The organism is Paraburkholderia sp. GAS348 (assembly GCF_050434205.1).
Lineage (GTDB): Bacteria > Pseudomonadota > Gammaproteobacteria > Burkholderiales > Burkholderiaceae > Paraburkholderia.
Genome location: NZ_JBNPVT010000018.1, coordinates 1 through 115,343, shown reverse-complemented (window position 1 = coordinate 115,343; position 115,343 = coordinate 1). Strand labels below are relative to the sequence as shown.

Sequence of the window (115,343 nt, the reverse complement as noted above, 5' to 3'; positions counted from 1 at the left end):
GGAGGTGGAAACACATGCCAGGACCCGTCATCGTGCCGAAAAAAATATAGCGTTCGCACGCCGTCCGGCTGGGGGGGCGCGAGGCGTACGCGGACATAACGTCTGCGGCCCAAACGAGTGCGACTGAATTCGATTACGCGGACCGGAACCGTTGGACCTGGGGCGAACCATTTCTCGACCTGGAAACGTAGGGACTGCGCATTCACGCCTTTCATACCCGTCTCCGTCACCACAGTCATTGTTCGGCGAAGCCGGCTAAGGGACCGACAATTATCCTGACAGCCGATGCGATAGCGGCGCGTGTTACCGGGCTCCAGTGCGCGTCGCCACGAACTTCGCTCCTGGCTGAATGCGTCGAGAGTCCCCCGCGCGGCGTGCGATTCAAACCTGGATGGCGGCGATGCGGTCAAGCAATCGCTGCAGTCGTTCCTGTTGGGCTTGCGTAAGCCCGGGCGTCGCATATACCTGAAGAGATCGACCGTACCAGTAGGCTTTAGGGAATAACGTATCTGCCCATTCCGAGCTTAGGGCTCGCTCGAGATGGACAATTGCGCCGTCGATGGTTTTTGCGTGTACGGATTCATACTCTCTACATTTCCATTAAACTGCTTCATTGCGTACCCTCCCGGTCGAGTCCGCTTGGTCGGGGCGGCGGACGTCGCGTTGATATTGCTCCTGGCAATCTCCGCCACTTGTTTCGTAGCTTTCTTTTACAGAGTTATTAGTCATACTGATCGCCTTGGTGAACGCCTTCCATGTTGCCACGGCGGTTTCGCTTCCAGCCGGTGCGTTCCTCTCAAACTTGTCGGCGAACTCTTGCGGCTCACGATAGTAGTGCTGGAGCTGTGCTTTACCCGCCGCCGCGAATTAACCTCGTGTTCTGGAAACGATTGAGTAAACGTGGCGCCAGTACGATTGCAATATTAGACGACGGGTGGCTATGTCTTTCGGAAAAGTGTCATAAGAATCAGACAATCGTGGGTAGCTGGGGTAACCCGACCGTGCGCGTCCTGCACCCCGCAGGCCAGCGCGATCAGTTGCAGCCGCACTTCCTGCGTGATGCGAGCCGCCCGACCGCTACGCTCGCCCTCCCGGATACCTCGTGCACCTTACCGCGCAACACGCTGGCGCCACAAGCCGACCGTTTGCACGGACACGCCCAGTTCCTGCGCGATCGCTGCGCCTGAGTAGCCCTCATGGGCCATTAACGCGATGCGCGCCCGCGTCACATCACGCTGTGCCGCCGTCGTGCGCCTGATCAGTGCCTGCAGCTCCTCTCTGTCCTCCCTGGCCAGCTTCACTAACGTGGCCTACGACCTCGCAATATAAGCAGTACTTTGCATATCGATCTCGCTCGCACTTCGATCCTTACCGCGACAAAGCCTCCACGCTTCCTCCCCACGCCCGTTCACCCTCACGCAGTTGCGCTGCGCTCGCCGTGATCAATTTACGGTGGGACTTGCACCCACAAGAGTGCGCACATGCTGGGCGCACAAAAAAAGAGCCTGCTCGCGCTGGGCGGCAGGCTCAAAACTCCGAGAGGATCCGAGGGCTTATCTGACCTCCCCTCGGAGGGCCAAGTGGGATCATAGATCGACAGCCACGTATCGCGGACGAGATTGGCCGACTGAGCCACCGTGTTGACCGAATGCGACAACAGAATGCGGTTCTCCAATCTGCTCGGCGACCTGTGAGCTTGGCATCGGCAACGGCATCCCTGCGATCCCCGATCAGCGCAAGCAAGTCATTTCGTACGTTTCGTGAACGCAAGCGGAAGTCCGACGGTCTACAGGTTGGATAACGGGAGCTGTGTAAATCGAGAGGTTTACGCACGGTTCGGCGAGAGACTCCGGGTGAAATTCCTTGGGTCTACTCATCCGTACATCCGCGTCAAGGGCGAATGGCGGTATCTTTATCGGGCCGTCGACAAGGACGGCAACACCATTGACTTTCTGCTACGCGCCCATCGGGACAAGACTGCCGCCCGACGTCCATCCGCCGCCGGCACACCCACCAGCCCGGCCCCGTTCCCGCGCATCGCCGCGCCGGCTGAACTAACTATGCCGGTCGCGGCTTAGTCGCTGAACAGTCACCATGACTTGTGTGGCGGGGGTAGCTTGGGATCGCATGGGCATTGGGGTAGAGAGCCCCACGGCTTAGCCTTGTCGTTGGGGGGAGCCATATACCAGCCCAGCGATTTGTCCGGGTTCTGGCAGCTCACTGCCTCGCAGCTTGTTTCGGCGACGCCAGCAGTGTCGCGGCATCGGCGACCCACCAATTCACATTGCACGCAGCCCCACTGTTGGTCAGGACCACGAAAAGTTTGTACCATTAAGGGCGCCGCTGCCACCGGTGCCGACTTTGAAAATCCAGACCGCGTTGGGTTGCCCTGTCCGTCGAGCGTCAACGTGGCGCTGCTGAGCGTCACCGCCCCCGTACCACCAGGCGCCGCACTCAGGACTGCGAAGCTTGATGCCGTACCCAGTACTGGTACGGTTTGAGCCCGTGCCCACGGAGCTGTGGAAAGTGACGCGCCCAGCGCAATCAGGCACGCGAAGAGATGTTTTTGACAGTAATTTCTAGCAGGTCTCTCAAAAAAATTCATAAATAAACAGGAAAATCACATACGGATATGCGCTGAGTAGCCACAGTCAATAACACATGCACAACTCGGCATCGCAGGCTAACGATGCATGAAACATTGTTTACTTTCAACGACTTGATAATGGTTCGAGCCCTCAGTGACGCACAGCTATCCCATGCACTGCTATGGCGCCTCTCCTGCCGTTCAATGTCCCAGCCAGTTGAAGGCTGGGGACATTGCCGAGGAGGTCATGCGATGTAAGGGCGCCTGGGTGATAAATCCAAAAAAACAATCGGACCTGTCTGGAAGGTTTATTGCGTTTAAAACGCGCTAGCTGCGATTCGCAAAAAAGCGTTGCGTCTTTGCGTGATTGCCAGCTTTACCTGCAATCTGTCAATCAATCGCGAAATAACTATAGAATCTTTAAGTCAAATATTTCGGACATTTTTTTGGCGATTTTTGAATATGCATGAAAATTCATGATCTGGGCGTTGGGTATTCGCCAACAGCATTGTCAAAATCCGCCAATGCAAAACCGGATACTGATCCTGGCCGGGACCGTCAATCCAGATATGGTCCGAAAACGACAGAAACAAAAAACCCGCGTACGCTGGTGATATCTTTCCCATTTAGTCGTGCAATCTTCCGGGGAACGCGACATGACATCTCAACGTCTGCCTGAGTACCGGGCTGCGCGTCGCGCCGGCGATATCAATGCGACCATTGCCACCGGCACAGCTACGTCAGTTTTTGAGGAAGTCGCCCGCGTTGCCGCGGCGATTTGCGAGGTGCCGATCGCGGCGGTGGCCTTGCCGGGCGTAGACTTGAACTGGCTCCATTCAGATGTCGGACTATCCGCAGAAGCGTGGATGGCCGCTGAAGCAGCATTCTGCCGGCTCGTTCCGGGCAACGATCAAGGAATCGAGGTGGTCGATACGGCTGACGATCCACGCGTTGCCCAGAATCTGCTCGTCTTCGATCGACTTGAGATCCGGTTCTATGCGAACGCGCCGATCATTCTCCCGATGGGGCACTGTATCGGTGTGGTGTCAGTAGCAGCATGCGCGCCCAGACACCTGACTCATATACAACGAGCCGCACTGGACGGCCTGGCTCACATTGTCAGCTCCTGTCTCCTCAATCTGTCTACGGGCGCCCTCGCCGGCAACTTGTCCGGAAATGACTCCGATGTGAACACGCTCCCTGAACAGGAAGCAGACCTTATCGTGCTCGCCAGTTCCGGTGGAGAGATTGGTTACATGGGCGACGCCTCCGCCCGCTACGGAGACGGCTCCTCGTTGAGGCTTGTAGGCACCAACCTGCTTGACACCGTTGCCGATGAAGACCGCGCATCGGCGGCTGTGGCTCTGCGCGACGCGATGACGCGTCGATCAGGCGCGACGCTTGTCGCCCGTATGGCCTCAATGGATAACGCCGAGCGATGGGTGCACTGGAACTACCGGCCGATGTCAGACATGGCTGGACGGACCGTCGCGATCTATGCCGTGGGACGCGATGTTAGTGAACGCAGGCGCGCCGAACAGGCGTTGACCGAGAGCGAGCGGAGATATCGCGAACTCTACGAACGCACGCCGGCAATGCTTCACTCGATCGATATGCAGGGGAAGCTCATGAGTGTGAGCGACCTGTGGCTTCACACGCTTGGGTATAGCCGGGCTGAGGTACTGGGGCGCTCCTCATCCGAGTTCCTGACACCGGCATCGCGCGAGTATGCACGTCAGGTGGTGCTTCCCGAGTTCTTCCGTGTTGGCCATTGCCGCGACGTCGAATACCAGATGGAGCGGAAGGACGGGGAAGTGATCGACGTATTGTTGTCCGCCGTTCTCGAGAGGCAGAGCGATGGCACGCCATGGGGATCCATGGCCGTTATCGAGGATATCACTGACCGCAAGAAGATCGAGGCGACCCTGCTCGAGAGCGAGGGCCGATATCGCGCGCTGTTTGAGCACATGCAGGTGGGATTCGTATTGCTGGATATTGTCAGCGACGCAAACGCGAAAGTCGTCGACTTACGGTTCATCGCGGCAAATCCGGCAATTGCGAGGACGAGCCGTATTCCGTCCGAACTCATGATCGGCAAGAACGTCTCGGAGGTGTTTGCAGGTCCGGCTGATCAGGGATGGGACTGGCTCGGCACGCTGACTTCGGTTGTACTAACCGGCGAGCCAGTTGCGCGACAGGATCTACCTGCAGCGGGCGGCGGCTGGTTTGACATGGTTGCATATCGTCCCGGACCCAATCAGTGTGCTGTTCTGGTCCTCGAGACGACTGAACGCAAACAGATGCAGGCGACCCTGGCTGAACAGCATGAATTCCTCCGGATCACGCTGCATTCAATCGGCGACGGCGTCGTCACGACCGATCCGGACGGTCGCGTCACCTACCTGAATCCGGTCGCGGAGCGGCTAACTGGCTGGCTCGTTGCCGAGGCGCGCGGCCTGGACCTTGAGGACGTATTTGATGCCCGCAACGAATCGACTCGCGTACGCGCTCCAAGTCCCGCTATGCAGTGTCTGAGCGAGAACCGCGTCGTGAGCAGCACCGACAATTCGGTCCTCATATCACGGGGGGGTACAGAACATGCGATCATGGATTCCGCTGCCCCGATCGTCAGTACGATTGGAGAAGTCCTGGGTGCCGTACTGGTGTTTCACGACGTGACGGAAGAACGTCGGCTCGCCAAAGAAATGAGCTACCGTGCCACGCATGACGCCCTGACCGGGTTGCTCAATCGCGCAGAATTCGAAACGCAACTTAACCGCGTGCTATCCCACGCACGCGAGGCCGGCAGTAGACATGCCATGCTGTACGTCGACCTGGATCAATTCAAGGTCGTGAACGATACCTTCGGTCATATCGCCGGCGACCAGTTGCTGCAGCAGGTGACGAACCAACTGGGACAGTGTATCCGGAATACCGACACCCTGGCCCGGCTGGGAGGCGACGAGTTTGGCGTCATACTGGAGCAGTGCGATACGGAGCGGGCCCATTGGGTCGCTTCCCGGATCTGCGAGCACCTCGACGAATTCCGGTTTGCCTATAACGAACGGCGCTTCCATATTGGCGCAAGCATTGGTCTGGTGCCCATTGACGATCGCTGGCCGACGACTGCGGCTGTGCTCCAGGCTGCCGATAATGCATGCTACGCCGCCAAGGACGCCGGACGTAACCGGGTGCACGCGTGGTTCGACGCAGATAAGGCCGTACTTGCACGGCACGGCGAGATGCAGTGGGTCACGCGTCTGGAGCAAGTCCTCGATGAAGACCGTTTCGAGCTTTATGCCCAGCGCATACAGGCGCTTGGTCGCGAGGAGAGCCACGTTCGGTGCGAACTCCTGTTGCGTCTGCGCGAGCCGGATGGGAGTCTGGTCCTGCCCGATGCTTTTCTATCAGCGGCTGAGCGCTTCCACATGGCCTCACGCATTGATCGCTGGGTGGTCAAATACGTATTCACATGGATGACCCGCAATCGCGACCAACTGAACCACGTTGACAGTATCGCGGTAAACCTCTCCGGCCAGTCCATTGGCGACCACACCTTCCATCGGTACGTGTGGGATCTGGCTGACGCATTGCAATTCGATGCGCATAAGCTTTGCTTTGAAGTAACAGAGACAGCGGCGATCACGAACCTGTCGGTGGCAACGGAGTTCATCCAGTCGCTGCGATTGCGAGGCATGCACTTCGCCCTTGATGATTTCGGAAGTGGCGCTTCATCGTTCGGTTACCTTAAAGCGTTGCCCGTGGATTACCTGAAGATCGACGGACAGTTCATTACCAATCTGGCACATAACCTCATTGATCAGGCAATGGTACGGTGTATCTGCGATGTGGCAAAGGCAGTCGGCAAGCGAACCATTGCGGAATTCGTCGAAACATCAGCCGTCGCGGCATTGCTGAGAAACATGGGCGTCGACTATATTCAGGGATACTTCGTCCACGCACCTGCTCCCATGGAAGAAGTTCTTGTTCATGGATTTGATGCACGTAGTTGACAGGCGACAAGGTCCCCCCGGGAGCCGCTATGCAGGTAGTTTCTTGTGCAAGAGGCACGTAAAAAAAATGCCTGCCGGAGGGTAAGCGGCAGGCTAACCTTCGAGGGAGTTGCACATCTGAGAGACCCTCGAATGGACCGAGGAACAGTGTAGGGTGAACAATCGCACGACGATCACCCGTGGCGGATTGGGCCAAGCTGTTGACTGAACAGGACAAAGGCGCATTCGCTTAAATCGGTTCGATGAGCCGTGGGACGTCGAATTTCCAACGACCCGATGCTGACTCCCCGCGGCTCCCGCCCCTGCATCGCATTCGCGAATGGCGGATTACACCAATCGCTTGACGGAATCGACGTTACCTCCCCTCTTAAGATGATACGACCAGACCCGTCTCGGCCAGACGCCGTGTCTCTCGAGGCGCGCAGCCTTACGCAATGCAATTCGATGTTCAACCGACTACCTGAGCAGGTGAAGGTGGCGGCGTATTGCTGAAATGCATTGGCGGGATGTGCGGGACCGCCACGAAATGCGCAGGACTCCCGCAGATATCACAACCAGGAAAAAATACGATGGTGAAGCGAATCGCGGTAGTGACGGGTGGCATGGGTGGACTTGGGGAGTCGATCAGTACAAAGCTGCATGACGCGGGTTATTCGGTGGTGGTCACACACTCGCTGAACAACCTCGGCGTCGCTGACTGGCTGGCCGACATGGAGGCTAGTGGACGAAGCTTCCGCGCTTACCCGGTAGACGTCACCGACTACGACTCATGTCAGCACTGTGCAAGCAAAATCCGGTCTGAGATTGGCCCCGTCGATATTCTGGTGAACAACGCCGGCGTCACACGGGACATGACGCTCCGGAAACTCGACAAGATCAACTGGGATGCAGTCATTCGGGCCAATCTGGATTCGGTCTTCAACATGACCAAGCCGTTGTGCGAGGAGATGGTCGAACGCGGTTGGGGGCGCGTCATCAACATTTCCTCGGTCAACGGTTCGAAAGGATCTATCGGCCAGACCAACTATGCGGCGGCCAAAGCTGGCATGCACGGTTTCACCAAATCGCTGGCGCAGGAAGTGGCGCGCAAGGGGGTAACCGTCAACACCATTTCACCTGGCTATCTCGCCACCAAGATGGTCACCGCTATTCCCCAGGAGATTCTGGATACGAAGATCCTGCCGCAGATCCCCGTCGGCCGGCTCGGCAAGCCCGAAGAAGTGGCAGCGCTTGTGCTCTATCTATGCTCGGACGATGCCGGTTTTGTAACGGGGTCCAATCTCGCCATCAACGGCGGCCAGCATATGCATTGAGTCCACGGCAGATCGACTGATCGCACGCACCGCAACCTTTCACCTGGGCGTCGCGGTGCGCTCAATCAGGCTCGGGCCATCCCGCCTGTCCGCCCAATTTCATGCCCACCTGCCTGAGCACGGGTCTTGCGCAGATCCTCCGTTGCAGCAGGCACCATGCGCGATACGAAACGGCCTCTCGAGGTCAACAGTACCTCCTCCCCGCTCTCCTGTGACAACAGCTCGCGAACGAGCAACGCTTCTGGTGCGTCGCAGCCCATAAACGAGCAACGCGAGAAGGTGTCGGGCCGCATTCGCCAACATCAGGTCGCATTCGGACACTCGATGGCGGAAGTTTTAGTCGTTCTATAGGATCGACCCCAACGACTAGAACTCCTCAGTAAAGACCCGGACATTGCAGCGATGAAAGATGTGATGTGGGACAACAGGATAGTGAAGCAGTGACGAGTGGTGGGCGACCCTTGAGCCTTTGCCATAGAAAGTGCCGCGTTCTCTGCACGGCAGCAAGCCTCGGTTGAACCGCCCCAATGATGTCAAACAGCACGGTCCTTTTGCTGCGTACAGGTATCGCCAGGGAGATTGGCCTTGTCGCAACCGGAGGTTTGCCAGGGCGGCCGCGGCGGCGTCCACTACGGCTTTATGCCGAAGAGCTACAAGCACGCGCAACGCAGGCGGATTGAATATCTGCAAGGCTCGACGTTTCGATATCCGGACTGCGCTGCCCCGGTCTGCCGTCGCCAGATGCGCCAGGACCCTTGTGGCCGCTCCCTCTCCTATTCCGTCAGCCGGGTCAACCCAACACCGCCCAGGCGGATCGCGTTAGTGCGTAAAGCGGGCACCGGATCTGCCACGCCCATACAGCGTTTGGCCTTGCCACGTGGCGGTCAGGCGTGGCCGTGTTGTGTACGTTCGTGCGTGCCGACGACACCTTCTTGTTCGTCGAAAGAAGCTGATGGTATGGAGCACATCCACGGAATCGGTCTGCTCTATCGCGCGATCCCTGCTTTGCAACCTCGCCCGTCAACCGGTTTATCGCTAAAAAGGACTCAGCAGATTGCGCGCAAATCGACCTCAATTCGCCCCGCAAGCCTTGGCACTCGGCGCTGCACTGGCATTTTCCGGGTCGGCGCATGCTGTCGATCCGGCGCTGAACTCGCTTGGCCAGGCAGGCGGGCTGGTGATCCCCTATGCGTTCGCATTGCCGGAAGGTGTTGGCGAAGCACAGTACAACGATTACATTGACCCCCGCTACGGCAAACAGGCGACGGGTTCTCAGATCTACTGGGGTGCGTTCGGACTCCTGCCGTATGTTGAGCTGGCTGGCGGGTTGGTGAACTATCCGGGGGATGTGCCGGCGCCGTATGCCGGCGCGGACCACTTCATTTTTCGTCATTTGATAGCCGACGTTAAACTGGAAGTACCGCAGTTCTTCAAATATCAGCCGGCCATTGCGTTCGGCATGACCGACATCGGCGGTCAAACCCATTTCTTTCGCTCCAAGTACGGCGAGGTGTCACAGCCCTTCGGGCCGCTCAACCTGACAATCGGCTACGGGCAAGGCGATCGGCTTGACGGTCTGTTTGGAGGTGTCCAGCTGTCGCTCTGGCAGACGGGACTGTCGCTGCTGGCAGAAGATGACTCGAAGACACCCTACGTAGGCGTGCGTTATCAGTCGCCCCGCATTAGCTGGCTAGCCGACGCCAACATCATCGGTACGGTGACGCGCGCGCTCAGATCGACAGACGGTGTATCGCCGCGCACGTCGATCTCGGTGGGAATTCAGATACCGCTCGGCAAGCGGTTCAGTCCACAGCGCTGCGCAGGCGGTCTGTGCGACGATACCAACGCTCAGGTGCAGCAGGGACCGATCGACCCAGGCGCAGGTGCAGGTGCAGGTGCAGGTGCAGGTGCAGCTATCGTGCCGCGTAGCTTGCCGCCGCCTCACGAACTGGCCGTGGCAGAACACCCGAATGACGTTGCCCAAGAAGCGATTTCATTTGTGCCGCCGCTGCAGTCCTACGCGTCCGTCGTCGTGGCCGATGCATCCCCTGCGGTGCCCGCTGAGCGCACGCCGGTCATTCCCGAGCCGGTGGACACCTCAGCGCTCGATTCGATCGCCGTGCAACTGTTTGCCGCGGGCCTCGAACGCGTGCGAGTGGGGATCAGCGGCCAGGATCTCATCGTCGAATACGAGAACCACCGATACAACCAGAACGAAGCTGACGCGCTCGGCATCGTGCTGGGTGTGGCGAGCATCAATGCACCGCGTGGCATCGAGCGAGTGCATGCGGTAGTCAAGAAGGCCAATGAACCGCTCGCCGACGTTGCCGTCGATCGCGAAGCCTACGCACAATTCCTCGCCGGGGGGGCACCCGCAGCGGCAAGCGCATCGATGACGATGCGAGCGCAACTGAACTATGACGCAGACTCGATTGTGTGGTACGGCAATGACCGGTACCACGGGCTCACGCGCATTCAGATCTCACCCGTTACGAGCTATCTATACGGCACCGAATATGGAAACTTCGACATTTCGGTTGGGGCGAATATTGAAGGATTCGTTCCGCTTTGGCGGGGTGCTGAGCTGTATGCAAGCTATATTGCGCCGCTGTACAACACGAAGAATATGGACGACGGTCGCGTGTTCAGCCAGTACCGTCTGCGCGGCGGGCTGTCCAGTGCGGCGTTGGCACAGAGTTTCTGGATCATGCCGCAAGTCCTGAACGTGGCCGCCGTGGGCAAGTTCGACTACCAGTACGTTGGCATCGAGAACGAAACCACGGCATTTGTCCCAGGCCGTCCAGACATCGTCCGACTGCGTCTCGCGTATCTGCACCAGGAGCCCGGCCGGGATACGCTGCCGCACGAAACGAACGCGATGCTCACCTACAGATGGGTACAACCTTCGTGGAAGCTATGGATCGAGGCTGGCGTGGCCCGCTATGTTGGGGGCGACAAGGGCCCGCTCATCACGCTAACGCGCTGGTTCGACGATGTATCGGTCAGCGTATATGGCGAACATAGCGGCCGAGGCAGCTTTGCAGGCGCAGCCATCAGCTTCCCGCTCACGCCGCGCCAAGGTATGAAGCCGGGCATTACCCAGGTCTCTGGCTCCGGAGCGTTTGCACTGGACTTCCGCACGCGCGTGGGCTCGACCAACTACCTGACGCCTGATGCAGCGCAGAACCTGAGCTTCCCGTATAGCACCGACCAGGTTCTTCTGAACCAGGGGCGCTTTAGCGCGGCGTATTTCGCGACGCAACTCTATCGAATGCGCGACGCGTACGACCGTTATGCAAGACCTCACGACGATCCGTCGAAATTGGATCGTCATGGCGAGCCAGCCGGTCCTTCTGCTGCGATAACAGTGGCGCCGGCCGGTGCCTGTGAAGCCAGTTTGCAGGATGTGACGAAAGTGCAGGCTCAGTTGCCTGCCAATTGCGAGTGACTTTCTTTTGGAGAAAATCGATGAAGCTATTTGACGCCCGCGCGTGGCGCACGCTGCAGTTTGGATCAATTGCGCTGGCAAGCAGCGCGCTCGTTGCGTGTGGCGGAGGCGGTAGTTCGCCCACTGCGACCATCCATGGAACGGCGGCAGTCGGCGCTGCACTGGCTAATGCGACCATCCAGTTGAGCTGCAAGAACGGCTCAGGTAGCACGACTTCGAATTCAAGCGGATCTTATTCGGATACGTTCAGCTTCGACGGCCCGTGTCTGATTACAGCGACAAGTGGTTCGACCGTCCTCAATTCGTTTGCTTCCGGTGCTGGGACATACAACGTTACGCCGCTCACGCAGTTGCTTCTGAGTTACCTGGCCGGACAGCTCGGCACGACGCTCAATGGTTTGCTTGCCGGCATCACGACCAATGCGACCTTCCAGAGTGCGCTGACGAATAGCACGGTGATAGCAAACGCAGAAACCGCGGTGACGCAACTGATAAAAAGCACGTATGGCGTGACGCTGTCCACGAACTCGTTCTTGACCGTATCGTTCACGCCAGGTCAACCTGGAGCCGACGCGGATCTCGACACCCTGCAGACTGATGGGGCGATTACGAGTGAAGGCCAACCCGCCGCATCTCTTGCGACCGCGGCAGTTGCCGCGGGCGCTGCCGCGCCCATTTCAGGTGGCACCGCGCCAGGCAAGACAACCGGCGGTACGGGTGGCACTGGCGGAGCGGGGACGTAGACGAGGTGTCTGCCTGCCGCCCCCCCAAGACGAGCAGGCTTTTTTTTCCTCGGGTCGAGCCTGTATAGAGGCGATCACTGACGTCTCCAGTTCGCAGCCTCAAGGCGAGACAGTGAGCCTATCCATCAACCAACCTGCGGCACGGCCAGATGCTCTTCCAGGTATGCCCGGAAGTCTTCGCTAACTTCCGGGTGCCGCAGTGCGAACTCGACGGTGGCCTTCAGATAGCCGAGCTTGCTGCCACAGTCGAAGCGCCTGCCGTGATATTTGTATGCCAGCACCTGCTCGTCGGCGAGCAGCGACTGGATCGCGTCCGTCAACTGCAGTTCGCCGCCGGCGCCCGGCTTTAGCGCGCGCAGGTGTTCGAAGATCCGCGGCATGGGCACGTAACGTGCCCACCACGCCGAGGTTCGACGGCGCAACTTCCGGCGCCCGTTTCTCGACGATGCCCGACATCTTGATGATCGACTGCTCCCACTGCTTGCCGTCGACGATACCGTACGACTTCGTCTCCGACGACGGAATCTCTTCGACGCCGATCACCGAGCTGTGATAGTGGTCGAACACCTCGATCATCTGCGTCATCACGGGTGGTGTGCCGTACAGCAAGTCGTCCGCGAGGATCACGGCGAACGGGTTGTCGCCGACCAGCTTCTCGGCGCACAGCACCGCGTGGCCGAGGCCGAGCGCCTCACGCTGGCGCACGTAGAAGCAGTCGACATGGCTCGGCTTGATGCTGCGCACTGGCACAGAAGAATTAAAAAAGCCTACCCTCCTGAAGGAGAGCAGGCTCAAGTTCCGAGGCACATCTGCTCGTCCTTCAGACGTCGTTAGGGACCCATGCTGGAGCAGTCAAACCAGGCAACTTCTGAAATCGCAATCGTTTGTGCAACCTGAATCAGGCTCACTCAATATGTTTTGTCCACCTGAAAATTGATCTTATGATGAAAAATGCCCTTTTTCAGGCACTATTCGGCAAATCTCAACTATCGAATTCCATCCAGCGAATATAAGCTTGTCATTCGATGCGATGCAGTGTTTTTTAACACCGCACCGCACCGCACCGCACCGTATCGAATTGTATGGCGTTATATGGCATTGCACACAAATCGTAATCTGCGGTCTTTATGGCGGCTAAACCGCCATTACCGCAGACAGATCGGTTATCACGACGTGCTCATGAGACGCTTGCTGGCGCGGTACTCGGTTGGCGTTGTCGCAAGATGTTTGCGGAAGAGTTTCGCGAGCCAGCCACCACCCCCAAGTCCGCAACGGCGCGCGATCTTGTCGACCGGCAGATCGGTTTCGACAAGAAGGCGGCAGCACATGTCGAGCCGCACATACGACAGATACTCGGACGGCGTGACGCCCATTTCGATCTTGAAGCGACGCAGGAAGTTTCGCTCACTCATTGCGGCAACCTGCGCCGCCTCATCGATGGAGATCGGTCGGTCGCCGTTCGCCTCCAGCCACTTGGCCGATGCCTGAATCTTTTCGCTCGCGTAAGCGGGTGCATTCTCGCGGATAGTCGCCGTAAAGCGCGTCTGATGGGGCCGAGGCAGGACGTGATCTTCGATCAGGCGCGCGATTTCAGTACCAAAATCTTCCTGAACGACCGCCAGCGCACTGTGCAACGGACTAGCGAAAGCCGTCGAGACGCCAAGGGTGGGAGCACCGTGTTGGAAGGTTTCCGAAGTGCGTCCGCCCCAGCGCTGGCTGCTGCCAGCGCGTCCGAATCCGGCGGCTTCGAGCAGCAACCGCCCTTCGCCGATTGGGACTACCAGTCCGCTGCGCGGGCACTCGCGACGCAGCCAGGTAGTCAGGCGTTCATCACGTGTTGCATTGCGCACCCCGCCTCCACCGCCAACAAATAACGCGTGGAAACCGTCTGAATAGCGACGCGCCTCGACACCTTCGGTCCAGACGAACACGGAAGACGAGCTGTCAACCCGGCCACCGGCCGCCGATATAAGGCAAACCTTGTACCGTATCTGGCCGCCCTGTGTGGTCTCTGTCTCGGTGAGCGCATTCGCCGACTGGAATATTTCCAGGACTGTGGCTGCCTCCGGCAACGCAAACCCGCTGAACAAGACTATGCCGATATTTCTCACCGTGCGCACGTCTTGCAGAACGTGTGGCCGCGCTACGCTGTCACTGTGAACCGTCTCCATCATCATATTTCCCCGGAATTTAGTGAACGTTCCAGCTTGCTTTGAGCTGGATTTATTTACGGATTTTATCCTACAAAAAAAACTGCCCTATCATTATGTACCGGCCGAATCTACCCACATGTTGGCGGTTTTAGGCAATGTGAAAGATGGATGTAATTTGAATGCACCAGTAATGGGGATTCCCCAAAGTTGTGCGCGATCGAAATGAATTGAAAGGAATCGAAAGATAAACAAATGAATTTCGGCTCGAATCGGTGGCCATTGCAACAAATAGCATCGAGATTCGAAAAGAGTGCGGCAAGAGATTACTTTAAAAATGCAAAAAATGCTGTCCGGCCGGCGAGTGCCATCCAGGAACTGCAGAACCTTATGCGTATCGGCGAACAACGGAGCCGCTGGCTCTCCCCGCATAGTCTTCCGTATTCAGAAGGTGCTCGAAGACGCCAACCTCAAGACTGGAGGCAACGCCCTCTCCGATGTGCTCGGCCGGCACCCGATGCCAGCGGAAGAGTTACGGCAGCATCACCAAAGTGAGCGATTGCATCCCACATGGGTTCATAGATCCGGGTAAGTACTCTAGGGGAAACGCTGACCAATGAGCCTGTCGTCAGAACGGTATCGGTTAATACACACGATGCAGTGTTGCTTCCGCTGTGATGACCGCGAGTTCCCTTGCGAGAAACCCACGATTGCGATCTCTGAAGCGAATGTCGTCCGGCATCTAGCCAAGCGGGATCGGTGTCACAGTCCTGCAACCATCGCAGGACTGCCCCTCTACGCTGCGGAAGATGTCCGTCCGGCTCGTACAGTCGCGGGGGGGGCACACTGCCACGACGTGCTCGCGGTTCACCTTGGGGTGGCCGCCCGGTACGGTCGTTTCTGTCCTGATTTGCGACATGAATGCGCCGTTGGTCAGAGATACGGTTAGGATTGTCAGCGGGGCCGGCTCTTCGGCCGCGATCGTCGTCGCATACTCGCGCGCCGCCTCAACATTCCCGGCTTCCACCGCGGCCCGGAATGCCTCGAGTTGGGCATTGAGTCGAATATCCGCGTCAATGTCCGGAAGGTTCGCCTCGATGAGGTCCATCGCTTCCTGAAATTTACCTTGGCCGCGCAGCGCGGCCGACTCCTGGATTATTTCATTCCCCTTCATCGATCATTCTCCTACTTAACAGCCCCGTTTTCGATTGTCCCGCGCCTGCTGACCCCGCGCACTACCGGTACGCTTCAGCCCTTTACCGTGTTCGCGTCATTCCAAAAATCGATCTTTTTGTTCGTAGACGCTAACGCGTGAGTGCTCGCGACTGTTCAGCCGTTTCACGGGGGGCGTTGTCCATCCCAGTCCGACATTTCGGCGAAGAATCAAAAAGGGGCTCACCCATTGGACCGGTGGAAAACACGAGATTTTCAAGGTATTGAAGCGCTCACCGAGGTCGATTAGCAATGGAGTATGGGCCAGCGCTGGCATGCCTAGGGACGGGACGGCAGATATCGACCAGCCTTTGACGTTAAAGGACACGATAAAGTCTGGATGTTCCACAGCGCGCATGCGCGGGCTAGCCCTTCTGCCAACGTATTCGCGCACTTGGCGAAGTAGTGGGGCCTGCGCTCGACACGCGTGTCCATGTCATATTGAAAAGCGACCTCCGCGCGGTGACGCGGGAACGTGTCAGAACCTCTGCGCTACAAGCCGCTTGTCGCCTTCAAACGCTGTCCACCTCGAAATACCTAGCGTGGCACAGGTTCAACGAAATAAAGTTGCGTGTTCAGATGACCCGTCGCATCGGTCGTGATCTCTTTTACCGTGGCCCAACGGTACGCCGTGTGCTGCAGGTCGGGCAGGCTCGCAAGTTCAATAGTGCCGCGCAGCTTGTACCTAAGTACAACGTAATGAGTAGAGATGCCGGGCTGACCACCGAAATTGTCGTCGTACAGGTGTTCGTACACGCCAAGAAGGTCGGCGTCGGCACGTCTGAGGTCGGCGCGGCCGAGTTCCTCGTTTGCGATCCGGCGGAAAGCGTCGTCAATGCGTTAGTTCTTGCGAATACGATCGCCCGGCACAAACCGGAAACCTTGAGCGGGTTTGTTGACGAGGCGCCGGAGAAGATACCCCCGTCTCGTTCTCAATGATAAGGTCGATGGCTATAGGCTCTCCCGCTTTGGACAACCTGGTCAATCGAAACCAAAGGGATCGAGGAAAGTTTGGATGGTGAGCATGATCGTCCTGAAGCGCTGGCAACAAGAGGGAACCGGAATTATCCGAAAGTCTCCACTCGCTGCGGGATGTGCGTTAATGCATTGCACTCAACGCCACCAGTCAATTTGTCGAATTCCGCCATAACATGGTTGCTTTTCGCAATATCGTCTGGATCAACGCGAAATGTATGCCGGCACGAGTAAATGACCGGCTTTATATATTAAATTCGCTGTAGAATTCACTGCGATACCGCAAGTGACTAAAACACACTGGACCACAGCCTATGGAATACACGCGGGCGCTGACGTCGCTTTCGTCGTCGAATACCAAGAGCATCGCAGCATTGCTGGCGATGTACGCTGGAATCTGGTTATTGGACATCTCCACAGGCTATAACGTGAGTGTCTTCGGGATATACGCCGTACCGGTCGCATGCACCGTCTGGTTGTTCAATGCAAGGGCCGGCCTGTTCGGTGTAGCAATCGCCTCATTGCTATGGTTGCTCGCCTATTTAATGGACGGCGGACCCGGAGGGCCTCTGATTCTGTTCCTGCACGTCATCAACCGAGCCGCCCTGCTCTCTTTCGTTGTCTTAACCATCGTGCAAACGCGGCGTAGCACCGAGGCAAAGCACCGCGCGGTGTTTGATTTCGTCAACAAGCTTCAAACTTGCCGGTCCTGCAACCACGTATCGGCCGGCGATCATACCTGGGTTGGTTTGGATGCGCTCATCGAGGAGTACGCGGAGACTGGCAGGAACCTGAAACTCTGCCCTGAGTGCGCAAGACGAGCGTATTCCCTTGGATCGACAATGCAACCCGCTACATGCGGGCAAAAGGAAGAGTGCTAATCATGGGATTCCGTATTCTTCATGCAATCCCGACGGTCAACCCGGTGGGCGGTGGCCCCATAGAGGGCCTTCGCCAACTGTCCCGTGAAAACAAGCGACTGGGACATTCTGTTGAGGTCGTGTCGCTCGACAACCCGGACGATCAATGGGTGTTGAACTGCGAATTGCCTTGCTACGCAGTCGGACCGTCGCTCGGAACGTATCGGTACTCACCGCGGTTGATACCGTGGCTGCGGGAGAATGCGCACCGATTTGACGCTGTGATAGTCAATGGAATTTGGACTTACATGTCATTTGGTGTTTGGCGAGCATTGAGAAACACCAAGACCCCCTATTTTGTATTTACGCACGGAATGCTCGATCCGCACTTCAAGCGCCAGTACCCATTAAAGCATTTAAAAAAATGGCTGTATTGGCCTTGGGCTGAGTATCGGGTTCTTCGTGATGCGACAGCCACGTTTTTCACATGTGAAGAAGAGAGGAGATTGGCTCGCCAGTCCTTTTGGCTGTACCACTGCGACGAGTACGTGGTGAACTACGGCACCGCGGGCGCCACGGGTGACGCTGAGGCGCAACGCGATCTCTTCCTCGAGAAACACCCGCACTTGCGGGGAAAGCGTTGTCTTCTTTTTCTGGGTCGCGTGCATGAAAAAAAGGGCAGCGACCTCACACTCAAAGCCTTGGCGCAATGTCTATCGGCGCTCCCTCTCCAACAGACGGCGAACGTGCACCTGATTATGGCTGGCCCGGATGACGGTGAGTACGCGCAAACGCTCAAGACTCTCTCCGCAAAATTGGGAATTGAGAACAGGATTACGTGGACCGGCATGCTGACGGGCGATTTGAAGTGGGGAGCCTTCCACGCATCTGACGCGTTTGTACTCAACTCTCATCAAGAGAATTTCGGAATTGCGGTAGTTGAGGCGCTATCCGCAGGACTTCCGACGCTAATTACCAATAAGGTAAATATCTGGCGAGAAATTCAGCAAGCGGGAGCAGGATTTGTCGACAGTGATGACGCCGCAGGCTCTATACGCTTGTTGCGTCGCTGGCTAGACGTGTTACCGGACGATTGGGCGGCGATGCGGAATCGCGCGCGCGAGTGCTTTCTTTCCCGCTTTCACATTTCGAAATCAGCGCAATCTTTTATGTGCGCAATGGAGATCTACGGCATGCGGCCCGAGCAAGATGCCGGCATAGGGGTTTAATCGCTAACGCAATGTGGGGTGAGCCAAAACTCTACGAATTAGCTGGTTTGGGGGGAACTCGGGGAAGCGGCGGTTTCAAAATACAAGTGCAACAGCCTCAGTTAGGATGCGTTGCATGGGAAAAATATACGAACATCTGAGCGCCGAAGATGGAGAACCGCAAATCAAACGAGATTGCGCTCGCTTTGCAGCGCTCACGCAGCACGATCAGTCGGGAGTTGAGGCACAATAACTGGAAGCCGAAGCACGAACGCAGCGCACTGGGCAGGCCCCCGGTTGCGGGTGGATACAATGCGACATCCGCTGGGCGCAGGGCTGCGCAGCTTCGCCATAAGCCGCGTCGCGAACGCAAGCTACAGCCTGAAGGAGCCCTGTGGGCTGAAGTGCGTCAGCATCTGGACGAGTGTCACTCTCCCGAACAGATTTCTGCTGAACTCAAACGTACCCATCCAGACGAACCCGACTTTAACGCCTCACATGAAACCATCTACAACGCCATCTACGCCATGCCGCGCGGAGAGTTCAGGCGCGAGCTGGTAGGCCTGTTAAGACAGGGGCGTAGCACGCGCAAGCCGCGTACGCGAGGCGAGGACCGAGGGGCAAGCTGGTCGATATGGCTAGCATCCATGTGCGACCTCCCGAGGCCAATGAGCGGCTGATTGCCGGGCATTGGGAAGGTGATCTGATCAAGGGTGCGGGCAACCGTTCGGCAGTGGGCACACTGATCGATCGCAGCACGCTGTTCGTGATGCTGGTGAAGATGGAAGATAGCACCGCTGAAGCCGCGCTGAAGGCGTACAGCGCGGCGTTTTCGCCGCTGGATCCGGAACTGCTGACGACGCTGACTTACGATCAGGGCAAGGAAATGGCGCTACACAAGAAGCTGGCCGAGACAACCGGCATCAAGGTGTATTTCTGTGACCCGCATAGCCCCTGGCAACGCGGTATCTGCGAGAACACCAATGGGTTGCTGCGCCAGTTCCTGCCTAAAGGCGCGGACCTGTCAAAGTTCACGCAGCGCGAGCTCGATGCCATCGCGCTGAACCTGAATCGGCGACCTCGCAAAACATTCGGCTGGCGCCGGCCCGGCGAGGTCTTCATTGATAACTGCGCCAGGCAGGGAATTGTTATCGACCCGGCTGTTGCACTTGGTATTTAAATCCGCCCTTGAAACTGTCTGGACAGGTGCGAAAGAATCCGCCACGATGCCCCTGTCACAACCGCTCGCAGGCCGAGGCTCACTCCATTGACATCCCATGAAAACGTCCACAACACACTTCACGCTCCTGATCGCCGTTGTCATGCTTGCCGCCGGCGCTGCTTCTGCTCAGACGACGCAAACACCTAGAAGCAGCGCCCGTCGACACATATCGAGGAATGCTGCATTACAGGCCAGCCGGCCGTCAATATCCAAAGCACCGCATAGCAACTACATGACTGCCTCCGAAGACCGGCTGTTGGGCGGGCCGCCGCTGTACGATGACGTTTACCTATCCCGACTCGGCGCACCAAACGATGACAAACCCTCCTTGACGGACAAGATGAGCGGCTACGCGCTAACACCGATGGAAAGCATGACGTCTCCGCGGCCGTTGTCAAAGTAGTTGTCGCCTCGACTCGACGGTTGAATTTCAGGCTGCTCTTCGTTCCTGGTGACGGGGTTGCGCAGCGATATCGTGATCGTCGACCCGATCGGGATTCAGATGCACGAGTGGCATCTGCTATGTGGACGACATCTGAACCCTTCGGGGGTGCGGTTCCGGTCTCCTTATAGGCGCACCAGGCCGCGGTTTTTGACAGAATCTCGCGCTCAAGCCTGAGCTGCCGGTTCTCGTGACGCAACCGTCTCAGTTCTTCACGCTCGGCCGTCGCCAGCCCGTCGAGACGCGTGCCCACGTCACGGCCGGTCTGCGCGGTCGGCTCGAACTCCTTCTCGAGTTCCTCGGGCGTTCTCCCGGCCTCGACCAGTTCCACCATCTGGGCCCGCAATTCCGCCGGGTATGGGGTGCGATGTTTCGCCATGGTGGCACCTTCTGTTCAAACGGATAGGTGTCCGCGAAACCGGGTCAAGTCCACTCTAGTGGTCACTTCGGCTGTACGGAAGACGCACACGGGCTTACAGCATCCACCGGCGCTCGAGACGGCCAAGGCCGTTGCCCTTGGGTCTGGCACTGCCGCGCTCCGGCTCACCGCAGCTCGCCCTCCCCCACCTTGTTTACCCTTGATCACCGAGCGCTAAAGATCGAAAGCTACACCGCTGCGCGGTTGCGTCGGTGACTGCGCAACAAGCCCAAACAGGCGTGGCATGGGTGGGAGCTATCCACTCTCGCACCTCTACGGCCACTTTGAACTCGTGCGACTGTCTGGAGAGCTTGGGCTTGTCGTGTGCGAAGCCGTGATGCCTAGCCCGGGAGCCGGACGCGGAAGATCTGCATGTTCGCGCCTCTCTAACCCCAACGTCGGCGACGAGGAATCGACATCGCGTTGGCGCTCGGAGGGCGAGGATGTCTGAGCTTCCATCGCTCGATTTTGCCGGCGTGCGCGTAAGCTCCTCAGTTTCGCTTCGAAGTGGCTGATCACGGCGTCACGGGACAACTGCGCCTCCGCAAATTCTCTGGCCGCCGCGCCGAGCCGTGCTCGCTCGCCCCCATCGGCCGCCAAAGCCACGATCGCTGTTGCAAGCGGTTGTACCTGCTCTGGCGGCACCACGACGCCGCGCGGCGAAACCACTTTGAAGAGCTCGGTACCGGCGTGCGCCATGGCCACGATCGCCCGTCCGCTTGCCAGCATACCCGTCAACTTCGACGGCATAACGAGATCGGCGACGCCCGAGCGTTGTGGCAAAACGTGAATATCTGCAAGATTCAGCAACTCGTTGAGTCGCTCGACTGGCTGCAACGGAATAAAGCGGCAATTTTCGAGGCCGGAACAACGTCGCACAAGATCCGCCTTCGACGGACCGTCACCGCAGAAAACGAAGACAATGTGCTTACGATCCGCAAGCTCAGCTGCAGCCAACGCTAATATTTCCAGGCCCTGCTTGGCGCCCATATTTCCTGAGTAGAGTACAACGGTCGCGCAGCGCGAGATATTTAGCTTATCCCGGTATTCGCTAAGACGGCTAAGCGGAAAGATCGCAGTCGTATCGACCCAGTTCGGGAAGTGGACGACTTTTGTCTCGTCAACGCCCTTGCGCACCGCGTGCTCACACATCTTCCCGGATATAGTTGATACAACATCAAAGCGCCGCATCAATAGGCGCTCAATCGCGAGCGCAGCGCGCTTCACACGACCACCCTTAAGCATGCCTAGATCAAAGGCAGCATCGACTTCGTAGTCTTGGATATGAAGCCACGCGCTTGCACCCGTGAGGCGCGCCATCAGCCAGCCCGTCGGTGCGTTGAGCAGACTGGGAGCGACACATATTATCGAGTCTGGTCGCCACAATAGGTGTCGCGCCAGTGCGGGCAAACTCGATACCGCGAAGCTGCCGAGGTGGAGAAGTCGCTTGAGTCCCTTCGGAGTTACCGGAACCCATACCGGCGCGCGCCAAATCCGAACGTCGTCTTTGACCTCGGTGCAGTAGCGCCTGCCTGAGAAATCAGCTGCGATCCGCCATTCCGGATAATAAGGTGGCGCGCACACGACGCGGACAGCATGGCCGGCGGTTGCCAGCGACTCGGCCATCTCGGCCGTGTACTTGCCGATACCTGTAAGCTCGGGTGCGTAGTTGATGCCGTAAATTAAAACTTTCATTCGTTCTCCATGCGCGTCAACAGTGGGTGAGGACGGATGCCGCGCACAATGCGGGCGGCATGTCTCCGAATACCGGGCTCGCGCGGCTATCACTCCATTTGATGCCGCTTCGCGCAGGACGCGGGGGGCATTCAGCTCCGCAATACAGCTTCATCATTACGACACCGTTCAGGATCTTGGTGAAAACGCGACCTACGTCATGTCCTTCTGCAACAAGGCAGCACAGGCGCAGCCGTGCGCCGGCCTTGTGCGCGGTGTGGATATCATAAGCCAGCGACTGGCGATCTTCGAGGCCGATCATTAATCCTCGCCCGTGCTGAAGCCGCGACTTTTTTTGATAGTGCCAGCAGCGCGGCCGTCTCAGCCAACGAACGGTCCTTACGCCGCAGCTCGCGCTCGAGTTCCTTGATGCGACGCCGGTCCTGCTGGGTCTGCTGCGGGCTGGCACGCGCCTCCTCGGGCTCGGCCAGCACCTGCGTGGCGCTTTGCCGCCAGGAAGCCGCTCGTGCGGGTACGCACCGTTGGCGCGGCACCGTGCGCTCCTGGCAGCCTCATCCATCGCAGCGGTCGTCAGCAGGGCGTCGAATCGGGCCGCCGCTGTCCAGGCCCGCTCGCGAGCGGGCCTGGACAGCGCTTCACTGCGCCAGCCCTCCAGCGTCCCCACTCCCACGCCAACCTCACGTGCAACCTCTTCCAAAGCCGCGCTCTCCGGCGGCAGCAAGCGCGCTGTCCTTGAATGCTTGTCCGTATTTTGCCAATTCGTTTTCCCATCACCGCCCCCGGTTCATCGATTGTATTGGAGCGACAAGTATTCTGACGCGGGGGGCCCGTCGAAGGGCAACCGACAGGCTTTCCAGTGCGCACAGCATTGGCTTGCCATGCGCGGCTTCAATGCGCTTCGCGATTTGTCCAAGCGTCATGGACTCCGTGCGCGCAACCTCCATCGCCGTGGCGAGCATTGCTTCGGACAACGCACGAGGACGCCGGTCGCCATGGCCGGACAGCAGACCACACAAGCATTGCTGCTCCCACAGGGGGGCCAGTTGTAGATCGACTGCGCGCTGACATCCAGCCCGGCGGCGGCCTCGGGAGCATTCAATTCATTGCCCAAGTAGCAGGAGTCCTGCGGTACGTGTGTGGATGTCTCGATGTCCATGATTCACGGATATTTGCTGCAAGGTATGCTTTTCTGCTTCGCTCAGCCTGAAGATGCATTTCATCGGACGGCGGTCGAGTTGGAATCGTGATTCAAACGCACCAACTTCCAAATCGTTTACCCGCAACACTTAAACGCTGCGGTTCTTTATCTGTGCTTCAGTCACCGAATCGAAACGGTTCCGGATAAAACGACATGGATTGCCGCCGTACACACCCTCTGGATCGAGTGAACGATGCACTACGGATAAAGGTGTCACCACGGTCGACCGGCCGATCGTCACACCCATCTGCACAACACATTTCGACGTGATCCAGACACCATCCTCGATGACGATCGGCGCCACGCGCAGATCCATCGTGGTGCTCATGTCGTGAGAGCCGGCGCTCAGGAACGTACCTTGGGAAATGCAGACGTGCGATCCGATGCGGATCAGCGCCTGGTTGTAGATCCAGACGTCGAAGCCGAACCAGCAGTTATCGCCCACTTCTAGGTTCCACGGCGACTTCACACGCAATGGATGCACGAAGCGGCAGCCCGTGCCGATCTTCGCGCCAAACAGGCGTAACAGCGCAACCCGGACCGACGAGAGCGGCAGCAGCTTGTTGTTGATCACGCAGGCTTCAACGACAAACCAGATGAACCCGATAAGGGCGCCGCGCTTCGCACGATAGTTTCCCTTTCCCGCCAGGCTCAGATCGATGACGCGGCCATCCTCGCGGGCGCCTTCGACGTCCGGCATACGCCCGATCTGCGGATCGTCGGCAACGTTACCCATCAGCCTTCTCCAGACCACAAACGGGATTCAACATACCGATGCATCATTTTTACATTAAGTTTGGAATACTTACTTATCGGGTGTGAAATTCCCTTGCTGAAGGGATAATGATTCAGAAAACCGGCAAGACGACCCACCTGGCCGTCGACGATTGCCACTGGGTTCACAACTCGATCGTAACGAATGTGCGCTGGCTTGAATAGCCTAACGTAGAACGGCGACACTTTGACATGTCTTAGCCACCGGCCACCAACGAAGTCTCGCCGCCTGATTTTAAAAGCAACCTCATTCGGCGCTCGCGCCGTTACGTTACGCACCGCCCGCGCCAGTTCGGGCGTAACCCGCTCATCGGCGTCGATATACAGCACCCATTCATTCTTGAACGGTATATTGGCTGGGCCCCAGTTTTGATCGCTCGCCCAGTTATCGAACTTGCGAGCAGTAACAGTCCCGCCAAAGTTTTCCGCTATTTGCACCGTGCGATCTCCGCTCAGCGAATCAACCAGGTGAACGTCATCGCACCATGCCACACTGCTAAGGCATCCTGGAAGATCTTTCTCTTCATCTTTCGTAAGAATAAGAACAGAAACGCCGCTCATCGTGTTACTCCAGGTTTTGTCAGTCGATGCCTTCCGCGCCGAACTTCCCCCACAGACCGCCCACGAATCAAATAGCCTATATACAATGACAACCCGTTTTGGGCGTTGTGAACCTTATTCCAAATTTTATCAATCAACAAAACCAACGCCCCTCTGAAAATATGCCAAATCCTCAGGTAACTCCTTTACCGGTCGCGCGGGAGCACCGGCGTAAAGCATATAGTCCTGATAAAAATCCTTGTTCAACACGGCGCCAGCACCCAGCACTGAGTAATCTGGGAGCTTGCCGCCACCTAAAATGATACAACCCGTGCCCAAAAAGCAATATGAACCGATCTCAATTGGATGCGACTGCTGTCGACTCAAAGCTAGTTCAATGCTATGCGTTAAAATTTGCGAACGAAACCCAGCAAATGTGGTAAATTGGCCGATTTCCACCAGCGCAGTGCAATCAATTATATGTCGATTTGTGATCGCCGAATGATCGCCAAGCACGAGACTTGGATCCCTATTGCCTTCTTTGGAAAAGTGCCGATAGTTTGTGCGCGGAAACGCCGATATCCAGTTACCTCGCCCAATACTCGCATAACGTCCTAGAACGAGACGAGACAACCCCTTGACGACAGTGAAATGCCCGATCCGCGCGCCAACCGCCAAGTCGACACGCTCGGCACAAATTAACGAGAACCCAATACGAGCATTTTGTGCAATACCGAATCGCAAGCACTTTCTAAGAATAAAGCTCCTCACGCGCCACGGTAACAAAACGCATAAAATCTGAATGCTTAAAGATAAAAACAGTTTAAATTTCATAGCACCAAACCGAAAGGAGTTTTCTTATCATGGTGTCGACTGTGAATCGGCTCGAATTCTGATAGCCCCCGCTCCTAAGTTGCACCAAGTCTGAGTGCTCAACAAGTGCCGCGGCTTTCACTGCGTCGGCGGGATCAAAATAGCAAGCAGCGTCTCCGCCTACCTCGGGCATTGGCGCGACATTGGAGGCAAAAACGGGGCAGCCACAAGCCTGGGCTTCGATCACCGGCCACCCAAACCCCTCATTGAGTGATGGAAAAATTAACGCCGTTGCACCGGAATATAAAGCTTGTAGATGTTCGTGGTCCACATTGGGAAGAACGTGGATATGCCCCTCCATCCCGTCGTACGAGATGATCTCACGCATCGCTTCGTTTGGTGGGGGGCCGACAAATACTAGATGCGAATGAGTAAATCGCCCACGCCGCCGCAACTCCGCAAAGATGCGAACCACAGCGATCCGGTTCTTTCTTGGAAGATCAGAGCCAACGTGAAGAAAATATCCATCCCTTACGAGAGTCATCAGACCAGCCTTTGCAAGAATACGCTGCCAACTCCCATTGCGGGCGAAGGAACTGTGTAGCCCATTATGAACGACAACTGAGCGGCCTGCGGTTTCGGGACACAACCGCTGCAAATCACGGCGCGTCAGATCAGACGCACAAATGATGCGGTCCACCTTCTTGATACCACGCAAAATTAAGGTCTGGAAAATTCTTCCTGTCAACCCGACTCGCCAACCGGGAATTAGACCACGTGCGGCTTGAATGGCGATCACGTCATGGCAGGTGACACTGTGACGGGCACCCCGAATCCATGGAATATACATTCCATTGGAATGATCGCAAATATGCACCCAGTCAAAACGCTTGGCCATGTGGCGAAGTCGTATGGGAAATATAACGAACTTATCTACATAAGCAATCCATTTTCTCACTCCAACAGGTTTCGCGCCAACGGATAATAATATTGATTTTGGCGCAGTAAATTCGACTTCAACCCCAAGCTCACGAAGACCGCGGAGAAGCATCTGCGCATAGGCTTGCATACTCTTTTGCTGATCCAAAGCATAATTTCCGACCAGCAGCACCCTTTTAGTAGTACTCATTTAGTGCGCTCCTAGTTGCCTCTTCGGTGCGGTTCGGAATAGGGTATCACTACCCCGCGAACAAGCAAGTGCAAATGCCAATAAGATGTACGCAAACGCGTGCGCGCTAATTTGTCCGCTAATGGGCATCGCAGTCATCGCGTAGCCTGTTGAGATCCACAATAGAACTGGAAGTGGGTCGCCAGTGGCCCTTGTCTGCTTCCAGCATCTTCGTAAGCCAATGACGACGATCATAACCTTCAGAACCAGCCAAATCAGCCCGACGATGCCCATTTCCAATAACACACGTGCAGGCTCAGATTCAGCGAGCGCAAATGTTGTCCGGTCTCCTGTCCGAACAACTGCACCTGCATTGGTCCCAGCCCCAAGTCCGTGGCCAAGCAGCGTGATTTGATCACGGACTTCGGGCTCCCCAGCAAAGATGGTGAACACTCTAGCACCGACATCTTCCGAATCAGACGCCAAAGCAAATCGCTCTTGTGTCGCAACAACAGCATCGTTAAAGATTAGGCCAATTACAGCAATGGCAATCAAAGCCATGCCAGCCTGAAGCAGAGCGCCACCTAACCGACGCCCTGACTTCGCAATCGTCAAGGACGTCAAAATCTTTATAGATAAGAGTATGGGGAAAAATATGATTGCAGCTCTTGACCCGCAGACAGCTGTCGACGCGATAAGGCCAAGCATGCAGATTGTTTCAATGCGTCCCTTCCTCCACAATGACCGCCCTGCCCACGTTTGAGACAGCACAAACGGATTCACCAGCGCCAAAAAACATGTGAAACCGAGAGTGAAGGAAAATGTCCCGGTTGTACGCACAATGTCGCCCGCCACCCGAAAAATCCGATCCTCCTCCGTGTCAGGTTGCACGTTCAGGATGCTTGACGGCGGCAGGAAGTGCTGCGCTATCACCAACGGCGCCAGGCATATGCTGGTAACGAGGAGAAGCCGAATAGCAACCACGATCTCTCTGCTTGAGAGCGAACATGCCGCTGCCAGCGCAAACCAAAGATAGAGCAACCAGAAACGAAGCCCAAGCACAAAAAGTAATAAGGGGCCTTCCAATACAATAAGCTGCAACATCCCCCAGATCACTACGCAGCATGACCAAGCGAGAAGCGCCTGAGTAACTGCTTTCATACAGCGAAAGCGACCGGAAAGCCAAGTACGCAACACAAGTATGAGGGCAGCGACATCCCGCAGCAGCAGGAGCGGATTGGTAAATGCAGGCGATCCCCATTTACGAAACGCTCCTTCAAAAATCGCTACAAGCATCACCAAGATAAACAGTTTGGCGTTTATGCCGAGGCCCTGCCTGCCTTGGGAAGCCGCGAAAGTGTATGAAATCACAACCTACTCCAGGATATTTGCAACCAAACGCCCTACGCGCAAGCGATAGGCGGGCCATGAGAAATGTTGCGCAGCAATCAGTGCGTGACCGGATGCTGTCACAAGTTTATAAGGATTCTTGATTTTATCGAGCACGCATCGAAAGATCGCTTCCGCAGTTGGCTCAATAACCCACCCGCTCCCTGGAAATTGATCGATGATCTCGCTTGCACCGGTCATCGTTGAGACAATCGCCGGCGTTCCCGTGGCCATAGCTTCTGCGACGACCATTCCAAAGGCATCAAAGCGCGACGGAAGAAGTAGGCAGTCCGCTGCGGCAAAGTGTCCATATAGCTCCGCCTGTGCGACCGCAGGTCGATAGATCACATTCGGCGTATCTCTCGCGACCTGGATCCAGGACGGGTGTTCGCTGCCACCCACGATCGCCAGTTCAACATCATGCCCCTGATTGTGTAGCTGTCGGAACGCCGCAAGGATGAGGTCGATGGATTTACGTTCGCTGATAGTCCCCGCGAACATGAAGCGGGCACGTCCCGGCGAACGCTCACCGCGTTCAAAACTCGGCGGTAGTTCGGCACCAAGAAGAAGAGGGAAAATCTTTTCGGCGGGCGTGCCTGCACGCACGTAGGACTCCTTTGCCAAGTTCGAACAGGTAAATATCGCGTCTGCCAACTTAACCTCTTCATCCTTGCGGCGATTGATCTCCGTGAGGTAACCGTTTGACGGAAGGGCAATGAGTTTCGCCGCCTCGGCGTGATGGAGCGATGGCGCATCGAGTATGCATTTGGCACCGATCGCTCGTGCCGCCAAGAAGGTCTGATAGGCCGAATTCTCGAACGCCACGACGGCACGAGGGCGCAGCAGCGCAACGCGTCGCGCGGTCCACCGGTCGAACCAGTGAAACACGCGGTGCGAGAAGTCATGTCGCACTGCTGGCGACTGCATAAGCGCACCTGACCTGAGAAGCGCTTGCCACGCGACGGGATGGCGCCGTAGCGCTGCCGGTATCTCCGCCACCTTGACTTTTGCGCGCAGGCGTGTCGGTAAGCCGAACAGCACCGACTCACCACTCGCCCGCACGGGGACACCAGACCAAAATGCTGCTAACAAACCTACCTCGTGCAGGGCCCACGCGAGTTGATGGGCGTGCTGGAGGCCCGGGTGCACCACGACTACGGAGTTCATATTTAATGATCGTTGTGAGCCGCTTCGGTTAGATGCGGCTCAGGTATGAAATCCGGACCAACCCAGGCCTCAAACGGCGCTGTAAATAGTACGGGCGAATAGGCAAGTCCTTCCCAACGACGCGAACGAATGAGTTGCGCAGGGTTGCCTCCCACAACGCCTCCTGCTGGAACGTCACGGCTCACCACAGCCCCGGCCCCAACCACAGCTGCACGACCAAGGCGAACGCCCGGCAAGATGATTGCCCCGGTCGCGATCCAAACGTAGTCTCCAATGGTGATTGGCGCCCGCTTATGACGCCACAACGGATCATCTACGTCGTGAGACGCGGTTAGTATTAGTACGCCGTCGTTGATGACAACCCGCCGGCCGATGCGCACCTCGTCATGCAGCGCAATCGTACAGCGCCCCAAGGCACATTCGTCTCCGATACTCAGGCGTGAACCTCGTCCCGATATCCGAGCCTTTCCTAACGCAGTCAGACGGCCTACCGATATGCCACGAAGCCTCCATAGGCAAGGTTTGCCCAAGACATAAATAAGGTCAACCGAACGCAGGGTTCGCTTAGCCCACACTTTAAGCCATCGCCGGGCGCAGCGCGGGCGCTCACGGTGCTCGAACAGATATCGCAGTGAACCGGGCATCATGGCAATAAATCAATTAGTTTTGCAGAAAGTCGGCGACTCGGCTCGTAGTCGAGAGAGGCACTGGCCGCAACGGTTCGACCGAGACGATCCAACTCCCCTTCAGAGGAGCGGAACTTCAGCTTTGGAAGGAAATGAATATCGGGCATGGGGTACCCGGTAGGATCGGAGTATTTTCCTGGATCATCAAAAATTGAAACTGGAGCAACCCCATGCGCGACGTACGCGGCGAAAACGCCAGATTTGGAAGCAAGACCCCACGGTGTATTGAACAACCCGAATTTTGTGCTGGCGAGAAGCAGAGAAATATCATGGGCAGGAAGCGACCCGCAGGCACGAAAGGCGGAGACCCCGTACTCACTCGCGAGTGTGCTTGTGCGATCGGTGGGAGCGCCGACATCGATCACCTGTCCGATCGTGCCAGTTCGAAGGTGCATACAGAGCATGTCCGAAGCGGCTGCGTAAATCGCATCTCGCGTCCTCCCTGAACCGAATACGACCACCGAAGTGGACTTACTATCCCAAACGGGACACGCCTCCGGCTCGCCGACATTTGAGAAAACGGGAGAATAAATTGCGCGTTCACCGAGTTGAGTCTTTCCCCAGCGATACGCCCATTCCGTGTTGAAGAACCCATAATCAGCCAGAGATGCACTTTCTTGGCAGATCTTTTTTTGGAGGGGCGCAAGCCAGAACGCGGACGAATTGATCGGTGCGGTAGTAACCCACAATTCATGAAAATAAATAACCAGACGCACACCGCCTCTCTTCGCCGAGCGAAGAAACACAGGGAACCAGGTGGGAATTCCGCGACTGGCATACCCATATATTGAAAATTGCACGAACCACGTTTCGCCGGCGTGAATCGGGACGGACTGTGCTTCTATCCTTGTCGGTGCCGAATGCTGATACACAAGCACGCCCTCGCTCTCAAGCTGCCGACGAAGAATCGCCGAGTGGTCTGAAACGCCACATGCGTCCGTCCTGATACGCGGTTGAATGATTCGTACAACGCTCATAGCTACCTCGAGTTCGACTGAATTACGGCCAGAAGCACGGCCCGATCCGGCACGCATTCTTGGACCGTAGGCCGACCTGATCACAACTTTCCGCACCGCTGCCTCGCCTGCGTCTCACAACTCCAATGTGGATTCTCCGTACCCACCGCGTATCTTCAACATTCGGCGCGGGCAACGCGAACGAGCGAAACGTCATCGGCCAGCCATCAGTAGATACGTGACAGTGTCGCGAGCTTCACGCCAGACCTTCAAGGCGCCATATCGGCGCTGAAGTCATACCACCTTGCGAGATTCTTGAAGACAAACGCCCCACGATACTAATGTGCCTAAACCGCGCGGCAAGGGCAGCCACGGTCAAAACGTCCGTCTGCAAACATTTACATAGGATCACGAATGAAAATAGATTACAGTACATGCAATTGGTTCTTCATATCGTATACAGGTGTTATCGCCAGATATCGAGCAAGCAAAGCGTACTGGAAGAAAAAGTAACAAAGGGCTGTGACGACGGCAAATCCGAGAGCGTGTCTCGTGTCGCCGACCCCCATTGTTACCACGTACACAAGCTGAATAACTAAGATCACGGGGATAACTAAAGTTTGGCTGGAGGCCTGCCCGCGAGAGCTTAGCGTGGTGAACGCAAATCCAGATCCGTTCATAAGGACCGCCGAGAGCACAGCCAGCCAAACCAAACTTTTTTGTGCGACATACTTTGATCCTAGCAATAGAATCCAGTAGCTCTGGAACATTACGGCTGACAGCACCACTAGTGCCATGCAACCGAGATATAGGGAATGCGCTCTTAGTATTTGTAGTCGAAGTGGCTTTCCAGAGGGGCTTCGGGCTATATTTGGGAACAAAAGCATCGCTGTTACTCGATCGACGACCAAGAGAATCATTGACAGCCTCGACAAAGCCCCAACCTCGGCAACCGTCCCGCTGTGACCAAAAGTAGTGGCCATTGCCACTGTAATAATTCCCTGAAACTGATAAAAAATCGCGGGCAGCAAGAGCGGAACTAAGATTGCTTTTGTCTTCTGCGTCAGTTCAGCGCGAGCCTCTTCACTGATTTGTACCCGACCGAACCCGTTCACAGTGGCATCGCGCCAATAAATCGCGACGATGGCAAACGTAGCAATGGCGGATGCAGCAAGAACGACCGGCAGCTGAAACTGAGGCGGGATCCAATATACGATCGCGCCGATTGCGCCTAAACGAATTAAATTGCCGAGTGTATTAGCACGGCTCAATTCCCGGACCCTCCGCAGTATGACTAGAATCTGCGTAAGAACGTGAGCCCGTAGCGTGACCAGCACCGACATTGCGGCCAACACCGATGCCACAACGTAGCCACTATTCCACCACGCATGTGTCACGCTCACGTACATCCAGTACGGCAAGATAACAATGGCGGCAACAGTTAGAAGTCGCACTCGTAGCGAATACAGATGCCGTGCGACGACCAGTATCCAACCGCCCTCTCCATTGCGAGTTCCAACCATCGGCAAATAGCAGTGGTTCACGCCGATGTCGCTAAGGCCCGTCCATAGAGTGGTGCAAGCGATCAGAAACGTGTATTGAGCGTACTGGTCTTTGGGCATAACGTTGACAATCAGGAGCCCAGAAGCCCCAGCGACACCCACTCCAATAAATTCGGAGATACTGGCGAAAGCCAACGTCTTTAGAGTCCCAAACGAAATCATGTCCTCAGCCCTTCTTGGGAAAACTGGGTCTGCTCAGGATGGTCTTCGCCACCATTCTGACGTTCAGACCACTGACCCCGCGTTTGGAACGGACCGCAGTCGACAGCATCCGACAACACGCGACCCACGATGCGATGCGTTGGTGCCTCTCTAAGGCCGCCTCGAGTTCGTTGTAGTAGCCCAGCGCCTCATAGTGGTAAGCCAGCCGGCGGGCCTCCCGGGTCGAAGAAATGCACTGAGGCAAGGGTGACAATTGCCGCAAGCGCGCAGCAACCCGATGGTGCACCCCCGCCAAATAGTCGTTCTGCACACCCGGCCGATTCCGGTCCGTCATGCTGCTGTTATGTTTACGGTAGTAGCCGAGCGGCTGCGACAGGCGCACGCCGTAGCCGGCACGGAGGATGATTTGGAATGAGACTTCGTTCTCGATTGGTAATAAGTCTAACGCGGCAATTCTATTGACACATATGGTTGACGTGTTTCCGCCATGACACGGTCCGTCAATCAGGTGGTCGTCCGCATCCACCCACCATTGCCAGTGGTCAATGTACAGCATACCTTTGCGTATTTCAGGGAGTAGTGTGGCCAGTTTGTCTGGAGCGAAATAGTCGTCCGCATCCAGCAGACAGATGTAGTCTCCCGACGCATAACGAATCGCTTTAGTCAAAGACGCACCAAACCCTTCATTCGCCGATCTGTGCACACGGATGCCCGTACCATACCGAGCGCACACGTCGGGCGTCTCGTCCGTCGAGCCATCGTCAATCACCAGAATCTCGAGCTCAGCGTCGCTTACATTATGCTGAGCGAGTGCACTTTCGATCGCTCGCGACAGAAAGCGGCCGTAGTTGTAGCAAAGTATTGCGATTGAGATCTTCACTTCGCCTCCTCAAATAACGCCGAACACCGAACGCCCCTTTCGGCGTATTCGCGCTATGAAACGCCAAGCAGGAAAAGTGCGGGTCGACGCAACGGTTAATCGCCTCGCTAGAAAAAAGCGAGTCAAAATTGTATCTCTGACAAAGTTTGCATAGAAATTATTATCCGCCTCTCCGCGAATAAAATCCTTGTACTTTTTCCCGAAGTTAATCGCTAGATTGATCGTCAATTCACGTGCCTTACATTCTGCCCGATGAGCCGCAGCGGGCGAACGCATTCGCCCTAGAGTCTCGCGAATCTTCCAATATATGTACACGCAAGACAGTGCCGTAATGAAGGCCGTATCACCAGACGAGGTATCCGACTTTGGATGCTTCCTGTAGTGTGCCAGTAGTTGGTCATTTCCGTAGATTATCGAATCAGAGAAAGCGGTATATACGAGCAGCCAGTCACTATTCCCGTGCGGTGCTTCCACAAAGCGATGGCGCTGGAACACGGACCTCCGAATGCACATGCTCGTCGTAGGAATTCCAAGCCCAAATTGGGCAGCGTATTCAAGCATAACCTTGCCCGAGAGAACGCCGTACGGTATCACGTAATCAGGAAATTCGGTCGGCGTATCGGAAAACCAGCGGATAGCTGTGTAGTATAGATCTATGGATGGATAGTTTCGTAAAGCCCCCTCAAAATCTTCGACGTACGTCGACTCCACGTAATCATCGTCCCCGAGAATCATGACGAAATCGGTGTCGGCGTAATCCATGCACAAATTCCAGTTTGCGAACATTCCCACATTACTTGAATTCTTGAAGAATCGCACCCTGTCACTTTTTTTAGATTTAATTATCTCCAAAAATCGATCGTGCGAAGATCCATTGTCAACCACAACGATAGGGCAAGGCACGGTTTGCTTCAAGGCACTATCTAACGCCGCCTCAAAATACTCATCTCGCTCATAAACAGGAATAGCAATAGTAAGCATAGTCAATTTTCGTAGTGAGCACGCGTGCGGCAAGGACACCCTCAAAACCAGCCGACGGTTCGTCTAGCGGACGCTAAAACCTCTTCCGCCGCCTGCTTCCCGGATAGCAAACTTTGATCGCTCCAGAAATAGTCCCATTGACCGAATCGCCCAGCCAAATGAACTCCCTGCTCCACAATCCAGTTTCGAATGGCGTTCCGGCGACTCTCCATTCCTAATTCGAAAACGACGTTACCAAACGGAAGAATCCTGTGATCACGGACAACGATGTCATGCGAGGACGTAAGTCCATTACTGACGAGAAAATCTTCGCAATGTGAAATCAATTCCGCTGAACCACGCTTATTTTTTTTCCGCGGATCAGAGTAGATTTCGAATTGAACGCCACTGCATCCGTCCGGAACGTTTGCTGATGACTTCAGATCGCTACTGTAGACCCGAGCCGGAAAAATATTTTCATCGTACAGATAAACCCATAACTTAGGCAAAGTCATGGGCCTACGGACTCCGAATGAAACAATGTCGACTTGTGTTGCCCAGAGCGTCGTCGATAACTCTCGGATTTCCGCTGGACAATCTCTAATCATGCCCACGAGCTGCGGCAGTGGAATCGTGCTGATTAAATTATCGTAATCATACGTGCTGCCATCTAGACATTGAACGACTTTCCTGCGAGTGTCCACTGAAACAGTATGTTTGCCCGTTAAAATATCCAGTCCAGGCAACATCGGTTCTAGGAAACGACGGTAGCCACCGGCTTGCGGATATCTCATCTCCTCCGCGTAATACCCGTTGCCGGTTTTTTCGGACATCGCCCCAAGCAGAATTTCGTCAGCGGACGCTCTTCGCATACGTCCACCGACCCACTCGAGCCCCAAATTCGTCGGCTCAGTTGCCCAGTATTTGCGCGTATAGCGCGCCGGAAACCTCTCAGCTATTGCGTCACCGTACTGATGCGATAGCCACTCGCCATAATTTGTCGGCGTGATGTCAGGGCGAGAAAAAAAGCCCTTGATCAAATTGATCCGATCTTCGACGGGGATCGGATACAAGTTGTTTTGCACTGGATGCTTAAGCCACGTCTCATTCTCAAGGCACCACGCGTCCGGACTACGAACGTTGAAGGGAGTCTGATCGAAAATAGAACGCACATAACTATCCTTCGTGAACGACAAATGGATAGCGTGATCGAAAGTGAATCCGCCAACCTCGAAGGAATCCGTTAACCCGCCCGCACGATCCCTTGCCTCCAAGACTGTGGCGTCGACACCCGACAGCTTCGCGTGATAAGCCGCAGATATACCAGCAATCCCGCCGCCCAAGACGATAAGTTTCATGTTGACGCTTCCTTCACGTGGCATGAGAGGTGACGGTGATCATACGTGGCCCAAGACCTTCTTGATGCCGGTATCCAAGCTAGTGCGCGGTGTCCAGCCCAAAGCTTTAATGCGGTCGATTTTTGCTTCCGAGAACATTATCTCGTGCTCTCGATAAGGTATCGCGCCGAATGCAAGATGCGTGGTTGAGCCCGATATGCGGTGCACCGTCTCAACGAAATGCTTAACAGACACAGCTCGGCCGCTGCCCAATGGATATTCAGCGAAGTCCGCTTTCACGGACTGGCTGGTCCGCAATAGCAGCAAGTATGCCGAAACGACGTCGTCCACATAAACAAAGTCACGCTCCTGCTCACCACGGGTCAGCGGAAGTTCAGGCCAATTGTTTACACACGCATTTATGACGCGTGCGGTGAAATTTTTCTGGTCGTCCTCAGGACCATACATATGCTCCAACGGGACGTTGATTAACGCCAATCGTTTCTCGTCCGAAAAATACCTGCCCCATTCCAGAAACTGCTTTTTCGAGAGAGCATATTCGCTCACGCACCTATGGCCAACGGCAGCGGAATTCAACGACGTGTCAGTATTCAGAAAGCAATTAACCTTAAAATGTGCCGCTGTTTCCAACAGCCGCACCGGGAACATCGTATTCGCTTCAAGAATCTCGCTGGCATCTTCACCCGCTCTTCCGTAACAGGTTGCAGTATGGACAACGGCGTCGATCTTTCCATGCTTGCGAAACGGAGTAGCTAAGGCGTCCGCATCCACATTAAAGAGGGAAAGGTCTGCCTGTATTCCCCGAATTCGCCGCGTGTCGGAGTGCGCCCGTCGAAGGCCCACCACGGTGTAATTCGCCGCCAACAAGGCCCCCGCCAAACGACTTCCGAGAAACCCGGTGACTCCTGTGAGCAGGATCGTCTTCACCATGCACCTGTTAGAAATCTACGCCGAGAAAACGCTCAATGCTACTGACAGCAAAATCAAGCATTTCTCTGGAAAGACCCGGATACACCCCAAGCCAAAACGTATTGTTCATTACAATATCGGTATTTGTCAGCGCCCCTGATACACGGTATTCACATCTCGACATATAAGGCTGCCGGATTAGGTTGCCGGCAAACAGGAGTCGAGTCCCCACCTTTTGTTGATCGAGATAAGTTAGTAGATCCAGGCGGGATACGGGTGACGTATCCCGCAGCGTTATCGGAAATCCAAACCAGGACGGGTCGCTATCTACAGTTGCTTCGGGGAGGATGACAAATTCCTCGCACGACGTTAGTCTTTCCTTGAGAAAGGAAAAGTTGTGTTTTCTCGCTTGCACGAAATTATCGACTTGATCAAGCTGCGCCACACCGCACGCGGCTTGCATGTCTGTGATTTTTAGGTTGTAGCCGAGGTGCGAGTACGTGTATTTATGGTCATATCCCTCCGGCAAATCACCCAACTGCCGGCAAAACCGCTGTCCACACGTATTATCTTTGCCGGGCGCACAATAGCAATCGCGCCCCCAGTCCCGAAAACTCTCGGCAATTTTTTTCAGCTCGTAGTTGCTGGTGAAAACAGCCCCCCCCTCTCCCATCGTAATATGATGGGCAGGATAGAAGCTCAGGGTGCCGATGTCACCAAACGTGCCGACCTTCTGACCGTTGTAAGTCGAGCCTAAGGCATCGCAACAATCCTCAACTAGCCAAAGTTGGTATTTTTCGCAAATCGCCTTGACGATGCCGAGGTTGTACGGATTTCCCAGCGTGTGTGCAAGCATGATGGCCTTGGTCCTGGGGCTGATGGCTGCTTCAATTTTGCTTGCGTCGATGTTGTAGGTTGGGATATCGACATCGACAAAAACCGGGACAGCGCCGAATTGCAGTATTGGATTTACCGTCGTTGGAAAGCCTGCAGCAACACCAATTACTTCGTCCCCGGGTTTAATCGCACGGTCACCGAGCTTCGGGGAAGTCAGGGTGGAAAAAGCGACCAAGTTGGCGGATGAACCAGAATTCACTGTAATTAAATAGTCGACACCTATGTATTGAGCAAGACGCTTCTCGAATTCATCATTGAACCGGCCAGTGGTAAGCCATCCATCCAGAGAGGCTTCCACCATATTTTTCAATTCCACTGCACCGATAACCTTCCCTGACGGCGGGACGGTGGTTAGTCCTGGCAAGAAGGGCTGCGGCTGAAACGCGTGTCGAGCGTATTCCTCTACCAATTGGGCGATTTCCGCGCGAAGTTCCTGATCTCGGCTCATCTCATTAGCCTTTCATGTATTGATTGATCTGCTCGCTTGAAACGCGACGCATGTCCGCCTGTTCATAGGCTTTGTGCCAGCCACATATCTTTTCGAGCGATTCGTGTAAGTTCCACCTTGCACGCCAGCCCAGCCTGGCTTTCGCTTTAGAGCAATCGAGTTTGAGGTAACTCGCCTCGTGCGGGTGCACTCGGTCGTCCATAACCCAACTGGCCCCGTCGCCCCAAAGCTGTGTCATCCGTTCCGCTATCCATTGGACCGGCTTGGCGTCTTCATCGGCTGGTCCGAAGTTCCATCCCTCGCCATAGTGCGCACCGTCGTCGATAAGCTTTTCAGCGAGCAACAAATAGCCCGACAAAGGCTCCAGCACATGCTGCCAAGGGCGAATCGCATGCGGATTGCGGATTCTCACTGGCTGCTTATTCCGGATTGCGCGCACTAAATCGGGGATGAGTCGGTCTTCGGCCCAATCGCCCCCGCCAATGACATTACCCGCGCGGGCGGAGGCGACGGCAACACCATGGTCCGAGTACCTTGCGGGACTAAAGAACGAGTCGCGGTATGCGGCCGTAACGAGCTCAGCACATCCCTTGCTGTTGCTGTATGGGTCATGCCCTCCCATTCGCTCGCTTTCTCGGTAGCCCCACACCCATTCATTGTTTTGATAACACTTGTCGCTCGTCACTACAACGACAGCGCAGACCGAAGGAGTCGCTCGCACTGCTTCCAAGACGTGAACCGTGCCCATCACGTTGGTGGAATAAGTTTCGACTGGATTGGCGTATGAGTATCGAACCAGAGGTTGTGCTGCCATGTGGATGACCACATCTGGGCCAGCCGCATTGACGGCAGCGACGAGGCGCGGTAAATCGCGGATGTCGCCAATGATGGACGTCATGCCTTCGGCTACCTTACCAACTTCAAACAGGTTCGGCCCATTCGGCGGCGTCAGAGCATAACCGGTTACGTCCGCGCCAACATTCTGCAGCCACAACGAAAGCCAACTGCCCTTAAAGCCGGTGTGACCTGTAAGAAATACCTTGCGACCACGCCAGAATGCCGGATTCATTGCCACACCTTCCAAGGTGCTGCGTTTTTTTGCCAAAGCTCTTCCAAAAGGACTTTGTCACGCAACGTATCCATCGGTTGCCAAAAGCCGTCGTGCTGGAATGCAGCAAGCTGACCGCGCTCAGCGAGCCTTTCCAGAGGTTCCCGCTCCCAGACAGTGGCATCATCGTCCACGAGATCAATCACCCGAGGAGAGAGAACAAAGAATCCGCCATTGATCATGCCACCGTCGCCTTTGGGCTTCTCTTTGAACGAATTGACCCTGGAACTTTCAATGTCGAGAGCGCCAAACCGGCCTGGCGGGTAAGTCGCTGTGAGCGTGGCGTCAACGCCAACCTCCTTATGGAATTTAATGAGTTCAGCGATATTTATGTCGCCGACTCCATCTCCATAGGTAAAGCAAAACGCGTCTTCTTGTGCGACGTATTGCTTGACGCGCTTTAGGCGGCCGCCTGTCAAGGTATTCTCCCCCGTGTCAACAAGCGTAACTTTCCACGGCTCGGCGTACCGGTGATGAACCTCCATGCCGTTTTTTGCCATATCGAATGTAACGTCTGACATGTGAAGAAAATAGTTCGCGAAGTACTCTTTAATCACGTACCCTTTGTATCCACAACAGATAATGAAATCACTGATACCGTGATGAGAGTACATCTTCATGATGTGCCAAAGGATGGGCTTCCCACCAATTTCGACCATTGGCTTAGGCCGCACAGCCGTCTCTTCGCTCAGTCTAGTTCCCAATCCGCCCGCCAAGATTACTGCTTTCATCTGTCACTCCGTCATCTTGAACTTTCAGACCAATCGATTAAAATAAGCTTATCGACTCCGCTCCGCGGGAAGATCGCTTTCATTAACGCGTCGACTGCCTAACTATCGCTTTTTTCTCTGCGGTTTCGTGCAGCTCCCGGTAGTCGGAGTAGGCGCGAGCAAGACCTTCCTTCAGCGTAATACAAGGCTTTACGCCGAGTGTCGTAATACGAGTAACATCCAGCAGTTTTCGGGGCGCACCATCGGGTTTCGTAGCATCGAAGTCGATTTTCCCACCGTACCCCACCACCTCACGGATCATCTCCGCGACCTCGCGAATGCTGATATCACGGCCCACGCCCACATTAATATGCGATTGCATTGAATCCGTATAGGCATCAAATGCAGATCTATCGATCTCCATAACATGAACCGAAGCGTCCGCCATATCATCCACGTACAAGAATTCGCGACGAGGTGTCCCGCTACCCCAAATTGAGACCATGGAATCCCCATTTATTTTGGCTTCGTGAAAGCGGCGAATCAGCGCTGGAATGACGTGACTGTTTTCCGGATGGTAGTTGTCTCCGGGGCCATACAAATTGGTCGGCATCACGCTTCTATAATCGACGCCATGCTGTCGGTTATAGCTTTCGCACAGCTTGATGCCGGCTATCTTGGCAACGGCATATGGCTCGTTCGTGGGCTCCAATTTTCCGGTAAGCAGCGCATCTTCCCGCATCGGCTGGTGCGCCAGCTTCGGATAGATGCAGCTCGAACCCAGAAATAGCAGCTTTGGGACGCCGGCGCGCCATGCCTCATGGATCACATTGGTTTCGATCATCAGGTTTTCATAGATGAACTCAGCCGGGTAAGCGCTGTTGGCGTGGATGCCGCCGACTTTCGCCGCAGCCAAATACACCAGATCAATCTTTTCCGCCTCGAAGAACGCTCGCACCTGTGCTTGGCTTGTCAGGTCCACCTGCTCACGCGTGCGCGTCACGAGGTTGTTATACCCTCTGGCACGGAGCTTACGAACGATGGCGGAACCGACCATACCCCGGTGGCCCGCAACATAAATTCCTTTTTCCAAGTAGGACATCATTGGCTCCGCTGCATTACTCGTGATAGTCGTACGCCGCATAGCCGTGATGCTTGACAAGCTCGTCGCGGCGAGCCGAATCCCAATCCGCCTGCACCATTTCTTTCACGAGATCTTCGAATGACGTCGTCGGCGTCCACCCAAGCTTTTGTTTGGCCTTGAGCGGGTCGCCCAACAGGGTTTCGACCTCGGTCGGACGGAAGTAACGTGGATCGATCCGCACGATCACTTGCCCAACCTTCAGCGGGCTGGCATCGCCATCATTTCTTAGCACAGTGCCGGTTTCGTTCACGCCGTTGCCACCCCACTTGATGATGATGCCCAGCTCGGCGGCCGCCGCATCAACAAAGTGGCGCACGCTGTACTGGATGCCAGTAGCGATGACAAAATCTTCTGCGGTATCTTGCTGGAGCATGAGCCACTGCATATGCACGTAGTCGCGTGCGTGGCCCCAGTCCCGCTTGGCGTCCAAATTGCCCAAGTACAGTGTTTGCTGCAGGCCTAATTTGATTCGCGCGATCGCCCGCGTGATCTTGCGCGTTACGAATGTCTCGCCGCGCTGCGGGCTTTCGTGATTGAACAGCACGCCGTTGCAAGCGTACATGCCGTACGCCTCACGGTAATTAACAGTGATCCAATACGCGTAGAGCTTTGCAACCGCATACGGGCTACGCGGGTAGAACGGCGTGCTTTCTCTTTGCGGAGTTTCTTGCACCAGCCCATACAGTTCGGACGTGGACGCTTGGTAGTAACGCGTCTTCTTCTCCAGGCCGAGGATGCGAATGGCTTCAAGAATACGCAACGCGCCGATGCCGTCGGCATTCGCCGTATATTCGGGTTCTTCGAACGATACCCCCACATGGCTTTGCGCAGCAAGGTTGTAAACCTCATCCGGTTGAACCTGCTGAATGATGCGGATCAAGCTAGTGGAATCGGTCAGGTCACCGTGGTGCAGAATGAACTTCCGGCCGATTTCGTGGAGGTCCTGGTAAAGGTGATCGATTCGGTCGGTGTTGAACAGCGACGTGCGCCGCTTGATACCGTGCACTTCATATCCCATATCGAGTAAGAGCTCTGCGAGATACGAGCCATCTTGGCCAGTAACGCCAGTAATCAGTGCGACTTTGCGAATCATGACCTGATTTCCCCCTAGAGTTTTGCGAGTCGCGCCATGCGGGCAGTGGCCGCCGTGCTACGTTATTTCAGTGAACTTGCGTACGAGTAGTAGCCCGAGTAGTAAGCGCCATAACCAAATCGGCGCTGCGGAACATCGGTGAACACCACGCCTTTCAGAGCAATTCCGTTGTTGCGAAGCCGCTTCATCGTCTCGCCAATCTCGGCTATCGAGTGTTGACCATGCCGAACCACGAGAAGTGTCGTTGCCGCATATTTGCCGATCAACGTTGAGTCAGTCACTGCAAGCACCGGCGGCGTGTCGACAATCACGATGTCGTAGCGACTCGATAAGGACTCGAGCATCGTCTTAAATCGCTCGGTCATGAGCAGCTCTGCGGGATTTGGCGGCAGCGTTCCCTTGGGCAGGATGTCAAGACCCGGTAGCACGTCACGCAGTACCGAGCTTTCTATGTCTGCGCCAGCAATAGCGTCGGACAACCCAGGATGACGTCGGACGCCAAATTTTGAATGCACGTCGCCGCGGCGCATGTCTCCGTCAATGAGCAGAACGCGCTTGCCCCCCGCGGCCACAACCGCCGCCAAGTTTATGGACACAAACGACTTGCCGACCTCGGGACGCGGACCGGTGACCATCACAACGTTGTTCGATATATCCAGCGCAGAAAACTGCAGCGCCGTGCGAAGACTACGCATCCCTTCAATGGCGACGTCTTCCGTCGCGTGAACGGCCAAAACGTTCTGCGCCTGGTGACCGCGCGTGACCGCTTGTTGCAAACTGACCTGCTGTACGCTGTGCGGCACCACAGCGTACACGGGCACGCCAAAAGCCTGTTCGATCACCTCCGAATGTTCGACGCCGCCAAAGAGCAGCTTGCGAGCAAACGCCGCGACCACGCCCAGCAAAAGACCCAAAATGGCGGACAAGCTGATCATCATGAGCTTGTTTGGCCTAATTGGACTCTCTGCGACCACCGCGTAGTCCACGACGCGCACGTTGCCTACCTGTCCGGCCTTGACGATGCGCAGCTGCTGCGCGCTGTTCAATAGATTTGTGTAGAGTTCCGTATCGACTCGCACATCGCGCAGCAAGCGCAATGCGGTCTGCTCTGTGTCCGGTAACGTCGACACACGATGGGTCAGGTCGTCCTGGACGCGTTGCAATAAAGCGAGTTGCGAATTCAAGGCGGCGACCGATGGATGCGCGTCTGCGAACGTTTGCTTCAATACATCCCGCTGCTGCTGCAGCGCGAGAATCTGGGTCTTTCCATCGACTATCTGCTGCAATAGCAACTGGCTTTCGGCACTCAGGTCGACGGTGCCTTGTTTATTACGGAACGTGTTGTAGCGCTCCTCAGCTTGGTCGAGTTCCTTGCGAAGTTGCGGCAATTGCTGGTCGAGGAATGTCAGTGTGTGTTCAGCCTCCGCAGATTTACGATCAATGTTTTGCTTCACGTACTGCTGGGCAATCGTGTTGACGATCGCCGCGGTGCCCTGGCTATCCGCACCATCGAGCGCGACGCCGACCACACCGGATTGCTTCGTTTTCTCCGCGATAACCAGAGCCTTTTGCAGGTTAGTGATAGCGGCTAATGTGGAGTGTCTTGCCAATACAAACTGGGTGCGTGGTCGCGCGGTAAGCGTATCAACCTTCAATGCGATTTGCCCGCCGGGAAGCACGCCAGTCGATTGCTCTCCAACGCGACCACGGAGCACAACAGCGCCGCCCGGGCCACTTAGCTCGTACGCTCCATCGGGCCCGCTGGTCAGGACAAATGGTGTGCCGACCCAACCTTTCGGGACATCGAATTGCGATATGGCAATGCGTTCACCGCCCCATGCGAAGCTGGACAGCCCAAACAGTGGCCGAGCCAGTCCATCGCCGCCCGCCCGACGAGCCAGCGGTGCTCCTATCGCTGGGAAATAGCGGGGAGACGCAGATATGTCCAAATGCAACTGGCGCACGGTCTCTCCAACGACAAGCCGCGAACGGATCAACTCTATTTCCGCGGCAGCCGTCGCCTTTGTGTCAAATATCGACGCGAGGTCGCCGAGCGCACCCTTTGCCGAACTACTACTCTCTTCAACCTGTACGACCGCATCGGCTTGGTACACGGAGGGTGCGGTAACAGCATATAGGGTGCCGAGAACTAGAACGACCGCAGCGATCGCGATGATCATGCGCCAGCGCTCGACAACCACCGCGAGGTAGTCGGACAAGTGAATCTCGTCCCCAGCGGACGGATCGATGTATTGGTTTTCGGGTATGGAAGCCATGCAAGTCAGGGAGTCAGTCGAACCATTGCTTTAAGCCAGTGCACAACACCGGCCTCGATTTGCGCGAGTGATTCCTCGAAGACCGGCCGCGCCTGCCGGTACGGGTCGATCACGTCAAGACTTTCGTGCTCGACCAGGCGATACACTCTTCCTTTTGCAAAAACAAAGCTCGCTTCAATCCTCCTCCTCTGCGCTTGCGTCATCGTCAACACCAACTGCGCGGTGCGAACCTGCTCGAGACTCAATCCCATCGCGACATGATTGCCTATGTCAATGCCGCGCTCTGCCATCAATTCGATTGCGGTCGGGTCCGCACCGCGTCCAACCAGCGCACCAAGTCCAGCGGATACCACCCTAGTACCCGAAAGGTGTCTGGCCAGCAGTCCCTGCGCCATCGGACTGCGGCAAACGTTGCCTTCGCACACGACGAGAATGCTCCCAATCATTTCGTCACAATCGCTGCAGTAATGCCCGCACTGAAGGCCGGCAACAACAGGCTAAGTACGCGGTTAAAGCGAACCAGACCGTTGCCGTCCACATAGACGACATCGTTCGGCTGTAGCTCGAACTGATTCGCGAGCATCATCGAAACTGGCGAGTGCGCATCGAGATGAAAGATTTTCGGTATGCCATCGTGGGAGTCCCGAATCACGTAGAGCTGGGCAGCATCAGCACTCGCGGTATTGATACTGCCGGCCTGTGAGAGTGCATCGCTTAACGTCAGCTTGCCGTTGTTCAGAGGCAGCGCGGTAACTGGCTTGTTGACTTCGCCCATTACGAACGCGCCGTTGTCTTCGCGTGCGATCACGCGCAACAGATCACCGTTCTTCAAAAGGATGTTTGAAGGGTTCTCCCCGCGAGCGAGCATCTGTGACAGGTTCAGCTGGTACGACACACCATCACGGACCAGAATCATCCGGCTTTGGTCTGCGGTCTGATTGAAGCCTCCAGCTCGGCTGATCGCCTCATACAGCGTCATCGGAATATCGTTGACTGGCTGCGTACCGGGGGTATGCACTTCACCGTCAACGTAGACCTGACGAGCTCGGTAAGACGCGACTCGCACGGTCAATTGCGGCCTAACAAAAACCGTCGAAAGTTTGTCGTATAGCTCATTGCGCACTTCGTCCACACGGCGCCCGGTCGCACGCACGTTACCGATGTAGGGAAACTGCACGTTGCCATCGCTATCGATCACAAAGCCTTGCGGTGGGTCAGACGGACGACTTGTCGCCTGCGTCTGCGCGCCCTGCGCCGCCGCCAGTTCTGGGTGGTCCCAGACGATGATCTGCAGCACGTCGCCAACGCCGAGTCGATACGCGTCAGCTTTGGCGTACAGCGCCCGCGCCTGCTCCGCGCTCTGTTGCGCAGCCGCATCCTGCATTCGTTTTATAAGCGAAAGATCGATGTTCGTGATTGGAATTTGCATCTCGATGGCCGGCGTGGCCTTGTCGCCGCTTGTCACCTGCAGCGTCGCCGATCGTGGCATCTTCATCCCCGGCGCCACAACACAGGCCGACAATGCGGCACACATCGCCATGCCTGACAGACAGCGCACAGCGTGCCGGCGACAGCGCGCTACATTGGACCCGAACAACTCGCTTGCCAATCCCATTAGATCTACCTCGTATTACGTTCAATCCGTCGCCAATGCGTCGATGCGCATCGACATTCGGGTACAGCTCGAACACTTTTTGCAGTGCTCGCCAGCGAGCCTCGATCCTCATTGAAGATGTCGCCTCGACATCGCGCAAGGTTTTTGCAAAACGGCATCCTGCTCAAATAGACATGAACATCTCAGCCGCCCTTTCCTTTCACACCATGCTACGTGCCACCCTTACCGCTCGTCGCGTCCGTGCCGCCACCGCTCGGAATACGTGAGGCCGCGCCGGCCGCAATCGCTGCGCTAGTGAGCGTGGCGGCTCACAGTGTGCTTGTCCTTGTCGTCTGCGTAATTCATTCAGCATGACCGTTGTCGTGACGCATCAGTACGCATTGCTGTGGACCAGGCCCTTCACGAGCGTCGCCGCTACGATGCGCATGTCAAAGCCAAACGACCAGTTGCGCAGGTAGTACAAGTCATATTCGACGCGCTGCTGCATCTTCTCCACGCGGTCGGTTTCCCCGCGCAAGCCGTTCACCTGAGCCCAGCCCGTGATGCCCGGTTTGATCCGGTAACGATGGATGTAACCATTGACGACCTTCTGGTACAGGTTATCGTGCTCAAGCGCGTGTGGACGTGGGCCAACGACCGACATCTCACCACGCAGCACATTAAAAAACTGCGGTAACTCGTCCAGACTCGTCCGCCTCAGGAACCCACCTACATTCGTAATGCGCGGATCTCCCTTCATAGCTTGCGTCACCACACCCGTTTTTTCAGCATGTACTCGCATCGTGCGGAACTTATAAATTTTGAACACGCGCCCGTCCGCTCCTTTGCGGTATTGCGTAAAGAACACCGGGCCATTCGACGAAAGCTTCACCATGATGGAAATGACCGTCAGTAACGGCGTCAGCACAAGCAATGCCACGGCTGCAAACACACGATCAAACAGTTCCTTCTGCGCCAGCGCATGCGGCGGCAGCGGCGACGCCATCAAATTGATCGCAGGCGCACCTATCAGATCGATCATGCCGGCATCAAACAACGCCACGCTGCGCACATCCGGAATGAAACGGATGTTCACGAGGTCATCTCGAAACTCTTTCACGAAGCGCAAGATCGTCGTCTCTTCAGACAGCGGCAATGCCAGCCAGATCTCTTGCACACTATTGCTTCGCACGTACTCCGAAAACTTATGAAAATCGTCAAACCTCGGCACGCCCGCTGGCACAGCGCCCGAAACCGGACGCACGTCGAACATCGCCGATGCACGAAAGCCACTAGACGGCGATGCCTCAACCTTCCGTACTACGTGTTGACAATGTGCACCACAGCCGACCACCGCCACGTTGCGCAAGTTCATGCCTGCGTAACGCACGCTGCGCAGTATCGAATACGTCGCCAGTCGCGACGCGATCAATGCACCACCGGTAATCGCCGTCCAATATACGAGCCACAGGCGCGATATGGAGTCCGTGCGATGCAGCGAAAACATCAACACCAGACCACAGGCCTGCATCACCACCCATGCCAGCGACACCTTACCAATCAGCCGCAACATCGAACGGCCGCGCCATGACTCGTACAGACCAAACACCGGAAACGACGCCAGCGAAAACGCCACCGCAAACGTAATGAACGCCCCATCGAGTCGACTTTGCACGAGGCTCTCGAAGCGGATGTGCGATGCCAGCACAGCTCCAGCGACAATCAGAGCGACATCCACAAGTCGTGCCATTAACGCCTGTATCCCGAGCATTTAGCGATTTCCCCGCCTAAAGTTGCACTGCGTCACGCGCGACCGTACGTATCGTCAAATCGGACGATGTCGTCCTCGTCGAGATACGATCCCGACTGCACTTCAATCAGTTCGAGTGGCAGCTTGCCCGGGTTCTCCAGACGATGCGTTACGCCGAGTGGAATGAACGTTGATTGGTTTTCGCTAAGCATGAATTGCTCGTCGCCACGGGTGACTAGCGCCGTGCCACTGACCACAATCCAGTGCTCCGCGCGGTGATAATGCAATTGCAGCGACAAGCGTCCGCCCGGATGCACGACGATCCGCTTGACCTGAAAGCGCTCTCCATGGTCGATCGCGTCGTAGTGTCCCCACGGGCGCCGTACCTTCCGGTGCGCATCCGCCTCCGGCGCTTGCTGCCCCCTGATCCGGTTGACCAGGCGCTTGACGTCCTGCACTCGCGAACGGTCCGCGACCAGAACTGCGTCCGCGGTCTCAACGACGACTACGTTGGTTACACCGAGGCATGCCACCAAACGCCCTTCCGAATGCGCGAAGCTCGACGTCGCGTCTTCGAACACGACCCGTCCGCGCGCGACGTTGCCATCAGCATCCTTGTCGAGCGCATCCCACACCGCATCCCACGAACCAAGGTCGGACCACCCCGCTTCGAGTGGCACTACCACACCCGGTGCAAGCGCCTCGTTCGATCCGAGGCGTTCCATCACTGCGTAGTCGATCGAGTCAGACGGCGACTGCCTGAAGGCGTCAGCGCCCGGCCGGAAGAATCCGTCACCAGTCGCGCCCTGCGCGTGAGCCAACATGCACGCGTCATACATCGCCGGTTGCAGCGTTTTGACGGTGGCAAGCCACACGCTTGCGCGCACGATAAAAATTCCGCTATTCCACCAGTACTGTCCCGACGCGAGATACTGTGCAGCCAACTCCGCAGCCGGCTTTTCCACAAAGCGCCCGATTCGATGTGCACCAGCGCCAAGAACCGTACCAAGCTTGATATAGCCAAAGCCGGTATCGGGCCGCGTCGGCGGTACGCCGAGAGTCGCAATCGCGCCGTCCTGAGCATGCAGCACAGCGAGCGCAATCGACCGCTGGAACGCGGATACGTCGGCAATCGCGTGATCCGCCGGCATCGCAACAACGATCGCATCCTCACCGTCCGCACATGCAGTCGCGGCGGCAAGCGTTAGCGCCGGCGCCGTGTCACGGCGCACCGGCTCGACCACGATGCGCGCGTCAATGCCGCTCGCACGAAGCTGCTCCGCTGTCACGAACCGGTGCTCGTCACCGCATACGACAATCGGCGCGCTGACGACGCCTGCTTCGGCCGGAAAACCGTTCATCCGACGCACGGTGGTCTGGAGCAACGAGTCAGGTCCCAGTAAGCCAATCAGCTGCTTAGGATATTGTTCGCGCGACATCGGCCACAGCCGAGAACCTGATCCGCCCGCCAACACAACGGGAGCGAGACGCACCGTCGCCTGAAGTGCCGCTCCAGCAAGCTTCTCTCTAGTCGGGACTGACTGATCAGCGCCGCCGCAATGGTCAAATTCACTTGTCAACGTTTCCACTATCAGTAGTCCTATTCGTACGTTTGACAACACCACCGACGAGCAGTTGAACTTTCCGAACGACTGCGTCTACCGCCGCCTGTAGCTACGACGGCTCACCTTGCACCTGCCCGCGGCTGCGCATACGGTACTCGGACGGCGTAAGCACCATGCGTTTGCGAAAGATCTTCGCCAGGCGGTCGCCGTTAATCCAACCGCAGCGTTTTGCGATCTTGTCAATTGGCAAATCAGTCTCCACGAGCAGCCGCGAAGTCATTTCCAGACGCGCCCGCAGCAGGAATTCAGACGGTGTCACACCCATCTCATGTTTGAAGCAGCGCAGAAAGTTACGCTCGCTCATTGCGACAACGCGTACCGCGTCTCTCACTGCGAGCGGCCGTTCACAATTTTCCTGCAGCCATCGTGCGGCCGCCCGCACCTTTGCGGCCGGCGTCACTCTGCCGGCATCCGACAACAACGAAGTTAACGTAGTGGTGCCACTTAACGACAGGCGCCCGGCTATCTCCCGCGCGACGTCAATGCCAAGGTCGCGTTTGACCAGGGTCAACGCTGTCTTCGCCGGCTCGTAGCGATCTTCGACGTCGTACGTATCCTTTCCTACGCTCGCCGCACGCTGCTGACGCGAACTTGCCTGGACGCGCGGCTGTCCAGAGCTATCGACGCCAGCAGTCTGTAGCAGCATCCGCCCTTCACCGATCGGCTTGACCACCTCGCTGAGCGGCAAGACCTCGCGCAGCCAACTGATTACACGCTCGTCATGAGCCGCGAGTTGCGCCCCCGCTCCGTCTGCAATAAACAGCGCATCAAAGCCGCTAGCATTTTGCGCATCGCACGCGTACGTCCATACACTGATGGATGATGAACATGCCACGCCACCACCCTTACCCGAGTACAAGCGGACGTCATACAAGGCCGCGTCCTTCGACCGCGCGACAGAGATCTCATTGGCCATCTGGAACACTTCCGGAATCAGTCCAGCGCTAAGCAAAGAGAATCCTTCGAACAGTACGACGCCGATGCTTCGACCGAGACGCGCTTGCCCGTTCCCCGCGGCGAACACCCCTCGCTCATCTGGATTGTCAAGGCCAGCGTGCCCCATGAAGCTCCCGTAGACGTTAAGCGGTTTGAAGATGACTTATCAGCGATGAAAATCTTTTGCCGTTGCAGCGCATCATACATAGACCGCCAATTGGCGTAATATGGCTGACGGAAACGGCCAACATGTTGGCGGATTAGCTCACGAGCCCTTGGTTGGCGGATCAGGTCAAGCGCTCTCTAGCGCCTGAATCTTCCGAACGTACAACATCCAGAAACGGTTCGGCTGGCCGTTGCCCGTGCAAAGGCAGATGCATTGCACTCTTGAAATTATCTTCGGCACCACAGGAGAGTCACGCTGCCCACGCAGGGGCGCCCCGGGGCGGAGGCCTTTGGGTAAGGCAGGCATTTCGCGGGGTAGCTGATTGGCTGGAGTTTTTTTGCACCGCCAGGCGCTCAGCAACGAGAAAGCCGTAAGCCGCTATGCATAGCGTCGCGCGGTGATGAAGACCGCGCCAACTGCGTCCCTCGAAATGCCCCAGGCCGAGTTCCCGCTTGAGTTCCGGGTAATCGCGCTCGATGCGCGACAGCGCTTTCTGTTTGATCCAGGCGGCATCCTTTGCGCCCACCGGTCATGCCCATCTATGGCTAGCGGGGCAAATGGCCGCCAAAATACGCTTGCGTATTGGGATGAACGGTTGAGTCGGCGATGATTTCTTCCGGAGTCGCCCAACGGTAGGCGGTGTGCTGGGTGTTGGGCAGACTTTCCAATTCAATCGGACCGCGCAGCTTGTAACCGAGCACGACGTAGTGAGTCGAGATACCGGGTTGCCCACTAAAATTATCTTCGTACAGGTGCTCGTACACCCCTATGAGATCGGCTTCGGTACGTTCGACATCTACGCGACCGAGTTCATCGCGTGCAATCCGGCGAAAGGCGTCGTCGAGGCGTTCGTTCTTGCGGATGCGGCCGCCCGGGACGAACCAGAATCCCTGGGCGGGTTTATTGACTCGGTGTCCGAGAAGATAACCGCCCACTTCGTTCGGGATGAGCAGGTCGATGGCAACCAAAGGGGTTGCGTCGACAGTTAGCAGAAACCTATTGAATGGAAGCATCATAACGTTGCCCGAAATACGGCTTAAGATAGAAAGACGGAAGCGCAATACGACGCGATACCAACTGGAAGCGCGAAAACCGCGCACCATCGCATTTGCGTCAATACGCTTCGCCAGGCAAAGTCCATTGACCGGCTCACACGCCGCGAACGGAACTCAATACGAACGAGTCTGTTGACATGTTGTGTCATGGCCCATGTGGAATAGAGAAGGCCGAACATCAAATAAACAATGATCCACGCAAAGCAAATTCTGAAAAGCATCGAAAAGGCGATACCCATACAAGCTCCCTGCTATGTTCCGCTCAACGGAGCGAGCGGCTTCCCAACTCAGTTCATCGCGGATAGCCACGAGTGGAGCCAGACGACGCAATGTGCAATTAGCGTTACCGTCTGGTATCAGCACACGAGAAAGCGCCCTCGCCCCTGTCGCATGAATGGCCGCATAGAGCAAAGCCGCTGCATCAGTTGAACGCGGAGACGCGGGGGACGGAATATGCCATCTTTGATCTTGTTGCGTCCGCTGAAATATTGAAGGATTTCGCCAATTGAGTGAAGTCTCGATGCAAGATCCACATGAAGAATTTTCAATTGAGCGAGCTAGCGAAACCAGAAGGTACTCGCATCCGGCAGAGCCGCATTCGCCAATATGATGTCCGATTCGGACACTCGATATCGATTTTTTAATCGTTCTATAGGATCGACCCCAGCGATCGAGCCTCTCTATCTAGTTAGCACCCCCGACATCGCAACGATGAAAGATGTGCATAGGTATCCTCAGGTAGATTTGCCCCATGAACTGGGGGTCTGCAAGGCCGGATGCTGCAGCGTCCGGGGAGGGTGTATGCCGACGTGCCCGAGCTACCCACGCTGTCCCGTATACCGTTTGCCACCAGAGGTCGTCGTGTCCGCGCATACGATTTGCGCTAAACCGACCATTTCCATGATGCATAGCCGACGCTGAATGACATTGCCACTCCACACCAATTCGATCGCGTAGCAGGAAAATGGCGGCCTACTCCACATTTTTGGCGGAATAGACATTCGCCCCTCATATAGGATCAAGACGATGCGACAGGCATGCGCACAACGCCTCTCTCTCGCTATCATCGCTGACTCGGAATGACCGGCTTCGAGGCGCGCCTGGAGTGCCTGCAATCCCGCTAACGCACCTCACCACGCTGTCGGAGTAGATGCGCTGCGACAAACACTTTCTCGTTTCTATCCCGATCGCCCCGCCCATGACCATTAAGGTTCAGCATACACAGATTCGCGACGTCAAGCTGATCGAACCACATATCATCAGCGATGCCCGCGGCGCGTTCTTCGAGAGTTTCGACCAAAGTGAATTCGAGGAAAAGGTAACGCGCGGCTACACCTTCACGCAGGAGTATCACACCGTGTCAGCGCGCCACGTGCTTTGCGGCCTGCATTATCAGATCCAGCGTCCGCAGGGCAAACTGATCCGGGTCGTATCAGGTGAAGTGCTCGACGTGGCGGTCGACCTGCGGCGCTGGTCGATCACCTTCGGCCGATGGGTCAGTGCACAACTATCGTCGGCCAATTGTCATCAACTGTGGATTCCACCCGGCTTCGCACATGGCTTTCTGGTGTTATCAGAAGTCGCGGAGGTGTTGTGCAAGGCCACCGAGCGACGCAGTCCCGAGCATGAACGCACGTTGCGGTGGGACGACCCCGACGTCAACATTGCATGGAATCTCGACGGCGGCTCGATCCCCGCCGCCGGGGATGCGGACGGTGTGAGCTTTAGCATGGCCGAGGTCTACTGATGGTGGCCGCGCGATGCCACTTCCCGCTCAGATTAGTTCGAAACGAAAGCCGGTCCGAAGCAACCCGACCGCCGTTAAGTTCGGTCTGACATGCGTCCAGTAAGCAACTGCGATGGACATTACTCTCTCAAGGGACACCCGTCTGTCCGATGATGGCAAGCTAATCCGCTTCATCGCGGTATGGCGGGGCCGTTCGGTGCAGTGCGCCATCTCGATCGAAGCACTCGAGGAACACTTCTGGGCTCCAGATCGTGCCGACAGCGAGCGATTGTCCAGGACATACTGGGACGGGCGCATTCGCATTGCCGCAGCAGTCGAAAGACGACTTCTCCGGAATGGTTCAGAGCCAATAGTTATCCTTACCAAGCACTTTTCGCGATGACGCGACTTGCAAGTAACACACCGCCGGATGCACTGCGGAATCAGTCCGCGCCCGCCAACGTATTAGTCTATTCGGCCACACATCACCGCTATCGGAAAACCGTATGTAGGATGCCCTCCAAAGAGAACCGACTCGAAGGCGGGAGGAGGTCACTTATCTTCGGGGGACGTTCGGATGGCAGATTTTCCGGATCGCTATGACCGGCATTGGGCGCAATCTCAACTCCTGGCGAATGATTGTGCCGTGAAACGCATCGGCATTGTCCTGTTTGACGGCTTTGCGTTGCCTGATGCCGCCGCGGTCGCGGAGATTTTCCAGTCAGCAAATGCGCTCGGCGAGACCACCCGGAGTTGCGCCGTACGATACGAGGTCTGCCTGTTATCGGCCGCCGGCGACAGGATTTCAAGTTCCTCGTCTGCCTTTGTCTGGACTGAGGGGATTGACGCGCGCCATGATAGGAACAAATTCCACGCACTGTTCCTATCCGGTGGCACAGGTGTGAAAACCGCGCTGCGAGATGAAACGCTAATCAACTGGCTGCGACACATTTCCTCTGATGCGGAGCTGATATTTCCGATCGCCGAAGGACGCCTGCTGCTCGATATCGCCGGATTGGGACTCGCTGCCGGCGAACCACGGCGCCGCGAGCGCTCCCCTCAAATGTCGCGCAACGGTTTGAGAGCCCGGCTGTCCCCCGACACCACCGATCCACTGCAAGCTGCACTAGCGGTAGTCGAAAGCGACCTCGGCGCCGAAATCGCGCGCCAGATCGCCAGTGGTATTGATCCGCAGTTGGAAACGCGGTTCACAGCGATCCTTCGCAAGGGCGCGTCAAACGAAGTTAGCGAAAAAATCCAGACCTCAGCGCGGTGGCTCGAGATGAACGGCGACCGCTCAATCACGATCGATGAAGCGGCAAAGGTTGTCGCAATGAGCACGCGCAACTTCTTACGACGTTTCAAGACGGAAATGGGTGTGACGCCGTCCGACTACCTTTTGTTCGTGCGACTGGACATGTGTTGCCGCCTGCTGGCTGAAACCAATCTTCCAGTAGACAAGGTCGCGCGACGTTGCGGTATCGGCAACGGTGGGCGACTGTCAAAAATCTTCCGCAGATATCTCGGGACGACTCCGACCGAGTATCGCGCGATTAAGCGCCGGTCGATCGAGTCGGCGTAGCGGCCCGGCAAGCGCCTGCGTCGGGCGAACCTCGGGACGATCGTAACGGCGCGCCCCCAGGGATTGCCCGTTATTCGAAGCCGAGCCGATGACTCAGAATGGGTGCGGAGAAAAGTGCGATGGTGCACCCGAGAGCCTTTCCTTCGAACTCAGGAAGCGCAACACGCACACGGTACAACTGCGTTAGTAAATCGAATAGTTGCGGAATACAGTACAGCACCGCTACAGCAATGAAGCATTTTTCAAGAATCGCGATACGCCAGCCTTTCGAGAACGCGACGGCTGCAGCAATGACCCTCAATACGCCAAATATCACGAGCGCACCCACCGCAGCCTGTTCGCGAATCAAATACGCTGGAAGATATTCATCCATTGTTTTCGTGTCTCCATGACATGGTCCGAAACAGAAGCGGATTGATCGACTGCGGCGCCGCCAAATGAAAAGTCGTGGCGACAAGTTTAAAAACGAGTCGACAAGAGTTTATTTTCCAGTCGGCTACATGATTGACTTCTCGATTCCTTATTTCCGCTACTACCGTGACATTGATTTTATGGTTTTCTTTGGATAACCAATGTTCGACCGTGTACGTGTAAATGAATGCTCTGACGGGCGCTTAGCGGCATCATCGGCCACTGCGTATTACATAGTACGTAGCTCTTTCCAGCCCGATTATTGAATGACCGAATCCACCATCATGTTGGCGGATGCAGCGGAACCTCACGGGAAGCGTACTGCCTTGAGCACACACGGTCCGCCTGCTGCAGGATGTCGTGACTAGAGCGTTTCAGGCACTTTCTGTTCCGCTTACCTTACTGCGACGGAACCAGGCGAACATCAGGCAATCCTCGATGTGCCAAGGAACCTAATCAGCCCGGGAAGATTGGCCGCACATGCGATGAAGATCTCTATTACCGCCGGCGACTTGAAGTCGAGACGCACGCCACTGAAAAACGCGCCTGCGACCGTCTTCGCGTCAGGCCTTCTTTGCGAGGCCCACGTTCCACGTTCCGCCAGATATTGCGCGCGGCATGCAAGTGACACGCGCTGCAGCCAGTCGGCTTCGTACCCGTTTAACTGCAACCAGAGATGTGTAGATTCGACAACGTGTTCGGTCGTGAGCCATCGTCCAGTCTTATGACGCATTGCCAATTGCGAAGCAACGAGATAGGTCAGCAGTTCCGTGCGCGCAAGCAAATCGAATTCAAGCAGCCGAATCATGGTGAATTAGGTGTGTAGATGGAGTCGTCCCAAGACCGATACTCCTCCGTCCTGCTACACCGCTTTCGCCAAAACATTGGCTGATTCCGTCGATATGAAATCAGGCCTGGGGTGGATGGATCGCTGGCGCGCCGGGCAAACCTTTCTCATTTCATGGCGGAAAAACCAACGGGCTTCGGCGCATTTCGGTGTCGCATTCAGCCAATTCCGTGACCTTGTCCGCCACTATGATCACCGTCAATTCGAGTCAATCTATGATCGTGCATGGCCATCTCAGGGGCTGCCCCACGTATCGGCCGCTGAGATTTAGCCCGCCGCCCGCATGGGACGAGCGGGCATTTTTTGTTGAGAAGTACCGGGCCAGTGACGTATCGTGATTTTCTATAAAATTGTCCAGGACGGACTTCTACGTAATCTTGACTGCTGCGATTGTGGAATACGAATCGCTGTGGCGCCCCAAAGCATGGATGTGCGCAAGCAACTCCGCGCTGCCAAGTGGCTTCTCGAGGCAAATGTTTGCGCCGCTCTCCAGTCCTGAGACGATCACCTTATCCGGCGTACCCGGCGTCACGCACAGGATGATTGGGATTAGGGACTCGTGTTTGGCGAGATAGCGCAGGGTATCGTACCGGACCGCATCCGGCGCCGCCCAATCGAGTATGACCAGGTCGACGGACACCTGTTTGAGCAATCCGGGTAATGATTCGTCGCTTGACAGGCCAAAGCAGAAGTGTCCAGCGGATGACAGCATTTCCAGCGCGCAATCGAGTGCTCTGAGATCGGATTCTAGTATGGCGATTTGCATATGATCGGGCGCGCTCGCTGAGCGCAGCGACGAGGTTAGTTTTGGGCGAACAGGTCCATGAACTTCTCTTGCCACGCCATGCGGAACGGACGGGTGCGTTGTGACGGCCCGAGTTTACGCGAAAGCAGTCGGAAAAGCTGTTAAATATTGCGAAATCCGAAGGGATTTCACAGAAGAAGTGCACAAGGTTCGGCTGGCCTGAACGACCGTCCGCCATCCGACCTTTCTTCACGCTTTCACACGACTGAACCCTCGTTCAAGCATGCGGACCGTATGTCAACTGCCGAGGCGCTTCGCCAAATCGCACTACGCGTAACAGAATTCTCTACGAAATAGCCAGACCTGCTATATATGAAATGATACCCGACGGCAACGCCAAAGCTGCCGATAACGCCATTCGCTTCAGCAATCTTGCCCTCGCAGCTTCCCTGCTGCCACGCGCACGATATGGCTGAAACTCGAGAATGACAAATCCGCGACTATGCCGTGCGCCGACCCATAAGGCGGACTGAAAGCTGAAGGTCAAGTAGACAAGGATCCAAGCAAAGCAAAGTTTGGAAAGAATAGAGAGAGCGATGTCCATATCACCTTGCTCTGTGTGGTCCGCTCAAAAAACGAGCGGCGGTTAATCAGATCGCATGCAGCTTACGCTGCAATGCAGCATATAGGGTAGGACAACATTTGGGCCTTATCCGCCGGCTTTCTTTCGAGCCATTTCATCGGGAGCAGCCGCGCTTCGTACTTTCATTGTCCGATTCTTCTGCCATTTATTGGAATCACGTGGGCGGCCTCCAGCTATATTGTTCTCATGAAGCCCGCTCGCAAGACAAGCGTCGCGACCTTTCTGAGCTGCGTTTTCAGGCCGCCGGTCAAAGCTGGCGTCCGAAATTCCTACCGACGAGGGAACGACGATAGAGTTCCTATGATATGGAATGCGAAGTGTACCGACTGGCGTATACATGCCGCGTTACGGACTTGACTCGCCGCTTCACGTGGCAGCGCCATGGCGGCCTCAATACTGATCGGCAGGGCCTCGCTCATAAAACCATCTGATTGATTCGAAAGAGCGGAGAGGCTGCCCCACGAGAAGCTTGCGGACACAGCGAGGACCTATATGCTCAAGAAATTCAACTCAAGCTTTCCGGTACGGCTTGCAATACTCATCACCCTGATCTGTGCCGCACCCGAATCAATGGCGCAGGCGGCCCGACAGGTGGTCACCCGGGTGATCGACGAGCGACAGACCGTCGAGATGATTGCCAATACCCGTCCTGAGATGAACAGCGAGAATGATCGCGGGCGTGTCGAAGACACGCTCGTTCTCGACCATATGCAACTGCTCATGAAGCGGCCAGCGGAGCGAGAAGCTGCCCTCGCACATTTTATCGACCTGCTCCATGACCCGAAGTCGCCGTATTTTCACCAGTGGCTCAGTGCGGAGCAGTTTCGCGCGGATTTCGGCCCGGCAGACGCGGACGTGAACGTAGTCAGCGATTGGCTTTCCAGACATGGTCTCAAGATAAACGGCGTGCAGCCGAACGGCATGGTGATTGACTTTTCTGGAACGGCAGGACAGATCCGCGACACATTCAAGACCGAGATCCATCAGGTCGAGGTGGGCGGTGTCGCCCACCTCGCCAACATGAGCAATCCATACATTCCAGCCGCCCTTGCCGACGCCGTGAGCGGGATCGTGTCGCTGAATGACTTCCGTCCGCATTCAAATTTCATGTCCCGCCCCCAATACACATACACCAGCGGCAGTTTGACCTATCATCCGGTCGTTCCGGCTGATCTCGCGACGATCTACAATCTGAATCCTCTATTCAAAGCCGGCATCTCGGGTCAGGGCCAGACGATCGTCGTGATCGAAGATACCGACGTATACAGCGCCGCGGACTGGACGACGTTCCGCTCGACCTTCGGACTGTCGGGTTACACATCGGGCTCCTTCACGCAGGTCCATCCGGCGCCAGCGAGCGGCACTAACAATTGCAGGGACCCGGGCGTCGTTGCGGGCAATGAAATGGAAGCCGAACTCGACGCGCAATGGGCGAGCGCTGCAGCGCCAAGCGCGGCCATCGTCGTCGCGTCCTGCAAGGATACGGGTACGACGTTTGGCGGCCTGATTGCGCTCCAGAATCTCGTGAACAGCAGCACCCCCCCAGCGATAGTCAGCATCAGCTACGGCGAATGCGAGTCGAAGAACGGAGCGGCGGCCAATGCCGCTTATAACTCGGTTTACCAGCAGGCTGTCGCCCGTGGTGTCTCGGTGTTCGTCTCGGCGGGTGACGAGGGGGCGGCGAGCTGCGACGCGGACCAGAAAAATGCGACTCATGGTATCGGCGTCAGCGGCCTTGCTTCGACGCCCTATAACGTTGCCGTCGGAGGCACTGACTTCGGAGACACCTATGCCGGGGTCACCGCTTCCTACTGGAATGCGGCCAATGCTGCGAACTACGGCTCAGCGATATCCTATGTCCCCGAGATTCCGTGGAACGATTCCTGTGCCAGCGGGCTGATCGCCAAAGTGGAAGGTTATGCTGCGTCTTATGGCAAAAACGGTTTCTGCAACAGTGCAACCGGCAAGGCCAACTTCCTGACGACAGCGAGCGGCAGCGGGGGCCCGAGCGGCTGTGCCACAGGCGCCCCATCGAAGAGCGGCGTCGTTAGCGGCACGTGCAAGGGATACGCCAAGCCCTCCTGGCAGTCACTGGTAGGCAACCCGGCAGACGCCGTGCGTGATCTTCCCGACGTCTCCCTGTTCGCGGCCAACGGTGTCTGGGGTCACTACTACATCTTTTGCGACTCCGACAAATCCGACGGCGGCGCAGCATGCGCCGGGGCTCCGAGCACATGGACGGGCGCTGGAGGAACCTCGTTCGCCTCGCCGATCTGGGCTGGCTTCCAGGCCTTGGTAAACCAGAAGGCCCAAGCCCGTCAAGGTAATCCCAACACGGTCTACTACGCCCTCGCCGCGGCAGAATACAAATCGGGCGGCAGCGGCAACTGCAATTCCAGTCTCGGCAACGGCGTCGCCAGCAACTGCATCTTCTACGGCATCACGCTCGGCGACATCGACGTGAACTGCTCGGGCACGAACAACTGCTATGTACCGAGCGGCACCTACGGCGTCCTCTCGACAAGCGATAGCACCTACTCGAAAGCCTATGCTGCGGGTATAGGCTGGAGCTTCTCCACTGGCATTGGCACGGTCAACGTCAGCAATCTGGTGAACGCGTGGTAGCGTGGCTATTGCCCCTTGCTGCCCGCGTCACGGTGCGGCTCTGGCAACGGGGCTCACGCGCGTTTGACGCGTCGAAGCTCGATTGCGCATGCGATAGGCCGTCGGCGTCATCGCAAGATACCGCCGGAAGAGTTTCGAGACGCGCCCACCACCGCTGATTCCACAGCGCAGCGCGATCTTGTCGACCGGCAGATCGGTTTCAACCAGAAGGCGGCAGCACATGTCGAGCCGAACATACATCAGATAATCGGACGGTGTGACGCCCAGTTCGGTCTTGAAGCGCCGCAGGAAGTTTCGCTCGCTCATGGCGCAGACTTGCGCCGCCTCATCGATCGTGATCTGTCGGTCGCTATTCGCTGCCAGCCATCGCGCCGATGCCTGAATCCTTTCGCTGACGTTCGGCGCGGCGTTCCTGCTCACAATCGAGGTGAATTCCGTTTCGATTAGCGTCGCTACGCCAGAGGCAATCTTCCTTGTGATGTCAGTGCCGAGATCTTCCCGGATCACGTTCAACGCGGCTCGCAACGGGCCCACAGCGTTGGCATAATGAGCAGCGTCGAGATGTTTTGCGGCCAGGCTGTCCGCGCGATTGCCCCATGCATCGTCGGTACCAGCCTGTCCGAGCGCAGCGGCTTCGAGCAGCAACCGTCCTTCGGTGATCGGGAACGTCAGTTGGCTGCGCGGGACAGAGCGACGCAGCCAGCGGATCAAATGTTCGTCGCGCAGCGCGCTGCGAGCCCCCGCGCCGCCAACAATGAAGAGCGCATGAAAATTGTCGGTATGGCGGCACGCATCGATATTTTCGGTCCAGACGAACACCGATGACGAACTGGCAATCATGCCGCCGGTGGCCGACAGCAGGCAGACGTTGTAAAGCGCGGTACCGTGCCGGGTAGATTCGCAGAGCGCATTCGCCGACTGGAAAGCCTGCCCGATGGCAACCACCTCCTGCAGTGCGAAGCCGTTGAACAGGGTAATGCCAATGTGTCGTACGGCGCGGGTACCGTGAACTACGTTCTCCCAGACCTTGCCGTTACTGTGTACCTCGGAAAAGCATTCCATCTCACTTTGCCCCCATAGAACCACTGAGCCGTTCCGGCTGTGTTTAAGCTCATGTGATTACGTGTAAGTTTCCGATGTTTGACGCGATATCCGATACTCTGCAGTTACTTGCCCGAAACAGATCCGCAAAGCACCAACCTCATCAGGCCCGGCAGTTTTCTTCAGCAATCGCAATAGCGTCCTCAATCAGGCGGCACTCGTCGACGTCAAGGGAATCGGAATAAGAAAGCATCAAATCGTGGAGCGATCTGGATAGATGCCTCATCAAAGTCGGCGTTGGCTTGGGTATAGGCCACGCGTGCATCAAATATGCAAGGGGAACGACGCGCCTCTTTTCGCACCAGCGGTCAAATAGCGCAAGACAACACGCTTCGATCTCTGCAGAAAGCTCTGGCCGCTTGCTCATATCGATTAACATACGTGCCCCCTCTCACCAAACGAGTCCGCGTGAAATTCAAGCGAATATTTATTGGACTGCCTTGATGGCTTGGCCGGTGCGCGTCCGGGCACCAGCTGACATATGACATCCGACTGGAGACACCGGAACATGTGGGAATTTGAGGCGACGCCCATTAATCAGACGAATAAATGACTTCGCTGACGAATACTTTGCTAGTAATCGGAAGGCCATAGCGCACATGCCAATCGCACGCGGCAGCGCGAACGTCTGTCGCGTGCGATTCGCAACACCTTTCCCCGACCGAGTATTACCCATGCCTGCCCCCGCTCTCGTCTGCTCATATTTATGCTATTGCGTTGCAGCATAGCAATAATACGCCAGCAGGCGTAAACCTTGGCGGGAAAAAATACACATTTGACGGATTACAACACGGGAGGTACTTATTACTACTTTCCCGTCTTAAAAGGCCGGCTTTCTTCGTCGCACACGTTTGCGCGCGAAGTGCCAGAAAACGTCGAAAGCCGCTCGGGGAGCGTTTCCGCGCCGCACCAACGCTGGGCGTCGCAACACCGTTGGCATGTGGTGCGAGCCCTCGATCTGCAGTGGGGACATCTCGATGTGGCGCAATCATCGTACGAATAGCACGAACGCCGTCGCTGCAAATGATCTCGATCCGACAACATCATGACTAATTCGGTCAAATCAAACACTGCAGCGAGCCTGGCTGACTAGGATCGGTTCAGGCACTGAGTCTCGTGCAAACAAAGCAATAGAACATTTCCGGGGAAGCCACATGAATTGCCGCTTCGATGAGGAAACGGGTTGCGAACTTCAATCCCATGTCCGGCCTGGCGTCACCGCCCGGAGATGTATCGGTGTCGCCTTGTACGACGGTTTTGCGCTACCGAAGGTCGCCCGCATCATAGAAATATTCCACTCCGCGAACGCGCTGACTGACTACGCCGCGCAAGGAGGTGCGCCTTACGACGTCCGCCTCCTGTCGGCCCCCGGCGGTAGAATCGCAAGCTCGTCATCGTTGTTCGTCGGAAGCGAGCGTATTGAAGCGCTCAACGGCGCCGGTTATTTTTACGCGCTCTTTATTGCTGGCGGCTCGGGGGTGAAGAACGCACTGCGCGACCAACGCCTGATTACATGGTTGCGGTACACCTACGCGTGCACCGATCTGATCTTCCCGATCGACGAAGGACGGTTGCTGCTCGAAGCCGCAGCAGGCAGAGCGCTCCCCTACGGTCTCCATGATGGAATACGGGCTGGCGACATCGTAGTCGGTGCTGCGAACGCATGCGCTTCCCCGGACCTCATTAACCCGATGCAAATCGCGCTAGCGATAGTCCAGCAAGACTTCGGCGCGGAGATCGCCACACGGATTGCCGACTGGGTAGCGCCCGCGGTGCAGACGCATTTGAATGCAATCGAGCGCACGAACGCAGGTGCCTGCGTCAGCGAAAAGATCCGGGCGTCCGCGCGATGGCTGGAGGAAAACAGCGATCATCCCATCGCAATCGACGACGCAGCACAGGCGGCCGCCATGAGCGAGCGGAACTTCCTGCGACGGTTCAAGATTGAAATGGGGATAACACCTTCTGAGTATCTGTTACACATACGCCTTCACAAGAGCTGCGACCTGCTTGCTGAAACCAGCCTCCCGGTCGACGAGGTCGCACGGCGCTGCGGAATCGGCTGCGGTGCGCGGCTGTCAAAGCTCTTCCGTCAGCATCTTGCGACAACACCAAGCCAGTATCGGGCGAGCAAGCGGCCGTCGGAGCGGCTCGCCCTTAGAAACGCTTAGGTGAGTAGTTCACGGGAATCGCACCCGCAGGCCCTCGCAGGTATCGACAGGCATTTCCTTGGGGAATGCGCGAGTCGTCGGACGGCTTTACGGCGAAGCGCGCGTAATGTTTCGGCTGCCGATCGGTGAAAACCAGAATCACGAGTCGGCAGATCGACTGATCGCACGCACCGCAACCTTTCACCTGGGCGTCGCGGTGCGCTCAATCAGGCTCGGGCCATCCTGCCTGTCCGCCCAATTCACGGCACGGCTGACCGCAAACCGGTCGAAGGATCCGGCGGGCAGCGCCACACGATGCACCAGATAGCTTGCCAGCTCGGGCGACGTATCGGGGTCGAGCCATACGCGTGCATCGGGAGCGGCAAACACCACAGGCCGCAAGGCGTGCACGTCCATGGGGCCTGCATCGGCGGCGGTGACAACGATCATGAAACCATCACCATCGTGAGCTTCCGTTTCCAGCTGCTGGCTGGTCAGCGCTGCCATGAACAGTGGCTCGCCATCCATGCGCCGGATGAAGTACGGCTGACTTCCGTCCACAGCGTCCACCCACTCGAACCAGCCGTCGCCAGGCACAATCACCCGGCCATTTCTCCAGAGCGCCTTCCACGCCGACGAGTCAAAATTTCCGCTTGTGGCGTCGATGATGGTACGCGGGCGTTTACGCATGGCCCACGGAGCCCGGTAGCCCCAGCGCACGCGGCGGGGCGTGCCAGCCGGGTAGACGATCGGCTGGCACGTGCCAGGCGCGATGTTCCAGCTCGGGCACACATCAAGCCCCACGGGAAAGTCACCATGACCGGACACCAATGGCGCCAAATACTCCAGTCCAGCACGCGCGCGAACATAGCGGCCACACATACCTGACACTCTCCTTGTCTGGCTAACGGTCTGCAGCCAGCGCGCGGCATCCACACACCGCCCCCGCCCGCACCGGCCGCAACGACGCACCTCATCCATGGCTGCGCACCCCGGTACCTGACCCAAGTCGATCGAGCACCGGACAGCCGGGCGTGGTCATCCAGTTCCTGTCCGCTAAATCACACGGTTGGCAATCGCGACTACTGTGTGAATGAGCTGGCGGTCGTCAACGTCCAACGACTCACAATAAGCATTCATCAGGTCTCGCAGTACACACGACAAACGCATGATCCGCAGCGGCGTCGGCGCAGCGAGCGGCCAACTGTGCATCAAATAGGCAAGCGGAACCACACTGCGCTTTTCGCACCATCGATCGAAGAGCGTGCCGCAGAGATTTTCGATTTCAGCTGCCACGTCCGATACTTCATCCTTGACACTGAACATATAAGAATCCCCATAGGTGATGCGGGTCTTTGTACGGCTTATTCTGTTTGGCCTGACGACTGCACATCCCCTGGTCGACCTCGCATCACCCAAGTGCTTATCGCACTTAGCCGCCAGCGATGCGCTCAAGCGCATCGATCACGACGCGAATGTGCTCGGATGTATGCGTCGAACAAATGAAAAATCGCAGTCTCGCCAGCTTCTCTTCGACCGCCGGATAAAATATCGGCTGAGCGTTGATACCCTGTTCGAAGAGCGCGTTCGACCATTGAACAGCCTTCAGCGAGCTTCCGGTAATCACCGGAATAACCGCATATCCAGCACTTGTCCCTGTGTTCAAACCGATGCGCCGGGCTTCCTTCAGGAACTGCTGGCCGCGCTCGCGAAGCTGGGTGACCCGTTGTGGTTCAGATTGCATGCACTCGAGCGAAGCGAGCGAAGCGGCGGCAAGCGCCGGCGCAAGGCCGACGCTATACATGAAGCCCGGCGCAAGATGGCGCAGGATATCGATGAGTGTCTGCGCGCCGGCGATAAAGCCGCCACAACCGCTAAGCGTCTTGCTCAGCGTGCCCATCCAGATGTCGACGTCGCGCCCATCGACACCAAAATGCTCGCGCACCCCTTTGCCGGTTTCGCCCAGGACACCCAGCGAATGCGCCTCGTCCACCATCAGGAACGCCGCATGGCGACGCTTGATCTCGATGAACCGGGCGAGATCGGGGATGTCGCCGTCCATGCTGTACAGCCCTTCAATCGTAATCAGCACACGCTGATAGTTGCCTCGTACGCGCGTGAGCAATTCGTCCAGCGCAGCCCAATCGTTATGTGGAAAGGGGAGCCGCTTCGCACCGCTCAGCATCGCTCCTTGTATGACGCTGTTGTGCGAGAGCGAATCGTGAACGATCAGATCAGACGGACCGAACAACGAGCCAATGACGGTCACATTCGTTGCATGACCACTCACAAATACGACACAGTCGTCGACCTCGTAGAGCTTTGCTAGTGCACGCTCGAGTTCGCCATGAATCGGCCGCTCTCCGGCGACCATGCGACTTGCCGACGCGGAAGTGCCGTACTGGTCGATCGCAGCTTTCGCCCGGGCCAGAACCACGGGCGAACCCGAGAGACCGAGATAGTTATAGTTCGCGAAGTTGACGTAGGTCTTCTCGCCAATCCGCGTCGTCGCACCCGCATTGCCTTCGTGCACGCGAAAAAACGGCGACTCGATATGAAGCTGTTCCCGCATTTGCCGCATGATCGCCACCTGCTGATAACCGGGCATCGTGTCGAAACGGCGCAGCGCCTCATAATCGACGGTGCCATTCGCGGGCGAGCGCAGGCCCGATGGCGAGGAGCGCAGTGCTTCATGCACAACCGGGGTGACCCCACTGATATCGTCGCCCACACGCTCGAGCTGGCGCTTGAGCGCCTTGGCGGCAAGCTGTTGCCTGAATTGCTGACCCAATCCCATATCCCGCTCCTTTCTATCTGTTAGCCATCCTTATTTAATGGCCGATTGCCGGCCACCACCTTGACGCACGTAAGCGTGCCGTCATTTACCGGCCGGATGCCTGTTTCCGCGAGGGTTGCATCGCACGGTCGGCCATTTCCCTGACATCATCCGCACTGACCTCGACCGCGTGCGTTGCCGCCAGGGCGCTGACCTGCTGCTCCAGTTCCGATTTCTGGCTGCTGTCCTGGCCGTCGCCCCGGATCAACTCAACGATTCTCTGCGCGAGCGAATTCACGGTGACGCCCTCGGTCAGCATCATGACCGACAGCTTGACCTGGAAGCATTCCTCGATCGCCATGCGCAGTTCCATACCCATCAGTGAATCCATCCCCATGTCGAGGATCGATCGATCCAGTTCGATCTTCGCCGTCGACAGGTTCAGGATGCGCCCGATCTCAGCCCGCAACGCCTCGGCAACCAGTTGCTGGGCTTCTGTCACCGTCAGCGCGAGAACGTCCTCTCGCAGGCCCGGGCCCTCGGCGCGTTGCGCGTCGTTAGACTCGCGCTTGCGCATCTCGATGTAGCGCTCGGAACGTGCTGAAGGAATCACCCGCGTAATCGCTTCCCACTCTAGCCATACCACCGCCTCCCCCGCCCGTTGCGCGACCAGCACGCGCTCCAGCGCGGCCATTGCTTCGCCCGAGGTAATCGAACGACCACCGATACGCGCTTCAAGCGCATCGCGGGTCTCCCTGTTGCGTGACAAGAAACCGACATCATCGATAGGCCCCCATGCCATGAAGCACGCCGGCTGTCCTGCTGCACGGCGCAACAGAACCAGCGATTCGAGGAATGCATTCGCGGCAACATAATTGGATTGCCCTGGATTTCCAAGGAACGTCGTTGCCGACGAGTACACAACGAAAAAGTCAAGCGACAGCCCGCGCGTTGCCTGATGCAGATTCCAGGCGCCCGCCACCTTGGGCGCCATCACCGTACGCATGCGCGCATCGTCGAGGTTCGCAACGAGGCCGTCGGAAATGCTCAACGCCGAATGCACCACGCCCTTGAGCGGCGCCACCGCCTTGTCAGTTCTTTCGATGAGCTGCGCTACCGCTGCCGCGTCCGTTACATCGCACGATGCGAGCGTGACCGCCACCCCCAACTCATCCGTCCAGTATTGAACTTCGGTAGTAAGCTCCGGCGCGAGTTTCGCGGTACGGCTCGCGAGTACAAGATGCCGCGCGCCCTTTTCGACAAACCAGCGCGCTGTTGCAAAACCCAGCCCGCTTGTGCCGCCGACAACCAGATAAGCGGCGTGTGGGTCGAGCCGCAGAGGGGTGGCAGGTGCCGTTTGCGGTGGCGGCACGCCCGCATCGAAAGTCAGCAGTATCTTCCCGACCTGCTTTGCCTGTTGCATGTACCGGAAAGCGTCCCCGGCATGTTCAGCCGCGAACGTGCGGTAAGGCAACGGATGGAGCGCGCCTTGCGCGACCAGGTCCATGATCTCGTCGAACAGGCGCGCCGCCAGTTGCGGCAGTGCACTCATCAACTGGTCTGCGTCGACGCCGAAGTAGCTGATGTTATTGCGAAACGGCCGCAGTCCAATCAGCGTGTTCTCGTAGAAATCCCGCTTGCCTAGCTCGATAAAACGGCCAAACGGACGCAGCACATCGATACTGCGGACCATCGCCTCGCCAGCCAGCGAATTGAGGACGACGTCGACACCTGCGCCTGCGGTGCGATGCAGGATTTCGTCGGCGAAAGCGAGGCTGCGTGAATCGAATACGTGATCGGCGCCGAGCAGCCGGACAAACTCTCGCTTCTCCTTGCTTGCGGTCGCGTAGACTTCGGCACCCAGGTGTTTCGCGATCTGGACGGCCGCAATGCCGACCCCCCCTGCCGCGCCATGCACCAGCACGCGCTCGCCGGCGCGCAGCCGGGCGAGTTCGCGCAGTGAGTAGTACACGGTTAAAAAGGTCGTCGGAATCGTCGCTGCTTCCGCGAAAGTCAACTTCTCCGGCTTGATCACAATCGCCGTAGCACGTGTCCTGACACGCGACGCAAAGCATGCGGGCGCAAAGCCCAGCACCGCGTCGCCGACCTTGAAGCCGTCCACCTGCGAACCGGCGCGCACTATTCGCCCTGAGACTTCCATCCCGATGGTCGGCCCCGCAAAGCCATTCTCGACCGCCTCGTCGGACAGCAAACCCATCGCGTACATCACGTCGCGGAAGTTAAGGCCCGCGGCAACAGGTTCAATCTCGACTTCGTTTGACGCCAGTTCGCGCTCCTGCAGCGCGAACCACTGAAGATTACGCAACGATCCGGGCGCCTCGAACCCGAGCACGGCTGGACGCTCGTGCGCATCTGCCTGAGCACGGGTCTTGCGCAGATCCTCCGTTGCAGCAGGCACCATGCGCGACACGAAACGGCCTCGCGAGGTCAGCAGTACCTCCTCCTCGCTCTCCTGTGACAACAGCTCGCGAACGAGCAGCGCTTCTGGTGCGTCGCAGCCCGGTTCGACGTCGACGAGGTGGCAACCCAGTTCCGCATGCTCATTCATCAGCACGCGCCCGAGTCCCCAGAGCGTGGCCTGTTCGGGACGGGTTGCCATTGCATCGCCGGTCTCGCCCAGGATCGGAGCGCCGCCGCTCGTCACGATCCACAGGCTCGCATGCGCGTCCGGCGCACTGCCGATGATGGTGCGTACGAGCCGTGCTAGCGCAATCGACGTGCTTTCCTGTGCCTCCATCAGCGCGGCACCGTCCGCGTCGTGCGGTACGGCATCTGCCGTTGCCGCCATGAACACAATGCGAGGCGTGCCGTTACCCATTGGTCGAGCAAGCCGGGCCGGCTCGTCGGCCAAAGCCTCGAGGGTGCAGCTGGCCGCGACCTGACTGGCGGCCTGCAATGCATTCACGAGGGTATCCGCCAGCGGCTGCTGCGCTGCCCCGGCAAATACGACGAGCCAGTGCGCCGATTGGGGCTCAACGGTTGCTTCGGGTGTCACGAGCGCGTCGTTCGCAGGTAGCCGCGCGGCGATCACAACCGGCGCACCTTCGATCTCGAGGTCACCTTCCATATGACGCACCAGGTCCTCAAGCCCCTGGCCATGCAGCAGCGTCGTGATCTGGTTCGCGCTGAGCAGTCCGGCGCGCTCGTGCGTCCACGCGCTGGCGTCGAGGCCAAATACCAGGTCCGAGACGCGGCTCGGCTGGCTTTCGCTCACCAGCAGGATCGCATCCGGCGTCATCCACGAGCGTGCCGCCTGTATCAGCCGTGCCGGTTGCGCACTCGCACGCAACATGTTTTTGATCATCACCACGTCATACTGCGCGGGCCGCCCCGGTTCGGTCGCCAGCGTCGGTTCCTCGCCGAGCTCCAGCGAAACCGTGCGAATGTATGGATGGCTGCTCGCATCGATCGTACCTAGCTGCTCCACGCCCGCTGCGATTGCATAATCGCAGCGGGTCTGCAGATGCGCAGCGACTGGGTGAAATGCACCTATGCCAGGTGTCGCGATTTCGAGCACCCGCAGCCGACGGGGCTCACGCCACGCGTCGACTGCTGCCTCGAGGCTCGCGCGCACGAATGCATTGGCGTGTGACCAGCTCGGCGAGGACTCGTAAAGATGATCGACCAGATCACTGCGAACAGGAGGGAGCACCGTATCTGCCTGCGCCTCGCTGCTCAGCACGGCAGGCAACGCTGCACCGCAGCGCGCCATCAGCGCGAGCTCGGCGGCATGACCAGGCGAGAGCGCGAGAAGGCCGCGCCACAAGTCTTCGATGGACGGCAACGCTTCCTGACCGCGCTCAACATGTCCATCGACGATCTCGAGCACGCCGTCCTCGACGAGCATCGCGACGAGACGCTCGAGCAGCGGCTGGTTCCGGGTGGCTGGCAACGACGTGCTGCCGATGATGTTCAGCGCTTCGATAGCGCGCAGCGCATAAGCCGCGGCGAGCACGTCGAGAAGGGGCAAGACCTGCGTCAGGTGCGTATTGCGGTGTTGCGCATCTTCTTTTGCGGCCACTGCGCCCGAGGCAGACTCAAACAGGACTGCAGGAGCCGGCAAACCGGCCGCGATAACGTCACCGTTGTACGGTCGCGCCTCTGCGACGAATACGAAACGCCCGGGTTCGGGGCGGTGACGGCCAGTGAAGTCCACACGGCGGAAGCGGCAGGCGCTGATCCTTGCAATGACGCCTGCGTCCTGGTCAAGATAGGTGAATGAGGCGACGAGGGAATGAGGGCTGCGCCGCTCGATTCGCACGAGTACGCGAGCCGGCGCGTTGCCGCCGAAAAAGTCGATGCGTCCCATGTGTACCGGAACGTACGCGGGATGCCCCTCGTCAGTGCTGTCCTGGTTCGCGACGAGAGCGAACAACGGATGAAAACCGCTATCCATCGCTGCCGGGTGGAAGACATAATCCTGCAGCGCGCCCTGCAGCGCGGGCGGTGCGGCGAGCTCGCCGAGCGCGGCGTCGCCCGCCAGGCGCAACGATTGCACCCACCGGAACGCATCACCGTAGTGCAACCCAATCGACGCTGCGCCCTCATAGAGCGACGCAGCATCGATCCGAGGGTACGCGTCGAACTGCGCCAGCTCATCGGCCGCAACATTTGGCGCGCCAGCGGAGTCTGGACCGCCTGCCAGCAGGCGACCGGTTACATTGAGCGCCCAGGGCTCGTCCGACATGCGCGTGCGCGTCTCAATCGTAAAGCCGGCGGTGTGCGTGTCGAGTGTGAAGCGGAACAGCTTGGCATGTTGCGGCTGAAATACGACCGGTGTCCGGATTTCAAGGTTTTCAACCGCGCATTTCACCGTGCCGAAGTGAATCCGCGCCGCCGCTAGTGCCATTTCTGCATATCCCGCACCTGGAAAGGTAGCCGCGCCATCGACTTCGTGGTCTGCGAGCACGGGCATCCTGACCGGGTCGATCTGATTTTCCCAGGCAGCCGCATGATCTTTCAGTGGATAGCCGAGCAGTGGATGTTCGCGGCGCCGGTTGACGAGGTTGTAGCCTTCTGGGGTCGGCGGCGACATGTAATGCTCCCGTTGCCACGGATAGGTCGGCAACGAGCAGTTCATGCTGCCAGCACTGACAGGGAAACCCTTATCGAGGTCGATGCTGGCGCCGTTCGCGAAAGCTGCGTGGATCGCGAGATGCAGATCCGCGGCGCTGTCCTGGTTGCGCATGAGCGTGGGGAGTGGACGGCCTTTCACCTTCGACTGTTCGATCGTGTGCGTCATGTAGGTGCGCAGGATCGGATGCGGGCCCACTTCGACGAAAAGCCGCACGCCAGCGTCGATCAGGCTGCGAGTCGCTTCGTCGAAGCGAACCGGCTCGCGGATGTTTCTCCACCAGTACGACGCATCGAGCGCGTGTCCGGATAGCAGGCCGCCCGTCACCGATGACGCGAACACCCGCTGCGTATCATGCGGACGAAGATCGTCGAGACCATCGAGCACGAGTCCCTGAATTGCGTCCATGCGGTCGCTGTGAAATGCGTAGTCGAGATCGAGAATCTGGAAAAATTGCCCTCCTGTGAGAAGGACCTGTTGGACTGCCTCCAGTGCCTGCAGAGCGCCAACAAGCGTGACCGCTTGCGGGCTGTTGATGCCCGCAATTTCAAGTTCACCCGCAAGACCCAGTGTGTCGATCAACTGGCGCGCCGCCGCCTCACTCAGACCTGCCGCCGCCATTCTCCCTGTACCACGGGTTTTCGCCTGTGCGCCGCTGCGAATCTTGATGACGTGCACCGCCTGCTCGATCGTCAATGCTCCGGATGCCCAGGCAGCGGCGACCTCGCCGACGCTGTGGCCGTAACATGCGTCGTATTGCAGGCCGCGTGACTGCATGACGCGCACGACGCCAAACTGGAGCGCGAAAAGCAGTGGCTGGGCACAATCAGTGTCGGCAAGCCGTTCGGCCGTGACGCCAGCGCGCAGTTCATCGACGAGGGAAGGACTGCCGTCCGCTCGCCACAGTATGTCGAGTTCGGTCAGTGCTGCGCGGAAGTTGTCGTCCTCTTCGAGCAGACGTTGCCCCATGCCAGCCCATTGCGAGCCGTTGCCAGAGAAGACCAGCGCGACCTTTCCGTTCGGGTCCAACGCCTCCCCGGTGACGATCGAGGATGTCGTTTCGCCCTGGGACAGCTGGTCGAGCGCAGCCATGCCGTCTTCCAATGCTGCGGGACTGACGATGGCGCGATGACTCAGCCATTCCCGTTTGCGCGCAGCGCCGAGCGCAAGCGCTGACCACGGATCGCCTCGCTCGAGACGAGTCTTATACGCGGCGGCCAGTGCATGCAACGCCTTCGGAGAACGCGCGCTTAGCATGAGCGGCAGCGGTTGTGCACCCTCCTGCGGGACCAACCCAGGATGCCCCGCGCGCGACGCTGGGTCAGCCTCGCGTATCAGCACGTGCGCATTCGTCCCCCCGAATCCAAACGAATTGATGCCTATCGTCAATGGATGCGCGTGGGCCTCGAGCGGCGTATAGCGATCGACCACCTGCAGTCCGCCCCCGGCAAAGTCGATGTTGGGATTGGGATTCCTGAAATGGATCGAGGCCGGAACGGCGCGGTGTTTGAGGCAGAGAATCGCCTTCAGCAGGCCGGCCATGCCAGACGCGGGCTCGAGGTGTCCCAGATTGCTCTTCGCCGAGCCGATCAGCAACGGGCTGCCAGGCGCGCGTCGCCGCCCGATGACCTCGCTCAGCGCGCGAGCTTCGACCGGATCGCCGACCGCGGTGCCCGTGCCGTGCGCCTCGACGTACGAGACATAGGCTGGATCGATACCCGCACGCGCATAGACGTCTTCCAGCAGGCACGCCTGGGTCGCCGTGGCGGGCACATTGATCCCGCCTTGCGAGTGACCGTCCGAATTGACGCCGGACGAGACGATCACGGCATGAACCAAATCGCCGTCGGCGATAGCCTTCTCGAGGGATTTCAGCAGGATGAGCGCGCCGCCTTCCGCACGTACGTAGCCGTCCCCCGCAGCATCGAAAGCGCGGCAACGGCCCGTTGGTGAAAGCATCGACGCCTTCGAAAACCCGATGAAAGCGAACGGGTGGAGCAACAGATTGACGCCACCGGCAAGCGCTGCGTCCGCTTCACCCGACCAGATCGACCGGCAAGCCTGATGCACCGCCACCAGCGAGGAGGAACAGGCCGTGTCGATCGACATGCTCGGACCACGCAGGTCGAACAGGTACGAAATCCGGTTCGAGACAATGCTGGACGTATTGCCAGTCGCCGAATAGGCGTCGATGACGCTCAAGTCGTCCACATTGCGGTCGCCATAGTCCTGACTCGAAACACCGACGAACACCGCGCAATTGCTGCCGGCCATCTTGCCTGGCAAGCGGCCGGCGTCCTCAAACGTCTCCCAGGCGAGTTCGAGCAGGAGTCGCTGCTGCGGGTCCATTTGCGCCGCTTCGCGCGGCGAGATGCCAAAAAATTCCGCATCGAAGCCCATGACATCGTCGAGCACGCCTGCAGAAAAAGTGTAGCTCTTGCCGGGCTCGCGCTTTGCTGGATGCTGGTAAAACTCGGTACCGAAGCGCTCTGGAGGTACCTCGGTTACTGCATCTTTCTCTGCGACCAGAAGATTCCAGTAATCGTCAGGATTGCACACACCGCCAGGAAACCGGCATGCCATTCCCACTATCGCAATTGGCGTATTCATCCCATTTTCCTCGTATTTCTTTAGCTTGCGGCCGTGATGGCGCGGCAAGTAATCGAAACGAACGTGATATTCACATTTGGCAAACACTTCTTCATCGCATGAACAGATTCAGGTCGAACACGTAATCTGGCAAAGGTTCGACGCGCGGATTGCGCAAATTCAGATAAGTGACTTCCCCGTTCATCAATTCCCCGTGAAATGTGATCCGGGAAATAAACGGCCGAGTTTCTCCACCTACACGAACGACGTTGTCGTAGTCCATGGTCGATGACTTGAATGCCTTACCTGACACCGTGAAATATTGCGCCTTGATGCCGAGCAGGCGCTTTTTTGAAACCCAGTATTTGATGCGGTCGTAAGTGGTATTGTCACTCTTCGCCTTGAGATCGAAAACGTAACAATCTTCACCCTCCACCGCTTCATCGGCAAGCTGGGTTGCATCGTAGTCCTCTGCGTAGTTCGTCGACGCAATATCACCGTACGCCGCGTCGCCCATCAGCTTCTGCCGCTGCGAGATCGGCACGGGCTTGCTAAGCCCCGGCTTGTAAAACCACATGCTGGTGCTGAGCATGAGCAGCTTCTCGCCCCGATATTTCGGAGGGGCAAGGCTCAGGCCAGAGATGTTGAAACCGCGGGCCTTGATGTCATACCTCAGAGTGTCCGTGATCTGCTGATTTTCCGTTGATTCGATCGTCACTTCCCACGCCACCCCTGCCACGTTGCCACGCGCCTCATCGGCCGCCTTCAGAATGTCCCGCGGGGTAAGCGCCGCGTGAGCGCTCGCGCAGCTCAGGAAGCTCAGCAGGAGAAGCACGATGTACTGGATTCTCTTCATGATTCCCTCGTTCGTTTGCCGTCACGCGTAAGCCAATGCGCCCACGATTACCATGCGTGCCGCCTTCCGCGCGGGCAGCAACGCCGACAGTAGCGACAGAAATATCAGAAGCAGCACGCTGTACCCCCAATAGTCCGGCACCAGGTAGATTTGCAGCGGTACTTCCCGGCTCACTTGCGGTGGGACCCATGTTGGCTGAAGCAGCCAGACCGCATAGAGAACGAGCAGGTTGAGGGCGATCCCGAGCAACGCGCCAAAGATACCCAGCATCAAGCTTTCCAGCGCGAAAAGTGCGACGATACCCCTGCGCTTCACGCCCAGCGCACGCAAGGTTCCGATCTCCCGCGTACGCTCCATGATGGCCATCGTGACCGTATTGACGATGCTCATCACAACGATCGTGAACACGATCAGGAAGGTGATCAAAAATATGACATTGAACATCTTCTTCACCTTGGTATAGAACGGCGAGAGTTCATTCCATGTCCTGACATCCACGTTCAGGCCGGCTGCGGCAAATTCCCGGGCCACGATCGTTCTCATGGCGCCGGTCCGTTCGTCGTTGGACAGCAACACGGTCAAACGATCGACGCTCGTTGTGTCATACAGGCTTTGAGCGAACTTCAGCGGAACGGTCGCAAAGGTATCTTCCAGCGCTTCGTCCGGAGCATCGATGAGCTGAACGAGCTGCGCATCGAGTGCATTGATCTGCCCTGACACCGTAGGCGACATGGCGACTGCGTCCGAACCGAGCTGTAGATTCAGCTGCCTCGCGAGGCCGTGAGTTACACCGATACCGTGGTCAAGCTTGTCCGAGAGCGGATTGCCGTCATACAGCTTCGCCTTGCCCATTACGCCAACCGCATGGCTGGCAATCGCCTGAATATCCGAAGGGACCCGGCCCGGTGCAAAAAAAATGGTCGACACTTTTCCGTTGCTCAGCAAGCCCGATATCTGCAGCTGCGGTGTGACGACGATGACCTCCGGGTGCCGGGCCAGTATCTTTCTCATGGTCTTCACGTCGCCTTCGCTCAATAGATATTTCGTCGGCTCGAGCTTGCCGTGATCCAGAAATCCCGACTTGAAGATGGTCAGGTTCCCGTTCGCTTCGGCATAGATATAGCTATCCTTCAGGCTCGTGAAGATATATCGGGTAAATCCACCCAACGTATTGACCGCAAGGAAACCCACACCAATGGCGACTATGGTGAAAAGGGACCGTCTCCCGTTCCTGAAGAGATTTCTGATTGCGAGCTTGATCCAGGTCATCATGAGTCCACCCCCATTGCAGAACGGTTATCCACAGCCACCCGCTGATCGTCGATGACTTCGCCGTCGCGCATCATGATCCGACGGTCCACGCGATCGAGTAAGCGCTCATCATGGGTGGAGAAAATGAAGGTCGTGCCTTCCTTCCTGCTGATCTGGCGCATCAGGTCGATGATCCTGAGCGCGTTTTCCGAGTCGAGATTGGCAGTCGGCTCGTCCGCAACGACCAGTGCGGGGCGGGTGATCAGTGCCCGCGCGATCGCCACGCGCTGCTGCTGCCCCCCCGAGAGTTTCGCCGGGCGATGCCCGGCATGGCTCGCGAGGCCTACATCGTTGAGACGTTTGAGGGCCATCTCCCGGGAGGATCGAGCAGCCAGATTCCCGATCTGGATTGGCAGCATCACGTTTTCGAGCGCTGACAGCACCGGGATCAGATTGAATCCCTGGAAGATGAATCCGATGGCGTGATTGCGCGCCTCGCTGCGCTGATCATCCGAGAGCGTCGCGGCATCTTGTCCCTTGAAAAATACGGCTCCCGAGGAAGGCGTGTCGAGCAATCCGACGAGATTGCACAACGTCGACTTACCCGAACCGGACGGCCCCCATACGGCCACGAACTCTCCGGAGCGGATGGCCACGTCGACGTGTTTGAGTGCGGTGATCTGCGCCTCACCAAGTTGGTAGTGCTTAACGACCTGACGTAGTTCGACAAGAGGAGTCAAATCAGCTGAAGACATTTTCCGTTTCCTCGATGTTTGGGGTGTTTGACGAAGCACATCCCCGGACGTCGTAAATTTCCGCGCCACCCGCCCCGTCGATCACCCTGCGCGCGCCAGATCCAGACCAATGGCAACAATGAAATTGCCGTCGCGCACTGTCGTGATGACCGCCTCGTGACCGCTGCTCCGATGACGCATCTGAACACCGCCGTCGGCGTCGATGACAGTGGCCTCGAAGTGCTGAGGCGCGCCATTGACTCCCGTCCCCATGAGCTTGCCGAGCGTTTCCTTGGCGCACCACAAGCGCGTGATCCACTCTTGACGCTCGGCGCCGGAAAAGTCCGCCAGCAGCGCACGTTCTGACTCGCTGGCGAAGGCTTTGACGAAGTGCGCATCGTGCTCGGCAATCCGCTCCAGATCGATCCCAACCGGTTTCCAATGAGCAATGGCAATGGCCTCATCGTCACAGTGAGCGATACTCACTGTGGGAGGTGGCACGCCATCATCCCGCCAACGGGAGACGACCGGCTGGCCTTTCTCGTCGTTGCCGATGGCAAACGCGGCCGGGTGAAGCGTTTCCCCGGTGCGGCGTTGTCGGGCATCCAGGGCCCGCACTGCGTCTTTCGCGGCGATACGACCAAGCAGCCATTGCATCTGACGGGCACGCGTACCGTTCTTGCTCGCAAAGATCGCCATTTCATCCATATGCAAGTAGTGGCGTGCAAGGAGGACGAGATCGAATCCGGCGAGGCGCTGCTTCGTGACTCGCTGACAGACCGGCTCCGGGCGTGCCTCGAATGCGGGTAGCTGGAGCGTATCGCTCAGGAGATACCGGGTTGGCAGCCGGCGAAACGCCGTAAGCCGTTTGTCCCACTGGAATCGCCACGACTTCCAGTCCTTGATTCGCAGCCACACGCCACCGGCACCGTCCTGAATTTCGACGTCCGCGGTCAGGGTCTTCCCTTTGCTCGCGGTCACCTCGACGCGCATCGGGACGCGCGTTCCGCAAGCCGGGGCGGGCCGGTAAAACTCAAGCTTGCCGATTCCGACCGGAAAGACGATGTCCCCCTGTTCCATGGTCCATATCGCCATCGTCTGTCCGACCGTGTCGAGCAGAGCTGGATCGGTCAGTAACTGCGGACGGGTGGTCGAGCGAAACATGTCGTCCGGCGAGCGAACCACTAGCTCAACCGCCGCGCCATGCTCGCCCAGTTGCATGGTTCCCGCCAGACACTGAAAGCGCGGGCCGTGAAACAGGTGGCGCTCCTCGTAGGCCTGCGCAGCGCGCAACGAACGGCGTCCTCCGTCGGCAGGCGCACCTGATCCAAACGAAAGGCTGAGCTGATAGTGCGCGCCGAACAGGACAGTCGCACTGACTGAGGGACGCGACTCTCCCTTGATGAAAACGGCGACGCTGAGCCGGCAGATCTGGGCAGACGTATCGACAGCCTTGACGGCCCCCTCCACTCGCAGCGTCAACTCGTCAGTATCCGCAAGCGCAATCCAGCGCCCCGCAGAGACATCCTCGAAACCGATGAGGCCGTACCCAGGGGCAAGGCACGCTGCAGCTTCAGCCATGATCTCGAGGCTTACCGTCATCGGAACGACGGGAAAACAGGCGGCGAGCGGCTTGACGCCGGGAGCGTGGACAAAGTGGTGGTCGGCGAGATGCAGGTCTTCTTCCAGCGAAAGTGTGCGCTCAATGCAGACTGACTGGCCTGGAACGTAACTCACGACCTCGCCGATGAAGGGCAATACGTTGTCCTCGTCATCCCCCCCCTTCGGGGGACGCTCCCGCCGCGCGGTCGCCTCGGCCGCTTCTGGTGCTCTGCGGGCCGGCGTGGCGGGCGGTGACGATCGCTCCAGAGCGAACCCTTCGATGCGGCTCAACTCGGCCGCGGAATTCACTTCGTGAATCCGCGCGATCAGCGGCGTGCCATGGTTATAGTGATTGACCATCACACTTTCTCCATAACCAGTCCGGTCACCGTCAAGCCTGGCCCAAAACCAAGCGATACGACACGCGTACCCGGCGCAATCGCCTTCTCCTCCACGATTCGTTTGAGGATGTGCGGGATCGTGGCGGAGGTCATGTTGCCGTTATCACGGAAGACTTCCTTGCTGATGACGACATGATCATCGCGCAGTCCAAGCTCGTCCTGAATGTGCTCGACGATCCTCGGTCCTCCCGGATGAATCGCGAACACGAGCGAATGCTTGTCGCGTTCGAAATCGATTCCGATGCTTTGCAGCAACGCTATGACGAAGCGGCGCACGTGGCGCTTGATGACGATCGGCACTCTGATCGTCAGGGTCATCTGGAACTGGTGCGACGAAGGCACTTCGGTCATGTCGTCAGCGGAGTCCGGGAGCAGGTTCTCCCGGAAGGCGAGGATTCTCAGGCCCCGGAGTCCTCGCGCTCGCACGTACTCGTCGGAGCAGACCGAATACTTGATGAATCCATCGCCGAACAGGGTCATCGCCACGATGTTTTCCGCGCTGGAGTCCTCGAGATTATGGTGAGCCGACAGAAGCTCGGTATGGACGACGTCCACACGTTGCTTCGGCGGCGTAGTCCCAAAGTGCGAGGACGACAGAAAGCCGTGCGCCATCCTGATGGCGGGAAAGGCGCCGTAACAGCCCATGTGATAGCTGTGAGTGACCGTCGTATCGAACCATTCCTTGTTTGCGACCATCCGTTCCACAGGACTCGGCGCGAGGTATCCGGTACTCGTCACGTGGATCATGTCATCGGGCGCAGCGGTGATGCCGTCGTACATCTCGGCGAGGCAGGTACCGACCACCTTTCCATAACTCTCATGACGCTCCCGGATATCCGCCCCTTTGGGGTCCTTCATATCGGATGAGTGCAACCGCAGGTGCCTGTTCTCCGCAGTCGGTTCGGCGAGGACCAGCTCGCCATCGACGAAGCGAATGTCCCTGATCCGCGGGAAGAACACGAGTTGCCGCCGCCTGATCTGATCGGGCGATACAGCGTACTTCGAGAACTTGTCCTTCAGGTCGCGCATCGCCTGGCGAACGCCCTCCTTGTTCTGAATGTCGTGGGTCTTGCAGTAACCCATCGCCAACGCATAGGCGCTGACTTCCAGGGTAATGCGCTGTGCCACGGGCTTGGCAACTTGTGCGGGCCAGAAGTGGGTGAGAACCGGCTTGGCGAAAGTGTTCATTTGATTGATGCTCCTTTTTCGTGGCCAAGGCGCAGCGTGGCGATCTGCTGGATGCTCGACGAAATGACGAGTTCGGGTTTGCCGCTTGCCCCACGCTCCAATTCGTCAAGAAAATGACGCCGCCCAAGCTCGGCCGGTATTGGCCGGATGGATCGTGCCGCATAGAGTTTGCGCAACTCGTCGCTGACCATGCCCGCATCCCACGGCCCCCAGTTGATCGAGACGGCATGGACATGCGGCCAGGTATGACAGAGCCGGTTGGCCAGTTTGTTCAACACCTCATTGGCAGCGCTGTAATCGCACTGACCGACGTTGCCGAAGCGACCGGTGACCGACGAGAAAAACACGATGAACTTCAGGCTCGACGGGCGCAGCTTGCTCTCCAGCACGAGTGCCGGAGTCACCTTGGTATCGAACACGGCGTCGAACGATTCGACGGACTTGTCCGCAATCAGCTTGTCGCTAATCACGCCTGCGCCATGCAGGACGCCATCGATGCGGCCACAGCGCGCATAGACATCGTCGATCAGGTTGCCGAACGCGACCCGGTCGCGCACGTCAAGGCTGTGATATTCGACCTGGGCGCCCGTCGCTCGCATCGCGGCCAGATTGGCCCGGATCTCGCGGTCCCTTATCACCCGTTTGAGTGCGCGGTCGACCTCCGCCGGGGTCACCTTGCCGTGCCGGGCTCGCATGTCCCGGATCAGGAACTGCTTCAGTTCGGCCGGATCCTCGATGTCGAAAATCGTCTCCGCTTCGTCCTCTGGCAGTGCGCTGCGTCCGACCACAATCAACCTTGGACGATACTTTTCGGCGAGCGCGCGGGTAACGTCCGCGGTGATGCCGTAGGCGCCGCCGGTGACCAGCACCACCGCGTCGGGATCCAGGGTCAATCTGGACAGGTCCTGACGGAGCACGTCATGGTTTTTCAGGTCAAGCCGCCAGCGTCCCTGCCCCGTGTACCCGACTTCGATACCCGGTTGCCCGCTGCGCATCTCAGCCAGCACCTGCGCCGCCAGCCAGTCTGGCTCCAGCCCGGGCGCGACGTCGATGCACTTCACGCGGACCGTCGACCACTCTCGCGCGACGGACTTTGCGACACCCAGAATGCCAGCGCTTTCAGCTGCAAACGCGCGCGACTGACTGAGGCCAAACTGTCCGTCGAAGGAGGTCACGTTGACTATCCAGCCCGCGCCGCCCTGGGCGCTGTTTTTCAGATCCTTCTCGAATACTTTCAACAGCAAAAACAACGCACGCCCATCCTGTTGATGGTGGCCACGCGCATCGCTGTCACCGGACGCCCCCATCAAATTGATCAGTGTGCCGACCGGTTCAGCCGAGCCAGCGAGCAGTTCGCGAAGCTGCTGCACGGACTCGAGCGACGAGAAATCGACTTCATAGCGGCCCTCATCCAGCACGCGTGTCGCTTTGCCCGGTATGAGCTGGCGTACAGAGTGGCCGCCACGCCTCAGCGCGCTCTTGAACGCGTTGCCTAGCGGCGTCTCATCGCCGATCAACAGGATCGGGTAACCGGCCGGAAAATCGGTTACGCCGACGCCATCATCAAAGTGTGCAGCAATCGGCTGGACCGTATAGCACTGCACCGGATCGGTCTGCGTCGTATCGATTTTGGACTCCACCGTCTCATTGAACGTGGACAGTGGAGTCTGAGCTTTTTTTGGGGACATCACTCCCAGCTCAGCGGCAACTGCGCCGCCCAGTAACTGCTCGTACCACCCCATAACCTCGTTCAGGGTCTTGAGCCCCGACAGCTCCTCGATGACCGCTTCTTCGTTGCGCTCGCCAAGCAGGTTGTATTTGCTCGTGAGGCCACTGAAGATCTCGATCCGCTTGATGGAATCGATGCCGAGGTCGGCCTCCATATGTGCGTCGAGATCCAGCATGTCGGCAGGATATCCCGTGCGTTCCGATACCGTGCTTAGCAGGTCAGCCTTGAATTCGGCGGCCGAAGCATGGCTCGGCGGCTGGCTGCCATTGCTACGCGTCGCAGCGGGCCCGCTTTCGAGCGGCGCGGCCACGGGTTCGGGGGCCTCGATGGAACCCGCGAACTCCGGAGTCGGCACACTCGTACTGGAAGCGACCAACTGTTTGGGCAATACCGGGGTGGGCGGAGCCGCACTGAGGATCATCGGAGCCACGGAAGGGACAGCCTCCGCCTGTGCACGCGGAGGGGGCGCGAGATTCGCTGCGCTCACCTGAACAGGTATCGCCATGGGTTGCCCCACGTGCTGCGGCGAGTGCAGCAGTTGGACCCCGATCAGCTGTGCCTGGAAATCCAGAAAATGGCGCAGGCTCTGCTGCTGCTCGCATTGCAGGTCGAGGAGCCGCCCGACACCGTACTGGATCTGCGCGAACTCGGACTCCGAGCAGCGGGCGCCTGCAGGTTGGGGGCCGGCGCCAGTCGCCATTGGCCCGTCGCTTGATACAGTATCTGCTTTCATTGCGTTTCTCCTGTCGCTGATGGATGGACTCTCCAGGTGTCGAGTCGCTATCAACGTTGGCCTGGGGGCTTCGACGGGTGACTCCGCCGTGCGGGAAGGATGGGCTTCGACAACTGGTGCGGCAATTTCCGTCACGCCCGGAGCTTTGCGAGGTTGCGCCGCCTTTCGTTGGGGTCCGTGCCATGGTTGTGCGCGAGCCGCGTTGACTCGCCACACCAGTGGTCCTGGGGCGGCCCGCTTGCCCGCCTCGGCAAAGACCTCCTCCGGACTACATTCAACCAGGCCGCGACCGGCGAACCACGTGTCAAGCCGCACCGGGAGCCCGATCGCCACAGCCTGGGTCAGCAATTGCGCGAGTTGCAGCCAACCGGGGCGACCCGGTGCGTCGATAGCCAGGGTCGTGTGCGTTCTGTCGGCCAGGATACGGTCGACCAACCCACCTAGCACAAGGCCGGGACCACATTCGATGAACACCCGGGCGCCAGCTTCGTAGAGTGCGTCAATTTCGTCCCTGAACCTGACAGGCTCCGCAATGTGCTTCGCGAGGAGCGCGCGCACCTCATCGCTCGTCTGTGGATAGGGGCGGCCAGTGGTGTTGCTGTACACAGGGATCGTCGGCGAACGGAACTCGACCGTTGCCAGTTCACCCGCCAGCGTGTCGCGCGCGCCGGCCATGATTTCGCAATGAAATGCAGCGCTCACGGGCAGCTTCTTGACACGCAGCGACGCTTGACTCAAGCACGTCACCGCCGCGTCGATCGCCTCGGTCTTTCCGGCGATGATGGTCTGGTCCGGTGCGTTCAGATTGGCAATGCTCACCTCAAGACCGTGCTGGGCGATCGCGGCCGCCACCTGCTCACCGTCGCCATCGAGCGCCGCCATCGCCCCCGGTGGCGCGCTCGCAGACAGCCGCCCGCGGAACCGCGACAGGTGCAGCAGGTCGTCATACGTGATCGCTCCCGCGGCGCACAGCGCGACATATTCACCGTAGCTGTGACCTGCAACAAAGTCGGGACGCAAACCGTAGCCAGTGAGCACCTGGAACGCCGCCATTTCGACCATGCCTAACGCAGGCTGAGCAATTTCGGTCGCATTCAGGGCCTGCTGCTGAGCCTCGCGCTCCGCGTCGCTGAAAGCGGGCAGTGGATAGATAAAGCACGATATCGGCTGGCTGGGGTCTTCGCCGCGCCTGACCCGGTCATCTGCAAAGCGCTCGTGCAGTGCGGGCAGCGCCACCGCCAGATCGCGCAGCATATTGATACGCTGCGAACCTTGTCCAGGAAAGAGGAAACAGACCCCGCCTGCCTTGTCGGCTGTTTCCCGATAGTAGATACCGGGCGGCTGCGTAATCTCCGCGTGCCTGGGCAGCAGTTCGAGAACGCGCAACAGCTTCTGTTTGAGATCCACGACCGAAGCGGCCAGCAGTGTAAGCCGGCAAGGCTGCCCGCCATTTGCGCGCCGCACGACGTGCTGCTCCCGGTACAGCGAATACGCAAGCTGGGCGAGGTCAATCTGTTCCGCGTACTCCAGCCCTTGCAACATACGCCGAACGTCACTTTCGATCTCGGCGCGGGTGGCGCCCGCGAACGCGAAGATTTCGCCGTCACGGGGATTCAGATCGACCGCATCGGAGTCACGATAGGCCCCGGTGTACTCCGCCAGCACGGCATGGAAGTTTGTCCCGCCGAAGCCGAACGCGCTGACGCCGCAGTGCCGCGGATGATTCCGGCCGTCGTGCAGCCATGGCCGCGTCTCGGTATTGATGTAAAACGGCGACCTGGCGAAATCGATCCCGCTCGCGGGCTTGTCGACGCCCAGCGTCGGCGGCAACACGCGGTGCTTGAGGGCAAGCGCGGCTTTGATCAGGCCTGCCAGGCCGGCCGCCACCTTGGTGTGGCCGATCATCGACTTCACCGACCCGACCGCGCAAACTTGCGTCGCGAGCGATGCCTCGCCAAAGGCAAGGTTGAGTGACTCGATCTCCGATTTGTCGCCCAGTGCTGTGCCTGTGCCGTGTGCTTCAATCAGCGTGACGGTCGCGGGGTCCACGTCGCCATCGGCGTACGCCCGCTTCAAGGCCGTTACCTGGCCGGGAGGATGAGGTGCCGTCAAGCTGCGGTTGCGCCCGTCGCTCGAACTGCCGATTCCCCGGATGACCGCGTAGATCCGGTCACCGTCGCGCTCCGCATCGCTCACGCGCTTGAGCACCACAGCCCCCACCCCTTCGCTGATCGCAATACCGTCCGCGGTCTCGTCGAAAGGTCTCGAGCGTCCGCGTGGCGAAAGAGCATGGGTTTGCGCGAAACACATATAACCGATTGGACTGTTTGTACCATCGACTCCGCCGACCAGCGCGACATCGGCATCGTGGTTGCGCAACTGCCTGATGCCCGCATCGAGCGCCGCGAGTGATGCAGCACAGGCAGCGTCCACCGTAAAGTTGGCTCCGCCCAGGTCGAGGCGATTGGCTACCCGACCGGAGACCACGTTACCGAGGATGCCAGGGAAGGTGTCCTCGGTCCATTTCGGCAGTTCATCCCTGAAGAGCGCATCCAGGATGTGCTTGCGGGTCTGCTCGGGAAGGTCCGGCACCTTGGCGAGGTATTGAGGCAAGAGCGTGCGAAAATTGAAGATCGTGCCCAGGTCGTTCATCCCGCCTACCGCGAAGATCGTCGCCGTCTTTTCACGAGGGAACGGGCGGCGATCGAATCCCGCGTCTTCCAGTGCCTGCCTTGCGACCTCCAGCGCGAGAAGTTGCACAGGCTCGATGGAGGCAAGGCTCGCCGGTGCAATCCCATACCGCTGTGGATCAAACTGGATATCGTCGACAAATCCGCCCCACTTCGAATAGACCTTGTCCGGCGTACCGCGCTTTGGATCAAACAGATCGGCTACGCTCCACCGATCGTCAGTCACCTCCCGGATCGCGTCCACCCCCCGCAAAATGTTTTGCCAATAGTCACGCAGTCCTTCCGCGCGAGGAAACAGGCAAGCCATCCCGACAATGGCGATATCCTCGCGACGGGACCGAGGAGGCAGCTGTATGCTGCGCGCTTTGCGATGCCTCAGCAGTGCTTCGCTGCCCGTCGATACGGAAGCGTGAAGTTCGGCGATGCTGCACGTGCGACTTCTTAGCCGTGCCACTTCGCCCAACATGTACATGCCTTCGCGACGCTGGGTTTCGCTATCGACGTTGACGTAGCGATCGTCACCACTCTGGGAGGCGGGATCGCTGTTGTGCGCGATCCCCTTGGCTGCGATGCGCAACCTGCCGATGTTCATCAACTCCAGCGCCATCAAGGTCTCGTCTTCGGACTTCGATGCCAGAACGAGCTCGCGCCGCACCCCTTCAAACTCATCGCAGAACGGCGTCTGCGCGCAGCGCGTGTAAATTCCGATGCCAGATTGCAACAGCGCTGTTTCCTGACAATCGACGGCCTGCTGCTGGAACTCCTCGACGATCGCTCCGGCGCGGACGATCTCATGGGTGAAGAGATAAGCCGTGCCCATGAGCACGCCCACCTTCATGCCGCGCGCGACCAGGGGCGAGGCCAGCACGGACACCATGGCCGCAGACATCGCGTCGTGGATGCCACCCGCAAACAGGACTTGAACCGATTCTGGATCCTTGATGTCGGCGCTCGTCAGGATCTCGATCGCGGATTCCCAAAGGATAAAGCTGGTGCGGGGGCCCGTATGACCGCCGCATTCGCTGCCCTCGAACACGAATCTGCGCGCGCCGTCCGCCAGAAAGCCGCGCAGTAAGCCCGGCGAAGGTACATGCAGATACGTGGTAATACCGACGTCCTCCAGTTCGCGCGCCTGGCTAGGCCGACCGCCCGCGATGATCGCGAATGGCGGCTTGACCTCCCGTACGATGTCGAGCTGCTGCTGGCGTAACTCGAGGGGTATGAAGCCGAGTATGCCTACACCCCAAGGCAGATCGCCGATCAGCTCCTTGGTTCGGGTCAGCATCGCACGCACCTGCGGGCCACGCAGAACGGCCAGCGCCATGAACGGAAGTGCGCCCCCGTCGGCCACGGCTTTTGCAAAGGATCCGACGTCGCTGACCCGCGTCATCGGTCCTTGAACAATGGGGAAACGTGTTCCATGCAGTGTTGCAAGCGCTGAACCCGGTACAAGGGGAGTCTGCGCAGCCGCCCTTTCCAGGCACTCAGCGATGCTTTCGCGAACGGCGGTGATAATGCGTCCAACCGTCCCATAGCGCCTGGCAAGAGGCGCCGCGAACGCGATATCCTGTCCGACGGCGATCAATCCATTGTCGGGTTCTGCCAGGCCGTCCGCCACGGTCTCCTGCCAGGGTTCCCCTTTGGCAACCGCAACTTCGAGCTCACGCAGCCGGCCTCGACCCGAGCGGCTAAAGAACCGATAGAGCGCATCAGTTGCGCCGATCAACGAGGTTTCACTGCCATCGAGATGCCCCCACTGTGTGCGCGACTCGACCGTAGTGAATGGCCCTTCTTCGGCCAACCACAACTGCTCGCATAGAACCACGCCTGCGGCTCCCGCCAGCACGGCCGATGCGGCACTATGCAGGGCAACGCCGCCTTGAATCCAGTAGGGAATGCTGAGTTGCCCATGAAACTCTTGCAGCAACATGAACGACGAATGTGGACTGACCCGTCCGCCAGACTCATGCCCTTTGACAACGAGTCCGTCATAGCCCGCCGCCTGTGCCGCACGCGCCGTAGCCAGATCGTGCACTTCCAGGATGACTTCGCGTCCTAGCCGCTTCGCGGCTTCGTGGACCCGCGTGGCATCTTCGGCCGTGAGGCCAGCCAGCACCAGAACGGGTACAGGCGCGAGCGAGCCGACGATTTCCGCCAGGCGCGTGAGGTCTTTCGACGCTTCCCCCAGGGTATCCCAGCGAATCCCCCAGTGCTCCGCGCTACCCGCCGCGCGGGTCAGCTCGGCCAGCGCCGCCTTGATGTCCGGCGACTCCCTGCGGATGCCCAGGTCCAGCACGCCTGATGCCCCGGCCCTGCACGCGCCAATCGCGATCCCGGGTGTCAGCCGATGCGACGGTGTAATCGCCACCACCGGCACAGATTTCAATCGAGCTGCTCTCATGAGACCAACCTCTTCATCGTAAGTTGACGTGCATGACGGTGATGCGCTCTTGAACGATGAGTTGCCGTATTCGCTCGAGATCCATCTTTTCCCGCGCCGGCAGAATCACCAATCGCGCCCCGTGGGTCAGCGGCCAAAGAAATTCCCATACGCTGGCGTCAAAAGCGTAATCAGAGCTCTGCAACAGGGAATCGCCCTGGCCGATCGGGCTGATCTCTTGCATCGACTCCAGCCCGTCGATCACGTTTGCGTGGTCTTTCACCACGATGACCGGACAGTCCACCTCGGAAAACCTGCAAATTGCGCAGGCCGGCGAAACGTCTTCAGTCAGACAATCCAGAGGCCATGAACATGGCAAATCATCGGTTTGCTCATCGCAGTAAATGATCTGCGCGTTCGTCCCGGCGAACCGGTCCGAGAACGCTTCCTGGGTGATCACGGTTCTTGCGTTCGAAGCGCTGAGCGTGGCTGCAATCCGCGCGTCGTGGAGCGTCGGGTCCAGTGGCAAACAGGCCCCGCCAGCTTTCAGCACCGCCAGAATCGCGCGCACCATCGCCAACGATCCCTGCATGCAGATGGCACACAGATCGCCGGGGCCCAGTCCCTGGGACTGCAGGAGAACGGCCAGTCCATCTGCCTGACTGTCCAGTTCGCCATAGGTGAGTTCGGACTGGTTGAACTTCACGGCACGTGCGCCGGGATTCAGTTGGGCGTACACCTCGAAGCGTCGGTGCACGGGTTGCCGAACCAGGTTAACAGCGGCAGGCGCCGGCCTTGCGGATCGTTGTGCCTCGTCTTCGTGCGCGCAGGCCACTGGCGCCTCGTGTAAAACCATCTCCTCGAGCATCGTCCAGTCAACCCCTGTGAAGGGGACACGGCACAACAGCTCGTCGCCCTCCATCCAGACAACATGATGATCGGTCATCCACTTGCCAACGTCAGGTCTGACAGTCATGATCAGCATCCCCCGTACGCCACACCGCTATGGCACCCAGCGTGTGGCTTTTCTTCCACCTACCCCGTTCGTCGCGCCTGCGCGCCACAATCGTCCCTGCGCGTGCGGCCCTCAGACAACCTCGGGTTGTCCGGACTGGCTCGGCCTACCCTCTCGCGCTTCGGTGTGGGCGACGCGGCGTTTGTACGCATCGCGGTGCTTGCGCATGTTGTCGGTCAACTCTGAAATCACTTCCGACGCCGCGAAAATAATCTGATTGAAATTGAATCCCGCACCGATCATTTCCCGGTAAAACGATTTGGCCAGAATCCGCGCCATCTGATTGGGTGTCTGGGCTGATTCCGCCACAATTTCCCCAATGGTTTTCTCCCCAGATCGCGTCAACGCCATCTGCGTAAAGCGTGACCTCAGAATGTTTTGCAACTGAATCACCTGAATCGACTTCGTAATGACAAGCGTCAGAATGGCGAACAATTGCAGGTCATCGGCGCTGAAGCAATGCCGGTGTTGTGGCTGGTAGGCACGAACGACACCGATGACTTTTCCATGCATCACGATGGCCGAAAACATGCGTTTTCCCGTCCGGGTATCCGCGGCAATACCTGCGGGAATGATCCCGCACTCCACATCCTCGCCCGGCACCGAAGCGTCATAACCGGGATGCATGGATCCTTGAGCGTCGGCCATTTCAAATGGCCTGTCCGGCACATCGCCAAATTCCGTCCCCGGACGCAAGCCGATCTCCTCCACCTGCCGTTCGCTCAACATTGCGATCGCGCATCCCGCATTAAGCATCTCGCCTGCCCTCAATGCCAGTTCGCCCAGACATTCATCCAGACTGCCAGCAAATTCGACATGGCTAAACGTATCGCGCAGCTTTGTCATCACAATGGCGTCAGCATTCATTTTTCGTCATCCTAAATGTTGTACAAGGATACCGCCCGTGCTGTGTTCTCTTTAACCATCATATTTGCGACCGACAATTCCAGTTCAGCCCCACCGATTCCCGAACAGCACTACCGCGGGAGTGGGTCCGCTTCGTCTATCAACGATCAAACGAGTGTGGAATCAGCCAGCTAATACCGCCGGCTGATATCCTTCACACCGGTCGCACATTCAGGAATGACCGCGCACGCCTCGGCAAGACAAGCTTACCCGTCGCGCTTCGTCGGTGAGCGTGTTCACACATTCAGTGTTATGGATACCCCGTTCAACTCGCCCGTGTCACGATGACAACGAGCAATCTCAGTTTCGATCAACCCATTCTGGGTGCATTCAAAGCCGCATCCAGTTTTTTCGTCGCCTGGGGAATGCCCTGGAACCCCGGTTGCAGTTTCAAACGTCGATCTGTTAATGACCATGTTATTGGATAATTTTCTTCAATTCCGACAACCTGCCCTAGATTTCGGACGCGACCTTCATATTTTGCGACGCCGCACATCGCCGCTCGTGTAGTTGCCTCTCCTGTTCAATACAAGGGGATCGGCGATGCTGCGTCTGCTCCGGACACGAGCAGCGTATTTTGCAGACGAGCAGGGTCGGAGCTGCGAGGAGATGAAATCGTTGAGCAATGCCAGGGGGTTGACCGAACGCAACAACACCATGTCCAACACGTCTGCGCATGGATGTGCTGGTTGACACCTCGATCGGGTCATCGCACTCACGGCGCCTGGGAAGTCGCGGGTTTTCCTGTGGAATGCGCAGTCTGTTTGCTGTGCAATCTCGGGGTCTGGTGCCGCGGAATCGATGGTCGCCTTCACGCGGAATGCGCTGTCGTTCCGAAAACCGCCAAAAAAACCTACTTTTCGGACGAAAACCATCCGCCCCAATAATTCGTCAGTATGCTGCAACGCAACCGCTGGATAAATCTGCGGATACGAGACGGGGGAATCGATGAACCTGAGACACTGGAACGATGCTGCGGATGGTGCGCAAATTCAGACTGAGCAAGCGCCCCTCATGGACGGTACGCGCCAAATTGCGCTGCTTATTCTTGATGAATGTCCTCTCAGCGAAGCAGCCGCCGTTGCCGAGACCTATCAGCGGTGGAATGAGTCGTTACCCTATACGAGCGCAGACGCGCACCGCTACAGCGTCCACATGCTGTCTACCCAGAAAGGGTTCGTGTCATGCGCATCCTCAATTCGCCTGTTTGCAGAGAACATCGACGATTTCGACCCGCGCATCTTCAAGTCGATTTTTGTTGGCGGGGGCGGTGGTACGTGTGATCCGCGGGTTGCCAGCTGGCTGGCGCAAGCCGGCCCTGAAGTCGAACTCATTGCGATTTCGGCTGACGCCCATGATATGCTCGCCGCGACCGGCCTGTTGCCTGCCACGGCACTGGGCGCCCCGCTTGCGGAACTGGAGCACGGAGCGCGTGGCGTGGCCAACCCTTCGAAGCCGGGCTATCCCGAAGTGAAGCTCGCCCAAGGCGAACAGGCGTTGCACCGGCTACTTGCGACGGTCGAACGTGACTTTGGCGTGCTGGTGCGGATCCGCAGCGAAATACTGCGCGCCAATCGCTCCCTCACCCGGGGGGGCGCTGCGCCGACCAGCGTCCGTGGCACCGTCGCGTTGAGCGAACGAATTGAAGCATCTGTCCTCTGGATCAAAAGCAATCACGCCGGTTCTGTCTCGATCTCCGAGCTGGCCCGACGCGCATCCATGAGTGAGCGAAATTTTCTCCGGCGCTTCAAATCGGAAATCGGCCAGACTCCGCACGAATATCTGGCCCGGGTTCGCCTCGAAAATGCACAACTGTTGCTGGTGCAAACCGACCTGCCAGTCGACAAGATTGCCCGGCGATGCGGCCTGTTCAACGGCGACCATCTACGCAAATATTTTCTGAAGTACCTCGCGGTCTCCCCGGTCGAATATCGGATGCTAGCTCGCGATCGGGCTGTTAGCGGCAAGGCACCCAACGGAGTCAATTCAGGAACATAGCAGCGCTCAGGCAGACGTTCAGGTGAGGACATCTGGATTGGTCAGGCGGGACAAGTTTTAAACAAACCCGAAAACCGCATCGCAGCAAGCTGGCGCCTGACCGTCAATTCTCGCGCGACATCCGTCATCGCCTCACTCGCAGTGTTATTTAGTTTTGCTTATTTTACTGAAGTGACGTATTGACGCATCGTTAGCGAATGAGACAGACCATTTCCGGAGAACGTTTCATTCCAGGATGGCGGACCGGCGCAAGACGTTTTCCGGTTCAGCAGGAAGCCACGGATTGAAGGGTCAGGCCGTCTTGCCTTCCGTGGAACACTATTGGAGCAATCTCCATGGCTTTCCATCACGGGTACATTTTTTACTAAGAGGTCAGCATGACTAACTATTCCGAATCGACGGATGTTACTTTGCTGGATGCGCCTCCCGCGTCGGCTGGAGTCGCCCCCGCGACCTCGCCCGCACCCGCGAAGGGGCCGTTTCCCGCACCCGCTGGCATCCCGACGCAGAAGGCATCCAGGGGAATCCGGTTTGACTTCAACCTTGGCTGCAGGATCACGCTGCCCGACGGTAAATGGCGCATCCGTTTGCGCGATCTCGATACCGGCAACGTCCTGTTTGAAACCGCAATTGGGGCCGGCGCGGTGTCGAGCGCCAAGAAGTACTACGTGCGCTTTGGGATCGAGGTCTGGGATCAGTCGCATGGCGACGGCCTGCGCGTCGTGGATCACACCTACGACGCGAAGAGCCGGCCTGTGCTGATTCAGTTCCCCGTCGGCACGCTAGGCGACATCATCGGCTGGTTCCCCTATGCAGTGAAATTCCAGCAGCAGCATGGCTGCCGGTTGACCTGTGCGATGTCCGGCGTACTCATTCCCCTATTCGAGGAGGCCTATCCGGACATCCAGTTCATCACACCGGAAGAAGTCAAGCCCGAACAGTACTACGCGACTTATAACATCGGACTGTTCTTTGATGACGCGTCGTCCGAATGGCAGCCATGCGATTTCCGGCAAGTCGGATTGCATCGAACCGCCGGCCACATCCTCGGTGTAGATGCTGCGGAGCAGGCGCCTCTGCTGGCCCTCGAAGACGACAGCCGGCCGATCCCCGAGCGCTATGTCTGCATAGCAGCGCAAAGCACGACGCAGTGCAAATACTGGAACCACCCAACTGGTTGGCGGGAGATCGTCGAATTTCTCAGGGCACGCGGCTACCGGGTGATTTGCATTGACCAGAAGCCGACACATGGTCACGGGATCGTATGGAATCACATTCCCTACGGCGCGGAGGATCAGACCGGCGATCAGCCGCTCACCGAGCGGGCGCGCTGGCTCAAGCATGCCGACTTCTTCATCGGACTCTCGAGCGGGCTGTCCTGGCTGGCGTGGGCGGCAGGTACGCCCGTCGTGCTGATCAGCGGCTTCTCAAGTGCGGCCAACGAATTTTCGACACCGTATCGGGTGATCAATTACCACCCCTGCAACAGTTGCTGGAACGACGCACGCGTGCGCTTTGACCACGCCGATTTTTTGTGGTGCCCCCGACATGCGGGGACGCCACGTCAATTCGAATGCACCCGTCTGATTACGCCGGAGCAGGTCAAATCGATGCTACGCCGGATCCCTGGGTTTTTCGAGTCTGACAGTTAAATCGACTGACTTAATACGTTGTCCATATTACGTCAGATAGACGGAAGTGGCGGCCGGAGCAGTGATCACAGCCGGCTCTCGAGTTGTAGTTTTACCCAAGCCCTCTTCGCTATCGAACCAACGGAGAGTTTACGACGCTTCTCGTTTTGCAACGGATAGAAGTGACGGTCTCGTGATAGAGCACGCCGCGGGGTGGCAGCGCCATCGCCCCCTTTGTCAGAGCTTTCGAGTATGCGCACGCAATGGAGAATCCTTCATGAAACCGATCACTTACCGTCGCACGTTCTGTGTCCATACGTTCGGCCGCCGCACACGGCGGCTCCCACGCTTGACGTCCCTACTGCTTGCGAGCGTCATTGTTCATGTCTGGATCGCGCCACCGGCGATGGCGCAATGCGTCGTTTCATGCGTCGTTTCGTCCGGGGTGACAAGCACAGGGGTGTCCGTGCCGGCGGGCGCTACCCAGTTCGTCCTCAGCGGCGGCACGGCCTCCGGCACCGTCGTTAACAGCGGTGGCACTCAGGATGTCACGGGCGGCTCGGCTGGCGGCACCCTCGTTGACAATGCCGGCACCCAGCAGGTCGTCAACGGCGGCAGCGCCACCAGCACCATGGTCGACGGCGGCACCCAAACCGTGGCCAGCAGCGGGACCGCCGTCAACAACACCATCAACAGCGGCGGCAGCGAGTACGTCGGCAGCGGCGGCACCGCGAGCGTCACCACGGTCAATAGCGGCAGCTATCAGGACGTCTACGGCGGCCACGCCGTCAGCACCACCGTCAATAACGCGGGTACCCAGCAAGTCCTCGGCGGTGGTTCGGTCACCAGCACCACGGTCTACACCGGTCTCCAATACGTGGGCAGCGGCGGCTCGGCCACCGACACGGTGGTCAATGGCACCGGGACTGCTGCTCAGGTGGCCGATGCAGTGGCACTGGTAGCCGGAGGACTGCATAACCCAAGCCAGTTTTCGGTGTCCGTCATTCCCGCGACCGCAGATAGCATTACGGTGACGGTCAACTCCGGCGGGACAGTCAGCAGTGCCACGATCAACGCTGGCATCCAGTACATCGACGACGGTGGGTCGGCCACCAGCAACACGATCATTGCCGGCGTCCAGGTCATCAACAACAGCGGCACGGCCAAAAACAACACCATCACCGCCGGCATCCAGTTGATCAACGGCAGCGGTACGGCGAATGACACGACGATTACCGCGGGCGTTCAGGTCATCGACACGGGGGGCGCAGCGACCAGCACCACGCTTAACGCGGGCTATCAGGTCATTGCCTTTGCCGGCTCTGCCACCAGCACCACACTCAACACGAGCATCCAGCAGATCCTCTACGGCGGCACGGCCATCGACACCACGATCAACAACAGCATCCAGGATATCGGCTACGGTGGCACGGCGATCAGTAGCACAGTCAATTCCGGCATCCAGTACGTCGACAGCGGCGGCACCGCAATCGTCACTACCGTCAACAATGGTGGCAACCAGGACGTCTACGGCGGCAGCGCCATCAGCAACACCATTGGCGGCGGCGGCACGCAGACCGTGATCAGTGGCGGCACGGCCACCAGTAGCACGATCAGCGGCGGCGCCCAGTACGTCAGCGACGGTGGCACCGCGAACATCACGACGGTCAACAACGGTGGCACGCAGACCGTGATCAGTGGCGGCAATGCCACCAGCAACACCATCAGCAGCGGCGGCACGCAGACCGTGGCCAGCGGTGGCACGGTCACCAGTAACACGATCAGCGGCGGCGCCCAGTATGTCTACAGCGGTGGCAGCGCAAACCTCACCTCGGTTGGCAGCGGCGGCTACCAGAACGTCTTTGGCGGCACCGCCACCGGCAATACGATCAACGGCGGTGGCGTGCAAACGGTGGTCAGCGGTGGTATGGCCAACAGCACGATGCTCAACAGCGGTGGCATCCAGTACGTCGGCGGCGGCGGCACCGTAAACGTCACTAGCGTCAACAGCGGTGGCTATCAGGACGTCTACGGCGGCAGCGCCACCAGCAGCACCGTCAGCGGCGGTGGCACGCAGACCGTGGCCAACGGTGGCACGGCCACCAGCAACACGATCAGCGGCGGCGCCCAGTATGTCGACAGCGGTGGCAGCGCAAACCTCACCTCGGTTGGCAGCGGCGGCTATCAGAACGTCTTTGGCGGCACCGCCACCAGCAATACGATCAACAGCGGTGGCGTGCAAACGGTGGTCAGCGGTGGTATGGCCAACAGCACTATGCTCAACAGCGGTGGCATCCAGTACGTCGGCGGCGGCGGCACGGCAAACGTCACGACCGTCAACAGCGGTGGCCACCAGGACGTCTACGGCGGTAGCGCCACCAGCAACACCATCGGCAGCGGCGGCACGCAGACCGTGGCCAGCGGCGGCACGGCCACCAGCAACACGATCAGCGGCGGCGCCCAGTATGTCGACAGCGGTGGCAGCGCAAACCTCACCTCGGTTGGCAGCGGCGGCTATCAGAACGTCTTTGGCGGCACCGCCACCGACAATACGATCAACAGCGGCGGCGTGCAAACGGTGGTCAGCGGTGGTACGGCCAACAGCACGATGCTCAACAGCGGTGGCATCCAGTACGTCGGCGGCGGCGGCACGGCAAACGTCACGACCGTCAACAGCCGTGGCCACCAGGACGTCTACGGCGGCAGCGCCACCAGCAACACCATCAACAGCGGCGGCGTGCAAACGGTGGGCAGCGGTGGTACGGCCAACAGCACGATGCTCAGCAGCGGTGGCATCCAGTACGTCCACAGCGGCGGCACCACCAACCTCACCACGGTCGGCAGCGGCGCTTATCAGGACGTCTACGGCGGCACCGCCACCAACAACACGGTCGACAGCGGCGGTGTACAGACAGTGGCGCGCGGCGGCACGGTGTACAGCACGAAGCTCGACGGCGGCGTTCAGTACGTCAACAGCGGGAGCACCGCCAACACCACCAAGGTCAACAACGGCGGCTACCAGCGCGTGAACAGCGGTGGCACCGCCATCGGCACCACGCTCAAGAACGCCGGAACACAGTCCGTCGCCAGCGGCGGCATGGCAAGCATGACCGCGATCAACAGCGGAGGCCATCAGATGGTCAGCTACGGCGGCACCGCCGTCAGCACCACCATCAACAAGGGCGGCGAGCAAACCGTGGCGAGCGGCGGCACGACAAGCAATTCCACCGTCAACAGCGGCGGCTATCAGTATGTCGACGGTACGGTCATCAGCGCCACGGTGAACAGCGGCGGCACGCTCGAGATCGGACAAGGCAGTCCGTCCGGAAATCTTGTCGGCAACGCGGCTAATAACGGCGCGGTGATGTTCGATCTCGCCGGCACGTATATGTATAGCGATGCCGTCAGCGGCAGCGGCGCCCTTGTCCAGGAAAGCAGCGGCATGGTGATATTGAATGGCGTGAACTCCGGATTCAGCGGCACGACGAACGTCATGTCGGGCACGCTCGAAGTCGGCGACAGCGCCCACCCCACCGCTTCGCTCGGCGGAAACGTGGTGGTCGACCCGGGCGGCACGTTGCGCGGCTATGGCACGATCGGCGGCAATGTCGTCAACAGCGGCACCGTCATGCCTGGCGGCTCGATCGGCACGACGACAATTGGCGGCAACTACACGCAGGCGCCGACCGGGACGCTGACGGTCGAAATCAGTCCGACCGCCAACTCGCGGTTGAGCATCCTGGGCAATGCGACACTGAATGGCACGCTGGGAATTGTCTACGATGCCGGCACCACGGCGTACGCGCCGGGAACGATCAAGATCCTGACTGCCTCCTCGGTGAGTGGCACGTTCACGTCGCCGCCCACGAATACGCTCGAACCGGGCGCGAGTTTCCAATATGTGACGCCATCGGTCAGCTACAAACCGACCGAAGTCGACCTTGTTCTTGCACCGATCAACACCAGCATCTTCACGGCCACCGGCTCGGCCGCGTCGCAGAGCGCCCAGTCGATGAACGCAACGGTGCTGGAACGCCTCCGTGTGCTGTGCCGCGACGGCAACGCAGCCGACTGCACGGGTAACGGCGATTCACTCTGGATCAAGGCGGACGGAGACTATGAGCGGATCGATAGCGGGACGGTGTCAGGCTTCTCCGCGCATCAATACGGCTTCGTCGCTGGCTACGATCATCAGATCGGGGTCTATACCGTGGGCGGTACCGTCGCCTACAGTCACTCAGACGTGAGCGAAAGCTCGACGCCCGACACCGGCACCGTGGATAGCCTGCGTTCGTCGATCTACGCCGCGACCTCGATGGGTTCGGTCAATCTGGGCGCAACGGTGGGTCTGGGTTACGACTTCCTCGCTCAGAAACGGCCTTTCAATCTCGGGCAAACGGAAACGGCGACGGGTGACCACAACGGCTTCGAAGTGACCGCAGCGGCGCAGGCAAGCATGCCAACCCCAGCGCTTGGCGGCTTCAGGCTGATCCCGAGCGCCGGGATCCGTTACGCGTATTTCCACGGCGACGCGTTTAGCGAATCGGGGGCCGGCGGGCAAGACCTGTCAGTCGGAACCGACAACATCCAGAGCGTGCAGCCGTATGCCGAACTGGCATTGAAGTACGCCTTCGGTAGCGTGACGCGGCCCGCGACTCTGGAAATGAAGGTGGGCTATGCGCGAGAGCTTGGGACTACGAATCGTGCGGTGTCGGTGAGTGCGCAAGACGGCACCCTGTTCACCGGTTACGGGGCGACCCTGCCGAAGAACCTGGTGACGGCCGGCTTTGCGCTGACCGTACAGGCTACCAAGGCACTTCAGATCTCCGCGGGCTTTGACACATTGCTCGACACCGATCACGCATCCGTCAAAGCCGGGAGCGTGAAGCTGAACTACCGGTTCTGATGAGGGCAAAGCGTGCTCGGCAAATGACGGGGATTTCGTGCGAACCGATGACCATCCAGGGCCCTTCATCACGCGACACACCCTGCGGGGTGACGTGATGAACGGCCCGGTCTCCTGCCTCAGTACGCGATCCCCGCATCGAGCCATTGAAATTGAGGGCTGCCATGACAACACCGTTAAGCATTGTGTCGGGGATCGCACTTGGTATGAGCCTCGCCACACCCCGACTCGGCATCGCCGATCCCGTCAACGCCCCACCAACCGAACAGACGCTTGCCCAGCCGCCCGTCAACGCGCCAACCGTGACGCTTGCCGATTCCAACGGTGTGCAACCGACGCCGCGAACCTTCGCGCAGGCGATCGACGACGCGCTACGCCGGCGGGCCGCCGAGGCCGCTGCAGCGCAACCGGCAACGCAGACGTCGGGCGAGACGGTCGCGAACGCGACAGGCGCGACTGCCGTCGACTCAAACGATACGCCACCGCCGACAACGCGCGCGGAGGCCTTCGCTAACGAACCTGCCGCAACCTTCGCGGATTCTGAGGGTACGCAACCGACGATCACTGGCCAGCCGTCCGTCAACGCGCCGCCCCTGACCCTCGGCGCTTCCGACGCTGCCCAACCGTCAACGTCAACGCCAACGCTCGGCCAGGAACTCCTCGACGGGTTCTATTCAAGGATCTATCTTATCGGCTACGGCATCGTGCAGGACCCGGTCAACTCGGGACTCAATCCAGACAATGCTTTAGCGATTCCTCGATATCAGACGGAACTGAACTTCAGGCCTGATTTCGATCTGAATTTCCGTCAGTTCGAATTTGGCATCAAGCCCCGCTTCACGACTTCATGGAGCAGGGTGCAAAACGGCGTCGATGCCAACACCGACACGACGACGGCTACCGCATACATCAATGAATGGATTGCCCGCTATCGCGTAACGAATCAGCTGTTAGTGAGCTATGGACGCGAAAACCTGCAGTGGGGACCGTCCCAACTGCTGTCCCCGTCTAATCCCTTCAACCAGAATAACGGCAAGAACAATCCGGCTATCGAGCAGCCGGGACAGGACTACGGCAGGGTCGTCGTCATCCCGAACTCCTCCTGGACCCTGTCGCTGATCGCGAACACCGGGGTTGGCCGTCTCGAAGATAGTGGCGAGGAAACCGGTCCGTTCCACAAGGCGTATGCCGCGAAGCTGGATTACACCGCGGACAGGGGCTATTTCTCGGTGATCGCGTCCAAACGCGAGACGACGCCCTACAGGATCGGCTATTTCGGTGGCTGGACCGTTTCCGACGCCCTGCTGACGTATTCGGAAGGCAGCGTAGCGGTATCGCACAATTCGTCCACACCGCGCACCGATTACGACATACTCGTCGGCGCCGCGTACACGCTTGCAGCCGGCCCCACCATTACCGTCGAGTATTTTCATCACAACATCGGTTGTAACGGTTCGCAGATCGATCGGTGCGTATCGCCAGCGAACCTCGATCCAACCAATCCTTTACCCCGCAGAGACTACGTCCTCCTGCAGTATGTCGATACCAAGATCTTCCATAACCTCAACCTGACGGTGCGCGTTATCCAGGATATTAACGACCACTCCACTGAACTCGTCTCCGATCTCGAATACGAAGTGGGTGAGAACTGGCAGCTGTATCTGGTTCCGTCCGTCACACGCGGACCGAGCAGTAGCGAGTTTGGCAGCCTGTTGCGGTATTCCGTGTTTGCCGGCGTTGCGTTCACATTCTGACGCCGCGCGAGAAAAGGTCATCGAGATATGCCCAAAATGCCCCTTCCCCTTCCTCCTCCCCCAACGCCGGCGCCCGACGCGCCACCCGAGGCGCCGCCCCATGAATACACGATCGACGAACTTGCACGTGTTGCCAACAGCACCGTCCGTAACGTGCGCGCGTATCAGGATCGCGGCCTCCTCGCGCCGCCGAAACGGCGTGGGCGCGTCGGCGTCTACGACGACAGGCACCTCGCGCGACTCAAACTCATCAACTATCTGCTCGCGCGCGGCTACACCCTCGCGAACATCCTGGATCTGATCACGGTCTTCTACGAGGGACACGACTTGCGTTCGATCCTGGGGCTCGGACCGGAGAACGACAACGACGGGTCGGGCGAACATCCGGACCAGGATCCGCTAGGCGAACTCGAGCAGATGTTCGGTGATAAGGCGTCGCTAACGATGCTCGCCAAAGCGGTCGATCTTGGACTGCTGGAGCGCAACGGTCCGCCCTCTGCTGCGACGAGTCCCGCCGCGCTCGCGGAGCTGCTCGATGCTGTGCGCGTCGTGCGCCCGCATTTCACAGCCATCGCAAAGTCGCTGGTGGACCTGGTCATCCGCCAGCTCGCCCGCTATGATGCCGACCCACTGCGACCGGCCGCCGACACGCCCATGCTCATCGAGGCGATCTGGCGGATTTGGCCACTCGGTATGGTGCTCGTCGAAAGTGAAATGAACCGGGCACTCAAGGAAGTCTCCGACGCCTATCTGGCCGACCGCGTCGCGGCCATTTTTGAAACGCTCAGCGTGAGGTAGCGCTTCGCGTGTTCGACTCCCATGCGATCCTGCTCCACCTGGCCGCCACGCATCGCAGGTTCTTGCCGGCCACGCCGTCAGAAGATGCGGAAATGCTCTCATGGCTGCTGTTCGTCGCGACCGGCCTGTCGCCCTTCTCGGGCCAGGCGGTGCACTTCCAGCACCACGCGCCGGAGCCGCTTGCGCACCGGACAGAACCGCATAGGCTCTACGGCAGGCGCAGCCCACACCTCTCACCGCCCGCTTTCAATCTCCGGCATCGGCGCGAATAGCGCGTCGAGATCGTCGTCCGAGAACTTGGCGGCGCCGGCCGCGTCTTCGGAGAGAATGCTGTCGGCGAGTCCCGCCTTCTGCTCCTGTAACGCCACGATCTTTTCTTCGATGCTGCCCGCGGCAATCAGCTTGTAGACGAACACAGGCTTGTCCTGCCCCAGCCGATGCGCGCGGTCGGTCGCCTGATTCTCGGCGGCGGGGTTCCACCACGGATCGTAGTGAATCACCGTATCGGCGGCGGTCAGATTCAAGCCCACGCCGCCTGCCTTCAGACTGATCAGGAACAGCGGCACCTCGCCCTGCTGGAAACGCTCGACCGGCGTGATGCGGTCCGCCGTGTCGCCGGTCAGGATCACATAGGGAATCGCGGCTTCCTCGAGCGCTTCGGCAATCAGCGACAACATGCCGGTGAACTGCGAGAACAGCAGCACGCGCCGTCCTTCCTCGATCAATTCAGGCAGCATCGACAGGAGCAAATCGAGCTTGGCCGAGCGCGTAACGCGCGCCCCCCTTTCGGCTTTGTCCGCTTTGTCCGCTTTGTCCGCTTTGCCGCGCCGCTCATTGCCGCGCTTCTCGCCAGGTTCGCCCTGCTTCTCGTCCACCTGGATTTTCCGCACGAGGCGCGGATCGCAGCAGACCTGGCGCAGCTTGAGCAAGGCGTCGAGCACGATAATGTGGCTGCGCGCGAGGCCCTGCGCGCTGACCGCCGCACGCACCCTCTCCTGCATCGCCGTGCGCACTGTTTCGTAGAGATCGCGCTGCGCGCCTTCCAGATCGACCGAACACAAAATGGTGGTCTTGGCCGGCAACTCCTTCGCGACCTCGTCCTTACGCCGGCGCAGCATGAACGGCCGGATGCGGCGGGCCAGCAGCGCGCGGCGCACACCGTCGCCGTTTTTCTCGATGGGATTGCGCCAGCGTTTGGTGAAATCTTTCTGGCTGCCGAGAAAGCCCGGCAACAGAAAATCGAATTGCGACCACAGTTCGCCAAGGTGATTTTCCAGCGGCGTCCCCGTCAAACACAGCCGATGCCGCGCGCGCAACCCGCGGATCGCCTGCGCGGCTTTGGTCGTTGCATTCTTGACGTATTGCGCCTCGTCGAGGATCAGCAGGTGGTAGTCATGCTCGGCGAGCACCTTCTGATCGCGCCACAGCAGCGCGTAAGTCGTGAGAATCAGTTCGTGCTCGCCGATCTGTTCGAAGCGCTCCTTGCGCTGCGGGCCGTTCAGCACCAGCACGTTCAGTTCGGGCGCGAAGCGGCGCGCTTCCTCGCGCCAGTTGTGCACGAGCGTGGTCGGCACGACGATCAGCGCGGGACGGTCGAGCCGCCCCGCTTCTTTCTCCGCGAGGATGTGCGCGAGCGTCTGCACGGTCTTGCCGAGACCCATGTCGTCGGCGAGCACGCCGGCCAGATCGTGTTCGCGTAGAAACTGCATCCAGTCCAGACCCTGCTGCTGATACCCGCGCAACTCCGCTTTCAGGCCACGCGGCACCGGCACCTCATGCAAGCCCGGGCCAGCCTGCAGACGGCGCGCCAGTTGGCGAATCGAATCGTCGCCCTGGAATTGCCAGCGGCCCGTGCTGTTCAATGCTTCGAGCCGGCCCGCATCGACGGACGGCACGCGCAGCGGCGCGCCTTCCGCTAACGTGCCGCCCAAGGCGTCGAACAGGTCGACCAGCACGCGCACCACCGGCTTCAACCGGTCGGCGCGCAGACGCAGACGTTTGTTTTCTTCGGTCTTCAGCTCGATCGGCTCGTCGTCGGCGATGGCTTCGAGCTTGCCGCCGAGCCAGCGCCGGTCGCGCCGGAACAGATCGGCAAGCAGCGGCTCGAGCCGCACGTTGCGCTCGCCGATGCGGATGCCCATCTCCAGATCGAACCAGCCGTCGCCCGCCTGCTGCGCGGTGCCTTCGATCGCATCGATCTCGATGACGTTGTAGCGGAATTGCGGCGCCATCGTCACGCGCCAGCCTTGGCTCACGAGGTCAGGCACGGCGTCGTTGACGAAGGCGGACCAGGATTCGGCATCGGGCAGGCCGAGCATCGTATCGGGCAAAAGCCGCGATGCGTACACACGGCTCGTCGGCACTTTCTGCAGCCCGGTCTTGCGCAGTTCGAGCAAGCGCTTCTTCTCGGCCTCGTAGCGCCGGCGGATATGGATGACGTCGCCGCCCGGCATCGGCACAAGCGTGACGCTGCTGTCGACATTGATGCTGACGCCGTCGTAATCGAAGCTGACGCCGGCCAGCTCAACGGCCTCGGCTTTGCGTTGCCCCGTCTTGCCCGCAGACGGTAGCGCATGGCTATTGAGCGTAAGCACCGGCACGGGATCGACGTCGATCACGCGGATCGAGGAGGCGTCGTGCGTGGGCGGCAGCGGCAAGTCGGGCGCGATCTCGCGCAGCACCGCGGCGACGAGCGGCGCTTCGGCTAGCGAGATCGGCGGCATGGCAAGGTAATCGGGCAACTGCTGGAACGGCAGTGACGATTCGACGATGCCCGCTTCATTGGCGATGCCGTCGACGTACCAGACCGGCTCGGTGGGCAGCACCATGGTGGCGCGCGGCTCGGTGCGCAGCACGGGCCGCAGGCGTTCGTCCGCCAGCGGCTCCCATTCGATCCGTCCGGGCCGGTCGGCGCCGCGCGACAGCGGAGTCGGCCCCTCGTGACCCGGCGCCGGCTTGAACTCGAAGAACAGGCGACCCGTGGCGATCAGTTTTTGCAGCATCTCCGCGCCGCTCGTGCCGCGCAGAATGAACTGCCCGAAGTCCTCGCGCGAGCGGCCGAGCCACAGGCCGCGCAGGATCGACAGGTCTTCGTCGGAGACGAATCTGGGTTGCTTGAGCAGGGCCGCTTCCACATTGCCCCACGGCTCGTCGACTTCGACAATCGTGCCGTCCGGCTTACAGCGCGCCCGGTACAACACCACCTCATGGCGCAGGTGGAACCTGGACCAGTTCAGGAGATAGGCCAGCGTTTGGGTGCGCGCGGCGGCCGCCTTCTGGGCGACCGCATCGGCGGCCTCGGCGCGCGCGCGAAAACGCTCCAGCCAGCTGACCAGTTCGGGACGCACGCCAGACGGCGACTGCGCTGTCGCTCCTCCGGACGGCATCTGCGGGTAGCCGCCGAACGGGTGCTCATCGGCGCCGATATCGACGCGGGTGATGTGGTCCATCTCGTCGTGATACTCGAGCTCCGCGAGCAGCAGCGCGGCGACATGCTTGCAGTTGCGGCCGACCGGGCAGCTGCAGTCGCCCTGCGCCCACGGTGAACCGCCATCGGTACGAAATCGCACTCGCGTGCGGTAGGGTTGGCGTTGCGTGCCTTGTACATCGCCGCTTAGCGTGTCGCCGCGCCACTCCACCTTCGTGACTGCGCCAACCGAGCGCGCCTTGGCGACGGTGTGGTCACCCAGCCATTCCGTAATCCGTTCCCGATCGAAGAAAACTGACGACATCAGGGTCCATTCCTTTTCAAGCCGGCGAAGGCGACGATGCGTGGACACGGAAGCCGCGCGGCAGGCGATGAATGGCGACTGCCCGCGCAGTTTCGGTCCAGCATGGATTGCCCGTGGTAACCCGCCATTTTACGCGTTGGACGCAATCGGCTGTGGCGACGGCTTTGAGGGCTGAGAAAGGCGTCGAAAGCGCGGCCGGGACTGGTTCGCCTGACTCGCCGGCCGATCAGCGGCCCGACTTCTCAGGGCGCAGCGCCTGTCGGCAGGTTGGCATGATCACCGTTTCCCGCATCCGGCGCGGCACCGCCTTGCGCAGGCGCTCCGACGCTCACTTCCAGCCCCGCCGCAGCAAACACCTGAGCGAGCGAGGGAGCCGGCGCCTCGTCGGTGACCAGCAGATCGGCCGCATCCGGGCCGAAAGCGTGCACCAACGCGCTATGACCGAATTTCGCGTGATCCGCCGCCACCACGCGCCGCTCGGCCTGCGCAAAGGCCGCGAGCGAAAACGCCACGTCGGCGGGCAGCGCATCCATGAAACGGCCCTGCATGTCGATTGCGGTGACCGAGACGATCGCGTAGCGCACGTGGAACTGACGCAGGAAGGTCAACACGCTGTCGCCGAAAGCGGCGGAGTCGTCGGCGCGCAGCTCGCCCCCCGCGATGAACACCCGATTGCCGTTGCGCGGCGCCAGCAGGCGGGCCACTTCGATGGAATGGGTCACCACCGTGAGCCGCGAGCGCGCGCAGAGTGCCTGGGCGATATGCAGGCAGGTCGTACCGCCGTCGAGAATCAGCGAGTCGCCGTCGCGCACGAGTTCGCCGATGCGCGCGCCAATCGCCTGCTTGCCCTTGCGGCTTGCCACCATGCGCCGCTGGAACGGCGGCTCGTCGAGACGCTCGGGCAGCATGATGCCGCCATGGACCTTGATGAGCAGGCCATCGGCGATTAGTGGCTTGATATTGCGGCGAATGGTCTCGTCGGAAACTTTGAAGCGGCCGGCGAGATCACTGATCGTACAGGTGCGCTGCTCGCGGACGAGCCTCAGGATTTCGGCTTGGCGTTGGGTGGAGAACATAGGATGGAGACCGGGATGACGGCACCCAGTCTAGCAAACACCTCATAGTTCACCAAGAAATCCCAACGAACTCCCATACAAACCCACATGCGGCGCACTGAAGTTCAGCCCGCCCTCACTTCCGCCAGCAGCTCCGGGTGCCGATCCAGCACCTTCAACAGCTTGATAAGCGCGAGCGGTGGCCTGGTCTTGCCATTCTCGTACCGCGAAAAAGCGTTCACCCCGCCGCCGAAAATTTCTGCTGCCTCGCGCTGGTCCAGATCAAGCTTCTTGCGTACGGCGGAAATGAAGGCGGGATCCACTTGCGATGCATTCACCTCTTTGTTGAAGGCCAGCATCATTTGACCCGTGCGGGTCGCCTCGTCCATGTCGAGCACCGCCTCTTCGCATGCCGGGCAATAGTCGCCAGTGACGGCCTCGAAGATGGCCGTCTCCCCCTTGTAGACATAGCGCATATTGCGCGTATCGCGCACCAGTTCGGCCGCTCCGCAGTTCGGACATTTCATGCTCAGCACTCCTTGAATGACACGACGAGGACGTCATCGACCACCGTCAATTTCAAATAGACCATGCCTGCTTCAGTCACGGCGCAGTAGACGTCCTGCCAGACCCGGTGATCCGCGTACGTGGTCATGCTTTTTCTGAATTGGCGCCGATCAAGCGACATCAACGTTTCGACGATTGCTGCAGGTCCGAGGCCGAGTGCCGCAGCCCCAATCACGGCCGATTTCGTGATTCTGACCTTCCCTGCGCGCACCAGGCCCTGGACATCTGCCAATTTGCAGTGAGGCGTATTTTTTTCCACTCTGGCCTCCGATCGATATTAACCTACTTGGTTACAAAAAGGTAGCGCCGCCGTCTCTTGCCGACGCATCCGCGACCTCCTTTGATCCCAGATCAGCCAAATCGATCGTTGCTTTTTGCCAAATTTTGTTGCAATCTACGCGCGTTAATTCAACTCATTTCCACAAATGTCCACATCCATTCCAGCCCACGCCCGCGTCGTCATCATCGGGGGCGGCATCGTCGGCTGTTCGGTCGCCTATCACCTCACCAAACTGGGTTGGACCGATGTGGTTCTGCTCGAACAGGGTCAGTTGTCGTGCGGCACGACCTGGCACGCAGCCGGCCTCGTCGGCCAACTGCGCGCGCAGGAAAGCATGACCAGGCTGATCCGCTATTCGACCGCGCTCTACGCCGAACTCGAAGCCGACACCGGCCTTGCAACCGGCTGGAAGCAATGCGGCTCGCTCTCGGTGGCCCGCACGGCCGAACGGATGACCCAACTCAAGCGCACCGCCGCCGTCGCGCGCGCCTACGGCGTAGCGTGCGACGTGATCAGCCCGCGGGAAGCCGGTGAACTATGGCCAGTGATGCGCACCGACGACCTGCTCGGCGCCGTCTGGCTGCCCGGCGACGGCAAAGCCAATCCCACCGATCTGACCCAGGCGCTCGCCCGCGGCGCCCGCACGCGCGGCGCGCGCATCGTCGAAAACACCCGCGTCACGGCGATTCATACGCGCACCGCGCTCGAAGACAAGGCAAACGGCACGACCGGCGCGCGCGAAGTCAGCGGCCTCGCGTGGCGCAACAAGGACGGCGAAGAAGGCACAATCGGCGCGGATATCGTCGTGAATTGCGCAGGCCAGTGGGCCAAGGCGGTCGGCCGCCTGTGCGGCGTGACCGTGCCGCTGCACTCGGCCGAGCATTACTACATCGTCACCGAGCGCATTGCCGGCGTGCATCCAGACCTGCCCGTGATGCGCGATCCGGACGGCTTCATCTATTTCAAGGAGGAAGTTGGCGGCCTCGTGATGGGCGGCTTCGAGCCGAACGCGAAGCCGTGGGGCATGAACGGCATCCCGGACAATTTCGAATTCCAGTTGCTGCCCGACGATTGGGATCAGTTCGAAATCCTGATGGAAAATGCACTGCAGCGCGTGCCCGCACTCGAAACAGCGCAGGTGAAGCAGTTCTACAACGGCCCGGAGTCGTTCACGCCGGACAACAACTTCATGCTCGGCGAAGCGCCGGAGTTGCGGCGCTTTTTCGTCGGCGCGGGGTTCAATTCGATGGGCATCGCGTCGGCGGGCGGTGCGGGCATGGCGCTCGCCGAATGGATCGTCGCAGGCGAACCCACGATGGACCTGTGGCCGGTCGACATTCGCCGCTTTGCGCGCTTTAACGGCAACGACACCTGGCTGCACGATCGCGTGAAGGAAACCCTCGGCCTGCACTACGCCATGCCCTGGCCGAACCGCGAACTCGATTCCGCTCGCCCGTTCCGCCGCTCGCCGCTCTACCCGATGCTGCGCGACCAGGGCGCGAGCTTCGGCAGCAAGATGGGTTGGGAGCGTCCGAACTTCTTCGCGCCAAGCGTGGCCGAAGCAAAGATCGACTACGCCTTCGGTCAGCAGAACTGGCTGCCATGGAGCGGCGCCGAGCATCGCGCCTGCCGCGAAGGCGTGGCGCTGTTCGACATGACCTCGTTTTCGAAATTCCTCGTGAAGGGGCGCGACGCGCAAAGCGTGTTGCAAGGCATCGTCACCAACGATGTTGCCGTGCCGACCGGCACCACCGTCTACACCGGGATGCTCAACGAGCGCGGCACCTACGAGTCCGACTTCACGTTGACCCGCCTCGTCGACGATCAATACCTGATCGTCTCCGGCTCGGCGCAGACCACACGCGATTTCGACTACATCGAAAAGTCGATCCCGCACGACAAGCACTGCGCGCTAGTCGACGTCACCGGCCAATACGCGGTGCTGGCGGTGATGGGCCCGCGCTCGCGCGAGCTGCTGCAGAGCATCTCGAAGGCTGACTGGAGCAACGCGGCATTCCCGTTCGGCCAGAGCCGTGAAGTGGATATCGGCTATGCGACGGTGCGCGCCACGCGACTCACCTACGTGGGCGAACTCGGCTGGGAACTGTACGTGCCGGTCGAATTCGCCGCGGGGGTCTACGAGACGCTGCAGGCGGCAGGCAAACCGTTCGGCCTCGTCGACGCGGGCTATTACGCCATCGATTCGCTGCGCATCGAGAAAGGCTACCGCGCATGGGGCCGCGAACTGACACCGGACTCCACCCCGTTCGAAGCAGGCCTCTCGTTCGCCTGCAAGCTCGATAAAGACATTCCGTTCCGTGGCCGCGAAGCCTTGCTGAAACTGCGCGCGGAGCCGCTGCGCCGACGCATGGCCATACTCACCGCCGACGGCGCCGCCGATCGCATGCTATGGGGCGGCGAGGCGATCCTGCGCGACGGCAAGCCAGTCGGCTTCGTCAGCTCGGCCGCCTTCGGCCATACGCTCGGCTGCCCGGTGGCGATGGGCTACATCAACAATCCGGACGGTGCCGCGGACACGGCGTATCTGAGCAGCGGCCGCTACGAGATCGACGTGGCCGGCGACCTTCTGCCTGCCACCGTGCATCTCAAAGCACCCTACGACCCGCGCTCAGAACGTGTCAAAAGCTGATCGAACCGGAACCGCTCCTGCCCCACCTTGAAAACAGCTACATCCTGAAGCTGTCGTGTCCCGATCGGACAGGTATCGTGCACGCGGTTTCGCATATGGGGCAGGACGCCGTGGCGCCGGTCGGCGGTCACTCGGATACGCGCCCGGTCAGTGCGGACAGTTCGGTGCTTTTAAGGGATCCGCCCCTGTGTTCAACTTTAGTACACGAGGGCACAGATAACGAATAGTTTCGAGAGGGGCGCGTCGCCGATGCCCCCTCCCCGGACTATCGTTGCGTGATGAACTTGGCGCTTACGTACCCGTCGAACGTCTCACTACCGCCCTCGACACCAATGCCACTATCTTTAATGCCGCCGAATGGCGTCTCGGGCAGTGATATCCCGAAGTGGTTGATGTTTACCATTCCGGCTTCGATGGCGTTGGAGACGTACGTTGCGGTGTGCAGCGACCCCGTGAACACGTAGGAGGCCAGACCAAACGGAAGGCTATTGGCACGACGGATCCCTTCGTCGACGTCCTTGAAACGAACGATCGGCGCGATCGGGCCAAACGGCTCTTCACGCATCAGCTTTGCGCTGTCGGGCAAGTCCGTAATGAGAGTAGGTGGAAAGAAATGGCCTGTACGCTGCAGCGGTTCGCCACCGAAAAGCACTTTACCTCCCAGGCGTCTCGCATCCTCCACAAAAGCTGACATCGCCGCGACGCGCCGCTCGTTGGCCACCGGCCCCATGTTGACGTTGGCCTGCAGACCGTCATCGACTTTCACAGATGCGAGGGTATCCAAAAATATCGAAACGAACTCATCGTACGCGCCCTCCTGTACAAAGAAGCGCGTCGGAGAAACACAGACCTGACCTGCATTGAGGACCTTGAGTTTGGCAAGCATCTTTGCCGCCCGGGGAACGTCACTATCGTCGAAGACGAGAACTGGCGCATGCCCACCGAGCTCCATGGTCACTCGTTTCATGTGGCTCCCTGCCAAGGCGGCCAACTGTTTGCCGACTTCGACGGAGCCGGTAAAAGAAATCTTGCGGACGATCGGAGACGTGATAAGCCGATGCGATATTTCGGCAGGCTTGCCCCATACGATGTTGAGACAACCTTTGGGCAATCCGGCATCGTGAAACAGCCGCGCAATCGCCATAATCGCGCTTGGCGACTCTTCGGGTCCCTTCAATATGAGCGTACATCCGGCGCCCAAGGCAGCCGCGACTTTCCGAATAGCCTGGTTAAAGGGGAAATTCCACGGCGTGAACGCCGCACACACGCCAACGGGTTCGTGGACGACAATCTGCCGGATAGATGAATGGCGCGCTGGAATAACTCGGCCGTAGATGCGTCGACATTCTTCCGCGTGCCAATCGACGTGATCTGCGCATGCCAGAACCTCGGCTTTGGCCTCCGCGAGCGGCTTGCCCTGATCCAGCGTGATATTGCGCGCAATCACGTCTACTTCATCCCGAATCCTTGCCCCTACATTCCGGAGAATCGTTGCGCGGTCCATCGCGGACGTCTGCCGCCATGATTCGAACGCGCGATGCGCAGCAGCGATGGCACGGTCCAGGTCCACTTCATCGGCATGCGGGAGATGAGCGATTGTTTCGAGGGTGGAAGGGTTTAGGACGTTCTGACTCGATCGCGGCCCTCCGTCGATGAACTCGCCGTCTATATACAGAGATAACTTTTCATACATAATTTGTAAACCCAGTGACTTTCAAAAGAGATCCAACTTCAGCGCCCCGCGCATGTTGCCATGTTGCTGGTAAGACGTATGCCACGCAAAGGCGCTCTCCAGCAAATGAGGAGTGTGTCCGCCGCGAGTTCCGGCTCTCGTAACGTAGTCACGCAGTGCGTCCCGGTACAACGGGTCAGCGCAATTGGTGATTATCTGCTGTGCCCGTTCGCGCGGCGCAAGGCCTCGTAGATCGGCCAGTCCGTGTTCGGTCACGAGGACGTCAACATCTTGACCGACGTGGTCGACATGCGACACCATTGGCACGATGCTGGAAATGTCACCCCCCTTCGCCAAGGATTTCGTCACGAATACGGACAGGTATGCGTTGCGTGCATAATCTCCCGAACCACCCAGGCCGTTCATCATGTGCGTGCCGCAGACGTGTGTCGAATTCACGTTTCCGTAGATGTCACACTCAAGAGCTGTGTTCACTGCAATGACGCCAAGCCGACGAATGATCTCGGGATGGTTGCTGACTTCCTGCGGCCGCAGGAGGATGCGAGACCTGTACCTCTCGATATCATCAAAAAACCGCGCCTGATATGGTGCAGATAACATGAGCGCCGACGCGCAGGCAAAATCAACACACCCCGCATCCAACAATTCAATTGCACTGTCCTGCAGTACCTCTGAGTACATGCGCAGACCACGATAGCCAGAATCGACCAGCCCATGTAGAACCGCATTCGCAATGGAACCCACACCTGCCTGGAGTGGTTGCAACGACGGTGGCAGCCGCCCTACCCTGACCTCATTTGCAAAAAACTCGCTCAAATGTCCCGCGATCTGCATTGTTTCGGCGTCGGGCGGTTGAATCTGGTTTGGACTGTCACCCTTACGGGTTATAACAATGGCCGCAATCTTCTCGAGATCCACGGGAATATACGGTAGACCAACTCGCTGCTCTGTTGCCGTTAGCGGAATTGGCAAGCGGTGGGCGCGTGGACCCGGTGCGTAAACGTCGTGCAACCCTTCCAGCGTGAGCGGCATGTCAAGATTGATCTCGACAATTACCTGCTTTGCGAGCGACGCAAACACGGCTGAGTTTCCAACCGACATGGTCGGCACAATGCCTGCTTCTGTCACTGCGACGGCTTCGATGATGGCGACGTCCACCGGACCTAGATAGCCGTCACGCAGTTGCTCCGCCATCTCTGAAAGGTGAAGGTCGAAAAACATGACCTCGCCAGCGTTGATCTGATTACGGAGCGTCTTGTCGGACTGGTAGGGCATGCGCCGACGAATGGCCTTAGCCTCAGCTAGCACACCATCGCTGTCGTACCCGCCCGATGCCCCCGTCATCAAATTAATCCGCAGTCCCTCTCGTGCTCGGGCAGCGAGAGCGCGCGGCACAACCTTGCAGTCGCCCGCAGCCCCAAAGCCACTCGTCCCGACAGTCATACCATCATGAATCAGTGACGCCGCCTCCTCGGCTGTCGTTATTTTGCTGCGAAGCAGCGGCAATCGAACACGGTCCTCTAACAATTCAGTCTCCTTTAATCTCGCGTCAGTTCGTGCAGGACGGTATCTGTTCACTGCCCACGAACCGGCAGCTAACGTCGCTCCACGAAAGTGTAGTTAATGTTTTGTCATTCTCAGTACGATTAATTATCATAGAAGGTATTCGATTTTTTCCGACTACAAGCAACAAGCATGTCTATAGATATCCGCGCCCTGCGCTATTTCGTCGAGACTGTAAAACTTGGCAGCTTTACACATGCCGCTGCCGCAGTGTTTGTCACCCAGTCGACAATCAGCAAAATGGTGCGCCAACTCGAGGAGGAGATCGGTCAGCCGCTTTTGATCCGTGAAGGAAGGAAGGTCCACCCCACCGACGTAGGGCGCGTCGTTTATGAACGTGGGTTGCAGGCATTAGGCGTGATCCGCGAACTGCAGCTCGAGGTTGCTGATGTCGCTCGGCTTGGCCGTGGTGAATTGACCGTAGGCATGCCACGAATGGGCAACCTTTTTTTCCCGGCTGTCGTGAGTGAATTTCGACGACGTTACCCAAAGCTTGAGCTATGTCTCGCTGAACATGGGGGTAGCGTTCTCGAACAGAAAATCATCGGCGGCGAACTGGAAGTGGCCGCAACCGTACTGTTTTCGGGTGGCATCCAGGAGAAACTTGCCTCGCGGGTCATCGCGCGTTACGCGATATGCGCAGTCGGCCCTCGGAATGTACCGTGGGCTGGCCGGCCTACCGTGGAGCTCTCCACATTTAAGGACCAGCCGCTGGTTCTCCTCGAGGAAGGATCCGCCTTGACTCGTCGGCTTCGCTCAGCGTTTCGCGAGTTAGACATCGAGCCCCATGTGGTGGCCCAAAGCGGGCATTGGGAATTTCTCGCGGCGTTGTCCGAAGCGGGGCTCGGGACAACATTCTTACCTCAACCATTTCTGGCGCGATTAGACGTCAGTGGGCTTTCGGTTGCACGGGTCACGGAGCCAGAACTGGAGTGGACCCTGGCCAACATCTGGTCACACGACCGCTATTTGTCCCACGCTGCACGCGCGTGGCTAGCATTATGTGCAGAAGTGCTCGATGCGTAATGACCCTTGGGGGAATGGCCCGGCTTCAAGAGACGCGCACGACACCTGCGGTAGGCGACGCACAGGCCCGAAGGGCCTGCAAAGAGGGGCAAGTCCTCGCCTTATAGAAGAAATCCTAACCCTGCCATTTCCGCGCGAGGCGCGGTAGCCAAGGCGTCAACGTCCTCAAGTGTCGCCACTGATTACTTTATTGCGCAGCTCCGTAATCGACGACGTGCCAAGCATCGCCATGTTTCGGTCCACCTCATCTCTGAGCAGCGAGATCGCATGGCGCACCCCAGGAGCGCCACCTACTGCGGCCGCATACATGAACGGTCGACCAACAAATACGAACCGTGCTCCGAGCGCTAACGCCTTGAGCACGTCTCCTCCCCGTCGGATTCCGCTATCCATCATCACAACCGTTTTATGGCCAACGGTGTCACTGATATGAGGTAGGACGCCCAGCGGTTCAACGGCACCGTCTAGCTGGCGTCCCCCGTGGTTAGAAATGATGATTCCGTCCGCGCCAATTTCCGCCGCCTGTCTTGCGTCATCAACATGGAGAATTCCCTTGATAACCAGGTTGCCGCTCCAACGCTGGCGAATTCGTTCAATGTCCCCCCATGAAAGATGATCACGCCCGGTCGTGTCACGGACGGCCGTAGCCGACAGCATCGGTGCACCGCGTGTTGCGAACGAGTTTTCAAAGTGTGGCATACCATGGTTGATCAGCGTCCGCAGAAAGGTGCCCGCCAACCATTTTGGGTGGGAGATGCCATCGATCGCCAGACGCAGCGACGGGCGCAATGGCAACGAGAAACCCGTTCGAACATTATTTTCCCGGTTCGCCCAAACCGGTATATCGACCGTCACAACCAGTGTCGAAAATCCTGCAACCTTGACTCTGTCGATCAGTGCATCGATACGAGCAGTGCCACCCGGGAGGTACGCCTGAAACCATGTGTCCGGCGCGGCGGTTCGGACCGTCTCCATCGGAATGAGCGAGGAACCGCTCATGATTGCGGGGATGTTCTCTTCCTTCGCGGCTGTCGCCAGGACAACGTCGCCTCGATAGGCGGAGATTGCACTAATTCCTATAGGGGCGATTCCGAATGGTGACGCGTACGTCTTCCCGAAGATCGTGGCGGCCTGCGATCGTCGTGACACGTCTACAAGTATCCGAGGCTGGAATTTAAGCTGCTCAAACGCGGTGCGGTTGGCAGTGTGAGAAGTCCCGTCCTCGGCAGCGCCAGCGATATATCCGAACAGCGGGCGCGGCAGAATTTTTCTCGCGGCCAATTCAAAGTCCGCTAGCGACAATAGCTTGCGAAGCCGCGCAGGTACATCGCTCCTGACGCCATATGCAGTCTGATTTGGCGTCCTGCCCTGCGACATATGACTCACTCGTCCACTGTCGACGTCATCTTTCATCTGTTTCTCCACAAAAACGCATCCCACACGATGGCGGCGCGCCACGCGAGGCAGCAGCCTCCAAAAAAATTCACCCTACGAGAACATGCCCCGTTGCCGCATCAGCTCGCGGTGCAACGCTTCGTTCGTTTCGAACGGCGCCCGACCATGGAGGTAGAAGTAGTTGTTCAGAACGACCAGGTCGCCCACCGGTAATACAACTTCCTTTGTGCCGCTCGATGCTTCCATCGACTCGGAAAGGGCGCGAAGGAACGCTGCCTCGTCTCGGTTGGCGGGTTGCACGAACTGGTCGATAAACGAAATCGACAAGCCAAACTCACTTTGGAAGAAGATTGGGCGCTGAACCTTTTCGCTCACGTTTTTCGAACCGGGCGCCTTGTAAAGGAATGGCTTTGTGCCGTAATGGTGATTCACGAACGAGTCGCGCTCCTCCCAATCGTCGAGATGTAGAAACCTCGACTCGCCGCCGAATGCATTATTCTCGGCAAACTTCATCATCAGCAGCCAGTTCGTCGCCTCGCTAACAAAAGTGCCATCGGTGTGCATGGTGAACAGCCGATAAGCCTGACGGAGGTATGAATCGCTATTGTCAGTATGTTTCACAAGGAAACGTGCATAGTAGGTACTCGACATAGCGTCGTGGTTCGACGGACCGAGAACGTGGGCAACGGCCGTGCCGAATTTTACGAAGTCGGCGGGATCGTCTGAAAGACCTTGAAGTCCCACTGTGAAGCCGCCATATCGCCGGTCCTTGGCTAGTTGGATCAACGTTCTGGCGAAGCCCTCACCGAGTCGCCGGATCAGAAGGTTAGCGAGGTGATAGCGCATGAATGGCACATATTCGAGACTTTGAACATCTGAGCTTGCCCCCGAAAAACGAATCCCTTGCTGAGCAGGTAAACTCAAGCAAGGAGAAGAACGATGACAGGCAAGGCAAAGCGGGCACAGTACAC

72 protein-coding genes and 7 pseudogenes are annotated in these 115,343 nt (G+C 58.6%); 22 read left to right on the top strand and 57 right to left on the bottom strand.

What is annotated here, in order from left to right; translation table 11 throughout:
* Positions 1-1,109: 1,109 nt before the first annotated feature.
* A complete protein-coding gene (locus P3T22_RS24905) occupies positions 1,110-1,205 on the bottom strand; it encodes a helix-turn-helix domain-containing protein (protein ID WP_429326477.1) in 96 nt (31 codons plus the stop codon).
* A gap of 675 nt (positions 1,206-1,880) precedes the next feature.
* On the opposite strand from P3T22_RS24905, the pseudogene P3T22_RS24900 reads away from it, so the two are divergent.
* The 5 genes and pseudogenes from P3T22_RS24900 to P3T22_RS24880 form a co-directional block, all read left to right on the top strand.
* Positions 1,881-1,991: pseudogene (locus tag P3T22_RS24900) on the top strand (DDE-type integrase/transposase/recombinase); the annotation flags it as partial.
* Between the two features lie 1,252 nt (positions 1,992-3,243).
* Positions 3,244-6,600, top strand: coding sequence for an EAL domain-containing protein (locus tag P3T22_RS24895; protein WP_429326454.1), 3,357 nt, complete (start codon positions 3,244-3,246; stop codon positions 6,598-6,600).
* A gap of 569 nt (positions 6,601-7,169) precedes the next feature.
* The gene (phbB, locus tag P3T22_RS24890; protein WP_063498944.1) at positions 7,170-7,913 is read left to right on the top strand and encodes an acetoacetyl-CoA reductase; all 744 of its coding nucleotides are present in this window, start codon (positions 7,170-7,172) and stop codon (positions 7,911-7,913) included.
* A 1,054-nt stretch (positions 7,914-8,967) separates the two neighbouring features.
* Positions 8,968-11,361, top strand: coding sequence for a YjbH domain-containing protein (locus tag P3T22_RS24885; protein ID WP_429326453.1), 2,394 nt, complete (start codon positions 8,968-8,970; stop codon positions 11,359-11,361).
* A 20-nt stretch (positions 11,362-11,381) separates the two neighbouring features.
* A complete protein-coding gene (locus tag P3T22_RS24880; protein ID WP_429326452.1) occupies positions 11,382-12,104 on the top strand; it encodes a carboxypeptidase regulatory-like domain-containing protein in 723 nt (240 codons plus the stop codon).
* Between the two features lie 125 nt (positions 12,105-12,229).
* Here P3T22_RS24880 and P3T22_RS24875 read toward each other — a convergent pair.
* The 4 genes and pseudogenes from P3T22_RS24875 to P3T22_RS24860 all read right to left on the bottom strand — a co-directional run.
* Positions 12,230-12,848 (bottom strand): annotated as a pseudogene (locus tag P3T22_RS24875) (UTP--glucose-1-phosphate uridylyltransferase); the annotation flags it as partial.
* A gap of 422 nt (positions 12,849-13,270) precedes the next feature.
* Complete coding sequence (locus P3T22_RS24870; RefSeq protein WP_429326451.1) at positions 13,271-14,275, bottom strand: GlxA family transcriptional regulator; 1,005 nt, start codon at positions 14,273-14,275, stop codon at positions 13,271-13,273.
* Between the two features lie 721 nt (positions 14,276-14,996).
* Positions 14,997-15,428, bottom strand: coding sequence for a hypothetical protein (locus tag P3T22_RS24865; protein ID WP_429326450.1), 432 nt, complete (start codon positions 15,426-15,428; stop codon positions 14,997-14,999).
* 575 nt (positions 15,429-16,003) lie between these two features.
* A complete protein-coding gene (locus P3T22_RS24860) occupies positions 16,004-16,282 on the bottom strand; it encodes a hypothetical protein (RefSeq protein ID WP_429326476.1) in 279 nt (92 codons plus the stop codon).
* Between the two features lie 473 nt (positions 16,283-16,755).
* Here P3T22_RS24860 and P3T22_RS24855 point away from each other — a divergent pair, with 473 nt between their 5' ends.
* From P3T22_RS24855 to P3T22_RS24845, 3 genes and pseudogenes are all read left to right on the top strand, one after another.
* A complete protein-coding gene (locus tag P3T22_RS24855) occupies positions 16,756-17,322 on the top strand; it encodes a hypothetical protein (RefSeq protein WP_429326449.1) in 567 nt (188 codons plus the stop codon).
* Between the two features lie 2 nt (positions 17,323-17,324).
* Positions 17,325-18,530, top strand: coding sequence for a glycosyltransferase (locus P3T22_RS24850; RefSeq protein WP_429326448.1), 1,206 nt, complete (start codon positions 17,325-17,327; stop codon positions 18,528-18,530).
* A gap of 149 nt (positions 18,531-18,679) precedes the next feature.
* A pseudogene (locus P3T22_RS24845) lies at positions 18,680-19,689 on the top strand (IS30 family transposase).
* Positions 19,690-20,321: 632 nt separating this feature from the next.
* On the opposite strand, the pseudogene P3T22_RS24840 reads toward P3T22_RS24845, so the two are convergent.
* The 24 genes and pseudogenes from P3T22_RS24840 to P3T22_RS24725 all read right to left on the bottom strand — a co-directional run.
* Positions 20,322-20,552 (bottom strand): annotated as a pseudogene (locus P3T22_RS24840) (transposase); the annotation flags it as partial.
* Between the two features lie 312 nt (positions 20,553-20,864).
* Complete coding sequence (locus P3T22_RS24835; RefSeq protein ID WP_429326447.1) at positions 20,865-22,286, bottom strand: glycosyltransferase WbuB; 1,422 nt, start codon at positions 22,284-22,286, stop codon at positions 20,865-20,867.
* Positions 22,287-22,494: 208 nt separating this feature from the next.
* A pseudogene (locus P3T22_RS24830) lies at positions 22,495-23,044 on the bottom strand (IS3-like element ISAzo10 family transposase); the annotation flags it as partial.
* A 528-nt stretch (positions 23,045-23,572) separates the two neighbouring features.
* Positions 23,573-24,220, bottom strand: coding sequence for a putative colanic acid biosynthesis acetyltransferase (locus tag P3T22_RS24825; RefSeq protein ID WP_429326446.1), 648 nt, complete (start codon positions 24,218-24,220; stop codon positions 23,573-23,575).
* Positions 24,220-24,819, bottom strand: coding sequence for a glycosyltransferase family 2 protein (locus P3T22_RS24820; RefSeq protein ID WP_429326445.1), 600 nt, complete (start codon positions 24,817-24,819; stop codon positions 24,220-24,222). Before P3T22_RS24820 ends, P3T22_RS24825 begins: the two co-directional genes overlap by 1 nt.
* Positions 24,820-24,948: 129 nt before the next feature.
* Positions 24,949-25,632, bottom strand: a complete 684-nt coding sequence (locus P3T22_RS24815) for an acyltransferase (protein ID WP_429326444.1) — start codon at positions 25,630-25,632, stop codon at positions 24,949-24,951.
* Complete coding sequence (locus P3T22_RS24810; RefSeq protein ID WP_429326443.1) at positions 25,622-26,740, bottom strand: glycosyltransferase family 4 protein; 1,119 nt, start codon at positions 26,738-26,740, stop codon at positions 25,622-25,624. The genes P3T22_RS24815 and P3T22_RS24810 overlap by 11 nt, the downstream gene beginning before the upstream one ends.
* A complete protein-coding gene (locus tag P3T22_RS24805) occupies positions 26,741-28,090 on the bottom strand; it encodes a hypothetical protein (protein WP_429326442.1) in 1,350 nt (449 codons plus the stop codon).
* Between the two features lie 3 nt (positions 28,091-28,093).
* Positions 28,094-29,275 carry a glycosyltransferase family 4 protein gene (locus P3T22_RS24800; RefSeq protein ID WP_429326441.1) on the bottom strand — a complete coding sequence of 394 codons (1,182 nt, stop codon included), beginning with the start codon at positions 29,273-29,275 and terminating at the stop codon, positions 28,094-28,096.
* A gap of 2 nt (positions 29,276-29,277) precedes the next feature.
* The gene (locus tag P3T22_RS24795; protein ID WP_429326475.1) at positions 29,278-29,919 is read right to left on the bottom strand and encodes an acyltransferase; all 642 of its coding nucleotides are present in this window, start codon (positions 29,917-29,919) and stop codon (positions 29,278-29,280) included.
* On the bottom strand, positions 29,919-30,677 hold the full coding sequence (locus P3T22_RS24790) for a hypothetical protein (protein WP_429326440.1): 759 nt from the start codon (positions 30,675-30,677) through the stop codon (positions 29,919-29,921). Before P3T22_RS24790 ends, P3T22_RS24795 begins: the two co-directional genes overlap by 1 nt.
* Positions 30,678-31,342: 665 nt before the next feature.
* Positions 31,343-32,641, bottom strand: coding sequence for a hypothetical protein (locus P3T22_RS24785; protein ID WP_429326439.1), 1,299 nt, complete (start codon positions 32,639-32,641; stop codon positions 31,343-31,345).
* 4 nt (positions 32,642-32,645) lie between these two features.
* On the bottom strand, positions 32,646-33,521 hold the full coding sequence (locus P3T22_RS24780; protein ID WP_429326438.1) for a glycosyltransferase family 2 protein: 876 nt from the start codon (positions 33,519-33,521) through the stop codon (positions 32,646-32,648).
* A gap of 9 nt (positions 33,522-33,530) precedes the next feature.
* Positions 33,531-34,502, bottom strand: coding sequence for a glycosyltransferase family 2 protein (locus P3T22_RS24775; RefSeq protein ID WP_429326437.1), 972 nt, complete (start codon positions 34,500-34,502; stop codon positions 33,531-33,533).
* Between the two features lie 41 nt (positions 34,503-34,543).
* A complete protein-coding gene (locus P3T22_RS24770; RefSeq protein WP_429326436.1) occupies positions 34,544-35,839 on the bottom strand; it encodes a protoporphyrinogen/coproporphyrinogen oxidase in 1,296 nt (431 codons plus the stop codon).
* Positions 35,840-35,878: 39 nt separating this feature from the next.
* The gene (locus tag P3T22_RS24765; RefSeq protein ID WP_429326435.1) at positions 35,879-36,769 is read right to left on the bottom strand and encodes an NAD-dependent epimerase/dehydratase family protein; all 891 of its coding nucleotides are present in this window, start codon (positions 36,767-36,769) and stop codon (positions 35,879-35,881) included.
* 7 nt (positions 36,770-36,776) lie between these two features.
* Positions 36,777-38,093: a lipopolysaccharide biosynthesis protein RfbH gene (rfbH, locus tag P3T22_RS24760; protein ID WP_429326434.1), complete on the bottom strand. Its 1,317-nt coding sequence runs from the start codon at positions 38,091-38,093 to the stop codon at positions 36,777-36,779.
* A 4-nt stretch (positions 38,094-38,097) separates the two neighbouring features.
* Positions 38,098-39,162, bottom strand: coding sequence for a CDP-glucose 4,6-dehydratase (gene rfbG / locus P3T22_RS24755; protein WP_429326474.1), 1,065 nt, complete (start codon positions 39,160-39,162; stop codon positions 38,098-38,100).
* Positions 39,159-39,932 carry a glucose-1-phosphate cytidylyltransferase gene (gene rfbF, locus P3T22_RS24750; protein ID WP_429326433.1) on the bottom strand — a complete coding sequence of 258 codons (774 nt, stop codon included), beginning with the start codon at positions 39,930-39,932 and terminating at the stop codon, positions 39,159-39,161. Before rfbF ends, rfbG begins: the two co-directional genes overlap by 4 nt.
* A gap of 82 nt (positions 39,933-40,014) precedes the next feature.
* Positions 40,015-41,016 (bottom strand): GDP-L-fucose synthase, encoded by a 1,002-nt coding sequence (gene fcl / locus P3T22_RS24745; RefSeq protein ID WP_429326432.1) that lies wholly within the window; start codon positions 41,014-41,016, stop codon positions 40,015-40,017.
* A gap of 13 nt (positions 41,017-41,029) precedes the next feature.
* Positions 41,030-42,148, bottom strand: a complete 1,119-nt coding sequence (gene gmd, locus P3T22_RS24740; protein ID WP_429326431.1) for a GDP-mannose 4,6-dehydratase — start codon at positions 42,146-42,148, stop codon at positions 41,030-41,032.
* 62 nt (positions 42,149-42,210) lie between these two features.
* Positions 42,211-44,424 carry a polysaccharide biosynthesis tyrosine autokinase gene (locus P3T22_RS24735; protein WP_429326430.1) on the bottom strand — a complete coding sequence of 738 codons (2,214 nt, stop codon included), beginning with the start codon at positions 44,422-44,424 and terminating at the stop codon, positions 42,211-42,213.
* 5 nt (positions 44,425-44,429) lie between these two features.
* Positions 44,430-44,870: a low molecular weight protein-tyrosine-phosphatase gene (locus P3T22_RS24730; RefSeq protein WP_429326429.1), complete on the bottom strand. Its 441-nt coding sequence runs from the start codon at positions 44,868-44,870 to the stop codon at positions 44,430-44,432.
* Positions 44,867-45,853: a polysaccharide biosynthesis/export family protein gene (locus P3T22_RS24725; protein ID WP_429326473.1), complete on the bottom strand. Its 987-nt coding sequence runs from the start codon at positions 45,851-45,853 to the stop codon at positions 44,867-44,869. The genes P3T22_RS24730 and P3T22_RS24725 overlap by 4 nt, the downstream gene beginning before the upstream one ends.
* 4 nt (positions 45,854-45,857) lie before the next feature.
* On the opposite strand from P3T22_RS24725, the gene P3T22_RS24720 reads away from it, so the two are divergent.
* Entirely contained in the window at positions 45,858-46,154 is a 297-nt protein-coding gene (locus tag P3T22_RS24720) for a hypothetical protein (RefSeq protein WP_429326479.1), read from the top strand.
* A gap of 255 nt (positions 46,155-46,409) precedes the next feature.
* Here P3T22_RS24720 and P3T22_RS24715 read toward each other — a convergent pair whose 3' ends face one another.
* From P3T22_RS24715 to P3T22_RS24695, 5 genes and pseudogenes are all read right to left on the bottom strand, one after another.
* Complete coding sequence (locus P3T22_RS24715) at positions 46,410-47,789, bottom strand: undecaprenyl-phosphate glucose phosphotransferase (RefSeq protein WP_429326428.1); 1,380 nt, start codon at positions 47,787-47,789, stop codon at positions 46,410-46,412.
* A 32-nt stretch (positions 47,790-47,821) separates the two neighbouring features.
* Complete coding sequence (locus tag P3T22_RS24710; RefSeq protein ID WP_429326427.1) at positions 47,822-49,261, bottom strand: mannose-1-phosphate guanylyltransferase/mannose-6-phosphate isomerase; 1,440 nt, start codon at positions 49,259-49,261, stop codon at positions 47,822-47,824.
* 181 nt (positions 49,262-49,442) lie between these two features.
* The gene (locus P3T22_RS24705; protein WP_429326426.1) at positions 49,443-50,309 is read right to left on the bottom strand and encodes a helix-turn-helix domain-containing protein; all 867 of its coding nucleotides are present in this window, start codon (positions 50,307-50,309) and stop codon (positions 49,443-49,445) included.
* 436 nt (positions 50,310-50,745) lie between these two features.
* Positions 50,746-50,976 (bottom strand): annotated as a pseudogene (locus P3T22_RS24700) (IS701 family transposase); the annotation flags it as partial.
* A 64-nt stretch (positions 50,977-51,040) separates the two neighbouring features.
* Positions 51,041-51,508 carry a GDP-mannose mannosyl hydrolase gene (locus P3T22_RS24695; protein WP_429326472.1) on the bottom strand — a complete coding sequence of 156 codons (468 nt, stop codon included), beginning with the start codon at positions 51,506-51,508 and terminating at the stop codon, positions 51,041-51,043.
* Between the two features lie 1,240 nt (positions 51,509-52,748).
* On the opposite strand from P3T22_RS24695, the gene rfbC reads away from it, so the two are divergent.
* The 3 genes from rfbC to P3T22_RS24680 all read left to right on the top strand — a co-directional run bounded on the left by rfbC (position 52,749) and on the right by P3T22_RS24680 (position 54,858).
* Positions 52,749-53,297, top strand: a complete 549-nt coding sequence (gene rfbC / locus P3T22_RS24690; RefSeq protein WP_429326471.1) for a dTDP-4-dehydrorhamnose 3,5-epimerase — start codon at positions 52,749-52,751, stop codon at positions 53,295-53,297.
* Between the two features lie 112 nt (positions 53,298-53,409).
* Positions 53,410-53,679 carry a DUF1488 family protein gene (locus P3T22_RS24685; RefSeq protein WP_082855288.1) on the top strand — a complete coding sequence of 90 codons (270 nt, stop codon included), beginning with the start codon at positions 53,410-53,412 and terminating at the stop codon, positions 53,677-53,679.
* Positions 53,680-53,853: 174 nt separating this feature from the next.
* On the top strand, positions 53,854-54,858 hold the full coding sequence (locus P3T22_RS24680) for a GlxA family transcriptional regulator (protein WP_429326425.1): 1,005 nt from the start codon (positions 53,854-53,856) through the stop codon (positions 54,856-54,858).
* Between the two features lie 70 nt (positions 54,859-54,928).
* Here the strand turns inward: P3T22_RS24680 and P3T22_RS24675 are convergent, their stop codons facing one another.
* A complete protein-coding gene (locus P3T22_RS24675; protein WP_429326424.1) occupies positions 54,929-55,231 on the bottom strand; it encodes a hypothetical protein in 303 nt (100 codons plus the stop codon).
* Positions 55,232-56,483: 1,252 nt separating this feature from the next.
* Positions 56,484-56,882: a response regulator transcription factor gene (locus P3T22_RS24670; RefSeq protein WP_429326423.1), complete on the bottom strand. Its 399-nt coding sequence runs from the start codon at positions 56,880-56,882 to the stop codon at positions 56,484-56,486.
* A 1,114-nt stretch (positions 56,883-57,996) separates the two neighbouring features.
* Here P3T22_RS24670 and P3T22_RS24665 point away from each other — a divergent pair.
* A complete protein-coding gene (locus P3T22_RS24665; protein ID WP_429326422.1) occupies positions 57,997-60,129 on the top strand; it encodes a S53 family peptidase in 2,133 nt (710 codons plus the stop codon).
* A gap of 27 nt (positions 60,130-60,156) precedes the next feature.
* On the opposite strand, the gene P3T22_RS24660 is transcribed toward P3T22_RS24665, so the two are convergent.
* Positions 60,157-61,191, bottom strand: coding sequence for a helix-turn-helix domain-containing protein (locus P3T22_RS24660; RefSeq protein WP_429326421.1), 1,035 nt, complete (start codon positions 61,189-61,191; stop codon positions 60,157-60,159).
* 1,193 nt (positions 61,192-62,384) lie between these two features.
* On the opposite strand from P3T22_RS24660, the gene P3T22_RS24655 reads away from it, so the two are divergent.
* Positions 62,385-63,401 carry a helix-turn-helix domain-containing protein gene (locus tag P3T22_RS24655; RefSeq protein WP_429326420.1) on the top strand — a complete coding sequence of 339 codons (1,017 nt, stop codon included), beginning with the start codon at positions 62,385-62,387 and terminating at the stop codon, positions 63,399-63,401.
* Positions 63,402-63,581: 180 nt separating this feature from the next.
* Here P3T22_RS24655 and P3T22_RS24650 read toward each other — a convergent pair whose 3' ends face one another.
* From P3T22_RS24650 to P3T22_RS24595, 12 genes are all read right to left on the bottom strand, one after another.
* The gene (locus tag P3T22_RS24650) at positions 63,582-64,262 is read right to left on the bottom strand and encodes an SOS response-associated peptidase (RefSeq protein WP_429326419.1); all 681 of its coding nucleotides are present in this window, start codon (positions 64,260-64,262) and stop codon (positions 63,582-63,584) included.
* Between the two features lie 174 nt (positions 64,263-64,436).
* On the bottom strand, positions 64,437-64,706 hold the full coding sequence (locus P3T22_RS24645; RefSeq protein WP_063498910.1) for a hypothetical protein: 270 nt from the start codon (positions 64,704-64,706) through the stop codon (positions 64,437-64,439).
* A 106-nt stretch (positions 64,707-64,812) separates the two neighbouring features.
* Positions 64,813-66,177, bottom strand: a complete 1,365-nt coding sequence (locus P3T22_RS24640; RefSeq protein ID WP_429326418.1) for an aminotransferase class I/II-fold pyridoxal phosphate-dependent enzyme — start codon at positions 66,175-66,177, stop codon at positions 64,813-64,815.
* Positions 66,178-66,262: 85 nt separating this feature from the next.
* On the bottom strand, positions 66,263-73,861 hold the full coding sequence (locus P3T22_RS24635; protein WP_429326417.1) for an SDR family NAD(P)-dependent oxidoreductase: 7,599 nt from the start codon (positions 73,859-73,861) through the stop codon (positions 66,263-66,265).
* A gap of 91 nt (positions 73,862-73,952) precedes the next feature.
* Positions 73,953-74,696, bottom strand: coding sequence for an outer membrane lipoprotein-sorting protein (locus P3T22_RS24630; RefSeq protein ID WP_063498907.1), 744 nt, complete (start codon positions 74,694-74,696; stop codon positions 73,953-73,955).
* Between the two features lie 21 nt (positions 74,697-74,717).
* Positions 74,718-75,968 carry an ABC transporter permease gene (locus tag P3T22_RS24625; RefSeq protein ID WP_063498906.1) on the bottom strand — a complete coding sequence of 417 codons (1,251 nt, stop codon included), beginning with the start codon at positions 75,966-75,968 and terminating at the stop codon, positions 74,718-74,720.
* Entirely contained in the window at positions 75,965-76,702 is a 738-nt protein-coding gene (locus P3T22_RS24620; protein ID WP_063498905.1) for an ABC transporter ATP-binding protein, read from the bottom strand. Before P3T22_RS24620 ends, P3T22_RS24625 begins: the two co-directional genes overlap by 4 nt.
* A gap of 81 nt (positions 76,703-76,783) precedes the next feature.
* Positions 76,784-78,643: a polyketide synthase dehydratase domain-containing protein gene (locus P3T22_RS24615; RefSeq protein ID WP_429326416.1), complete on the bottom strand. Its 1,860-nt coding sequence runs from the start codon at positions 78,641-78,643 to the stop codon at positions 76,784-76,786.
* Positions 78,643-79,872: a 3-oxoacyl-[acyl-carrier-protein] synthase III C-terminal domain-containing protein gene (locus P3T22_RS24610; protein ID WP_429326415.1), complete on the bottom strand. Its 1,230-nt coding sequence runs from the start codon at positions 79,870-79,872 to the stop codon at positions 78,643-78,645. Before P3T22_RS24610 ends, P3T22_RS24615 begins: the two co-directional genes overlap by 1 nt.
* Entirely contained in the window at positions 79,869-87,401 is a 7,533-nt protein-coding gene (locus tag P3T22_RS24605) for an SDR family NAD(P)-dependent oxidoreductase (RefSeq protein WP_429326470.1), read from the bottom strand. The genes P3T22_RS24610 and P3T22_RS24605 overlap by 4 nt, the downstream gene beginning before the upstream one ends.
* A gap of 37 nt (positions 87,402-87,438) precedes the next feature.
* Positions 87,439-88,389: an AMP-binding protein gene (locus P3T22_RS24600; RefSeq protein WP_429326414.1), complete on the bottom strand. Its 951-nt coding sequence runs from the start codon at positions 88,387-88,389 to the stop codon at positions 87,439-87,441.
* 102 nt (positions 88,390-88,491) lie between these two features.
* Positions 88,492-89,286, bottom strand: a complete 795-nt coding sequence (locus tag P3T22_RS24595) for a hypothetical protein (protein ID WP_429326413.1) — start codon at positions 89,284-89,286, stop codon at positions 88,492-88,494.
* 987 nt (positions 89,287-90,273) lie between these two features.
* Between P3T22_RS24595 and P3T22_RS24590 the strand changes: the two genes are divergently transcribed.
* From P3T22_RS24590 to P3T22_RS24565, 6 genes and pseudogenes are all read left to right on the top strand, one after another.
* On the top strand, positions 90,274-91,323 hold the full coding sequence (locus P3T22_RS24590; RefSeq protein WP_429326412.1) for a helix-turn-helix domain-containing protein: 1,050 nt from the start codon (positions 90,274-90,276) through the stop codon (positions 91,321-91,323).
* A 377-nt stretch (positions 91,324-91,700) separates the two neighbouring features.
* The gene (locus P3T22_RS24585; protein ID WP_429326411.1) at positions 91,701-92,975 is read left to right on the top strand and encodes an autotransporter strand-loop-strand O-heptosyltransferase; all 1,275 of its coding nucleotides are present in this window, start codon (positions 91,701-91,703) and stop codon (positions 92,973-92,975) included.
* Positions 92,976-93,231: 256 nt separating this feature from the next.
* The gene (locus tag P3T22_RS24580; protein WP_429326410.1) at positions 93,232-97,860 is read left to right on the top strand and encodes an AIDA repeat-containing protein; all 4,629 of its coding nucleotides are present in this window, start codon (positions 93,232-93,234) and stop codon (positions 97,858-97,860) included.
* A 164-nt stretch (positions 97,861-98,024) separates the two neighbouring features.
* Positions 98,025-99,614 carry a hypothetical protein gene (locus P3T22_RS24575; protein ID WP_429326409.1) on the top strand — a complete coding sequence of 530 codons (1,590 nt, stop codon included), beginning with the start codon at positions 98,025-98,027 and terminating at the stop codon, positions 99,612-99,614.
* Positions 99,615-99,641: 27 nt separating this feature from the next.
* Positions 99,642-100,412 carry a MerR family transcriptional regulator gene (locus P3T22_RS24570; protein ID WP_082855285.1) on the top strand — a complete coding sequence of 257 codons (771 nt, stop codon included), beginning with the start codon at positions 99,642-99,644 and terminating at the stop codon, positions 100,410-100,412.
* An 8-nt stretch (positions 100,413-100,420) separates the two neighbouring features.
* Positions 100,421-100,600, top strand: a pseudogene (locus P3T22_RS24565) (glutathione S-transferase family protein); the annotation flags it as partial.
* A 45-nt stretch (positions 100,601-100,645) separates the two neighbouring features.
* On the opposite strand, the gene P3T22_RS24560 reads toward P3T22_RS24565, so the two are convergent.
* The 4 genes from P3T22_RS24560 to P3T22_RS24545 form a co-directional block, all read right to left on the bottom strand.
* Complete coding sequence (locus tag P3T22_RS24560; RefSeq protein ID WP_429326408.1) at positions 100,646-104,143, bottom strand: SNF2-related protein; 3,498 nt, start codon at positions 104,141-104,143, stop codon at positions 100,646-100,648.
* A 242-nt stretch (positions 104,144-104,385) separates the two neighbouring features.
* The gene (locus tag P3T22_RS24555; RefSeq protein WP_429326407.1) at positions 104,386-105,219 is read right to left on the bottom strand and encodes a DeoR/GlpR family DNA-binding transcription regulator; all 834 of its coding nucleotides are present in this window, start codon (positions 105,217-105,219) and stop codon (positions 104,386-104,388) included.
* 104 nt (positions 105,220-105,323) lie between these two features.
* Positions 105,324-105,725, bottom strand: coding sequence for a type II toxin-antitoxin system MqsA family antitoxin (locus tag P3T22_RS24550; RefSeq protein WP_063498892.1), 402 nt, complete (start codon positions 105,723-105,725; stop codon positions 105,324-105,326).
* Between the two features lie 2 nt (positions 105,726-105,727).
* Complete coding sequence (locus P3T22_RS24545) at positions 105,728-106,024, bottom strand: type II toxin-antitoxin system MqsR family toxin (RefSeq protein ID WP_063498891.1); 297 nt, start codon at positions 106,022-106,024, stop codon at positions 105,728-105,730.
* A 166-nt stretch (positions 106,025-106,190) separates the two neighbouring features.
* Between P3T22_RS24545 and P3T22_RS24540 the strand changes: the two genes are divergently transcribed.
* Complete coding sequence (locus P3T22_RS24540) at positions 106,191-108,695, top strand: GcvT family protein (RefSeq protein ID WP_429326406.1); 2,505 nt, start codon at positions 106,191-106,193, stop codon at positions 108,693-108,695.
* Between the two features lie 265 nt (positions 108,696-108,960).
* Here P3T22_RS24540 and P3T22_RS24535 read toward each other — a convergent pair whose 3' ends face one another.
* Together P3T22_RS24535 and P3T22_RS24530 are read right to left on the bottom strand one after the other, a co-directional pair.
* Complete coding sequence (locus P3T22_RS24535) at positions 108,961-110,388, bottom strand: NAD-dependent succinate-semialdehyde dehydrogenase (RefSeq protein WP_429326405.1); 1,428 nt, start codon at positions 110,386-110,388, stop codon at positions 108,961-108,963.
* A 21-nt stretch (positions 110,389-110,409) separates the two neighbouring features.
* Positions 110,410-111,915, bottom strand: a complete 1,506-nt coding sequence (locus P3T22_RS24530; RefSeq protein ID WP_429326404.1) for an acetyl-CoA hydrolase/transferase family protein — start codon at positions 111,913-111,915, stop codon at positions 110,410-110,412.
* A 168-nt stretch (positions 111,916-112,083) separates the two neighbouring features.
* Here P3T22_RS24530 and P3T22_RS24525 point away from each other — a divergent pair, with 168 nt between their 5' ends.
* Positions 112,084-112,977 carry a LysR family transcriptional regulator gene (locus tag P3T22_RS24525; protein WP_429326403.1) on the top strand — a complete coding sequence of 298 codons (894 nt, stop codon included), beginning with the start codon at positions 112,084-112,086 and terminating at the stop codon, positions 112,975-112,977.
* Between the two features lie 165 nt (positions 112,978-113,142).
* Here the strand turns inward: P3T22_RS24525 and P3T22_RS24520 are convergent, their stop codons facing one another.
* Positions 113,143-114,354 carry an alpha-hydroxy acid oxidase gene (locus P3T22_RS24520; RefSeq protein ID WP_429326469.1) on the bottom strand — a complete coding sequence of 404 codons (1,212 nt, stop codon included), beginning with the start codon at positions 114,352-114,354 and terminating at the stop codon, positions 113,143-113,145.
* Positions 114,355-114,465: 111 nt separating this feature from the next.
* Positions 114,466-115,338, bottom strand: coding sequence for a glutarate dioxygenase GlaH (gene glaH / locus P3T22_RS24515; protein WP_429326468.1), 873 nt, complete (start codon positions 115,336-115,338; stop codon positions 114,466-114,468).
* Positions 115,339-115,343 lie beyond the last annotated feature (5 nt).

Bases quoted from the DNA above. Each gene is read 5' to 3' on its own strand.
- P3T22_RS24825 (WP_429326446.1), bottom strand. From the start codon at position 24,220: ATGGGTAACGTTGCCGACGATCCGCAGATCGGGCGTATGCCGGACGTC.
- P3T22_RS24730 (WP_429326429.1), bottom strand. From the start codon at position 44,870: ATGATTGGGAGCATTCTCGTCGTGTGCGAAGGCAACGTTTGCCGCAGT.
- P3T22_RS24660 (WP_429326421.1), bottom strand. From the start codon at position 61,191: ATGGAATGCTTTTCCGAGGTACACAGTAACGGCAAGGTCTGGGAGAAC.
- P3T22_RS24685 (WP_082855288.1), top strand. From the start codon at position 53,410: ATGGACATTACTCTCTCAAGGGACACCCGTCTGTCCGATGATGGCAAG.
- P3T22_RS24635 (WP_429326417.1), bottom strand. From the start codon at position 73,861: ATGAATACGCCAATTGCGATAGTGGGAATGGCATGCCGGTTTCCTGGC.
- P3T22_RS24865 (WP_429326450.1), bottom strand. From the start codon at position 15,428: ATGAAGGGGAATGAAATAATCCAGGAGTCGGCCGCGCTGCGCGGCCAA.
- P3T22_RS24560 (WP_429326408.1), bottom strand. From the start codon at position 104,143: ATGTCGTCAGTTTTCTTCGATCGGGAACGGATTACGGAATGGCTGGGT.
- P3T22_RS24720 (WP_429326479.1), top strand. From the start codon at position 45,858: ATGGCCGGCGTGGCCTTGTCGCCGCTTGTCACCTGCAGCGTCGCCGAT.
- rfbF (WP_429326433.1), bottom strand. From the start codon at position 39,932: ATGAAAGCAGTAATCTTGGCGGGCGGATTGGGAACTAGACTGAGCGAA.
- P3T22_RS24550 (WP_063498892.1), bottom strand. From the start codon at position 105,725: ATGAAATGTCCGAACTGCGGAGCGGCCGAACTGGTGCGCGATACGCGC.
- P3T22_RS24610 (WP_429326415.1), bottom strand. From the start codon at position 79,872: ATGAACACTTTCGCCAAGCCGGTTCTCACCCACTTCTGGCCCGCACAA.
- P3T22_RS24735 (WP_429326430.1), bottom strand. From the start codon at position 44,424: ATGGCTTCCATACCCGAAAACCAATACATCGATCCGTCCGCTGGGGAC.
- rfbC (WP_429326471.1), top strand. From the start codon at position 52,749: ATGACCATTAAGGTTCAGCATACACAGATTCGCGACGTCAAGCTGATC.
- P3T22_RS24895 (WP_429326454.1), top strand. From the start codon at position 3,244: ATGACATCTCAACGTCTGCCTGAGTACCGGGCTGCGCGTCGCGCCGGC.
- P3T22_RS24655 (WP_429326420.1), top strand. From the start codon at position 62,385: ATGAATTGCCGCTTCGATGAGGAAACGGGTTGCGAACTTCAATCCCAT.
- P3T22_RS24535 (WP_429326405.1), bottom strand. From the start codon at position 110,388: ATGTATGAAAAGTTATCTCTGTATATAGACGGCGAGTTCATCGACGGA.
- P3T22_RS24570 (WP_082855285.1), top strand. From the start codon at position 99,642: ATGCCCAAAATGCCCCTTCCCCTTCCTCCTCCCCCAACGCCGGCGCCC.
- P3T22_RS24580 (WP_429326410.1), top strand. From the start codon at position 93,232: ATGAAACCGATCACTTACCGTCGCACGTTCTGTGTCCATACGTTCGGC.
- P3T22_RS24640 (WP_429326418.1), bottom strand. From the start codon at position 66,177: ATGGGATTGGGTCAGCAATTCAGGCAACAGCTTGCCGCCAAGGCGCTC.
- P3T22_RS24810 (WP_429326443.1), bottom strand. From the start codon at position 26,740: ATGAGTACTACTAAAAGGGTGCTGCTGGTCGGAAATTATGCTTTGGAT.
- P3T22_RS24770 (WP_429326436.1), bottom strand. From the start codon at position 35,839: ATGAAACTTATCGTCTTGGGCGGCGGGATTGCTGGTATATCTGCGGCT.
- P3T22_RS24675 (WP_429326424.1), bottom strand. From the start codon at position 55,231: ATGGATGAATATCTTCCAGCGTATTTGATTCGCGAACAGGCTGCGGTG.
- P3T22_RS24705 (WP_429326426.1), bottom strand. From the start codon at position 50,309: ATGGCCAATGAGATCTCTGTCGCGCGGTCGAAGGACGCGGCCTTGTAT.
- P3T22_RS24815 (WP_429326444.1), bottom strand. From the start codon at position 25,632: ATGAAATTTAAACTGTTTTTATCTTTAAGCATTCAGATTTTATGCGTT.
- P3T22_RS24585 (WP_429326411.1), top strand. From the start codon at position 91,701: ATGACTAACTATTCCGAATCGACGGATGTTACTTTGCTGGATGCGCCT.
- P3T22_RS24645 (WP_063498910.1), bottom strand. From the start codon at position 64,706: ATGTTCAGTGTCAAGGATGAAGTATCGGACGTGGCAGCTGAAATCGAA.
- P3T22_RS24650 (WP_429326419.1), bottom strand. From the start codon at position 64,262: ATGTGTGGCCGCTATGTTCGCGCGCGTGCTGGACTGGAGTATTTGGCG.
- P3T22_RS24625 (WP_063498906.1), bottom strand. From the start codon at position 75,968: ATGATGACCTGGATCAAGCTCGCAATCAGAAATCTCTTCAGGAACGGG.
- P3T22_RS24715 (WP_429326428.1), bottom strand. From the start codon at position 47,789: ATGCTCGGGATACAGGCGTTAATGGCACGACTTGTGGATGTCGCTCTG.
- P3T22_RS24765 (WP_429326435.1), bottom strand. From the start codon at position 36,769: ATGGTGAAGACGATCCTGCTCACAGGAGTCACCGGGTTTCTCGGAAGT.
- rfbG (WP_429326474.1), bottom strand. From the start codon at position 39,162: ATGAATCCGGCATTCTGGCGTGGTCGCAAGGTATTTCTTACAGGTCAC.
- P3T22_RS24615 (WP_429326416.1), bottom strand. From the start codon at position 78,643: ATGGTCAATCACTATAACCATGGCACGCCGCTGATCGCGCGGATTCAC.
- P3T22_RS24800 (WP_429326441.1), bottom strand. From the start codon at position 29,275: ATGAACTCCGTAGTCGTGGTGCACCCGGGCCTCCAGCACGCCCATCAA.
- P3T22_RS24855 (WP_429326449.1), top strand. From the start codon at position 16,756: ATGGAATACACGCGGGCGCTGACGTCGCTTTCGTCGTCGAATACCAAG.
- P3T22_RS24590 (WP_429326412.1), top strand. From the start codon at position 90,274: ATGAACCTGAGACACTGGAACGATGCTGCGGATGGTGCGCAAATTCAG.
- P3T22_RS24850 (WP_429326448.1), top strand. From the start codon at position 17,325: ATGGGATTCCGTATTCTTCATGCAATCCCGACGGTCAACCCGGTGGGC.
- phbB (WP_063498944.1), top strand. From the start codon at position 7,170: ATGGTGAAGCGAATCGCGGTAGTGACGGGTGGCATGGGTGGACTTGGG.
- P3T22_RS24905 (WP_429326477.1), bottom strand. From the start codon at position 1,205: ATGGCCCATGAGGGCTACTCAGGCGCAGCGATCGCGCAGGAACTGGGC.
- P3T22_RS24525 (WP_429326403.1), top strand. From the start codon at position 112,084: ATGTCTATAGATATCCGCGCCCTGCGCTATTTCGTCGAGACTGTAAAA.
- P3T22_RS24785 (WP_429326439.1), bottom strand. From the start codon at position 32,641: ATGATTTCGTTTGGGACTCTAAAGACGTTGGCTTTCGCCAGTATCTCC.
- fcl (WP_429326432.1), bottom strand. From the start codon at position 41,016: ATGATGTCCTACTTGGAAAAAGGAATTTATGTTGCGGGCCACCGGGGT.
- P3T22_RS24575 (WP_429326409.1), top strand. From the start codon at position 98,025: ATGACAACACCGTTAAGCATTGTGTCGGGGATCGCACTTGGTATGAGC.
- P3T22_RS24725 (WP_429326473.1), bottom strand. From the start codon at position 45,853: ATGCAAATTCCAATCACGAACATCGATCTTTCGCTTATAAAACGAATG.
- P3T22_RS24795 (WP_429326475.1), bottom strand. From the start codon at position 29,919: ATGCCCGGTTCACTGCGATATCTGTTCGAGCACCGTGAGCGCCCGCGC.
- P3T22_RS24835 (WP_429326447.1), bottom strand. From the start codon at position 22,286: ATGAAAGTTTTAATTTACGGCATCAACTACGCACCCGAGCTTACAGGT.
- P3T22_RS24695 (WP_429326472.1), bottom strand. From the start codon at position 51,508: ATGCTTCCATTCAATAGGTTTCTGCTAACTGTCGACGCAACCCCTTTG.
- P3T22_RS24880 (WP_429326452.1), top strand. From the start codon at position 11,382: ATGAAGCTATTTGACGCCCGCGCGTGGCGCACGCTGCAGTTTGGATCA.
- P3T22_RS24775 (WP_429326437.1), bottom strand. From the start codon at position 34,502: ATGCTTACTATTGCTATTCCTGTTTATGAGCGAGATGAGTATTTTGAG.
- P3T22_RS24680 (WP_429326425.1), top strand. From the start codon at position 53,854: ATGGCAGATTTTCCGGATCGCTATGACCGGCATTGGGCGCAATCTCAA.
- P3T22_RS24870 (WP_429326451.1), bottom strand. From the start codon at position 14,275: ATGGAGACGGTTCACAGTGACAGCGTAGCGCGGCCACACGTTCTGCAA.
- P3T22_RS24540 (WP_429326406.1), top strand. From the start codon at position 106,191: ATGTCCACATCCATTCCAGCCCACGCCCGCGTCGTCATCATCGGGGGC.
- P3T22_RS24520 (WP_429326469.1), bottom strand. From the start codon at position 114,354: ATGTCGCAGGGCAGGACGCCAAATCAGACTGCATATGGCGTCAGGAGC.
- rfbH (WP_429326434.1), bottom strand. From the start codon at position 38,093: ATGAGCCGAGATCAGGAACTTCGCGCGGAAATCGCCCAATTGGTAGAG.
- P3T22_RS24665 (WP_429326422.1), top strand. From the start codon at position 57,997: ATGCTCAAGAAATTCAACTCAAGCTTTCCGGTACGGCTTGCAATACTC.
- gmd (WP_429326431.1), bottom strand. From the start codon at position 42,148: ATGATTCGCAAAGTCGCACTGATTACTGGCGTTACTGGCCAAGATGGC.
- P3T22_RS24670 (WP_429326423.1), bottom strand. From the start codon at position 56,882: ATGCAAATCGCCATACTAGAATCCGATCTCAGAGCACTCGATTGCGCG.
- P3T22_RS24820 (WP_429326445.1), bottom strand. From the start codon at position 24,819: ATGAGCGGCGTTTCTGTTCTTATTCTTACGAAAGATGAAGAGAAAGAT.
- P3T22_RS24595 (WP_429326413.1), bottom strand. From the start codon at position 89,286: ATGAATGCTGACGCCATTGTGATGACAAAGCTGCGCGATACGTTTAGC.
- P3T22_RS24600 (WP_429326414.1), bottom strand. From the start codon at position 88,389: ATGCTGATCATGACTGTCAGACCTGACGTTGGCAAGTGGATGACCGAT.
- P3T22_RS24630 (WP_063498907.1), bottom strand. From the start codon at position 74,696: ATGAAGAGAATCCAGTACATCGTGCTTCTCCTGCTGAGCTTCCTGAGC.
- P3T22_RS24555 (WP_429326407.1), bottom strand. From the start codon at position 105,219: ATGTTCTCCACCCAACGCCAAGCCGAAATCCTGAGGCTCGTCCGCGAG.
- P3T22_RS24620 (WP_063498905.1), bottom strand. From the start codon at position 76,702: ATGTCTTCAGCTGATTTGACTCCTCTTGTCGAACTACGTCAGGTCGTT.